The following is a 115,343-nucleotide window of genomic DNA, read 5'->3' as shown; positions in this document are numbered from 1 at the left end:
CGGCCCGTCGACGGTTCGCTCTTCGACGCTGTGCACGGGACGTATCGGCTGCCGAGCCGCGTCGACCGTATCGAAGATCGACCGCACGCCTTCCACCCCGTACCGGGCGTACGGAGGTGGGGGCGCCTGACTGAGCAGCGCTTGTGCGAACGCGCGCGCGTCCTCGTCGAGCAGGTCGAGCATCGCGGTGACGGACAGGCCCATTCGAGCTTCCTTCCAGGCCACCTACCACCTCGCTTCGGCGCACGAAGCGGGTCGCGGGTATTGACAGGACACCCGATTAGATCACATGATTAAGTCACATGACCACAGCTGCAGAGAGGCAGACATGTCCGAATCAACGAGTCACGCGGTGACAGGCAATGTGGCGGTGATAGACCGCCCCACCCCGATGGTTCTGTCGGTGGCGCGGCGTCTTCGCGACGCGTTTGCCCGTGGTGCGACATTCACCGCGACCGACGACGTCAGGACGGTCCGCCTGTCTTCGACCACCGACGCCCAGAAGGCCTTCGTCACCTTCGCCGGCTCGGAGGTCACCGTTGCCGCCGACAGCGGCGCGGAGCCGGTCCTCACCTGGGATGTGCGGTGGCCCGATCCGGCGCCGGCCGAGGTGGAGGGCGAGGCGCTGGGCAGCTTCGCGAAAGAGGTCCAGGTGTTGCTGTCCGGACCCGACGTCGACTGGCGTTCGGCCGCGGAGACGTTCTGGGAGCGCGTGAGCGCGGTCCGGGGCATGCCGCCCGGCCTCAACCTCTACTGCTTCGATGCGAACGAATTCGCGTCCTTCGGCGACGCCGCGACCGGCTACACGTTCGTCGGTTCGTCGGCCGCCCTGTCACGCATGTTCGGTGGCCGTTCGCTGGTCATAGAAGAACTCGAGGGTGGTGAACTCGCGCTGCAGGGTTCTATGTCCGATCTCTCGGCGCTGATCGGCGCCAACCTGAAGGTGGTGTGCGGTGAGCTCTGACCGTTTCGAAGAATTGACCTCGGTGTCGCGCGTGCGCGTCGAGGCGACCAACCAGGACGGCGTCCTGATCGGCAAGACGCTCTCACCGGCGAAGTACCGCTCGTGCCGGGAGAAGGGCATCGCGCTGCCCGACTTGGCCCTTGGTCTGGACCTGAACAACAACTCCGCGCTCGGTTTCGGCTTCCCGGAGTGGCGGCGCAACGGCACGATGACCGACATCGAGCTCCGGCCCGACGAGAGCACGCTGGTCGAATGGAAGCCGGGCGTGGCTTCGGTGATCGGCGACCTCTGGACCCTGCAGGGTGAACCCATCGGGGCAGACCCCCGCCAGGCGCTCAAGCGCATCACGGCCGCGTACGCGGAGCGCGGTCTGAGCATCCTGGCCTGCGTCGAGATCGAAGCGACCGTCTTCCAGGAGTCCATCGATCAGGCGCGCGCCCAGCAGTACCAGAACCTCACGCCGCTCGGCGGCAACGCCGGAGCCGCGCTCGTGCACGCGAAGTCTCCCGATTACGTGGAGTACGTGGAGGCCGTCGTCGCCCGGTTCGACGAGATCGGAATTCCCTGGGAGGCATATTCCGACGAGGCCGCCAGCGGTCAGATCGAATTCAACATCGCCCCCGCCGATCCGGTGACCGCCGCGGACCGGTGGGCGCGCGCCCGCCAGGTCATGCGCGAGGTCGCCTACTCGCTGGGCCGGTCGATCACCTTCATGTCGAAGTGGTCCGCGGCGTACGGCCAAGGCGCCCACCTCAACGTCTCGGTCAGCGACGAGAACGGCAACATCTTCTTCGACGCGAACAAGCCCGGCGAGCCCAGCGAGCGCATGCGGCACTTCATCGGTGGCGTGATGGCGACGCTCGAGGCGGCGACCAGCTTCGCCCTGCCGACCATCACCTCCTACCGGCGGCTGATGGAGCTCGAAGGGCCGCCGACCACTCAGACGTGGGGCGTCGCGAACAAGTCCTGTGCCGTTCGCGCCGTGCCGGCCGACAACTCCGCCACCCGCCTGGAGTACCGCCTGCCGTCCGCCGACTCCAACATGTACTGCACGCTGGCCGCGTTCCTGGCCGGCGGCTTGCTGGGACTCGACGAGAAGACACCGCCGCCCGCGCCGTTCGAGCAGATGGCCTGGGCGCTGGTGCCCGGTAGCGTGCCCGCGGTTCCGAAGAACCTCTACGACGCGGTCGCCGCGCTCGATGCCGACGATCAGCTGCGCCGGTATCTCGGTGACGAATTCGTCGACTACTGGGTCGGTCATCGCCGCTGGGAATGGCTGTCGTTCCACACCGAAGCCGAGCGTGACGACGCCCAGCTGTCGGTCTGGGAGTTCCTGCGCTACTTCGAACTCGCATGACCGGCGACGAACACCTGCGTGCCCTGGCCGCCGCCGTCCCCACTTCCTTCGGGATGTGGGAGGGCGGGGCGTGGACCGATGCGGCCGATGCCGAGACCCTCCCGCTGCGCGATCCGTGGACGGGCGAACAGTTCACCGCCGTGCCGTCGGCCGCCCCCGCAGATGTGGATCGCATCGTCAAGAACGCCCGTGCCGCGTTCGACAGCGGTGTGTGGTCGCGGATGGCGCCGACGGAACGTGGCCGCATCCTGATCGCCTGGGCCGACCTGATCGAACGTGATGCCGATCGACTCGCCGTGCTGATCTCCCGGGAGATGGGCAAGCCGGTCCACCAGGCCCGCGACTTCGAGGTCGCCTCCGCCGTGCGGAACCTCCGCTGGTACGGCGAGCTGGCGGACAAGCTGATGGACGACTCACCGCGGGGCCTCCAGGACGCCGTGGCGCTGGTGACGCGCGAGCCGCTGGGCGTCGTGGCAGCCATCACGCCGTGGAACTTCCCGATCAGCCTCGCCATGCTCAAGCTGGCGCCGGCGCTGACGGCCGGAAACAGCGTCGTCCTCAAGCCGGCGTTGCAGACCTCGGCCTCGTCACTGCGGCTGGCCGAGTTGAGCAGTCTCGCCGGGCTTCCCGACGGGGTGCTTCAGGTCGTCACCGGACGCGGCGCGACGGTCGGCACGGCACTGAGCCGGCACCACTCCGTGGCGTGTGTGACGTTCACCGGCTCGACCGAGGTCGGCCTGCGGCTGCTCGGCGACTCCGCGGTATCCAACGGCAAGCCGGTGTCTCTCGAGCTGGGCGGAAAGTCGCCGAACATCATCTTCGCCGACGCACCCGATCTCGAGCAGGCCGTTCGCACCGCGACATGGGCGTTCACCTTCAATACCGGGCAGATGTGCACCGCCGGGTCGCGGCTGTTCGTGGAGCAGTCGGTGTACGACGAGGTGGTCGCGGGCGTGTGTGATCAGGTTTCGACGCTCACGATCGGCGATCCGCTCGACCCGGGTACCGTGCTCGGCCCACTCAGCAGCCGCAACCAATGCGACACCGTGCTCGAATTCGTCAAATCCGGTGTGCGCGAAGGAGCCACGCTGTTGACGGGCAGTGAGCAGGCCCTCGACGAGGAGCGCTCCCTGGTCACGCCGACGGTGTTCGTCGACACCAACCCGTCGATGCAGATCACCCGCGCGGAGATCTTCGGGCCGGTCGTGTGCATCCAGCCCTTCCGGGACGAGGACGAAGCGCTCCGCCTCGCCAATGACACCGATTTCGGGCTGGGCGCGTCGGTGTGGACCCGTGACGTCTCGCGAATCCACCGGATGGCCCGCGGACTCGACGCCGGGAACGTCTGGGTGAACTCGTACGAAGAAGGCGTGCCGTCGACTCCGTTCGCAGGCCGGAATTTGTCCGGCAACGGTGCCGACAAGGGCACCTACGGGCTGGAGAAGTACACCCAGCTGAAGACGACCTGGATCGCCCTGTAGGGCGCTCCCCCGTCGGCCGTCGGCGGTGCGGGTCGAAGCCACGAGCCTCGGCCCGCGCCCGCGGCCAGATCCGAGAGACCTGATGCCAACGAATATCACTGCCGCGGTGCTCAACTCGGCGCCGGGCATGCTGGAACTGGAAACGCTCGTGCTGGACGAACCCGGCCCGGACGAGGTGCTCATCGACGTGCATTACGCGGGACTGTGCCGTTCGGACCTGCACGAGATCGAAGGCGTCTGGCCGGCCACCTGCCCGACCCTGCTCGGGCACGAGGCGTCCGGAGTGGTTCGGCGCGTGGGTGATCGGGTCAGCAACCTGCGCCCCGGCGACCATGTCGTGACGTGCCTGAGTATTTATTGCGGGGAATGCAGGTTCTGCCTGTCCGGCCGGATGACCCTGTGCCCCCGCCGCGGCTCGCTGGGGAGCCGGTCACGGCCGGTTCTGATCAACGCCCGTGGCCGGTCGGTCCACCCGACCGCGCGGCTCGGCGCGTTCGCCGAAGCGATGGTGGTACACGAACATTCGGCAGTGCGCATCCCGGACACCATGCCCCTCGCCGCCGCCTCCGTGCTCGGCTGCGCGGTGGTGACCGGGTTGAGTTCGGTGTTCCGCAGCGCCCGGGTGGAGCCCGGGTCGACGGTCGCGGTCCTCGGCTGCGGAGGAGTGGGTATCGCGGCGATCCAAGGCGCTCGTCTCGCCGGTGCTCGCGAGATCATCGCCGTCGACGCCGTCGAGGCGCGATTGACCGATGCCCTGAAGTTCGGCGCGACCGCGACCGTGCAGGCGGGGCAGGTCGACACGGTGGCGGCGGTGCGTGAACTGACCGACGGCGGTGTCGACTACTCGTTCGAGGCGGTCGGTTTCGCCGCCACGGTGGAGCAGGCCTTCGCCATGTTGGGGCCGGGTGGCACCGCCACGGTCGTCGGCCTGGTGCCCGACAACCAGCCGGTATCGATTCGCGCCTCGGAGCTGTTCATGCTCGAGAAGCGGCTCCAGGGAGCGTTGATGGGCTCCAACCGATTCCCCGCCGACATTCCCGGCTATGTCCGGTACTACGAGCAAGGCCGGCTGAACCTCGACGACATGATCTCGGCGATCGTGAGCCTTGAGCAGATCAACGAGGGATTCGAACTCATGAAGAACGCCGGGGGCACCCGGGTGGTCGTACGCATCGGAGACAACTCGTGAAACCCCTCATCGCCATCACCGGCCGGCGGATCTCCGCCACGACACTCGTGGGCGTCGACAGCCGTTGGGCAGCATGCCGGGCCGACATGTTCTGGGCCGAGTTCGGCATGAAGATCGCCGAGGCCGGTGGCGTTCCCGTCCTCCTCCCCTACGAGTCCGCGGGGCCCGAGGTCGTGTCGCGCGTCGACGCACTGGTGCTGACCGGTGGCCAGGACGTCGACCCCGAACTCTGGGGTGGGCCGCCGCCCACGCCCAACTCGACCGGCGGAGAAGTGCTGACGATCGACCGGCGCCGCGACGACTACGAGATCACCCTGGTGCGTCACGCCATCGCACGAGGCAAACCGGTACTGGGGATTTGCCGCGGCCAGCAGGTTCTCAACGTCGCCCTCGGCGGCACACTGATTCCGGATCTGCCCGACCAGGGGATCGAGCACTATTCCCTCGCCGCCGTCCCCGACCGGCGCCCCGACCGCGAACACACGGTCGATTTCGACGAAGGAACCCTCGCCGCGAAGCTCTACGGACCGCGCAGTGCGGTCAACTCGTGGCATCACCAAGCGGTCGATCGCCCGGGCGAGGGCCTGGTGGTCTCCGGGCGGGCCCCCGACGGCGTGGTCGAGGCCATCGAGCTGCCCGGCCGGCCGGTTCTCGGCCTGCAGTGGCATCCCGAAGCCATCGTCGAACTCGACCCCTGCTTCCCCTGGCTTGTCGAGCAGGCATTGCCTCAATCATTAGGAGATGGAAAGTGAACGGCCCGGCCGATCTCGACGTCGTCATCGTCGGCGCTGGAATTTCCGGAATCGCAGCAGCTGCCGAACTGCAGCGGAAATGTCCCGGCAAAAGTTTCGCGGTACTGGAGATGCGCGAATCCCTGGGTGGCACCTGGGATCTGTTCACCTACCCGGGCATCCGCTCCGACAGCGACATGTTCACGTTGGGCTACGGCTTCAAGCCCTGGACCGAACGGGAGGCGATCGCTTCCGGCGGAGCGATCAAGAACTACCTGCAGGAGACCGCTGATCAGTTCGGCATCACCGAGAAGATCCGGTTCGGAACGCGTCTGGTCTCCGCGTCGTGGAGCAGCGCGGACGACACCTGGACCCTCGGGTTGCGCAACGCGGACGGCGACACACAGCTGCGCTGCCGGTTCCTCCACCTCGCCACCGGCTACTACAGCTACCGCGGCGGGTTCAATCCCGAACTCCCCGGCGAGGATTCGTTCGAAGGCAGGGTGGTCCACCCCCAGGAGTGGCCGGAGGATCTCGACTACCGGGACCGCAAGGTCGCGGTGATCGGGTCGGGGGCCACCGCCATCACGCTCGTTCCCAGCCTCGCGGGCGAGACCGCGAAGGTGACCATGGTCCAGCGGTCGCCCACCTACGTGGCCATCGCACCGGCCGTCGATCCCGAAGCCGAGCGGTTGCGGGAGGAGATGGGTCCCGAGGAGGCGTTCAGCCGGATCCGCCTGCGTAATCTGCACGCCCAGCAGGAGATCTACCACTACGCGCGGCAGCACCCGCAGGAATTCAAGAAGGCGATATTCGACGCCATCGACGAGGTCGTCGGCGTGGAGGTTCGCAAAGCCCATTTCACTCCCACGTACGAGCCATGGGATCAGCGCGTGTGCCTGGTGCCCGGCGCCGATCTGTTCCAGGCGATCCGCAACGGATCCGCGGACGTCGTGACCGGCCACATCGACCGGCTCACCCCGACCGGCGTGGCGATGCGGGACGGGACTCATGTGGACGCCGACATCATCGTGAAGGCGACTGGTCTGGACCTCGTCATGGGCGGGGAGGCGACATTCGACGTCGACGGTGAGGTCGTCGATTTCGGGCGCTGCTGGACCTACAAGGGCCTGGCGTTGTCCGGAGTGCCGAACCTGACCTACGCCTTCGGATTCGTGAATTCGTCGTGGACGCTCCGTATCGAAGCGGTCGACGACTTCTTGTGCCGCGTTCTCGCGCATATGGACGAAGTCGGCGCACACCGAGTCACGCCGACGCTCGCACCGGGCGACGACGCCATGCCGCGACTCCCCTATACCGCGGGCGTGACCTCCGGTTATATGCAGCGAGCTGCCCAGCGCATGCCGGCACAAGGCGACCACGAGCCCTGGCTCAATCCGCAGAACTACGCCGAGACCATGCGACTGCTGGAGTCGGTCGACGACGACGTTCTCCGCTATGTCTGATCCGAGAACGACCGCGGCGACGCACGCCTGGGCGGCGCTGACGCCCACGGCGTTCCTCGACCGCGCCGCGGCCGCACACCGATCCCGCATCGCGGTCGTCGACGGCGACCAGCGCTGGACCTACACCGAATTCCGGGATCGGTGCCGGCGGCTGGCGGGCGGGCTACGAGAGATCGCCGCGGGGCGGCCGGTGGCGGTGCTGGCGCCCAACACCCACGAACTTCTGGAAGCCCACTACGGCGTGCCCTGGGCGGGAGTTCCCCTGGTAGCACTCCACACTCGACTCGGCATCCGGGAATTGACCTACATCCTGGAGCATTCGGGTAGCGGTGTGATCGTGTGCGATGCCGGCTATGCGAACCTGGTCCGCGAGGTCTGCGCGGGCCTGGAGAAGCCCCCCGTGGTCATCGGTTCGGGAGGTGCCGACTCCGACTACGAGAATCTGATCGCGAACGCCACGCCCTTCCAGGAACAGATCACCGACGAAAGTTCGCTGCTGGCAATCAATTACACCTCCGGCACCACCGGAGCACCGAAGGGGGTCATGTACCACCATCGCGGTGCGTACCTGCAGTCGCTGGCCATGGCGAGTCACTTCGCGCTCGGCCCGCACTCCGTCCACCTGTGGACGTTGCCGATGTTCCATTGCAACGGCTGGTGTTTCACCTGGGCCGTCACGGCGGCCGGCGGCACGCATGTGTGCTTGCCCAAGGTCGAGCCCGCCGAAATGTGGCGGCTGATCCGGCAGGAGGGCGTCACCGGTCTGAACGGCGCTCCGGCCGTGCTCGACATGATCGCGCACTCCGACGATGCCTCGACGCTGTCGCGCGCGGTGTCGGTGGACACCGGAGGTGCGCCGCCCGCACCGGCCGTGCTGCGCCGGATGACGCGCCTCGGATTCGACGTCACGCATCTCTACGGGCTGACCGAGAGTTTCGGCCCCGCGCTCATCTGTGAGCCGGTGCCGGAGTGGGAGGGTCTCGACGACGAGGCCGTGATCCGGCTGAAGGCGCGACAAGGGGTCGGCAATATCGTCTCCCTGCCGCCACGGGTGGTCGACGATGCCGGCCGCGACGTACCCGCCGATGGCAGCACAGTCGGTGAGATCGCGCTACGCGGCAACAACGTCATGCTCGGTTACCTCGACGACGAGGCCGCCACCCGGGAGGCGATTCCGGACGGCTGGTTCCGAACCGGCGATCTCGCGGTGCGCCATCCCGACGGGTATGTCGAGCTTCGCGATCGGAGCAAGGACATCATCATCAGCGGGGGCGAGAACATCGCGAGCGTGGAGGTCGAGCACGTGCTGGCGGAGCACCCCGCGGTGCTCGAGGCGGCAGTCGTCGGAACCGCCGATCCCCGCTGGGGAGAGATCCCTGTCGCGTTCGTGCACCTCGCCCCGGGAGCCCATGCCACCGCCGAGGAACTCGTGGAGCATGTCAAAGGGAGCCTGGCGCGCTACAAGGCTCCTCGCGAGGTTCTCTTCGGTCCCCTTCCCAAGACGTCGACGGGCAAGACGCAGAAGTACCTGCTGAGAGCCCGAGCGGCCGAAGCGCATTCCCCGGCAACGGAGGGTACGGGCGGCAACCGCGAGACCTGAACCCGTTCGGCCGGAACGTATTCGGCGACCGACTACGAAGCCCACCGCTGTCGAAACCAGGCCCCGGAGCTCGCACCCACGAGCGCCGGGGCTGGAAGACGTTGTCACCCAGACGATTCGACGAACTCACGTCCGACCGAGGGCCTTGGGGGTTGCGGAGCCCCATGGATCTACCCGACGACGGCAATGACCAGCCGACCGGATCCGAGCGTGTTCACACCGCCGAACGCCGCGCGATCCATCCGGCGCGACCCCTACCCCCGAATCCCGCTGCACATAGCCGGGATTCCCGCGCAGATCACATCCGCGTAGGCATCGGCGCGCGCCCGATCCCGATCCGAGGCCCACTGCAACACAAGCCCGTCGGTGGCACCGATCAGCACCGAGGCGAGATTCGCGATGGCCTCCGCGCGCGCGGACGGCCCGGCCGCGCGCTGCAGCACGTCGGTGACCGCCCGCAGGAAGACGTCGTAGGACTCCTTCGCGAGCGCCGGCCGATGACGGGTCATCCACATGTACAGATCGACCTCGGCCAACGCGTAGTCCGGATGGTCCATGAGCCAGCGCACCGAACGCCGGACGACCTCTGCCGCGGTCACTTCGAGCTCGGCCGGCTCGATGGAGGTGAACTGCTTGGTGACTTCGGCGGCGAGGTGCTCGAAGACGGCAAGGAAGAGGCCGTCCTTGTCCCGGAAGCAGTAGTGCAGTGAGGCCAGTGGCGCGTCGGCCGCTTCGGCGATCCGGCGTGTCGTCGCGCTCGCGACCCCGCGCTCGGCGATGACCCGGACTGCCGCATCGATGAACTGGATCGAACGATCCTCTGTCGACACGTGGGGCAACTGGTTCACCTCATTCGTTCGTCGGCGCACGTAGGCGCCCTGATTAATTGATCAAGTCAAGCGTACAGATCGCGGCGTCGGGCGAGCACGCGTGACCCTCGCGAAAGTGACGGCAAACACCCCTACTCCCCGATTATTCCGCTCACCTCTTGACATCGGGTGTGGTGCGCCCCACAATCGGATCAATCGATCAGATCAAATGACTAAGGCGTTTGATCTAACGTGGAAATGGAGAGTTATGACTACCGAAGCCAAGGCCGCTCTACGATCCGTCGCGGCGACGACCCCGCTCGCCGAGATCCTCGACATCGTCGCCAAGGACGGCGGCGTGATCATCGAGAACTTCCTGTCGGCGGACCAGATCGCGCGGTTCAACGCCGAGGTCGAGCAGCCCATGGCAGCGCTGGCTCCCGGCTCGACCCATGAGAACGCGATCGTCGCGGAGTTCCATGGGGCCAACACCAAGCGACTGACGAATCTGGTGACGCACAGCAAGACCTTCCGCGAGGAGATCCTCGAGCAAGACTTGATCCACGACCTCTGCGACGCGCTGTTCCTCGAGGAGTCCGGTACCTACTGGCTGACCACGGCGCAGCTCATCGAGATCGGCCCCGGAAACCGCGCGCAGTTCCTGCATCGGGACCTCGAGAACTGGTACCCGTTCGTCGGCATGGGCCCGCAGGGTCCCGAGGTGTGCGTGAACTTCATGATCGCGTTCACCGACTTCACCGAGGAGAACGGCGCCACGCGGGTCATCCCGGGCAGCCACCTCTGGGAGGACTTCGAGAATCGCGGCACCCCCGAGGACACCATCCCCGCAGTCATGAAGGCGGGTGACGCGTTCTTCTACAGCGGCAAGACCGTGCACGGCGGCGGAGCGAACGTCACGACCGACGAGTACCGCCGGGGACTGGCCTTCCCGCTGAACCTGGGCTTCCTCACCGGTGAGGAGGCGTACCCGTTCCTCGTCGACATGGAGATCGCCAAGCAGCTCTCGCCGCGGGTGCAGCGGATTCTCGGTTTCCGTTCCCAGTACCCCAAGGGCTCGCCCGGCCTCTGGCAGGTGGACTACAGCGAGCTCGGGGACTACCTGAAGCTCTGAGGTGCCGGTCGGCACATCTCTCGCCTCGCGACCCGCCGGAGAGGCGACGAGTCCTCTCCGGCGGGCCCGCCCGCAGCCCTCAAGGAAAAGTATGGGAATCGACTCCTCCAGAACCGCATTCGAGCGGACCCGTCGCAGCGTCGGCGGCGGCGTCAGCTCGGGCCTTCGTGCCACGATGCGACCGGTTCCGCTCTTCGTCGAGAGTGCTCGCGGAGCCCATGTCTGGGACCTCGACGGCGATCGCTACGTCGACTACGTGATGGCGTGGGGACCGTTGGTCCACGGACACAGTCATCCCCACGTCCTCGACTCGGTGGCGCGAGTCATGACATCGATGCAGGTCGTGGGAATGGGCCATCGCCTCGAGTACGAAGCCGCGGAGGCGGTACTCGAATCGGTGCCCGGTGCTCAGCGTTTGGTGTGGACGAACTCGGGGACGGAGGCCGTGCAGGTCGCCTTGCGGCTGGCACGCGCAGCAACCGGCCGACACCGAATCGTCAAGTTCAGGAAGGCCTACCACGGCTGGCAGGACAGCGTGTACGCCGGCATGAGCGCGGACGACACCGGTGAGACCGCCGTCCCGGCCAGCCGCGGGCAAAGTCCCCACGCCTATGCCGACCTGATCATCAGCCAGTTCAACGACACCGCCGCCATCGCCGAACTGCTCGCTCGCGCCGAGGAGCGCCAGATCGCCGCTGTACTCATCGATCCGATCATGAGCAACGCCGGAGTCCAGGCGCCGGCACCCGGCTTCCTCGAAACTCTGCGCAGCCTGTGCGACCGGCATGGCGTCGTGTTGATCTTCGACGAGGTCATCGCCGGATTCCGGATCGCACGCGGTGGCACCGCCGAAAGGTTCGGCGTACGCCCGGATCTCTCGGTGTTCGGCAAAGCGATCGCCGGTGGATTCACGCAGAGTGCGGTCGTGGGACGCGCGGACATCATCGATCTGGTCGAGCAGGGAGTCACCCATGCCGGAACGTTCAACGGCAACCCCGTAGCCCTCGCGGCGGTGAAGGCCGCGATGGAGTTGTCCGCTACGCCAGGCGTATTCGACAAGCTGGAAGATCTGGGAGACGCCTTCGAGCAGGCGATCGCCGACGTGCTGTTCTCGACCGGCGCGCCCGCCAGTCTCCGGCGCGTCGGGTCGCTCGTGCAGTTCGTGCCGCGCGATCAGGCGACGAGCCTGCACGGCACGGACGGACTGTGGGCCGAGATCGCCGCCGGCATGCTCGAAGCGGGTGTCGTCTTCATGCCGTCCGGAAAGATCTTCCTCAGCACCGCGCACACGCTCGCCGACATCCAGGAAACGGCCTCGCGCCTCGAGCGAGTCCTGCAGCAGGTCAGCGCCCGTTCCGCATAGCGAACACCACCGATCCGATCCCCCAGCCGCGACGCGGACGGGTCTATCGACCGAACGGGTGGTCGCTGTGCCGCCCGTTCACCACGCCCCGTCACCCGTTCCGCGTCACGACTCTGCTCGATGCGGTTGGGCGAGTGCGGCGTACCTACACCGAATTCTGTTGAATCGAAGGAATTCTCGATGAATACGCTCGCAATGGCGTTGCTTCTGGCCACCGATTTGTGGATGGCGGCAGCCGGCCTCTATTACGGGGTGCAAATCATTCGCCGCTACCGCAACTATCTGCTCGGTCTCGAGTGGCTGGTGATCGGGGTATCGGGGGCGAACGTTCTGTTCCTGGGCGCCACCGGGGTCGATCATTCGGGCGTGAGCTACCACCTGATGGTGTTCTTCGACGCGTTCTCGCGTTCGTTCGGCATGACGCTGGTGTTCGTTCTCGGCATGATGGCGGTGACCCGCGGGTACCGCGCCTCGCTCGCGGTCGAGGCCGCCGCCTTCGGGGCAGCGACCGTGGTCGGGCTGTGGCGAACGATCGACGTGCGGCCCGTCAGCCCGCCATGGTCGCTGTTCTACCTCGCGCTGAATCTCGCTGTGGCGGTGTTCATGGTGACGGTCGCCGGCCGGCTGTGGCGGATCGGTGAACGACGTTGCGCGGCTGGCGTTTTCATCGCGACCATCCTCGGGGCGATCGTCGCGTCGACCTATGACTTCGTCCATATTCCCGGCGACGACGCCGACCACACGTTGTTCTACATTCCGGCACTGGCGATCTGGGCGCTCATGGTCACGACCTACTACCACGGCTACCGGGCACTCGATGATCACAATCGGGCACTCGCCCGGAAGGCTGCGGTCACTGTTACCGCATCGCCGGAATAACGCACGCCGACATCCATCTACGGCTGCATGAGCATGCATCACCGCGCAAGGACGCGCACATTCTCGATTCGCACAGTTCGGAAAACACTATGACAGCTCAAGATTCGCCCACGCCCGCGACCGACACAGAAACCGGTTCCACAGTCTCCACCGACGCTTCGCCCGCGGCCATCACCCTCAATCACGCCGGAAATGCATTCATCTGGACGTATGTCCTGGCGATCTTCGGTGTATGGACGGCCGTTCTGACCCCGACCATGATCACTTTAGCACTCCGGGTCGCGCAGGCCGTCCCGGCCCATACCTCCGTGGCCTATTCGGCGATCGCGGCCACGGGCGCTCTGATCTCGCTGCCCGCGGGCCCGTTCTTCGGGCGTCTGGCCGATATCACCATGTCGCGCTTCGGCCGACGACGGCCATGGCTGGTGGTCGCGGCCACCACCATTCTGGCGGGCAACGCCATCGTCGCCGTTTCCGGCTCCATCGCCGGACTTATCGTCGGATGGATCATCGTCTCGGTATCCGGCACCATCGGATTGACGGTGTTGTGGTCCATGCTCGCGGATTCCATTCCGCCGGAGCGTGCGGGTTTCGTCGCCGGTCTCGCCGGTGCGGCGCAGGGCGTGGGGCTCATCGCAGGGACCTTCATCGTCCGCATCACCCCGGGAATGACCGCACGCCTTCTCATTCCGGCAGCTCTCGGCGCCGGTCTCGTCCTGCTATTCGTCGCCATTCTCCGGGAAACCGACTTCGCGGGACATGTCCGGCCGGTCTTCAACGTCCGCGACTTTGCCCGGACTTTGTATTTCGATCCGAGAAAGGCACCCGATTTCGCCTGGTGCCTGGCCTCCATCTTCGGGATCACGGTCGGCGCCGCCGTCGTAGCGACCTTCCTGGTCTACTTTCTGCAGAACGCGTTGAAGCTCGACGAGGCTGCCCTGGTTCCCACCGTCTTCGAGGCGACGCTGATCATCAACGGTACGGCGTCGATCATCAGTCCCCTGGGCGGCCGCCTCGCCGACCGGATCGGCAGGCGCAAACCCTTGTTCGCCGCCGCGGGCCTGCTCGTCGCCGTCGGGTGCACCGTGATGGACGTCGTCGGCACCGTCCCCGAATTCCTCACCGGCTGTGTGTTCTTCGGCATCGGATACGGCCTGCTGCTCGGGCAGATGCTGGCCTTGGCGGCATCCACGATGACCTCGTGGGAGAACGCGGCCCGCGACCTCGGCCTGGTCGTGCTGACCCAGTCGGCGGCATTGATGGTCGCACCGCTCGTGGCCCCGGCACTCCTCGCCATCGACGGCCCGAACAACTACCGCCTGCTGTACGCGTTCGGTGCGGCCGCCGCCCTGCTCGCGGTGCCGGCGCTACTCGGCATCCGGCGCCGGTGCTGAGCCGACCGATCCTCGAAAGAACGATCCACACAACAGAAATCGGATGACATGAAGATCACCAACCTGGTCGCGACCACCTGCCTCACCGCGCTCACTGTCAGCCTGACCACCGCGGTCGCCTGCGCCGACCCCGCACCCGCGAACCCGGCGACTCCCCCGAATTCGAGTATCCGCACCACCGTCCTTCCCGGTATCCACTACACCTCGAGCATCGTCGACGGATCGGTGCGGATCAGCACCGACGGCGGGTCACTCACCGTGCGCGGCAACCAGTTCCAGGTCCTGGACGCACAGGGCAACCTCGCCGCCGGGTTCCCGCTCACCTACCGCAAGGACGACAAGGACTGGCCCATCGCGGCACGGATCGACGGCAACACCGCGACGCTGTCACCCAGTACCGACCCCGCGTCGGCCCGGCCCGCCACTCCGGTGGAGCTTCCGCGTCCGGTCGCGTCCGAAGCACAGTTCCAGAACGCGATGGCCACGGCCGCAACCGAATTCGGTTTGGCGATCAGCGTCGGCACCTTGATCGGCACACTCATCGGCCTCCCGCTGGGCTGCATCGCGGGTGCACTGACCGTGGGAACCATCACCTTCCCCGTCTTCTTCGCCGGTGCGCTCGGCGGATGCCTGGCCGGCGCCGCGGTCGGTGTCGCCTTGGGGTCCGCCGCCGGAATCATCCTGGTCGGCGTGCCCGTCGGCATCGCCGCCCTGATCGACTTCACCAACCAGGTCACCGCCCCCGACCCGGCGACCACACCCGCCTCATAACAGCAACCGACACAACCCGATTGCCGTTGCGGCCGCGCTCGCAGCGGCAATCGGATCATTCCTGCCCGCCCCGGCGGCGGGCCGATCGAGAGGTGACGGTCCGGTGGGCCACTACAAGAGCAACGTTCGTGATCTGGAGTTCAACCTGTTCGAGGTGTACGGCCTGGAGACCGTCCTCGATTCGGGGGCGTTCGCCGAACTGGACGGCGAGACCGCACGCACGATGCTGGCCGAGGCCGGCCGCCTGGCCGAAGGGCCGGTGGCCGAGTCGTATGCCGAAACCGACCGCCACCCACCAATTTTCGACAGCGACTCGCACTCGGTACGGATTCCGGAGCCGTTCAAGCGGTCCGTTCGCGCATGGCAGGACGCGCAGTGGTGGCGGGTTGCCAAGAGCGAGGCGATCGGCGGCGTGCCCGCGCCGTCGATGCTCGGCTGGGCGATCAACGAACTGGTCCTCGGCGCCCAGCCCGCGGCCTACATGTACCTGAGCGGCCCGATGATGGCGGACGTCCTCGCCGGCATCGGCACCGAACAGCAGCGGCGATGGGCCGCGCAAGCGGTCGAGCGCAACTGGGGCGCGACGATGGTGCTGACCGAACCGGACGCCGGCTCCGACGTCGGAGCCGGCCGCACCACAGCGACCGAACAGCAGGACGGTTCCTGGCACATCGAGGGCGTCAAGCGGTTCATCACCTCCGGTGACTCCGACGACCTGTTCGAGAACATCTTCCACCTGGTGCTGGCCCGCCCCGAGGGCGCCGGCCCGGGCACCAAGGGCCTGTCGCTGTTCTTCGTGCCGAAATTCCACTTCGACCTCGACACCTGGACCCGGGCGAACGCAACGGTGTCTTCGTCACCAACGTCGAGCACAAAATGGGCCTGAAAGCCTCGGCCACGTGCGAGCTGACCTTCGGCGGGCACGGTATCCCCGCGGTCGGCTACCTGGTGGGCGGCGTCCACAACGGAATCGCCCAGATGTTCGAGGTCATCGAAGAAGCTCGGATGATGGTCGGCACCAAGGCCATCGCGACACTGTCCACCGGATACCTCAACGCACTCGACTACGCGAAAACCCGCGTGCAGGGCAGCGATCCGGCTCGGGCCGCCGACAAGGCGGCACCGAAGGTGACCATCATCCATCACCCCGATGTGCGCCGTTCGCTGATGATGCAGAAGGCCTACGCCGAGGGATTGCGATCGATCTACCTCTACACCGCCGGTCACCAGGATCCGGTGGTCGCCCGGCACATTTCCGGTGCCGACGACGATCTCGCCGCGCGGGTCAACGATCTGCTTCTGCCGATCGTCAAAGGTGTCGGCTCCGAACGCGCCTACCAGTACCTCACCGAATCCCTGCAAACCTTCGGCGGTTCCGGGTACCTCCAGGACTATCCCATCGAGCAGTACATCCGTGATGCCAAGATCGACTCCGTCTACGAAGGCACCACGGCGATCCAAGCTCAGGACTTCTTCTTCCGGAAAATCGCCCGCGACAACGGTATTGCGCTCGCGCACGTACTGGGGCAGGTCCGCGCCACCGCCGAGTCCGATGCCGACCGTGGCCGGTTGAAGAACGAGAAGGTTCTGCTCTCGCACGCCCTCGAGGACGTACAGGAGATCATCGGCAGGCTCACCACCCATCTGCTGGAAGCTGCCGTGGAGCCTCGCGAGGTGTACAAAATCGGCCTGAACGCCGTCCGGCTCCTTCTCGCCGTCGGCGATCTACTGGTGGCCTGGCGCCTCATCGTCGGCGCCGAAACAGCTCTCACCGCAATCGAAGCCGGGCAGAACACCGCGTTCTACGCCGGCAAGGTCGCAGTGGCCTCGTTTTTCGCCAACTCCGCGCTCCCCCATCTCACCGCCGAACTCGCGGTGGTCTCCGCGACGGACGCGACCGTGATGGACCTCGAGGAGGCCGGCTTCTGACCGGCGGCGGGCGGACGCCGGCAGGGGTGTCAGGGATATTCTGACTGGTACCTGCCGGCAGAAGCTGACGAGTAGTCGATGGTCGAGAGCGATCGGTTCAAGACACAGCGTGATGGTGGTGTCGACGTCGTCACGGAGTTGGGCTCTGCGGGTTTCACGGACGCCGAAGAGATCGGACGCGGCGCTTTCGGGCAGGTGTTCCGCTGCACCCAACCGGCGGTGGATCGCACGGTGGCGGTGAAAGTGCTGAGCGGCGAACTCGACGAGAATCGGGCGCGCTTCTTTCGCGAGCAGCGAGCGATGGGGCGGCTGACCGGGCATCCGAACATCGTCGACATGCTCGAAGTCGGCGTGACGGCGACCGGCCGCCCGTACCTGGTGATGCCCTATCACGCTCGCGGATCTCTCGACTCCCGCATCCGCCACGATGGTCCGCTGCCGCTGTCCGATGCGCTGCGGCTCGGGGTGAAGATCGCGGGCGCACTGGAAACCGCGCATCGCGCCGACATCGTGCACCGCGATGTCGAGCCGGGAAACATTCTGATCACCGACTACGGCGAGCCGGCGTTGACCGGCTTCGGTATCGCCCATATCGCCGGTGGCTTCGAGACCTCCACCGGCACGATCAGCGGATCCCCCGCCTTCACCGCACCGGAAGTACTGAGTGGGGCCGCGCCCAGCCGGGCATCGGATGTGTACGGGCTGGCAGCCACGCTCTTCTGTGCCTTGACCGGGCACGCCGCGTTCGAACGCCGCAGCGGTGAACAAGTCGTCGCGCAGCTCCAGCGCATCACCCGGCAGCCGGTTCCGGACCTGCGCGAGCACGGAATTCCCGACGATGTCAGCTCGATCATCGAAGCGGCGATGTCGCACGAACCGTCCGATCGCCCCACCGCGGAGCTACTGGGCGAACAACTGCGCCGGGTGGAACGAAGCCATGGATTCGCAGTCGCCGACATGCCGCCGCGGAGCGAACCGGGTACCGAGAAGCCGTCCGGGACCCGACCGCCGGATGTCGCGGGAAACGGTACCGGCAGCCTCCCGCTCGAATTGACCAGCTTCATCGATCGGCGCTCCGAGGTGACCACGCTCGAGAACCTGCTGACCGGGTCACGGTTGGTCACCCTGACCGGAACCGGCGGAGTGGGCAAATCCCGGCTCGCACTGCGGATCGCACACCAGCTCAGGCCGGATTTCAGCGACGGGGTGTGGCTGGCCGAGCTGGCCGACCTGCGCGACGCCACCGCGGTTGTCGATGTCGTCGCCGCCACCCTCGGTCTGCGGAACTGGGGCCCGGAGCCCACGCTGGATGTCCTCGTCCGGTACCTGTCCTCCCGCGATCTGCTGTTGCTGCTCGACAATTGCGAACACGTGATCGACGCCGTGACGACACTGACGGAATCGCTGTTGCGCGCCTGCCCGCATATCCGCATCCTGGCCACCAGCCGCGAGGCACTGAGTGCCGCGGGCGAATCGGTGTTCGCGGTGCCACCGCTGCAGGTTTCGGCTCCGGCGGGCAGGACGGCTCGCCGCACAGCGCGCGAGGACGCCGTCACGCTGTTCGCCGCACGAGGGGCAACGGCCGTCCCCGGATTCGATGTCACCGACCGCAACACCGACACCGTTGCCCGGATATGCGCCCGGTTGGACGGATTGCCACTGGCGATCGAACTCGCCGCGGCTCGGCTCCGGACCATGTCCCCCGAACAGATCCTCTCCCGACTCGACGATCGCTACGCGCTGCTCACCCGCGGGAGTCGAAGCGCCCCGAAACGCCAGCAGACCCTGCAGTACTGCATCGGCTGGAGCTACGACCTGTGCACCGGGTCCGAGCAACGCCTGTGGAACCAGCTGTCGATATTCGCGGGCGGGTTCGAACTCGATGCCGCCGAACAGGTCTGCGGCCCCGGCCTCGGCGACGCCGAACTACTCGACGCCGTGGCCGCGCTGGTGGACAAGTCGATTCTGATCCGCGAAGACACCGACGGAACCGTTCGCTTCCGCATGCTCGAAACCATCCAGGAGTACGGCAGAAGCAGGGCGCGAGACGACGGTGAAGACGCCGAACTCGACCGCCGCCAACGGGATTGGTGCGAGCAACTGGTACTGGCAGCGGAAGGAGATTGGGTGGGCCCACGGCAGCTGCAGTGGGTCGGGCGACTGGAACGGGAACTGCCGAATCTGCGGAAGGCATTGACGTTCAGCGTGTCCGAGGGGGCCGAGAGCGCATTGCGGATGACCGCTGCTCTCTACCCCTTCTGGACGATAAGAGGGCGACTCACCGAGGGGCGCCGGTGGCTCGAGCACGCGTTGATCCATACCCCCCACATACAGACCGTCGACCGAGCCAGAGTGCTCTACCAAGCCGTCGAGACAGCCGCGATCCAAACCGACTTGCCGGCCGTCCACGACACAATCGCGCAACTCGAAAGTCTGGCCGGACACATCACCGACCCTCTCGTCACCGCCCTGCTCGCCCACGCCCGAGGATACGAGTGCCTGGCGAGCGGGGACCTGCCTCGTGCGAGCGCCCTACTGACCGATGCCGTCGAAATCTACGCCGACACCGGCGAATCGGGGCTACAACTCGACGCCCAGATCTCGCTCGGATGGTCGTACACACTGCAGAACGACACCGATCGCGCCCTCCCCTATTTCCGCAAAGCTCTCACCGCCGCCGAGTCGGCCGACGAGACCATGCGTCGAGCATGGGCACTGTGGGCCGCGGGATTCACATTGTGGCGACGGAACGAAACCGACGGCGCCACAAGCTATTTGCACGAGGGCATTCGCGCCGCGAGACTACTGGAGGACCCCCTCACCGCCGCGGCTTGCTCGGAAATCCTGGCCTGGCTGGCCGCCGACGTCCGCCATTACCGGCGCGCGGCGGTATTGATGGGTGCCGCCGACGCATTGAGCAGCGTCGCGGGCAGCTCCGCCTTCATGTTTCACGATCTGCTCGCCTACCGTGAAAACTCCGAACGGAGCAGCCGCACGGCGCTGGGATCACGAACCTTCGACACCGCCCGTCGAGAAGGCGCAGCGATGGACTTCGACACGGCGGTGTCCTTCGCCCTCGGCGAGGGATCCGAAACCGCCGGGGCGACAGCACATTCGGGCCGGCAACTGACCAAGCGAGAACGCCAAGTCGCCGACCTCGTCGCCCAGGGATGGACCAACAAGGCGATCGCCGCCGAGCTGGTGATTTCGCAACGCACCGCGGAAGGCCATGTCGAACATATCCTGACCAAACTGGGATTCACCTCGCGCGCCCAGATCGCCGCATGGGTCGCCGGGCAACCGCGGGTGTGAACAGACCACGTCAGCCGCTGCCCGTCGGCGGCTCACGGGTGATTCGTGTCCTCGTGGGGGTCGGGAGTCAGGCGAGCGCCCAGTTCGGGGAAGGTGCGTATCGCCTGCAACGCGGCCGCCAGCTCGGCGACGGTCGCCGGGTCGTCGAGTTCGCCGTCCAGACGCTCCTCGAGCCGGCGCATCCGATAGCGGACGGTGTTCTCGTGGCAGTACAGCGCGCGCCCGGCCTCGGCGGCGGAGGAGCGAGCGTTCAGCCACGCCTCCGCCGTCGTGAGCAAGGTACTGCGATCGTCGTCGGCCATCGTGAGCACGCGACCCAGGACCCGCCTGACGAAACGGCGAGTCGTGTCGAGGTTGCCCATCACGAGTTCGGCCATGGGGGTGTCGGGTAGCTGCCGTACGCCGGTGGCATCGGGTTCGAACGTTTCCACCGCGATTTTCGCGAATCGCAGTGCGCGCGGTGTCCGGTCGAGCCGGCTGTACGGCGGACTCATCCCGACGCGAGCGGACGCGAATTTGGCTATCAGCGAACGAATTTCGTCGGTGCGGCGCCGGCCGCAGGACAGGATGACGATCTCGTGTTCCGGCCCCGCCCGCCACGCGGAGGCCACATCGAGTGCGCGCAGTCGCTCCTCGAGTCCGGGCAGCGCGGGCCGGCCGAGCTCGGGTGTCTCGGCGACGACGACGAGAAACGAACCGTCATAAGGCATATCGAGCAACTTCGCGATTTCCCAGGCGGTGTGGTTCTCGTCGGAAGGACCGTTCAGCAGCGCCGCCACCAGCGCCGAACGCCGCCGATCCGCGAGAATCATGGCCTCACCGACCGCGGCGCGGTAGGACTCGGTGAGCGCGGTCGAATAGTCGTCGGCCATGGCCCAGATGTCGGTGGCGACGTTGAGCAAGGCATCGAGCGAACACTGCCCCGAGGCACGGGCGGAATCGAGCAGTCGCTGCCAGAGAAACGCGGATCCGAGCCGGAAAGCGCGCAATACCTCGGGCAGTGGCGCCCCTTGTCCGGCACGCTCGCGGCCGGTCGAACGCGGTGCCCGAAGCTCCAGCGTCCGGCCGTGCGCCAGCCGATGCAGCATGTACTCGAGGTTCGATCGGGTCGACCGGCGCAGTTCCGCGCGCGGCACCACGCCCGGCTCACGGTAGATCTCGATCTCCTCGACGATGCGGTCGACCAGGTCGTCGGTCAGCTCGTCGAGCCGCCCGGTCAGGCCGTTCGCTATCGGCACGATCAAGGAATCGGGAACGCTGCGGGGCACGATGCGAGGCTACGGCCATGCGGGGCCGGCGAGAATATCGCGGGGCACAGATTTCCCGGCCGTCCACTGTCGCCCGCCATATGGGCCCGGGGCTGTCTGGTGCAGACGATTGTCGACGTGACCAATCTCGCCATCAACCTGAAGGACGCCGCCGGTCAGTTTCCGGACCGTGCCGCGGTCCGCCTCGACGATCAGCTCCTGACCTACGCCGCGTTCGACGATCTGAGCGCTCGCGTGGCCGGGCGGCTGCGTGACCTGGGCGCGCAGCCCGGTGACCGAGTCGCGATGATGCTGCCCAATGTCACTGCCTTCCCGGTCGTCTACTACGGCATTCTGCGGGCCGGCCTGATCGCGGTGCCGATGAATCCCCTCCTGAAGGAACGCGAAGTCCGGCATCACCTCGCCGACTCGGGCGCCCGGATCCTCTTCGCGTGGCATACCGCCGTCCCGGAGGCCACCGCCGGAGCGGCGCAGACGGAGGTGCGCGTTCTCACCGTCGCCGACGACGCTGCGACCGAGTTCGCATCGTGGCCGGACTCGCCGGAAGTAACGGTCCGCGACGACGAGGACACCGCGGTGCTGCTCTACACCTCGGGCACGACCGGCACCCCCAAAGGCGCGCAACTGACCCACGCCAACCTCCGGGCCAATGCCGCCGTCGCCGCACGCACATTGCTCACCGCCACCCCGGACGACGTGATCATGGGCTGCCTGCCCCTGTTCCACGCATTCGGGCAGACGTGCTGCCTCAACGTCGCCGTGCTCAGCGGAGCCACCATCACCCTGGTCCCACGCTTCGACCCGGAGCTGGTGCTGAAGGCGATCGAACGCGACGGCGTCACGATCTTCGAAGGCGTGCCGACGATGTACGTCGCCATGCTCGGCGCGGGCCCCGGCATCGCCGACACCGCGACGTTGCGGCTGTGCCTGTCCGGTGGCGCCGCGCTCCCGGTCGAGGTGCTGCGGGGATTCGAAGAGCGATTCGGCGTTCCCGTCCTCGAAGGGTACGGACTGTCGGAGACCTCGCCGGTCGCCTCGTTCAATCGTGTCGGCGCCGCGCGGCCCGGGTCGATCGGCACCCCGATCGAGGGCGTGCAGATGCGGGTCGTCGATGCCGACGGCAACGACGTCGCGCCCGGTGAGGCCGGCGAAATCGCCATCCGCGGCCACAATGTCATGAGCGGCTACTGGGATCGGCCCACGGCTACCGCCGAGGCGATCAGGGACGGCTGGTTCCACACCGGCGATATGGCGAAACAGGACGCGGACGGCTACTTCTACATCCTCGACCGCAAGAAGGACCTGATCATCCGGGGCGGTTTCAACGTCTACCCGCGCGAGATCGAAGAGGTCCTCTACGAACATCCGGCCGTCCTCGAGGCCGCGGTGCTCGGCGTGCCCCACGAGACCCACGGCGAGGAAGTAGCCGCCGTGGTCGCGCTCGTGCCGGGTGCCGAAGCGACCGCCGACGACGTGCGCGAGTACGTCAAGGCCCGCGTGGCGGCCTACAAGTATCCACGCCAGGTGTGGCTGGTCGATGCCCTGCCCAAGGGGCCGACAGGCAAGATCCTCAAACGCGAAATCGTTGTCCCGCAAGGATTGTGAGGACGAGCTCGCCGGCCCCGAGGCGAGGGAGACTCCCGGCTCGGTGTCGTCCTAGCTCAGGGTCTTCAGCGCGGCCGCATCGTAGGCCTTCAGTTCGTCGATCCGGCCGCCCAGCACCTTGGCAGCCCATTCCGGGTCCTGCAGCAGGGCCCGGCCGACGGCGACCAGGTCGAACTCGTCGCGTTCCAGGCGGTCGAGGAGGTTGTCGAGGCTGCCGAGTTCGGCGCCGCGGCCCGTGAAGGCGTGGAGGAAGTCGCCGTCGAGACCGACCGAGCCGACGGTGATGGTGGGTTTGCCGGTGAGCTTCTTGGTCCACCCGGCCAGGTTCAGGTCCGAACCCTCGAACTCCGGGAGCCAGTACCGGCGGGTGGAGGCATGGAAGGCATCGACACCGGCGGCGGCCAGCGGCGCCAGGATCGCGTCGAGTTCCTGCGGGGTCTCGGCGAGCCGCGCGTCGTAGGCCTCCTGCTTCCACTGCGAGAAGCGGAAGATCACCGGGAAGCCGGGCGACACGGCCGCGCGGACCGCGGCGATGATCTCGGTCGCGAACCTGGTGCGCGCCAAGGGATCCCCACCGTAGGCATCGGTACGGCGGTTCGTGCGCGCCCACAGGAACTGGTCGATCAGGTAGCCGTGGGCGCCGTGCAGTTCGACCCCGTCGAAACCGATGCGCTCGGCGGCCGCGGCAGCCTCGGCGAAGGCGGCGACGACGTCGTCGAGGTCGCGCTGGGTCATCGCCGCACCGGTCCCCTCGGTACCGTCGACGCGGATGCCGGAGGGACCCATGGCCGGGGCCTCGGGGTAGGGCTGTTCGCCGTGGTTGCGGACCATGCCGATGTGCCACAGTTGCGGCACGATCGTGCCGCCCGCCGCGTGCACGTCCGCGGCGACCTTCGCCCAGCCCGCCAACTGCTCGGCACCGTGGAACCGCGGTACCCGATCGCTCTGACCGGCCGACGCGTGGCCGACGTAGGTCCCCTCGGTAACGATCAGACCGACACCGGCGGCAGCCCGGCGCGCGTAGTAGGACCGCACGTCGTCGCCGGGAATGCCGCCCGGGGAGAACATGCGCGTCATCGGCGCCATCACGATGCGGTTGGGGATGGTCAGGCCGTTCAGGGACACGGGCCGGGACAGGATCTCCGCTGCGCGGGAGACGTCGGACGCGGTGACGGGCACAGGTTGCTCCTCGTAGAAACTTGACAACTTTGATGGTTGATAACCTCAAGCAATTTCCACGGTAGGGGTGAATAGTTGAGATGGTCAAGTTTCGGGACGTAGGATGAATTGCATGGCAGAGGTTCAGCACATCGACACAGCCCAGCTCATGGAGCTGCTCTCGGTGTCGCTGGGCGTCTACTACAGCGACTTCACGGCCGCCGCGGCGAGTGAGAACCTCACGGCGAGCCAGGGCAAGACCTTGACGGTGCTGCGCAGGGGTCCCGCCGCGATGCGCACCCTGGCCGAGATACTGGCGTGTGACGCGTCCAACGTCACCGGGATCATCGACCGGCTGGAGAAGCGGGGTCTCGTGCGGCGGGAGGCCAGCGCATCCGACCGTCGCGTGACGAATCTGGTCATCACCTCCGAGGGCGAGCGTGCCGTCGACGCGATCCGCGCGACGATGCACCGGACCCGGGAAGGCCTGAGCAGGCTCAGCGACGAGGACCGAGCCCACCTGTACACGCTCCTGGAACGGGCTTTCGTCCAGCCCTGACGCCCGACAAGGCCGGGGCTCGACGTTCCAACCCGTTGCGCTGCAGTTACTTTGCCGAGGGCGCGGGCTGGTCGACAGCCGTGAAAGCCGGACGTGGGCGTCATCGAACACTGTTCGACCAGTCCCGTTTCCGCGAGAAACGCGCCACCGCAGCGTTTTTCACCCCTGAGCGGGGTGTCGCGCCCGGTCCGTGGACGAAACGCGACACCCGCAGAGCGTTACTTCTGAGGGGCGGTGAGGGTGTTGTACATCTGGACCAGAGAGACCACCGCGGCGGGGCCGCCGATGGCGACCGTGCCGATCGCGGCACCGAGCGCCGCACCGGAGATGGCTCCAGCGATACAGCCTCCCGGTGCGCCGGCGAAGAACAGCGGCGGCATCAGCGCGGTGCCGACCACCGCACCGGCCACACAGCCGCCGGCGAGACCGATCGCGGTACCCAGGAGGACACCGAGGCCGGAGGCCAGGCCGACCTGGTTGGCGGCCACACCGAGCGCAGCGTTGAAGTCGTCCTGGGAGAAGATCGGTTTCGCCTCGGGCTGCGTCGAGGCGACGGCGTCGGCAGGGTTACGACTGGGGGTGAGCGTCGCGGTGCGGCCATCGGCATCGATCTGCGCGGCGATGGGCCAGTCCTTGTGATCGAGCCGATAGGTCAGCGGCATGCCGAAGGCGAGATTGCCGTTGCCGTCGAGCAATTCGAACTGGTTTCCGCGAGTGGTCAGGCGGCCCGCATCGGTGCGCAGCACTACCGACTGGTCGACCACGTTGGCGGTGTAGTGAATTCCGGGGGCGACGTCGGTGCTGATCGTCGCGTCGGGTTTACCGGCCGCCGGGTCGGACGGCGACGGCGTGTCGGCGTATGCGGTACCGGCGGAGACCGTCAGCGCGGCGATCGCGATCGCGGAGGTGGCGGCGAACTTCTTCATGGTCTTCATCAGTTGTCCTTCTTCGTGAGCACGAATGCCCACGAGTCGAAAAGTGGCGAGGGAAACGACAGTGGCGGACTATCTTTTCTGCCCGCGAGCAAAGGCCTGGCGGCGAGCAGGAAACAGCTACATGGCAATGACAGATCCCGGCCGATGATCCCGGAGGAAAACAGCCGTGCACATTCCCATCCGATAGCGCCGCATCACAATCGCAGCGATACAGATGATCAGATCGACCGCACCGAAGTAAAGTATTGAATAACCACTTGTGGGAATATTCGCCGCAGGCCACCGTCCATTGCCCGCGATACGAATCTGTCGGTACGAGAAAGGTCGGTTGCCCAGCGGTCGCGCCGAACCGATAACCGGTCAGGCCGCTACCACAACCGGCAATGGGAAAGGAGGGCCGCGACGAGAAATCGCGCCCCGCAGCAGAATCGCGCCCCGCTGATCAGCGGCGTACGGCACACCGGAGAGGGGGTCGTCGAGGGCAGGGCGGGGCGAAAACGTCGACAGCAGAGTCCACACGAGCCCGGCCACCGCGCGATACAACCGCTCGGCCGCCGCAATGAGCAGGGCACACAGCATCGTGGCGGCCGCGTGCGCGGCGAGCATGATCCATCCCCCGTCGCAGCCGCTGATCTCGGATGGATGCGAAGGTCGCGGCGGCTCCGTCGATGCCGATGCCGTGTGGCCGAGCAACTGCCCCAGGGCCAGCATCCCGAACAACCGCAACCGGCCGCGGCCGGCCGAGGAACCCACTGCCGCACCGACTACGCCACTGACCAGCAACACGAGCATAAGCGCAGCAGAATTCGGAGAGTCCCCTTCGATACCGTGCGCCGCGAAAGCCACTATTCCGCATGCGACGCCGGCCACGCCACCATAAATTCGATTACCCGGCCGCATCATTGCATAGACCTCGCGACCGCCCTGTCCGATGACAACGACGATGTGTCGGCAACACAGACGAGCGATATTTCATCGGCGACCTTCACCACAATCGGAACCAACCAGGCGGAACGCAAGCACTATAACCGCGAAGACGGAAAGATGAGAAATCCGAGCAGTCTCGACGGAATGCGTTTCCAGCTCAATCGGCGAAACGTTGATCCGGACGTGAAAGTGGCGTTGGTGCGATACGTCTGTTTTTTCCGATCTGTCCTGTAAATCCCTTTATCGGCAACCGCGGACCCCGACGGAAATGATCCTGCGGCTCTCGAGTCGCGCCGCGGGCACACCAGTCGGCAGCGAGTCTTGCCAGAATGCGCCGTGAACTTGCCAGAAATCGGAAGTGTTGGCGTCTAACGTTTTTCGTGCGCCCAGGGGTGGTCGCGGCGGGCACACTGATCGCGGATCCGCAAGCAGGAGGGGAGATCCGCGCTCAGGCCGGAGCTGTAGCTTGAAGCCGTTCTTCGGCCGGCCGCGCGAAAGGGAACTTCTCTTGGATTCGGAGTATCAGTGGGAGGAGGAATCGTCGGCATCCGCCGAGACACTCGCCGAGCGGATGGAGTACTGGCACCACTACCTGCGGAGTCGGCAAGGGTCGGTGGGATTGGCGTTCGGCGACGACGCCGACGACTTCACCTGGTCGACCACCGCGCAGCGAGTCGGCCGGATGCAGATCGTGCGCTTCGATTCCGATCCCGTGCACTACCGCCGCACCGGACGAGATGTGCGCAGCGACGGCGACGACAGCTACCGGTTGCTGCTACCGCTGCGCGGGGAATTCAAGTTCGCGCAGGGTTATTCCGCGGAAGTCGTCACTCCCGGAACATTGGCATTCTTCCAGTGGGGTGCGCCGCTGGTGATGCGTCAGGACGAGCCACTGCGAGCGCTGATCATGACCGTCCCGGAGACGTCGGTGGATCTCTCCCGCGCCAGGAACGCTCCCCTCGCACTCGACGGACGTCGGCCCTTGGTGCGATCGCTGGTGCGCCAGATCGGTGAGCTTCACGCCGGTCACGGAGACTGGACCGCAGTGGATTTCGCGGTCGCGTACTCCAGCGCCCTCGTGTTGCTCGACGGTGTGCTCAACCACGATCACACGCACGTCGCTGGGGGCGGAAAATACGCGAATCTGGCTGCCCGTGCACGCGAGATCATGGAAATACACTGCGGTGACAGCAGACTGACCCCGGACGCCGTCGCCGGCCTGTGCGGTTGCTCGCGCCGGACGCTGCACAGCGCCCTCACCGAGGCGACCGGTCTGGCCCCGGCGGCACTGCTGCGCACGATTCGTCTCGACCGCGCGCGGCAGCGCTTGTCGTCTCCCCTGCCGGTGGACATGGACACGGTCGCGCACCACACCGGGTTCACCACCACACGCCGGTTCCGCGAAGCCTTCCAGCGCCGGTACGGCCGGAGCCCGGAGCAGATGCGCGCCGAGCTGTACGGGTCGTAGCGGAGTCCCGCCGACGCAAGCCGTGTCGTCACCCGAAACCCTTGACCTGCAGCGGGGTTGAGGTATCACACTGGGGCGGTGACCGACTATCTGCTGCGCCCGATCGGATCCGTCGAATCCGAACTCACGGACCTCGCTACCGCACCGCGCCAGCCCGACGAAGGCGCCCCGCCGGCCTGGATCGTGCTCGACGACCGCTACGCCGAGGCGCTGGAGGGCCTCGAGCCCGGGATGGACCTCGTTCTGCTGACCTGGCTCGACCGCGCCGACCGGGACACCCTGACCCTCCATCCCCGGGGCGACACGAGTCGTCCGCTCAGCGGGGTGTTCAGCACGCGCGCACCACACCGCCCGAACCCGATCGGGCTGCACGAGGTCCGGATCCTCTCCATCTCCGGCGCCCGGATCCGCGTCGCTCACCTGGAAGCCTTCGACGGCACCCCGGTCCTCGACATCAAGCCCGTGCTCGCGGCGTCCGCGGCGAACCGGTGAGAGGAGATACGCCCTGCGGTCAGTCGTTGTCGCAGAGCGCTTTCAAGGTCCGCGGGACTTCCTCGGCCGGTAGATAGCATCCGGTCTGCTCGAAACCGCCGATCGTGTGGGTGCTGTAGTCGCCGTAGCCGATACGGAGGAAGTCGTCGCCGCTGAGGCCGTGCACGGTCCAGTCGAAGGCCACCCGGGCCCGGGCGACGAGGGTGCGCAGCGCCATCAGGTGATAGCCGCGCGTGACGAATTGTGCTGGGATGCCGCGCAATCCGATCTTCAGCGGGCGCGCCACCGCATCGGCGCCGCCGAGGTCGACCACCAACCCGAGGTCCTGGTGCCGGTACGGCGTCGGCCGCTCGCCACGAAGCGCGGCCACCAGATTCTTGCCGAGGTGACGTCCCTGCCGCATGGCGTGCTGCGCGGTGGGAGCGCACACCGCGCCCGCACCGGCGGTCAGATCGGGTACCGCGGCCGCATCGCCGCAGGCCCATACACCGGTGAGCCCCGGCACGGTGAAATCGGCTGCCGCGACGATGCGGCCCTTCTCCGTCGCCGCACCGAGGTGTCCGGCGAGAGGGCTGGGGACCACACCGGCGGTCCACAGCACCGTCCGCGTCGGGATGAACCGGCCGTTGGTGAGCTGAACCCCGTGGGCGGTAACCTCTTTCGCCGACGTACCGGTGATCAGTTCGATGCCGCGTTCGGCCAGATTCCGTTTGGCCTGTTCCCCCAGTCGCTGCCCGAGTTCGGGCATGATCCGATCGCCGTGGGTGACCAGATGCCAGCGCACCATGCCGGATTCCAGCTTCGGGAAATACCGGCGCGCGGCGGCCCGGGTGACCTTGTTCAGCACCGCCGCGGTCTCGGTACCGGCGTAACCGGCGCCGATGGTGACGAAGTTCAGCCGCTCCCGGTCTTCCTCCTCGCCGCCGCGCACGGCGGCGACATCCAACTGCTGCAGGACGTGGTCACGCAGGAACATGGCCTCGGCGAGCGTCTTCATCCCGAATCCGTACTCGTCCAGTCCGGGCACATCGAGGACGCGAGTGATACTGCCCGGCACCAGCACCAGATGGTCGTAGTCGAGAGCGCTGTCGGCGCCGGCGGATCCGCGCACGACGACCTGCCGGGTATCCGGATGCACCCCGATCGCCATCCCCGGCACCACCTCGGTGCGGCGCAACACCCGCCGCAGCGACACCGTGATCGATCGCGGATTCAGCACACCCGAGGCGACCTGCGGCAGCAGCGGCAGATAGAGCAGCCCCGCATCCGGTGTCACGAGCTGGATGAACGCCTCGTCGGAGCTGAGATGACGTTCCAGGTAACGGGCACATTCGACGCCGGAGAAACCACCGCCGATGATCACGATCTTCGCGGGACTCACGAATTCACTCTACTGATCGCGACCGAAGACGCAGGCCGCGTTCGGCGGCCGGGCCGATGCGGTGGCAGCGGCGAAAGTCGAATCGGCCCAAGGCATCAGCGGCACCGGGTAGTTGCCAGTGGTTCGCCCGCTATGCCGTGGCGTCCGGAACCGGGAACTGGCCGGCGTTGCGGGCCGAATGCTTCGGCGCCAATTGCACGCCGGCGAGTCCGGTCCAGCACAGACTGGCGGTCGTGGCGATGGCCTCGTGTTTGGGCAGGGGTTTGCCGGTGGCCACCCAGTCCCGCGCGCACGACTGAGCGATGGCGACCAGCTCGGCCGTGATCAGCCAGCCGTGCTCGGCGCGCGGTAGCGGATGCGGTGCCAGCGCCTGCGCGAGCGTGTCGATACAGATGGTGGCGGCCTGATGGGCGATGCGTTGCGCCGACGGTTCGTCGGCCACGGCGGCGCCGGCCAGCAGAGCCGCACTGCGTGGCCGGGTGTCGGCGAAGTCGAACACCGCTGCTACCGACGCCTCCACGATCGATCGCATGCCCTCGGCGGGTTCGAGTGCGGCGGTGAGCGTCTCCTCCAGTTCCTGCATCGCCTCGTGCAGAACGGCCAGATACAGTTCCAGCTTGCTCGAGAACGACTTGTACAGGACCGGCTTGCTGATCCCGGCCCGGCAGGCGATCTCCTCCATGCCCGCGGCCCGATACCCACACGCGGCGAACAAACCCCCCGCCGCGGCCAGGATCACCCGCCGACGCCGCTGCCTGGCCTGCGTCATCTGTCTGTCCACCTGGCACCTCCTCCGCTCACGGTACCGACGCCCGGGTCCGCCACAACCGCCGCCCGCACGATCGGCGGATTACCGCGTGCCGCATTCGGGTCGCTCACCGGCCGATTGCCGGGTGGGCGGCGGACGCATGTAACCTTTCCTCCCAGGAACTCGCACCTGAGGCGGGTTCACCCCAGCCTGGTGTGGTCAGAAGGGAGATACCGATGGGTAAGCGTGGGCGTAAGAAGCGCAGCCGCCGTAAGAATGCGGCCAACCACGGCAAGCGGCCCAACTCCTGAGCCGTTGCGCCGTGCGCCCCGGGACCGCCCAGCGGACTCGGTGCACTGCTGAAGACGACAATGCGGCACGCCATCACGGATGGCGTGCCGCATTCGCGTTTCCGGTCAGGACTCGCGTTCGACCCGGGTTTCGGTGACGGTGATCGACCGCCGGATGTCGAGAGTGAGCCGCTCGCGCAGCGATTCGGGGGCACGGTCCCCACCGCATTTGCGGCTCAGCAGGCGCTTGAGCTTCTCCTCCAGACCGTATGCCTCGATACACGGCGAGCAATGGTCCATGTGGTGCTGCAATCGCGCCCGCGTGGCATCGTCGCATTCACCGTCGAGAATCAGCCAGACGTCGGTGAGAACCGCCGAACAGTCCAGTTCCATCTCGTCCCCGGCGCCCCGATCCTCGTGCTCGTGCCCACTGGTGCTCACTGGGTTACCTCCTGACGCGCCCCGTTGCCCGTTCGGTTCCGGTCGAACCCCCGCTCGTGCGCGACATCGGCCAACAGCCCCTTGAGCTGTTTGCGCCCGCGGTGCAGCCGGGACATGACGGTGCCGATCGGAGTCCCCATGATGTCGGCAATCTCCTTGTAGGGGAAGCCCTCCACGTCGGCGTAGTACACCGCCATCCGGAATTCCTCCGGCAGCGACTGCAGTGCCGCCTTGATGTCGTCGTCGGGCAGCGCCTCCAGCGCCTCCATCTCCGCCGAGCGCAGACCGGTGGAGGTGTGCTCGGCCGTCGCGGCGAGCTGCCAGTCGGTGATCTCGTCGGTGGGGTACTGCGCGGGCTGGCGCTGCTTCTTGCGATACGAGTTGATGTAGGTGTTGGTCAGGATCCGATACAGCCAGGCCCGCAGGTTGGTGCCCTCCCGGAAGGACCGGAAACCCTGATAGGCCTTGGCGAAGGTCTCCTGCACCAGATCCTCGGCGTCGGCCGGGTTGCGGGTCATCCGCAGGGCCGCACCGTAGAGCTGATCCAGCAGCGGCAGCGCGTCCCGCTCGAAGCGCCGCGCGAGTTCGGCCTCGTCGGCCGTGGAACGCACGGTCGAATCGTCGTCGCTGTCCGCGTCCTCGGCGTCGCGAGCGTCGGAATCCTCGGACGTGAGGTCGTCGTCCACCGGGTCGTCGGGGATCTCGATATCCTCCGGTCGGGAACCGCCCGCGGTGTCACCGCGGGGGCGATCGGCCGCCAGTTCGTCGTCGCTCGTCACGGAAGTCCCTTCGGTCGCCGTAGCATCTGAATCTACCGCGCGCGAGGGTCGCCGATCGAACCCGGTGTCCGGGATCATGATGTCGATCAGCGGGTACGACAGCGAGTCGCCGGTCGTTACCGGGCGTTCGTCGACGAGGACGGTCACCGGCATCTCCTTCGAACTTTTCCGATCTCGAGCGGCTGCGAAGGCAGCTGCGCTGTGCTGGCGGAACAGTGCAACATGCGGGGCCTCCACTGTGTTCCCACGGCCGCGTCACACCCGGCGAAACGCGATTGCCGGGGATGAACCGGCGCCGCTAGGGTGGCCGGCATGGCCGCATCGACACCCGCGATCCGGGCGCTGACCCAGGCGAAGGTGCCCCATGCGGTGCATTCCTATCCCCACGATCCGCGCAACGATTCCTACGGCGACGAGGCCGTCACCGCCCTGTCGGAGCGGGTGGGTGTGACGGCCGCGCAGATCTTCAAGACGCTGATCATCGAACTGTCGACCGGCACCCCCGCGGTCGCGGTGCTTCCGGTTCCGCACTCGCTGGCGTTGAAGGCGGCGGCCGCGGCTCTGGGCGCGCCCAAGGCGGCCATGGCCGACAAGGCGAAGGCCCAGCGCGTCACCGGTTACGTGCTGGGCGGCGTGTCGCCGCTGGGGCAGAAGCGCGCACTCCCCACCGTGGTGGACGAATCCGCCCTGATCTGGGATCGCATCCTCGTGAGCGCCGGGAAGCGCGGCCTCGAGATCGAACTCGCGCCCGCGGAGTTGATCCGGTTGACCGGCGCGGTCACAGCGCCCGTCATCGCCTGATTTCTCGCATTCGCCGAGATCCGACCACCCTCATCGGAAATATTTGTGTGTAACAACTAGTTGGTGTATACAAATAGTTGATTGATGCAAGTAGTTTTCGGCCCGGTATGCGGCCGATCGGGTGGAAACGGAGGTCCGACATGGACAGCGAGCAGGTGATCGATCAGATCGCCCAGCAGCTGATTCGCCTGGGGCGGATCCGGGAGCGGACCAACGCCCAGGTGGCAGCGGCATCGCACGGCGACATCGATCTCTCGGCCTACCGCATCATCTTCCGCCTGCTCTGCGACGGCCCGATGCGCTCCGGCGCGCTGGCCGAGGCGATGTACTCCGACGCGTCCACGATCAGCCGCCAGGTGGCGGCCTTGGTCAAGCGCGGCCTGTTGCGCCGCGAGGCCGATCCCAGCGACGGCCGCGCCAGCGTCCTGATCGTCACCGACGCCGGCAAGGAAATGGCCGCCCACCTGCGCGTGCGGCGCAACGAGATGATCGGGCGCATCCTGACCGACTGGAACGACCCCGACCGCGAGCTGTTCGCGGTCCTGCTGCACCGCTTCGTCGACGACTACGAAGCCGCGCGACCGGCGATACTCACCCTCCCCTCCCCCACGGAAGGCCCTGCGACGGAGAAGAATTCGTGACGACAACCACCACCCCGGCCGCGGCCGGCACCGCACCGAACGCCGCGGGTTTCACCCACCGGCAGGTGCTGGTGATCATGAGCGGCCTGATCCTCGGCATGCTGCTGGCCTCCCTGGACCAGACCATCGTGTCCACGGCCATCCGCACCATTTCCGATGATCTCAGCGGCTATTCGCTGCAGGCGTGGGTCACCACCGCCTATCTCATCACCGCGACCCTCAGCACGCCGCTGTACGGGAAGCTGTCGGATATGTTCGGGCGCAAGCCCTTCTATCTGGCGGCGATCGCCATCTTCGTCGCCGGGTCGCTGCTGTGCACCATGGCCCAGTCGATGTACGAGCTGGCCGCCTTCCGCGCATTTCAGGGACTCGGCGCGGGCGGGCTGATGTCGCTGGCGCTGACCATCATGGGAGATATCGTCTCGCCGCGGGAGCGCGCCCGCTATCAGGGCTACTTCCTGGCCGTCTTCGGCACCTCGAGTGTCGTGGGGCCCGTGCTGGGCGGCCTGTTCGCAGGTCAGCCGGCCATTCTCGGCATCGACGGCTGGCGCTGGGTGTTCCTGGTGAACGTGCCGATCGGACTGCTCGCCTTCGCCGTGGTCACCAAGGTCCTGCAGTTGCCGCGCCGCCCGCATCCCGGGGTGCGGATCGACTGGTGGGGTGTGCTGATGCTCGCGGTGGGCATCGTTCCGCTGCTGGTGGTGGCCGAGCAGGGCCGGGAATGGGGCTGGGGCAGTCCGAATGCCATCGCCTGCTATCTGATCGGCGCGGCCGGCGTACTGGGCTTCATCGCGGTCGAGGCGAAACTCGGCGATCTGGCGCTGATTCCGCTGCGGATGTTCAAGAATTCGACGTTCGCCCTGGGCGTGGTCATCTCGTTCGTGGTGGGCGCCGGCATGTTCGGCGGGATCTCTTTGCTGCCGCAGTATCTGCAGGTGGTGCGCGGATCGAGTCCGACCGTCGCCGGCCTGCAGATGCTGCCCATGGTGCTCGGCATGATGACGGCCTCGGTGATCGCGGGCCAGACCATCTCCCGCACCGGCCGCTATCGCGTCTTCCCGCTGATCGGCGCCGGCCTGCTGACGCTCGGGCTGTTCCTGCTGCATCTGATCGGCGCCGACAGCCCGCTGTGGCTGGTGATGATCTTCATGGCGATCGCCGGACTCGGCCTCGGCAACCTCATGCAGCCACTCACGCTGGCCTTGCAGAATGCCCTGCCGCCGAAGGATATGGGCGTGTCCACGGCCGCGGCCACCTTCTTCCGGCAGATCGGCGGCACCCTGGGCGTGGCGGTCTTCCTGTCCATTCTGTTCGCGCAGCTGACACCGCATATCAGCGACGAATTGCACAGCGCGGCAACACAACCCGCTTATCAGCAGGCGGTGATCGCCGGTGCGCACAGCGGCAATCCCGCCGATGCGGCGCTGTCGAAAGGTTTGCTGTCCCATGATGTCTCGGCGGCCGGACAGGTGATGAGCGACAGTTCGGTGATCCAGCAGTTGAATCCGACGCTGGCCCGCCCGTTCCAGGTCGGCTTCGCCGATTCGATGGACACCGTATTCCTCGCTGTCACCGCCATCGCCGGGATCGCGCTGTTGCTGGTGGTGTTCTGGAAGGAGGTGCCGCTGCGCACCGCGGGCGGATTACAGGCCAGTGCGGAGTCGACCGGGGGAGCCGAGGCCGCCGGAACCGTTGCGGCCCAGGCCCCAGCCGAGTCCGACGCCCAACCGCCGGCGACCCGCGCCGCGGAGGCACCGGCCCGGACCTGAGCCTCGGACACGCGGGCAGGACACGCAGTACTACGGGTGCGATTCACAGGAATCACCGGAATCGCACCCGCATCTGTGCGTTACTTGTCGGGCAGTTCGTTCTCCCCCCGATTCGTTCCGAACCGAGGATGTGATGCGAAATGACCCACCGTCCGCGCGTACGTAGCCTGCTCACCGCCACGGCAGCCGCCGCATTGCTCGCCCTGGGATCCGGTCTGCTCACCGCCGCACCCGCCGGCGCCGCGCCGAGTGTGCCGACCCCCGTCCACAATCCGGACTATCCCCTCGGCGGCGACGCCGAACATCCGGGCGCGCCGGAGAAGGATCCCCGGGCGGAGAAGGCCGAGAAACTGGGCGGCGACACCACGACCGAGCTCATCGAGTTGGGCGCGACCATCCTGAAATGCGGACTGAACATCGTGGCGCCGACCGTGAAATGTGAATAGCGGCAAGAAAACAGGCGCCGGGCCGGGTTCAGATCAGGCTGATCTGCCCGGCCTGTTCGCTGCCCGCACCCGGTACCGGCTCCAGCAGCTGCGGACCGTTGTTGCGCACCGAATTCACCAGCGGCGAGACCGGACGCGCGACGATGGACGAAATCACCTGCGCCTCAGGGGTTTCCAGTAATTCGTGTGGCGCCGGATGGTCGGGGTCGAGCCAGGCGTCCCAGTGTTCGCGCGGCATCATCAGCGGCATCCGATCGTGGATGCGGGTCAGATCGCCCACCGCGTCGGTGGTGAGGATCGTGCAGGACAGCAGCGGGGCCATATCCCGCTGCGCCGGATCCCGCCACACCGACCACAGGCCAGCCATGTACAGCCGGCGCCCCTCGGCATCCGACATGTAATACGGCTGCTTCACGGCCTTGCCGGAGCCGGTGGGGTGCGGTTCGGTGAGCCATTCGTACCAGCCGTCCATCGGAACCAGACAGCGACGCTTCTTCACCGAATCCCGGAACGAGGGCGCCGTGGCGGCGCGGTCGGCCCGGGCATTGAACAGCGGCTTGCCCTTGGCCGGAACTCCCGGTTCGGCGGCCTTCGTCCAGACCGGGATCAGCCCCCAGCGCATGCGGCGAATCCGCAGCGCCGGGTCGTCGTCGGGGTGGTTGTGGTCGTGACGGCGAACGACGGTGAGGATCTGATTCGTCGGGGCGACGTTGTAGTTGGCGCCGTTTCCGGATTTGCCGCCGGCACTCTTGTCACCAGCACCGGGCACCGATTTTCCTGCGGCGGCGTCACTCGGCGCACCGTCCGCGGTCTCGTCGAGGGCGTCGAGTTCGACCGCCAGCCTGGCGGGATTCGCCGTGGTCGCATATCTGCCGCACATATCTCCATGCTGCCATCCGGGACCGACAGAATCCGTAGGCTCGGCCATACCCGCACAACGAGACGAATCCAACTGAAGGCGATTGACATCACATCGCGAATGTGAGAACTTTTTGCCACCACTCTCTCATTAGGGGTCGCCGAACCATGTCCACCACCGAGTCCACCGCCGCCACCGCGTCGGCACAGGCAGCCGAATCCGCTCGGCCCACCGAGCTCTCCTCTCTCAATCCGGCCACGGGCGACGTTATCGCCACCCACCCCATCGCCGACGACGATGCGGTGCGGGCGGCCGTCGCCAAGGCCCGCGCGGCCGCCGCGACCTGGGGCGGCCTCAGCTTCGCCGATCGCAAGCGGGCGCTACTGCGCTGGTCCAGCCGCCTCGTCGCCCGTGCCGACGAATTCTGCGATCTGATCCACGCTGAGAACGGCAAGCCGCGCGACGACGCATACCTGGAATTGATGCTGGCCCTCGAACACATCGCCTGGGCCGCCAAGAACGCCGAGAAGGTTCTCAAACCGAAGAAGGTGTCGCCCGGCGCCCTGATGTCGAATTTCGCGGCGTCGATCGAGCAGCGGCCGCTGGGTGTGGTCGGCGTGATCGGCCCGTGGAATTACCCCGTCTACACCCCCAACGGTTCGCTGGCCTACGCGCTGGCCGCCGGTAACACCGTGGTGTTCAAACCGAGTGAATACTCCACCGCCATCGGCAATTTCGTCGGCCAGGCCTTCGTGGACGCCAACCCCGACCTGCCCGAGGGCGTGTTCGTCACGATCAACGGATTCGGCGCGACCGGCGCCGCGCTGGTGCGCGCGGGAGTCGACAAGATCGCCTTCACCGGCTCCACCGCGACCGGTAAGAAGATCATGGCCGCCGCGGCCGAAACGCTGACTCCGGTGCTGCTGGAATGCGGCGGTAAGGATGCGGTGATCGTCGCCGCGGACGCCGATATCGCCGCCGCGGCCGACGCCGTCGCCTACGGCGCGACCATGAACAGCGGCCAGACCTGCGCCGGCGTGGAACGCGTCTACGTCGACAAGTCGATTCGCGAGCCGTTCGTGGCCGAGGTGAAGAAGATCCTGTCGGACGTGCACGCCGGCTCCGACGCCAAGGCTTCCTACGGCCCGATGACCATGCCGTCGCAGGTCGACATCGTGCGCCGGCACATCGAATCGGCGCTGGCCAACGGCGGCACCGCGGTGCTGGGCGGCCCGGATTCGGTGCACGCGCCGTATATCGAGCCCGTGGTTCTGGTCGACGTGGACGAGAACTCGGATGCCGTGTGCGAAGAGACCTTCGGCCCGACCGTCACCATCCGCACCGTCGACACCATCGACGAGGCGGTCGACCTCGCGAACAACTCGAAGTACGGCCTGGGATCGGCGGTGTACTCGCGCAAGCACGGCCTCGAGATCGCCCGCCGGCTGCGCGCCGGAGCCACCTCGGTCAACTCGGTGCTCGGCTTCGCCGCCATCGCGTCGCTGCCCTTCGGCGGCGTCGGCGATTCCGGTATCGGCCGCATCCACGGTGCGCCCGGCCTGCTGGAGTTCACCAGCCCGCATTCGATCGCGGTGCAGCGCTTCGCGATTCCGGGTATGGCGCTGATGAGCTACAAGCGCACCGAGAGCACCATGAAGCTGCTGCGCAAGGTGGTTCCGCTGCTGCACGGACGCCACAAGTAGTCCGAATACGCACTGCCTCTCCCTCGGGCCCGCACCCAACGGTGCGGGCCCGATCGCATGGTCAGATCAGGCGCGGCAACCGGCGCGTTCCCGGATGAGGCGGCAATTGTCCGAATCCAGCAAATAAACGAGCATACGTCGGAGATCACAAAACCGCGCTCCCTGCACACGGGTTCAGCTCTCATGCGCGAAGATGGTCCGGTGAGTTTCTGGCCCGCGCCCCACATCGACCATGCCGTGCACGCGACCGTCACCCTGCCCGGGTCCAAATCGATCACCAACCGGGCATTGATTCTCGCCGCGCTCGCGGACCGCCCCTCGACGATCACCGGCGCCCTGCGCAGCCGGGACACCGAGCTGATGATCGCGGGCTTACGCGCGATGGGCACCGAAATCACCGGTGACGGCGACACCCTCGCCGTCACCCCGCCGACGCACCTGCACAACGCCACCGTCGATTGCGGACTGGCGGGCACCGTGATGCGGTTCCTGCCGCCGGTGGCCGCGCTGGCGCACGGCGATGTCGCGTTCTTCGGCGACGAGCAGGCGCAGCTGCGTCCGCTGCACACGATCCTCGACGCGCTGCGCAGTCTCGGCGTCGACATCGACGGCAACACCCTGCCGTTCGTCGTGCACGGCGCCGGGACGCTGCGCGGCGGGCGGGTCACCATCGACGCCTCCGGTTCCTCGCAGTTCGTCTCCGGGCTGCTGTTGTCGGCGGCGCGTTTCGACACCGGGATCACCGTGCACCACGAGGGCGCGCCACTGCCGTCCATGCCGCATATCGAGATGACGGTGCAGATGCTGCGGCAGGCCGGGGTCCGGGTGGAGGCACCCGCCGATCCGCGCAAGGAACAGGTCTGGACCATCGAACCCGGGCCGATCCACGCCGTCGACTGGGATGTCGAGCCGGATCTGTCCAACGCCACGCCGTTCCTGGCCGCGGCGGCGGTCACCGGCGGCGAGGTGACCATTCCGCACTGGCCGCAGCTGACCACACAGGCCGGTGACGTGATCCGCGAGATCCTGGTCCGGATGGGCGCCGAGGCGCGCCGTTACGACGGCAAACTCACCGTGCGCGGTCCGCAGTCCCTAGCCGGCATCGATATCGACCTGCACGACGTGGGCGAGCTGACGCCGACCGTCGCCGCGCTCGCCGCGCTGGCCGACTCCCCGTCGCGGCTGCGCGGCATCGCCCATCTGCGCGGACACGAAACCGATCGGCTGGCCGCGCTGACCACCGAGATCAACCGCCTCGGCGGCAACGTCACCGAAACCGAGGACGGGCTGAGCATCGAGCCGACCCCGCTGCAGGGCGGCCAGTGGCATTCCTACGCCGATCACCGAATGGCCACGGCGGGCGCGATTCTGGGCCTGCGCGTGCCCGGTGTGAGCATCGAGGACATCGGCACCACCGCCAAGACGCTGCCCGAATTCGTCACCCTGTGGGAATCGATGCTGGCGGGCGCCGGCGCCTTATCTGGTGAGGGAGCGGCCCACTGAGGCGGCGGGAGTACGACGAATCCGATGTCCGGGTCCGCCCGGGCAGGGGTTCGCGTCCCCGCACCAAGACCCGGCCGGAACATCGAGATGCGGTGTCGGCCATGGTGGTTTCGGTCGATCGGGGACGCTGGGGGTGCGTGCTCGGCGACGATCCGGATCGCCGCGTGGTCGCGATGCGGGCGCGGGAACTGGGCCGCACCCCGATCGTGGTCGGCGATCAGGTGGATGTGGTCGGCGACCTGTCCGGCCGGCCCGATACGCTGGCGCGGATCGTGCGCGTCGCCGATCGCCGAACGGTGTTGCGCCGCACCGCCGATGACACCGACCCTTTCGAACGCATCGTGGTGTCGAACGCCGAACAGCTGTTCATCGTCGTGGCGCTGGCCGATCCGCCGCCTCGCACCGGCTTCGTCGAACGCGCCATGGTGGCCGCGTATGCCGGTGGGCTGCAACCGATTCTGTGCCTGACCAAACACGATCTGGCCGCCGATTCCGAATTCGCCGCCGAATTCGCCGATCTGGATCTGACCATCGTCTACGGCGGGCGTGACGATCCCCTGGAACCCGTTCGCGACCTCCTGCGGGATTCGCTGACCTGTCTGCTCGGCCACTCCGGCGTCGGCAAGTCGACGCTGGTGAATCGCCTTGTCCCCGAAGCGGAACGAGCCGTGGGCACGGTCTCCGGCGTCGGCAAGGGCCGCCACACCTCCACTCAGTCGGTGGCCCTGCCGCTGGAAGGCGGCGGCTGGGTCATCGACACCCCCGGCATCCGCTCCTTCGGCCTCGCCCACATCTCCCCCGACGACGTGATCGCCGCCTTCCCCGACCTGTCCGAGGCCATCGAGGACTGCCCCCGCGGCTGCACCCACCTCGGCCCACCCGCCGACCCGGAATGCGCGCTGGACGAACTGCCGGGCAAGGAGCGGCGGGTGGCGGCGATCCGGCTGTTGCTGACAGCGCTGAATTCCAACGATCCCTGGGTGGTCGGCGGCAGCTGAGCCCTCTGGGTCTGCAGGCGCGGGCAGGTGGCGCAGGAATGCGATACTTGGCATTGCACGAGACGTCCCGACGAGGAGGGAGGGCTGATGAGCGCGGAGCCGCTGCCTGCCTGGGTCGTCCCGCCGACCGGCGGTTATACCGCCGATGACCTGGACAAGCTGCCCGACCTCCCCCCGCACACCGAGCTGATCGACGGGAGTCTCGTCTTCGTGAGCCCGCAGATGAGATTCCATGCGCTGGTGATCGATCTGCTCGTGTCCGCGCTGCGATCGTCAGCGCCATCGGCCCTTCGGGTTCGAAGGGAAATGACGGTGACATTGGGCCCTCGGCAACGCCCGGAGCCAGACCTTATCGTCGTCCACGAATCGGCGGATCGTGGGGCTGACCAGACCACCTATCAGCCCGAGGATGTCGTCCTGGCGGTCGAAGTCGTTTCGCCGGATTCGATTGTGCGCGACCGCGAACGCAAACCGCAGTTGTATGCGCGCGCCGGGATTCCCCATTTTTGGCGTGTGGAAAACGACAACGGTCGCGCGGTGGTCTACATCTACGAACTGGACCCGGCCACCGGCCAATACACTCCCACCGGCATCCACCACGACCGGCTCGCACTGTCGGTGCCGTTCGAGCTGGACATCGACCTTACCGAGTATCAGCGGATGTGATCAGTCGGCGTGTTCCGGGCGCGGAGTCGCTGCCAGGCTCGCCTGCCCGATCCACTGCGGTACCTGCCGCCGAATCGACGCCGGGCCCACGATCTCGGTGGTTTCCTCCCGCAGCGCCGCTGCCCAGCTCCGGTCGCCGCGCCAGATCTCGGTGAGCTGCCGCAGCGTGCTGCGCACGGTTGCCGCGACCTCGAAACCGGGGTCGTAGTCGCAGACCGCCGCCGTCCCGCGCTCGACCACGAGCCACCAGTGCGCCTCCTTGCCGGGCACATCGGTGAACTCGACCTCCAGGACCGTGCGCTCCTCGGGCCACGCCCGGACCGGAATCGTGCGACGGATGTCCCACAGCAACAGGTGCGGATCCAGATCTCTGTCGCCGAGATCGCCGATCCAGCGCACCCCCCACGTCCCGAGCGCCTGGACGACGGTCGACAGTTCACGTCCGGCCTCGGTCAGGAGGTAGGCGGCCCGTCCGTCCGTACCGATCTCGCGACGCAGCACCCCCGACCGCTCCAGCGAGCGCAGACGCCGCGACAGCAGGGCGGGCGACATTTTCGGGTTGCCCCGCCGCAACTCGTTGAAATGCGTACTACCCAACAGTAATTCGCGGACGACCAGCAATGTCCATCGTTCGTCGAGGACATCCATTGCCTTGGCGATCGGGCAGAACTCCCCATAGCCGGACACACAACCAGTAGACCACTCGGCGCGCGCCGGGTACAGATGTTGAACTGGCCGGGGCCGCCCCGGCCGCCGAATGCTTGCGGTATGACAGCTATCCCTCACACCCAGCAACCATCCCCCGACATCACCGAACGCACCCACGCCCTCTGGGCTCTCGGCGACTACCCTCGCGTCGCGGACACCGTGATACCCGGCCTGGGCCGGCGCCTGGTCCGAGCCTGCGATATTCGTCCCGGCCTGCGCGTGCTCGACATCGCCGCCGGAGCGGGAAATGCGGCCATTCCGGCGGCCGAAGCCGGCGCGGACGTCGTCGCCAGTGACCTGACGCCGGAAATGTTCGAGGCCGGCAGGGCCGCGGCGGCCGCTCGCGGTGTCCATCTCACCTGGGAGGCCGCCGACGCCCAGGCGCTGCCGTACGCCGACGGCCGATTCGATGTCGCCATGTCCTGTGTGGGCATCATGTTCGCCCCGTCGCATCGGGCGGCCGCCGGCGAACTGCTCCGAGTGACCGCGCCGAATGCGACGATCGGGCTGATCAACTGGACGCCGGAAGGATTCATCGGCGAAATGTTCTCCACCGCCAAGCAGTTCGCACCGCCACCGCCGCCCGGAGCGCAATCGCCGCTGCTCTGGGGCACCGCCGACCATCTCCGGGACCTGTTCGGCGACCACGTCACCGATCTGCGGATACAGCGCGAATTCGCGACGGTGGAGTGTTTCGCCGACGGTGACCGGTTCCGCGACTTCTTCAAGGCCAACTACGGTCCCACGGTCGCTGTCTACCGGTCCCTGGCGGGCGACCCGGACCGCATCGCCGAGCTGGACCGCGCCCTCGCCGACCTGGCCGCTCGCCACGATCTCGGCGGCGGGCGGATGCGCTGGGAGTACCTCCTGGTCACCGGCCGGCGGGCGTGATCACCGGTCCGTGTCGCCGCGCGGCCGGATATTCGACGAAGCCGCCCGGTTGTGTGCGATCCGGCCGGCGTCTACGCCGACGTCGGCAGCCGGCGCTCGCCGTGCGTGATCGCCGCGATCAGATCGTCGTAGCCGTTGACCAGTTCGGCCACCCGGAACCACGCAGCGTGCACGGCCAGATCGTCGGTGGTGGTCTCCAGCAGGTGCGCGGCACGGGCGTACGCCGCCATGAGCCGATCGATCACCGAACCGACGGTTTCGGTATGGATCGCGGTGCCGTGCCGATGCTGCGGGACGTGGGCTTGGATCCATCGATCGATCGCGCGCACGGTCTCGCGGCGCGACGCCTCGGCCGCGCGGCGATAGTCGGCATCGTGCGATCGGGCGGCACCGGTGTGCAGTTCCGCGAGGTGCCGCGCGAGCGGGTCCAGGTGATGTGCGGCGGGCCGCGAATCACGCACCGTTCGCAGCAGCATCTCGGCGGTGGGAAGATCCCCGACAACGTCGGCGCCGCCGCGCTCGAGCACCAGCAACGGCGACACCGTCGCCACCCGGGTGCCCTCGGGCCCCGGAACCTCACCGGTCATCGCGAGCACCGCCCCCGCGCTCGGAGGGGGATACCGCACCGGAGGCAGCCATCGCGGCCGTCTCGGTGACGCGGTGCGGCGAGAATTGCGACTTCGAGCACATCGGCAGCTCCTGGTCGGTCGTGTCGGCCCTCGACGAAGCCGACCGTATGCCCCGGATTAGCCGTTCGCCCCCCTGCTCGTTCCCGCTGTTGAGAAGTCACAGCCCTGATCGCCGCAGCGTGCTGACGGAGCACATAACCAGTGGTTGACTACGGCGTCAGCACCAGCCGCCCGCGCAGTCCACCGGCGGACAACCGCTCATGCGCTTCGGCCGCGCGTTCGAGCGGAAGGACATCGGCGACCCGCAAGCCCAGGCCGAGCGCCGCGAGTTCGCCGAGCGCGGTTCCGTCCGCCCGGATCCACTCCTGGTGCATTCTCATGCCGCGCAAGGGAAGAGGGGGCTGTCCGCCGGCCACCCCGGCGTAGGCGCCACCGTTGCGGACGGCGGCCGTCGCGCGAACCCCCAGACCCGCGCCGTCCAGTGCGCCGTCGACACCGCCCGGAACCAGCGCCCGTATCTCCCCGGCGAGGTCGGCGCTCGCGCGAGACACGGTCCATTCGGCGCCGAGTCCGCGAACGAACGCCGCATCCTCATCGGCGACCTGCGCGACCACCCGCAGTCCGGCACGAACGCCCAGTTCGACCGCGAAGCCGCCCACCGCTCCGGCCGCGCCCGTCACCAGCAGGGTGTCACCGGCGCGAAGGTCGAGCAGCGCGAGCGCCTGGTGTGCGGTCAGCGCATTCAGCGGCAGGGTGGCCGCTTCCGTCGCATCCACACCCGGCGGTGCCGGTGCGACCGCATCGGTATCGAGCACCAGATACTCGGCATACGCACCCAGCGACCGGTCGAGCAGATCACGTAATCCGACAACGCGTTGTCCCGCCGCGAATGTCGTCACCTCCGGCCCGACGCGGTCGACGATTCCCGCGGCGTCCCAGCCGATTCCGATGATTTCGCGCGGCGCCATCAGTCCCGCCTCGATCAGGGCGCCGCTGCGGGTCGCGATATCCACCGGATTGACCGCCGCCGCCTCCACCCGGATCCGCACCTGGCGCGGCCCGGGTTCGGGAATCGCCACCCGCACCACCTCGAGTGCCTCCGGGCCGCCCACGCGGCGAACGACCACTGCCCGCATGCTGTTTCCAGAAGTCATGCTGCTCAACTTATGGAGAGCTACTCTCCATAAGGAAGTACGCACTCGAAGGTGCGTATCCCACTCCGAGGAGAGCCGTGGCCACCCGAACCGCCGCCCAACGCCGCGCCCAGGCCGGCGTCGAATACGACGCGTACCTGGCGCAATGTCCCGCACGCCAACTACTCGACCGCATCGCCGACAAATGGGTGAGCCTGGCTGTCAATGCCCTCGCCGACGGCCCCCAGCGCTACAGCGACCTGCAACGCCGCCTCGCCAGCATCAGCCAGAAGATGCTCACCCAAACCCTGCGCAACCTCGAACGCGACGGCCTGGTCTGCCGCACCGTCACTCCCGCGGTCCCGGTTCGCGTCGACTACGAACTCACCCCACTCGGCCGCTCACTGCTACCGGTGATGCGCGCGGTCAAAGACTGGGCCGAGGAGAACATGGACCACGTCCACGCCGCCCGCGAACACTACGACCAGCAGACCGAAACCGCGTAGCGGCTTCTCGCCGGGTATCGTTCGCCGAAATTACCGGCGGCGCTTGGACTTCGGGGGCTTGGACTGCTTGGACCGGTCACGTTCCGCTTCGCGACGCTCGCGGCGGGTCATGCCGGTCGAGGGGGTGTCGCCGTATTCCTGAGCGGCACTGCGGACTTCGGCGTGGCCGCCCTCGTCCGGACCGGAGAAGCTGAGGCCGCGCGGGCCGGATTCGTCGATTCCCTTGGCGCGCAGAGCCGCCGGGGCGTTCTCGGCGGCGCCGTTGCCCTGGGGTACTGCCGGGGCGGGATGGGTGGCGCCCACCGGGGAACGCAGGCCGGCACCGACCGCGGGCTGCGGTTCGGGAGCCTGCTGAACCTCCACCTGGAGGTTGAACAGGAAGCCGACCGACTCCTCCTTCAGGCCCTCGAGCATGGCGGCGAACATGTCGAAACCCTCGCGCTGGTATTCGACGAGCGGATCGCGCTGCGCCATCGCGCGCAGGCCGATGCCCTCCTTGAGGTAGTCCATCTCGTAGAGGTGTTCACGCCACTTGCGGTCCAGGACCGACAGCAGCACCTGACGCTCCAGGTTGCGCATACTGCCCGCGCCGGCCAGATCGTCGATTTCCTTCTCACGCCGCGCGTAGGCGTCGTGCGCGTCGTCGAGAATGGCGTCGAGCAGTTCCTCGCGGCTCAGTTCGCCGATCTCACCGTCTTCGGTCTCACCGGTCAGATCCTGGTATTCGATGCCCACCGGGTACAGCGTCTTGAGTGCAGTCCACAGCTTGGCCAGATCCCAGTCCTCGACGTAGCCCTCGGCGGTGGCGCCGTTGACGTAGGCGGTGATCACGTCGGTGATCATCGACTGAACCTGGCCCTCCATATCCTCGCCGGCCAGGATGCGCTGGCGCTCGGCGTAGATGACGGTGCGCTGCTGGTTCATCACCTCGTCGTACTTCAGAACGTTCTTGCGGATTTCGAAGTTCTGCTGTTCGACCTGGGTCTGGGCGCTCTTGATCGCCCGCGAGACCATCTTGGCTTCGATCGGCACGTCGTCGGGCAGGTTGAGCCGGGTCATGATCGACTCCAGGGCCGCACCGTTGAAACGCCGCATCAGCTCGTCGCCGAGCGAGAGGTAGAAGCGCGACTCGCCCGGGTCGCCCTGGCGACCGGCACGACCGCGCAGCTGGTTGTCGATACGTCGCGACTCGTGCCGCTCGGTGCCCAGCACGTAGAGGCCGCCGGCGTCGCGCACCAGATCGGCGTCGTCTTCGACCTGCCGCTTGACCTGCTCCAGCGCGGGCAGCCAGCTGGCCTCGTAGTCGTCCGGCGTCTCGACCGGATCCAGGCCCTGCCGGCGCAGCAGCGTATCGGTGATGATGTCGGGGTTACCGCCGAGCACGATGTCGGTACCACGGCCGGCCATATTCGTCGCCACGGTGACCGCGCCCGGGCGGCCGGCCTCGGCGATGATCTGCGCTTCCTGTTCGTGGAACTTCGCGTTCAGCACGTTGTGCGGGATGCCGCGCTTGGTGAGCAGCTTCGACAGGTACTCCGACCGCTCCACCGAGGTGGTACCGATCAGCACCGGCTGGTTCTGCTCGTGCCGCTCGGCGATGTCGTCGGCGACCGCGGCGAATTTCGATTCCTCGGTCTTGTAGATCAGGTCCGCCTGATCCATGCGGATCATGGGCTTGTTGGTGGGGATCGGCACGACACCGAGGCCGTAGGTCTGGTGGAGCTCGGCCGCCTCGGTTTCGGCGGTACCGGTCATACCGGACAATTTGTCGTACAGACGGAAATAGTTCTGCAGCGTGATGGTGGCCAGCGTCTGATTTTCCGGCTGGATCTCCACGCCCTCTTTGGCCTCGATGGCCTGGTGCATGCCCTCGTTGTAGCGACGGCCGACCAGAATGCGGCCGGTGAATTCGTCGACGATGATGACCTCGCCGTTGCGAACGATGTAATCCTTGTCGCGAACGTAGAGTTCCTTCGCCTTGATCGCGTTGTTCAGATAGCTGACCAGCGGCGAGTTGGCGGCCTCGTACAGATTGTCGATACCGAGCTGATCCTCGACGAATTCGACACCGGCCTCGTGCACGCCGATGGTGCGCTTCTTGATGTCGACCTCGTAGTGCACATCCTTCTTCAAAAGCGGTGCAATACGGGCGAATTCGGCATACCACTTACTCGACGCGTCGGCCGGGCCGGAAATGATCAGCGGCGTCCGGGCCTCGTCGATCAGAATCGAGTCGACCTCATCGACCACGGCGAAGTTGTGCCCGCGCTGGACCAGATCGTCCAGCGAATGGGTCATGTTGTCGCGCAGATAATCGAAGCCGAATTCGTTGTTCGTGCCGTAGGTGATATCGGCGCCGTAGGCCGCACGCCGCTCGGCGGGGCTCATCCCGGACAGGATCGCGCCGACCTGCAGGCCGAGGAAACGGTGCACGCGGCCCATCCACTCGGAGTCACGGCGGGCCAGGTAGTCGTTGGTGGTGACGATGTGGACGCCGTCGCCGCTGATCGCGTTGAGATAGGCGGGCAGCACCGAGGTGAGTGTCTTACCTTCACCGGTTTTCATCTCGGCGACATTGCCGATGTGCAGGGCCGCGCCACCCATCACCTGCACCTTGTAATGCTTCTGATTCAGCACACGCCAGGAGGCCTCGCGCGCGGTGGCGAAAGCCTCGAGCAGCAACTCGTCCAGGGATTCGCCGTCGATGTAGCGCTGTTTGAATTCGTCGGTCTTGGCCCGCAGTTCCGCGTCGGTGAGATCGGCGTACTCGTCTTCCAGACTGAGAACTTCGTCGGCCAGATGCGCGAGCCGCTTGACGGTGCGACCCTCACCAAAACGTAGCAACCTCGTCAGTGTCAGCGCAGGCACGGGTCTCGTCAGTCCTCTGGTCGATGTTGTCGTCTTGCAGTGCTACATCTTCGGCACACCGCACTACTCGCGGCATACCGAAGCCCCCGCCACATCGTATGGGCGAAATCCCCGGCGCGCGGATAAGCGGCATCGTCCATGGTAATGCGGCCTCCATCGTAGGCGCCGCCGCGTCGGAACATCCACGGACAGCCGCGGCCCATCGGGGCCCGGCAGTGATCGATCACACTTCGGCACGACACACGCCCGCGATCACCGCATGCGCAAGGCACTCATCCGCCAACGCCCGCGGCGCAGCACCAGCCGCGCGGCGACGGCGAAACGGCGCTGCCCCCGCTCGTATCCGCCGCACACCTCCGCAGCACTCGCGGTGACCTCGGCGAGCTTCACGGTGACGAGCACCGCCGTACCGAGGCGGCGCTCCGCGGCGGCGGTGCGGGCGAGCGTTTCGACGGCGGCCAGCACGGTCGGCTCCACCACCGGACGCAACTGCCCGAGCGGACGCCGCCCGTCGATGACCTCGAGCACCAGGCGCAGCGACCGCTCCGCGAACTGCGCTGCGGCCGTACCGATTTCGTCCCCGCCGCATATGTCGGACGACACCGGCACACCCGCGCCGGACCCCGGCGAGCGGCCGTCGTGCGCGGACCGGCGCGGGGTCCGCAGTCGCGGCACGACGTGCGCGGCCGCCCCCCGATCGAGCGACTTTCCCGCAGTCGCACCACCGGAACTCCTCGGATCCAACGGCGGTTCGAATACCGGCGCGCGGCGGGCGCGACGGGTGTATACCGGGCTTGCAGAAGACTCGAGCATTCGACACTCCCCCTGGTCGGCATGCTTGGGCACGGATCGAACCAGCATGCCATGCGCGGCGTCGACGACGGCGGAATTCCGACGCCGACGCGACAAGTCCCACACAGTCACGCGCGCAAGGTTTGTGTCACTCCACAATGGAGAGCGGCAACGGAGAGGAGCTCGGACAGCGTGATCACGAGACTGACGCCGCAGGACGCGTCGTTCTTCCGGCTCGAGTCGAGCAGCAATCCCATGCACATCGGCTCTCTCGCGATCGTGCGCGTCGCCCCCGAGGACCCCGGCGACGGATCTCCGTGCGTGGACTACCAGACGCTGCTGGACCTGGTCGACAGCCGGTTGTCGATGGTGCCCCGCTACCGCCGCAAGGTCCGTGAGGTCCCGTTCAAGGTGGGGCGCCCGGTCTGGGTCGAGGACAGCCGCTTCGACCTCACCTATCACGTGCGGCGATCGGCGCTGCCGGCTCCGGGCTCCGACGAGCAGCTCTACGAACTGGTCGGGCGGCTGTCGTCGCGACCGCTCGACCCGAGCCGGCCGCTGTGGGAGATGTATCTGATCGAAGGCCTGTCCGAGGACCGCTGCGCGATCTTCACCAAAACCCATTCGGCGCTGGTGGATGGTGAGACCGCGCTCGAGATCGGCCACGTCATCCTGGACTCGGGGCCCTCGCCGCGGGTGGTCGCACCCGATACCTGGGTGGCCCACCGTGAACCCGGCGACATGGAACTGCTGGGCATGTCACTGGCCGAAATAGCGACCCAGCCCGCGACGGCATGGGAAGTCGTCCGCGATGCCGGAGCCAACGCGTCGGCGGTGGTGGCGGCCGCGGGCAAGGCGGTCGACGCCGCGGTCGACCGGGTGCGCGCGGCCGGGCGGACGGCGCCCGACAGCCCCTTCAACACTTCGATCTCGCGGTGCCGCCGGTTCGACATCGCACGGACCGACCTCGAGGACTATCGCCGCATTCGAAGACACTTCGGCTGCTCCATCAACGACGCCATCCTGGCCGTGGTGACCGGCGCGCTGCGGATATTCCTGCAATCGCGCGGTGAGGTGCTGGTCGGATCGGCGGTGCTGCGCGCGGTGGTACCGATGTCGGTCTACGTCGACGGGTCACCCGACGACGTGAGCCCGGCCAGCGAGGTCTCCTCGTTCCTGATCGATCTGCCGGTGGGAGAGCAGAATCCGGTGATGCGGCTGTCGCACATCTCGCATGCCACGGCCGAGAATGCCCGGCATCGGCGCGCCGTGCGGGCGCGCACCCTGGTTCACATGGCCGGCTTCGCCCCGGCCAGCCTGCACGCGATGAGCGTGCGGGCGGCGAGTACGTTCGCAGAACACACATTCAACTTGGTGATCACCAACGCCCCGGGTCCGCAGCGGCCGATGTATATCGGCGGCGCACGGATGCTGGAGATGTATCCGGTATCGCCGTTGCTGCGCAATCAGGCGTCGAGCATCGGAATCACGTCCTACGACGGACGTGTGTTCTACGGTCTCAATGCCGACCGCGAGGCGATGGCCGATATCGCCGTACTGGCGGCGGCGGTGCGCGAATCCATGGAGGAGATGCTCGGTGCCTGCGTCTGATCAGGGCAAGCTACGCGTCTATGTCCCGGCCACCATCGCCATGCTCCGAGAGCTGGTGGCGCAGCGCGAAATTCGCGCGGTGAACGACACCGCCTTCGCGGTCACCCCCGCGTTGCGCGAGGCCTACGCCTCCGGCGACGACGAGGAACTGGCCGAGGTGGCGATGGGTGAGGCGGCGCGCGCATCGCTGCGGCTGCTCGCCGAGGAACGCGAATCCGCACTGATGCACGCCGACGACGGCGATGCCGAACCGGAGGACGGAACAGATCCGGACGCCGCCGAAGACACCGGATCGTCGTATTCGGCCCCCGTCTACCGCCGTGCCGTGATCGCCGCCGATGTGACGGGCACGACCCTGCGCCCGGATCTCGACGATGCGGTGGTCCGGCTGTCCGGGCCGATCACCTACAAGCGCATCGCCTCGGTGCACGTCGATCTGGCCGAGGCCGAACCTCAGGTCGCGAAGGCCGTCGACGTCGTCGACGCGGCCGACCTGGGCGATCCGGACGCGGAATTCGTGCTGGGCGACGCGGAGGATCACCAGCTGGCTTGGTACGCGGCACAGGAGTTGCCGTTCCTGCTCGACCTCCTCTGATCCGCCCGCTAACCTACGATGCCGTAACCTTGGCTCGAAGGGTGCGCCGCAGGCGCGTGATCACAGGAAATGAGCATTCGCACGATGGTGTCGAAATCGGTACAAGGCCTGCGGGCATGGCTCGAGGCCCCGGTCGCCGACGCGAAGATGGCCGGGCGGACGCGCCTGGACGCGCTGCGCGGCGCGGCGGCCCGCATCACCACCCCGCTGCTGCCCGATGACTATCTGCATCTGGTGAATCCGCTGTGGTCGGCGCGGGAACTGCGCGGACGGATCATCGAGGTCCGCAAGGAGACCGCCGATTCGGTGACCCTGGTGATCAAGCCGGGCTGGGGTTTCGATTTCACCTTCACCCCCGGTCAGTACATCGGCATCGGTGTCCTGGTCGAGGGGCGCTGGCACTGGCGGTCGTATTCGCTGACCTGCCCGCCGGACTGGACCCATCGCGACAACCGCGCCGAACGAGTGATCTCGATCGCGGTGAAGGCGATGCCGGAGGGCTTCCTGTCCAGCCACCTGGTCAACGGCGTGCCGCAGGGCACGGTGGTTCGCCTGGCCGCGCCGCAGGGCGGGTTCGTCCTGCCGGAGCCCCCGCCGGCGAAGGTGTTGTTCATCACCGCCGGCAGCGGCATCACCCCGGTGATGGCGATGCTGCGGACCATGGACCGCCGCGCCGCCGACCGCACCGACGGCGACGCGATGGACGACATCGTGCACATCCACTCCGCCCGGACCGCCGAGGACGTCATGTTCGGCGCGGAACTGCGGGCGCTGCACGACAAGCATCCCGGCTTCACCGCGCATATCCACCTCACCGGCGAGCAGGGCAAATTCGATCTGGCCGATCTCGACAGCCGGTTCCCGGACTGGCGCGAGCGCGAGACCTGGGCCTGCGGTCCGGCCGGTCTGCTCAACGATGTCGAGAAGCATTGGGCCGCAGCGGGTATCAGCGACAAGCTGCATGTCGAGCGGTTCGAGGTGGAACGTTCGGCGGTCGGCGAGGGCGGCACGGTCACCTTCGCCCGCACCGATCGCAGCGCCGAGGCCGACGGCGCCACCAGCCTGCTCGAGGCCGGTGAGGCCGCGGGCGTGCAGATGCCGTTCGGCTGCCGGATGGGTATCTGCCAGACCTGCGTGGTCACCCTGACCGACGGACATGTGCGCGATCTGCGCAACGGCGCCGAACACCAGGCCGGGGAGAAAATCCAGACCTGCATCTCGGCCGCGGCCGGCGACTGCACCCTGGACGTGTGAGTCGCGTTCCGGTGGTGTTCACCCGTGCGCCCCGCGGCGGCGCGAGCGATCACCACGGGTTACCGATACTCTGAAGAGGACAAGACCGAGACCTCCCACCGAAGCGCAGCGGAGCCCATGCCGCCGAAGCGCGGGGGAGGCAGTCCATCGAAGCGCAGCGGAGGCAATCCGATACCGGCCCGCCGACGCGATGCAGAGGCATTCATTCGACACCGCCGGAGCGAAGCGGAGGCATTGCAGGACCGTGGCCATCACCGACATCAAGGCGTATTCGCATCTGACGGCTGCCGATATCGACACATTGGGGCAGGAACTCGACACCATCCGCCGCACGGTCGAGCAATCGCTGGGTGAGCGCGACGCCGCCTACATCCGGCGCACCATCCGCGCCCAGCGCACGCTCGAGGCCGCCGGCCGCGCGGTCCTGTTCGCCGGACGCAACAAATGGGCCTGGGTCGCGGGCACCGCGATGTTGTCGGTGGCCAAGATCATCGAGAATATGGAGCTCGGGCACAACGTCAGCCACGGGCAATGGGACTGGATGAACGACCCGGAGATCCACTCCACCAGCTGGGAGTGGGATATGACCGGCACCTCCGGGCAGTGGAAACGGGCGCACAACTTCTCGCACCACACCTACACCAACATCGTCGGCATGGACGACGACGTGGGCTTCGGCATCCTGCGCATGACCCGCGACGAAGAGTGGAAGCCGATCAATCTCGCTCAGCCGGTGGCGAATCTGATCCTGGCCGCGCTCTTCGAGTGGGGTATCGCCCTGCACGATCTGAAGATCGAGAAACAGCAGACCGGAGTTCCGCGCAGCGACCTGCTGTCCGAACCCAACCGGCAGTTCCTGCGCAAGGCCGGCCGCCAGGTCGCCAAGGACTTCGTGGTCTTTCCGCTGCTGAGCGGTCCGGGCTGGAAGGCGACGCTGAAGGCCAACGCGACGGCCAACCTGATCCGCAATCTGTGGGCGTACGCCGTGATCTTCTGCGGGCATTTCCCGGACGGCGCCGAGAAATTCACCCAGGAGCAGTTCGCGGACGAAACCCGGGCGGAATGGTATCTGCGGCAGATGCTGGGCAGTGCCAACTTCCAGGCCGGCCCGGCGATGGCCTTCATGAGCGGCAATCTGTGCTACCAGATCGAGCATCACCTCTTTCCGGACATTCCGAGCAATCGGTATCCGGAGATCGCCCAACAGGTCCGCCAACTCTGCGACAAATACGACCTGCCGTACACCACGGGATCGCTGGGCAAACAATATGCCCTGGCGTTCCGCACGATTCACAAACTGGCGCTGCCCGACCGATTCCTGCGCCGGACCGCGGACGACGCCCCAGAGACGTCGTCGGAACGCAAATTCTCGCTGCTGACCCGCCCGTTGACGGCCGGTACCGAAGAGCCGCTGTCCGGCGTCGACCCGCTCACCGGAAGGCGGCAGGGATTGCGGTCGGCAATGGTGGAAGCCAAGGCCGCACTGCGCGAGAAGGCACGGCAGGAAAAGGAGGCGCTGCGCGAAGCCAAGCTCGCTCTGCAGGAGAAGGCTCGGGCCGAGAAGCAGATACTCCGGCGCCGCGGACTGCGGGGACGAGCGACCGTTCGCGTCCGGTTGCGGCAACAGCGAAGGCGACTAACCTAAGCCATATCGGTCACGATCACAATGCGGTATACGCCACAGTTGTAATCCGATCCGGAGACAACCTACGGGACCGTAACCTACGGTAGTGTAACCAGCATGGCGATCTCGGATGTCAAGGAATACGCCCACCTCACTCCAGAGGATGTAGAAGCGATCGGCGCGGAGCTGGATGCGATCCGTCGCGAAATCGAGGCCTCCCGAGGCGAGAACGACGCCCGCTACATCCGTAACGTGATCCGTTTGCAGCGCGCCCTGGAAATCGGGGGTCGCGCCACGCTGTTCGCCAGTTTCCTGCCGCCGGCCTGGCTGGCCGGCACGGCGATGTTGTCGGCCGCCAAGATCATCGAGAACATGGAGATCGGCCACAACGTCATGCACGGCCAGTGGGACTGGATGAACGATCCGGAAATCCACTCCTCCAACTGGGAGTGGGACAACGCCGGACCGTCGGAACACTGGAAGATCACGCACAACTACCTGCACCACAAGTACACCAACGTGCTGGGTATGGATGACGACATCGGCTACGGCCTGCTGCGCGTGACGCGCGATCAGCGGTGGACGCCGTTCTACCTCGGACAGCCGGTCTACAACCTGCTGCTGCAGATGTTCTTCGAATACGGCGTGGCCATCCAGCATTTGGAGCTGGGCAAGGTCGCGAAGAAGAAGTGGCCGGCCGATTCTCCGGAACGCCGGCAATTCGAGCAGGACCGCAAGGTCGTGCTGAAGAAGGTCGGCAAGCAGGCGGCCAAGGATTATGTGATCTTCCCGCTGCTGACCGGACCGGCCTTCCTGTCCACGCTGACGGCCAATATCACCGCCAATATCGTCCGCAATGTGTGGACCAACGCGGTGATCTTCTGCGGCCACTTCCCCGACGGTGCGGAGAAGTTCACCAAGGGCGATGTGGACAACGAAACGCAGGGCGAGTGGTACCTGCGCCAGATGCTGGGCAGCGCCAATATCACCGGCGGCGCGGTCATGCATTTCATGACCGGCAACCTCTCCCATCAGATCGAGCACCACCTGTTCCCGGACCTGCCGAGCAACCGGCTGCGGGCCATCTCGGTGCGCGTGCGGGATTTGTGCGACAAATACGACCTGCCTTACACCAGCGGCTCGCTGCCGGTGCAGTACGCGAAATCGTGGCGCACCATCATCAAGCTGTCGCTGCCCAACAAATATCTGCGCCGTGGCACCGACGACGCTCCCGAGACCAAGTCCGAGCGCGCATTCGGTGGCATCGGCACGGTCGACCCGGTGACCGGGCGCCGGCGCGGATTGCGCACCGCGCTGAAGGAAGGCAAGCGCCGGGTGGCGGAACGCCGGCAGACGGTCGGCTCGGCCGCCTAGCGATCACCGAACAGAAGGGGCTCTCCGGATTCGATATCCGGGGAGCCCCTTTCGTCTGCCCACGTCCGGGCCTGATTGACTGAACCGGTGTCAACGCAAGAATCCAGCATCTACGACGTGATCCGGCGGCGCCGCGATGTGCGTGCCGAATTCACCGGCGATCTCGTCGACGATGCGACCCTGCTCCGAATCCTCGACGCGGCCCATCGCGCACCCAGCGTCGGCAATTCGCAGCCGTGGGATTTCGTCGTCGTGCGTGACCCGGCGACATTGGCGCGCTTCGCCGCACACGTCGCCGAGAAGCGCGTCGAATTCCGCGATTCGCTGCCACCGGAGCGAGCCCGCACCTTCGAGCCGATCAAGATCGAAGGCATCACCGAGAGCGGCACCGGGATAGTCGTCACCCACGACGACAGTCGCGGCGGCCCGCAGATCCTCGGTCGCGCGACGGTCCCCGAAACCGGTTTGTACTCCACGGTTCTCGCGATCCAGAACCTGTGGCTGGCCGCGACCGCCGAAGGGGTGGGCGTCGGCTGGGTGAGTTTTTACGACGCACCCTTCCTCACCGACTTGATCGAGCTGCCCGCCGGCATTCGTCCCGTCGCGTGGCTGTGCATCGGCCCGGTGCACGAATTCCAGCACACGCCGGATCTGGAACGGTTCGGCTGGCGCGACCGGCGTCCACTCGACGACGCGATCCACTGGGAGCGGTACTAGCGCCCTGCCTACACCCGTTCGAGGACCGCGGACGCGCCATGCCCTCCCGCAGCGCAAATGCCCAGCAGCGCAGTGCTCTTCCCGGTGAGTGCCAGCTCGTTGGCCATGGTCGTCACCATGCGCGCACCGGTGGCGCCGAAGGGGTGGCCGATCGCGATCGAACCGCCGTGCACATTGAGGATGTCCGGGTCGATCTCGCCGACGGCACTGTCGCGGTCCAGCCGGGATTTGGCCCACGCGTCGCTGCCCAGGGCCGACACCACCGAGAGGGTCTGGGCGGCGAAGGCCTCGTGGATATCGACGACATCGATGTCCGACAGGGCCAGCCCTGCCTTGTCGAGCGCCCGCGGCATGGAGATGGCCGGACCGATCAGCACCTGATCGGACGGGTCGACGCTGACGAAACTCCAGGACCGGAAGGCCGCCAGCGGTTCGAAGCCCAGGGCGCGCGCCTTCTCCTCGCTCATCAGCAGCACCGCGGCCGCGCCGTCGGTGAGCGGGCTGGCGTTGCCCGCCGTCACCGTCCCGTCCCGCTCGAAGACCGGGGCGAGGGTCGCCAGCTTCTCGACACCGGTGTTCGCGCGCACGAGTCCGTCGCGAGTGACCGCCTTCCCGTCCGGCGTGGCGACCGCGAGTACCTCCCGGTCGAACCGGCCGGATTCGATCGCCGCCGCCGCGCGATGATGCGAGCGGGCGGCGAAGGCGTCCTGCTGCTCCCGGGTGATGCCGTTGATGCGGGCCATCTTCTCCGCCGACTCCCCCATCACCTCGCCGGTGGTGCGCTCGGCGATCTTCGGCCGGCGCGGCAGCAGATCCGTGAACGGCGCCAGCTGCGCCACCGCGGACAGATAGTCCTTCGGCTTCGGCTTACCCAGGGCCAGCGGCGCGGCCGCGTGCACCATCTTCTGCGGCAGCTTCACCTCGGCATTGCTGGTGGAATCGCTGCCGCCGGCGACCATGATGTCGTATTCCCCGCGTTCGATGGCGGCCGCCGCCGCGGTCACCGCCTGCAGTCCGGAGGCACACGCACGGGTGACCGTGTAGCCCTCGCAGCCGTGGTCGAGTCCCAGATCCAGGGCGATCTCCCGCGCGACGTTGGGCGCCGCACTCGGCAGGATCACCCCGCCCCACACCATCGCCTGCACCTGATTCTTGGGCAGTCCGGTCCGCTCGAGCAGCCCGCCCACCGCCAGGACACCCAGATCGATGGTGTCCATCCGCGTGTAGTCGGTGAAGGCGCGCAGGAACGGGGTACGAGCACCCGCGACGATGACGGCGCGGCGAGAACGCTTGGTGGCCATGCCTTTACAGTAGGACGAGCAAGATGCCGATACAAGATGTCACGGTAATCTCGCCGGCCCGGTGAACGACGAACGGCCGGGGCTCTCGGCCCCGGCCGTCCAGCTCCCGAAAACTCGTTACGTCAGCCTGATCAACCCATAGTCGAAGGCGTGGCGGCGGTAGACCACCGACGGTCGGTCGGTTTCGCGGTCGTGGAAGAGGAAGAAATCGTGGCCGACGAGTTCCATCTGATACAGCGCGTCGTCCACCGACATCGGAGTCGCGGAATGGACCTTGGTGCGCACGATATGCCCCGGCCCGGCGTACTCGCTCGATTCGGTGTCGGCGCGGTCGGCCGGCTCGGATCCGTCGGCGCCAGCGGGCAGGGTGTCCTCGACCAGCGCGGCCGTCGCCTCCGCGACGGAGACGGGTGTCTTCTCGCCGTAGTGCACCCGGCGGCGATCCTTGCTGCGCCGCAATCGGGCCTCGAGTTTGACCACCGCGGATTCCAGTGCGCCGTAGAAACTGTCGGCACAGGCTTCGGCCCGGACCACCGGGCCCTTGCCGCGCGCGGTGATTTCGACACGCTGACAATTCTTGCGCTGGCGGCGGTTTCGTTCATGGAACAGCTCGACATCGAAGAGGTATATCGACGGATCGAAACGTTCCAGACGGGAGAGTCGGTCCGCGACGTGAATGCGGAAATGATCGGGTACCTCGACGTTACGTCCCTTGACCACGACGTCCGCTTCGGGCGTCCGGGGCACATCCGAAATAGTCTGTTCGGCTCCGTTCAGTTCACCGGAACCCAGCTGGGTGCCCGTACCGGTCGAGGGATCTGCTTCTTTCACTGAAGGTCGTGAAGTCGTCACGCGTACCTCCCGGATCTGGCCGCACAACTCCATGTGCGGCGGGTTAGCAACCGCACCGAGCCGACCGGGGAGAGGTTGCGCGGGATTCGGAAAGGGCTTGCAGACTGCCACCCGTGGCCCGCCACTCATGCCGGAATGCTCGGTACGAAGTCGTCCGAGTCGCCACCTCCAAACTCTGGGTTCGGGTGTCAGATCGCTCTGTCAGCAACGCTATTACGCCAACGATCCGTCCGCCACTGTTCACGCAAATTTCTCCCACTCACGCGGCGCATGTCACCATTACGGCCCGCACGTTCAGCCCGGCCAGCGCCAGAACCCGCACCGATTCGGCCGCGGTCGCGCCCGTGGTGAGAACATCGTCTACCAGTACGATGTCGGCGGCCGCGAGGGTCCGCAGGGCCGACGTCGCACCGATGCGGCAGACGAGCCGGCCCGCCAGATTGTCCCGGCGCGCTCGCGCGCTCAGTCCGACGGAGTCGCGCACCTCACCGCGCGCCCACAGCACGGGTGCGAGATGGCAATCGGACAGCCAACCGGTCGCGACGCGCGCCGTCCGCAGGACCGGATCGCCCCCACGACGCCGGGCCGCGACCCGGCGGCTCGGCGCCGGAACCAGAATCAGCGGGCGGCCGGGAGCCCGCAGCAGGCCGATACCGCGGGCCAGGGCCCGGCCCAGCGGTGCGATCAGATCCCGGCGGCCCGATTCCTTGGCCGCCACCACGGCGCGCCGGGCCGGACCCGCGTATCCGCTCAACGCCCAGCACGGCACCCCCGGATCGGTGCGCGGCCATACCCGCATGGGCTCCGCGCTCAGTGTCGCGGCACATTCCCCGCACCATCCGATTCCGGCCGATCCACATCCCCCGCAGTACTGCGGCAGGACCAAATCCAGCAGCGTCCGCATCGGCCCAGTCTGGCCGAGGCCACCGACAGGTAGCGCTCGGGAAAGGTTCACTTGGCCCCGAACCGACGAACGGCCTGGGCATCCGGTTCCGGATTGTCCGGAACCGGATGCCCAGGCCGCGCGCTAGTTGCTGGACGGACCAGAGTTCCCGCCGTCAGTGTGTGCCGATGTGCAGCACCCACCCGCCTGACCCGTCGGGGTCACAAGTACCCTGCGCCGCCCCATTGAGCGCATTGAGGTCCTGCTCCAACGCCCTGGCGCAGTCATATTGCGCATATTCGCCCGTGAACACTGTCCCCTCCGGAGTGGGCAGGTCAGCGGCGTGCGCGACCCCGATACCGACAACAGCAACGGCAAGTGCAGATGTTGCGGCGACAGACAATATGCGGAACATTCGAATCCCTCCCTGAACAAACCCCCGAGCTCGACGAACTCGTCGGGCCGCAGCCGACATTACATCGAGATCCTTTGGAGCACAACGGATTTATGACGCGGATGGATTGTTCAGTCCGGCAGAACCGGCACCGTGTTCGCACCGAGCCCCGGCGTCTCACGCCAAAACCGGTCCGCCGACGGTCCTGTCGACTGCAGTTGCATTACCGCACGTGAATCGGCGGCGTAGAGAATACCGGGGGCAGCACTCACCACGCGGACAGGTGGAGTCAGGTTCTGACTGGACAGTGGCGTCAGCTCCGAACCATCGATGAAGACCGACTCCACCGGGTTCACGTCTCCTTCTCGTGCCAGAACGAGAGAATCAGGAGTGGACCAGTCGATGGATACGGCCGTTGTGCTCAGATCGACCGCCACCGGCCTGGGCGACACCAGTGCGAACTTGCCATCCGGATGCTGAATCACGACAGCGAGGTAAACCTTGCCTCCGGCGATGATCGCTGCACGCGTTCCGTCGCGAGAGATACTGAGATCGGTGATCGGGAGACGGGGCACCGGGTCGGTGCTGTTCGCCTCACCCGAAGTCAGCATCGACGTATCGATGTCCTGCATCGATACGTTGCCGGTGCCGCGATCGTGCGCAACTCGGATCACCCGAGTTCCGTCGACCACCGCCCACGCGGCCTCGCCATTGGAGGTCCATGACGGCCGCGTGATGGTCTCGCCCTGGACGACCGAGAATGTGGAAGCGCCGTCATAGCTGCCGATGATGAGGGTGTGTTTCGGCGCGGGCGCAGGCTCGCCGCTCTCGGCGACCGCGGCGATCAACTTTCCGTCTTCCGACAATCCGACCGACTGCAGATTTCGGGCGGCACCGAAGTATCCGGGCATACGGACGATCTGCCCCTTGGAGACATCCACGGCAACCAGCGAGCCATCCCGCAACGCATGGAGGTTGGACCGATCTCCTGTGGGAGTTGTCGGATTCATTGCACTGACGTCGTCCAACGACCAGCCCACGCCTGCGTACCGGTCGTCCAGCGGCTTGCCGTCGGCGAGTAACACGTAGGGGCCGGGGATATCCGCCCCTGCCAGTGTCAGTACCACCTGGGCTGCCAGCATTTCCTTACCGCGCGCATCAAGAGCCGAGGCACCGGCGAAATCTATGCGTACCCCGCCCAGCCCGACGCCGACGTTATCCGGTTCGCCGTTGGCTTTGGTGATACCTTCGCGCACGCTGACAGGCGGGGCGAGCATATTGCGCACGGCCGGCGCCAGGGTCGGCTGTGGGCCCGCGGCGAGCAGTCCTACCAGCCGCTGCGTCAGTTGGTCCTTCGGGCTCGAGATCCAACGCAACTCGGGAACCATGGTGGTCCCGGGGCTGTTGGCGAAATACAGCGGATACCGACGATACGACTTGTAGAACGCGGAGCTGTCCACTACCACGCCCGGTTCCACCTGGCTGATGCGCCACTCGTCGCCGACCTTGCTCATCTCGATTCTGGTCTCGTACGTATTGTCCTGGGCGCGGAAGGACCCGTCTGCGGCAAGCTCACCCAGTTTTCGCGCTCGGATGCGGTAGGTCGCGGAGTCGTCCGACCTCGACTCCCGAAGGGTGTCGGGTTTGTCGACGATGACGGTGCGCGCACTGTCGTCCCAACCCTCCGCGGCCCCCGGCGTCAAGTACTGCCGCGCCGTTCGATGGTGGTCGGCCGGATCGGCGGTGGCGTCGAGGAAGTCGTGCAGCAACAGATCCGGGTCCCGCCCGGAGGTGGGCGGATGTGGGCCGGTCGACGTCGGCTGACGGTTGAGCGTTCCCAACGCCTGCGGCGCCGAGGAATCCGGCAGATTGGCGCAGCCGGCGAGGACCAGCACGCAGCTGAACAGCGCGGCGAGCAGCGTTGCCAGACGGGTGCGGTTCATGGGTTGATGTCCTCTTTGTCGGCGAGTGCGGAGTCGTCCGAGCCGCCCGCGCTCTCACCCGCCGGCTTCGGCGAGGTCCGCTCGGCCCCCGGTTCACCGTCCGGCGATTCCGAGGCGTCCGCGTCCGGCGGCGTCGTCCGCGCCGACGGCTCGGCATCGGCATCCGCTTCGACGGTACCGGCAACGACCGCGTGACCGTCGAGCCCGTCCGCCGGCGCCCGGCTCGCGGCCGGGTCCGCCGGGTCGGCGAGCGCATCGTCCGCCGGTTCCGCGAGCTCGTCCGCCGCCTCCACCGACCCGGCCGGCAGCTCGGCCAGCCGCCGCTTGGGCGGTTCCAGCGAGAGCGGGCTCGGTCCGAGTTTTCGTCCGCGCACCAGTGGCAGGGTGAGACGGAAGCTCGCGCCCACCCCGGGCTCGCCCCAGGCCTCGAGCCGGCCGTCGTGCAGATTGGCGTCCTCGACGCTGATCGACAGACCCAGGCCGGTACCGCCGGAACGGCGCATCCGCGAGGGATCCGACCGCCAGAAGCGATTGAAGACCAGCTTCTCCTCACCGGGCCGAAGTCCGACACCCTGATCGCGCACCACCATCGCGACGGCGTTGGCGTCGACGTCACCACGCATGCGGATCAGGACCGGTTTGCCCTCGCTGTGGTCGATGGCGTTGGCCAGCAGATTGCGCAGCACGCGTTCGACGCGGCGCGGGTCGACCTCCGCGACCAGCGGTTCCTCGGGCAGGTCCACCACCAGTTCGCAGCCGGCGTCCTTGGCCAGATGCCGGACCGTGGAGACCGCCGCCCGCGCGCACATCCGCACATCCAGCGATTCGATCTGCAATTCGGCCACACCCGCGTCGTGGCGGCTGATCTCGAGCAAGTCGTTGAGCAGACCCTCGAACCGGTCCAGCTCGGTCACCAGCAGTTCGGCACTGCGGGCCAGCGCCGGATCGAGTTCGTCGCTGGATCCGTGGATGAGGTCGGCGGCCATGCGCACCGTGGTGAGCGGAGTTCGCAGTTCGTGGCTGACATCGGAGGTGAAGCGGCGTTGCAGATTGCCGAATTCCTCGAGCTGAGTGATCTGATTGGACAGACTTTCGGCCATCTCGTTGAACGACATGGCGAGTCTGGCCATATCGTCCTCACCCCGGACCAGCATCCGCTCCTTGAGGCGGCCGTCGGCGAAACGTCCGGCGATCCGGGCGGCCGAGCGGATCGGCAACACCACCTGCCGGGCCACCAGCGCGGTGATCGCGGCCAGTAACAGCAGCAGCACGATGCCACCGATCAGCATGGTGCCGCGCATCAGGCTCAGGCTGCGCTGCTCGTTGTTGAGCGGGAAGATCAGATAGACCTCGAGGGTCGGCACCTCCGAGCTCGGGCTGCCGATGATCAGCGCCGGCCCGCGGTAACCGTCCGGATCCGAGATCGTCGCGAACTGATAGCTCACCTGGTTCTGCTGGACGAACCGGCGCAACTCGGCCGGCACCTCCGTGATGGGCCCGGCGGTCACCTCCTGCTGGCCGTCGCCCACCATCGCCAGCGCGACGTTGTAGGTTCCGGCGCCGCCCGCGGACGAACTGCTGCCGGTCGACAGTGCGCGCACGGCGTCCTGCAGCCGGACCGCCTGGGTGCTCGAATCGGAAACGCCCGTCAACTGCGCCTCGACGGTATTGCGAGCGCGGCTCATCTCCTCAACGGCCGCATTGACTTTCGCGTCCAGGAGGCGGTCGGTGATCTGACTGGTCAGCACCACACCGAGGATCGTGATGACGATCAGCGACAGAGTGAGCGTGGAGACCACCACGCGCAACTGCAACGATCGCCGCCACGTGTGGCCCAGCGATTCTCCGACGGATTTGAACCAGGCCACCACGGCTGCCAGCAGCCGCTCGACGCGGCTTCTGGAGCCTGCGATCACGGCGGTCCGGCCTTGTAGCCCACGCCACGAACGGTCAGCACGATCTCAGGGTTCTCGGGATCCTTCTCGACCTTGGCCCGCAGTCGCTGCACGTGCACGTTCACCAGGCGGGTGTCGGCCGCGTGCCGGTAACCCCACACCTGCTCGAGCAGCACCTCACGGGTGAACACCTGCCGCGGTTTGCGCGCCAGTGCCACCAGCAGATCGAATTCGAGCGGAGTCAGCGATATCTGCTGACCGCTGCGGGTCACCTTGTGGGCCGGTACGTCGATGACGATGTCGGCGATCGACAGGAGTTCGGCCGGCTCGTCGTCGGTACGGCGCAACCGCGCCCGCACCCGCGCGACCAGCTCCTTCGGCTTGAAGGGTTTGACGATGTAGTCGTCGGCACCCGATTCCAAGCCCAGGACGACGTCGACCGTGTCGGTCTTGGCCGTCAACATCACGATCGGCACACCGGAATCGGCGCGCAGCACCCGGCACACGTCGATACCGTTCATGCCCGGAAGCATGAGGTCGAGCAGCACCAGATCCGGGCGTAGCTCCCGGACCGCGGTGAGCGCCTGCGTGCCGTCGCCGACCACATGGGGGTCGAAACCCTCGCCGCGCAAGACGATCGTGAGCATCTCGGCGAGCGCCATATCGTCGTCGACGACCAGAATCTTCGGCTTCATAATTACTATGTTGTCATCTCTCCGGCTCGGAACGGGCAACCACGCCAACACTGGTTACATTACCGACGCACATGCCACCCTATCGGCCAATCATTTCCGCCAGTCGTTCGGTGAGTCGGACCGGATCGTCCTGCGGCGCATGGACCCACCACGGCCCGTGCCACCGCGATTCGGCCAACACACGATAGACCGCCGCCGTACGTTCCTGCAGCGATATATCCCGTTCGTAGGCGTCGAGCGCGCGTGCCGTGTCGAGTTCACCTCGGCGCCGGGCGCGTTCGACCGCCAGCTCGGTCGGCACGTCGAGCAGTATCTGGATATCGGGGACCGGCAGTTCGAACCGGCCGAACTCCAATTCCGCTACCCACGAACTCGTTTCGCCGTCCGCCTGCTCGCCGGCCCGCGCGGCGCTGTAGGCGGCATTGGAGGCGACATACCGATCGAGCAGCACAATATCGTTGTCCACCAACAGTTTCGACAACTCGTCGCGGGCCTCGGCGCGATCCAGGGCGAAAAGCAGCGCCATCGCGCTCACGGATGCGGCCACATCGCCGTGCCGGCCGCGCAGGGCCTCGGCCGCGAGATCCGCGTGGATCGACCGGCCGTAGCGCGGGAAGGCCAGCGTCTCCACGCGCAGACCGCGGTCGCGCAGGCCCGCGACGACGGCGTCGATCAACGTCCGCTTACCCGCGCCGTCGAGGCCCTCTACCGCGATGAGTGCACCCATAACGTGCAGGTTACAGCTTTTGCGTCCGCCCTGTTCCACGCACCCGCCGCGCGTTATCGGAAACGTCGACGTTTCAGAAGACGCTACTTTTGGGGGCATCGCACCGGATAACGGCCGCGACGCCGCGCGGGATCAAGGAAGCGTCCCGAAAACAGGAAGGCGCCCATGCTCATCACTCGTGTATTACGTACCGCCGCAGCGACTCTCGCGATCACCGCGGGCCTCGCCGCCGGTGTCGCGACGGCCGCACCGCTCCCGCTCGAGCCCGCCGCCCCGGTCGCGGGCACCTCCGGAAGTGCGGATTCGGCCACCGACGGCGGCGCCGGCAGCAGCCTCATCGACCTGTTGAAACTGCTCGGCGACATCAGCCACGGGTGCACCCCGGGCACCGTCTGCGCCGCCGCGACGGCAGCCCGGACCCCGGAGGCGAACACCGCGATCGCCGACACGCCGCTCGGATCCGGCTCGGCGAGCGGTTCGAACGAGCCGGGCTCGGTGCTGTGCTGGTTGCTGCACCCCAGCCCCACCTGCCAGATCTGAGCGTCGCGGCTCACGAGACGGTTGTCCCGTCGAAGCGAAAGCTTCTGCGGGACAACCGTTTCCGCACTCAGTACCGGTAGTGCTCCGGCTTGAACGGGCCCTCGACGTCCACGCCGATGTACTCGGCCTGGTCCTTGGTCAGCTTGGTGAGGGTGCCGCCCAGCGCCTCGACGTGGATGCGGGCGACCTTCTCGTCGAGCACCTTCGGCAGGCGGTAGACCTCGTTGTCGTACTGCTCCGGCTTGGTCCACAGCTCGATCTGCGCGATGACCTGGTTGGAGAAGCTGTTGCTCATCACGAACGAGGGGTGGCCGGTGGCGTTGCCCAGGTTCAGCAGCCGGCCCTCGGACAGCACGATGATCGACTTGCCGGAATCGAAGGTCCACAGGTCGACCTGCGGCTTGATGTTCAGCTTGGTGGCCCCGGAGTTCTCCAGCGCGGCCATATCGATCTCATTATCGAAGTGGCCGATATTGCCCAGGATCGCCTGATCCTTCATCGCCTTCATGTGGTCCAGGCCGATGATGTCCTTGTTACCGGTCGAGGTGATCACGATGTCGGCATCGGCGATCGCCTGCTCGACGGTGACGACGTCGAAACCGTCCATCAGCGCCTGCAGCGCGTTGATCGGGTCGATCTCGGTGACCTGCACGCGCGCGCCCTGGCCGGCCATCGACTCCGCGCAGCCCTTGCCCACATCGCCGTAACCGCAGATCAGCACCTTCTTACCGCCGATCAGCACATCGGTGCCGCGGTTGATGCCGTCGATCAGCGAATGCCGGGTGCCGTACTTGTTGTCGAACTTGGACTTGGTGACCGAGTCGTTGACGTTGATCGCGGGGAAGGTCAGCTCACCGGCGGCGGCGAACTGGTACAACCGCAACACGCCGGTGGTGGTCTCCTCGGTGACACCCTGCACCGATTCGGCGATCGCGCTCCACTTGCCGGCGTCGGCGGCCAGGCTCGCGCGCAGCAGGTTGAGGAATACCTTGTATTCGGTCGAATGCGACTCGTCCTCGGGCGGGACGACCCCCGCCTTCTCGAACTGGGCGCCGCGCAGCACCAGCATGGTGGCGTCACCGCCGTCGTCGAGGATCATGTTGGCGGGCTCGCCCGGCCAGGTCAGCATCTGCTCGGCCGCCCACCAGTACTCCTCCAGGGTCTCGCCCTTCCAGGCGAAGACCGGGGTGCCCTTGGGCTCGTCGACGGTGCCGTGCGGGCCCACCACGACCGCGGCGGCCGCGTGATCCTGGGTCGAGAAGATGTTGCACGAGGCCCAGCGCACCTGCGCACCCAGTTCGACCAGGGTCTCGATCAGCACCGCGGTCTGGACCGTCATGTGCAGCGAACCGGAGATGCGCGCACCCTTCAGCGGCTGCACCTCCGCGTACTCGCGGCGCAGCGCCATCAGACCGGGCATCTCGTGTTCGGCCAGTCGAATCTCCTTGCGGCCGAACTCGGCCAGCGACAGATCCGCCACCTTGTAGTCGATGCCGTTGCGGACATCGGGAGTCAGGTTCGTCTGAGCGGAAAGTTCTGAGGTCGTCATGCGCCTGGATCAGCCTCTCGGTGGATGTCGGTTCGACAACTCAGGCTAGTCGCTCGCACGCGTTCGGTGTACGCCGACGGGGTGCGGCCGCCGAGCCGGATCGTATTCCGGTCCCGGCCGTGCCGGTGCTCGCCCGGCCGACCGTGCGCACAGCCGACCGCACATCACCGGCGCCAGACGTATCGGACCTGGGGACGCCCGGCGCGGCCGTAGTCCGATCGGCGCTCCACTACGCCGTCGGCCGCCAGCTGCTCCAGATAACGCCATGCCGTCACCCGCGAAACCCCCACGGCGCGGCCGGTTTCGGTCGCCGAGAGCCCGGCCGGCGTCTCGCGCACCGCTCGGGAGATCTCCTGAAGTGTCTGCGGGGCGATACCTTTCGGCGCGGACGCCTTCGGATCGGTGGTACGCAGCGCGCTCAATGCCCGATCGATGTCGTGCTGGGTCAGTGTCGAATCATCGGCCGGCAGCGCGGCCCGGAATTCCAGATAGCGCTCGAGTTTGTCCCGGAAAGCCGCGAATGTGAACGGTTTCAGCAGATACAGCGCTATCCCGTGCGCGACCGCGGCACGCACCATCTCGAGGTCGCGCGCCGAGGTGATGGCGATGACATCGGGTCGCGGGCGCAGCCGGGCCAGGGCGGCGGTCACCTCGAGCCCGCCGATATCGGGCAGTCCCAGATCCATCAGCACCAGATCGATCGGAGTTCCCGCGGCGGCAGCGTGCGTCGCCGTGCGGATGGCGTCGCGGCCGGTGGCGGCGACCCCCACCGGCTCGAATCCCGTCACCCGCGCGACATACGAGTGATGCGCCTCGGCGATGCGCGGTTCGTCCTCCACGATCAGCACCCGAATCGGCTGGCCCGTCATCGCACCGGAATCCTCACCACGACAGCGGATTCGGGACTTCGCTCGGCCCGCAGCGAGCCACCGTATCGGGTCACCAGCCGCCACACCAGCGCCAGGCCGAGGCCGTGATGTTCGGCCTTGGTCGAATATCCCCGCTCCATCGCCCGGGCGAAGGTCTCCTCCGACATTCCCGGGCCGCTGTCGGCGACCCTGACCACCAGCGCCGATGCCTCCGAGCGGACCGTCACCTCGACCCACGCGTCGGGATTCTGCGCCACCGCGTCCACCGCGTTGTCGACGAGGTTCCCGACCAGGGTTACCATTTCCTGCGGGGTCAGCGGGGCGGCGGATTCCAGCGCAGTGTCGTCGGCGACGGTCAGCTCCACTCCGCGCTCGATGGCCCGGTCGACCTTGCCGAGCAGCAGTGCCACCAGTACCGGCTCGTGGACCGCATCGGTCAGGCGGTCGATCAGCGCCTGGGACAGCTGTAGCTCGGCCGTCGCGAAATCGACGGCTCCGGCGACATTGCCCAGTTCGACCATGGTGATCACCGCATGCAACCGGTTGGCCGCCTCGTGCGCCTGTGCGCGCAGCGATTCCGCCAGACCGCGCGCGGAGTCCAACTCACCCATGATGTCGCGCAATTCGGTGTGGTCACGGATGGTGAGAACGGTGCCGAGACGCCGCCCCGCCCAGGAGACGACGTCCTGATTGACCACCAGCACCCGCGCCGCTGTCACGTGCATCTCGTCGCGGATCACGGTCGCGTCGAGGCGCCGCAGCGAGACCGGCAGATCGGCGCGTCGCACCGGGCCGTCCGGGAGTTCGAGCAAGCGTCTGGCCTCGTCGTTGACCACCGCCGCCGCCTCGTCGTCGCGGTCGAACACGATCAGGCCCTCGTGCACGGAGTGCAGCACCGCGTCGTGATGTTCGTAGAGCGTCCGCAGTTCGGCCGGACCCAGTCCCTGGGTCTGGCGCAGCAGCCGGCGGCGCAGCAGCAGTGCGCCCAGGACGGCCAGCAGCAGACCGGCGCCGGCCGCCCCGAGGATCAGCGGCAGCTGCGCACTCACCTGATCGCCGATGCGGGCGCGGGTCACGCCCGCCGAGACCAGCGCGACGACCCGGCCGGTGTCGTCGACGACGGGTGTGACCGCCCGGATCGACGGGCCCAGCGTCCCGGTGTAGGTCTCGGTGAACGTCTCACCGGCCAGCGCCCGATCGATGTTGCCACTGAACGGCTGTCCGATCCGGCTGACATCGGTATGGGTGTACCGGGTGCGGTCGGGGGCCATCACCACGATGAAGTCCACTCCGGTCCGCTGCCGGATCCGTTCGGTCACCGGCTGCAGCACGGCCGTGGGATCCGGCGTCCGCACGGCGGCCGCCGTGGAAGGCGCCTGCGCGAGGGCCACCGCGATGCCGGTGACCCGCCGGGCCGTCGCATCGTCCTGTTCCCGGCGCACCTCCCACACCGCCAGCGCCGATCCGACCGCTATCACCACCACCAGGACCGCCAGCTGCACCACGAAGACCTGGCCGGCCAGGGTCATGCCCCGTCCACGTCCGGCGGTCCGGCCTCTCGCCCGCAACGGTCCTCCCGTGAACGAAACGTACGTAATGGTGACCGAGGTCACGGTCACCCCCATCATCACAGTACGAACCCGAGGGACAGATCGGGCAGCACCGGAGGCACATCTCATGAGCGACTCGACACGGACGCACCGTCGCGACCGTACCCATTGGCTCTATCTCGCCGTCATCGTGGCGGTCGTGGCCGGCGTACTCGTCGGCTGGCTGGCGCCCGCATTCGGAAAATCCGTGGGCGAGCTGGGCACCATGTTCGTCAACCTGATCAAGATGATGATCTCCCCGGTCATCTTCTGCACGATCGTGCTGGGTATCGGGTCGGTGCGGGCGGCCGCACGGGTCGGCAAGATCGGCGGCCTGTCGATCGGCTACTTCCTGATCATGTCGACGGTGGCGCTGACGATCGGTCTCGTCGTCGGCAACCTGCTGCAGCCGGGCAGCGGCCTGAACGTGCACGAACACATCGGCGCTGCCGCCGGCTACGTGAAACAGGCCGAGGGCAGCGGTGGCACCTGGCACTTCCTGGAGAGCATCATTCCGACCTCGCTGCTCTCGTCGCTGACCGCCGGCAGCGTGCTGCAGACCCTGTTCGTGGCGCTGCTGGTCGGCTTCGCCGTGCAGGCGATGGGCAAGCAGGGCGAACCGATCCTGCGCGCGGTGGGGCTGGCACAGAAGCTGGTGTTCAAGATCCTGACCATGATCCTGTGGCTGGCACCGCTCGGTGCCTTCGGCGCGATCGCGAACGTGGTGGCGGCGACCGGACTGGATGCGGTGAAACAGCTTGCGGCACTGATGCTCGCGTTCTATCTGACCTGCCTGGTCTTCGTCTTCGGCGTACTGGGCGTGCTGCTGCGGGTGAGTTCGGGCGTATCGATCTTCAAGCTGGTTCGCTACCTGGCCCGCGAATATCTCCTGATCTTCTCCACCTCGTCCTCGGAGTCCGCGTTGCCGCGGTTGATCGCGAAGATGGAACATCTGGGGGTCGAACGCTCGACGGTGGGCATCGTGGTGCCGACCGGATATTCGTTCAACCTGGACGGCACCGCGATCTACCTGACGATGTCCTCGCTGTTCATCGCCGACGCGATGGGTAAGCCACTGACGCTGGGGCAGCAGATCGGCCTGCTGGTGTTCATGATCGTCGCCTCCAAGGGCGCGGCCGGGGTTACCGGCGCGGGCCTGGCCACCCTGGCCGGCGGATTGCAGAGCCATCGCCCGGATCTGATCGACGGTGTGGGCCTGATCGTCGGCATCGACCGGTTCATGTCCGAGGCCCGCGCCGTCACCAACTTCTCCGGCAACGCCGTCGCCACCGTCCTGGTGGGAACCTGGACCAAGACCATCGACGATGTGCGCGTGCGCGCCGTGCTCGACCGCGAACTCCCCTTCGACGAGACGACCATGGTCGACGACGAACCCGCCGAAGCACCCGCGACTCCCCCGGAACGGACCGAGCTCGTCCCCGCCTGAAACCCGGTCCTGCCCGAACCCGCTATCCGGCGAGCCGGTAGACGGCCAGGGTGCGCTCCCGCTTGCGCGGCGCGATATTGGCTCTGCCGAGATCGCCCGCGTAGTGGGCGGCGACCCTCGGATCCATCACCCGCCGCCACAGCGGCGGAACGGTGGCCAGCAGGATCATCGTCGCGTAACCCGCCGGAAGTTGCGGAGCCTCCTGGGTGCTGCGCAGGGTCTGATAGCGACGGCCCGGATTCGCGTGGTGGTCGCTGTGGCGCTGCAGATGGAACAGGAAGATGTTGGTGACCAGCCGATCGGAGTTCCAGCTGTCGGCCGGCGAGCAGCGCGCCCAGCGCCCACCGGGCAGGCGACGGCGCAACAACCCGTAGTGCTCGACGTAGTTCACGGTTTCCAGCAGCCCGAATCCGATCACGGCCTGCAGCAGCAGATACGGGAGCATGGCGAAACCGAACACCGCCAGCAGCGCACCGTAGAGCACCACCGTCATCGACCACGCCTGCAGGATGTTGTTGCGCACGTTCCACCAGCCGAGGCCCTTGCGATGCAGCCTTTCGCGTTCCAGCCGGATCGCCGAGCGCAGTCCGCCGAAGATGCTGCGCGGCAGGAACATCCACAGCGATTCGCCCATCCGGGCACTGGCCGGATCGTCCGGGGTGGCCACCCGCGCGTGGTGCCCCTTGTTGTGTTCGACGAAGAAATGCCCGTATCCGGACTGCGCCAGTGCGAGCTTGGCCAGCCACCGCTCCAGCCGTTCCACCCGATGCCCCAGCTCGTGCGCGGCGTTGATGCCGATACCGCTGACGAAACCGAGCGTCGCCGCCAGCCCCAGCTTGTCCACCACGTCGAGTTCGTCACCCGACCACATGTAGGCCGCGATCACCAGTCCGGCCAGCTGGATGGGCAGGAACAGATAGGTGCACCATCGGTAGTAGCGGTCGTGGGAGAGCCGCTCGTAATCCTCGTCGCGCGGGTTCGTGCCGTCCTCGCCGACGAACCAGTCCAGCAGCGGTATCACGATCAGCACGATGATCGGCCCGATCCACCAGAACGCTTCGATGCCGGTCCGGGCGACCAGCTGGGAAGGGAGCAATGCGCAGCCCGGAGCGATCAATCCCAACATCCACAGATGCTTCTTGGGATCAGCCGAACCCGAGCGTTTGCCGACCGTTTGCACTTATTGCCCCACTTGAATGAACCTGGACTCCTGCCAGGTAAATATGTAGCTGCTCCGGGGCCGTTACGCCCGGTTCAAACCCGCAAAGTGGTAACCGTTACACAGGCGGACCCGAAGTCACAGACAGCGGGGGCCGGAACCAGCTGCGCCGCATCGCATCAGCAACCATCGTTTCCGCAGCGAGCGCCCAGGTCAGCACCCATCCAGTCCACTCGATCCGGCCGGCGAGCGCACGCCCGGTTGTCGGCCGGCACCCCAACCGGCCCGGAGACGAATCGTTATCCGTCACAGGGCGATTTCGGGCTACCGGCCGCCGGTCCGGTCCCGCGCGGCGAGAATCGCCTCCACATACGGCGACAGCAACCTGCTCAGCTCCTCCGGCGCGTCGCGGTGCAGTGCGGCGGGGGTCGGGATGTAGCTGATGGCGATGCGCACCAGGGCGTGCGCGAGCACATCCGCCTCCGCCGGCGACGCCCCCACCCAGCTGTTTTCGAATGCCGCGCCCAAACGGCGGGCGGCATGTTCGATGAGCGGCCCGGCGTCGAGGGTGATCAACCGCAGCAGATCCAGCTTGGCCTCACCGACCACCAGTGACTGCACCAGCGGATCGGCCGCACTGTCGAGGATGAAATTTGCCAGGCCTTCGCGGAACGCCGCCCGCGCATCCCCCACGTTGTCCTCGATGGCCGTTCCGACATGGTCGACCAGCTGGTCGGCCAGCCGCAGCGCATACGCCTGCGCCAGCCCCGTCCGGGAGCCGAATTCGTTGTACAGGGTCTGGCGGCTCACCCCCGCCCGCGTCGCGACGTCGCCGAGCGTGATCTTGGCCCAGTCCCGCTCGATCAGCAGTTCCCGCATCGCATCGAGGACCGACGTGCGCAGCAGGGTGCGCGCCGCCTCCTGATACGGGACCCGGGATCCGTTACGCGGCATACCCGCGACGGTGTCACGGGTCGATTCCGCAGTCAAAACGACTCACGAACGTTCGATCTCGACCATGAAGAAGTCGGCCTTGGCCGCGCCGCAGTCCGGACATGTCCAGTCGTCCGGAATGTCCTCCCAGCGCGTTCCCGGCGCAATGCCCTCGTCCGGCCAGCCCTGCTCCTCGTCGTATTCGAAGCCGCACTGGATGCACTGAAAAATCCGATAGGGCCGACTCACCCTGCCTCCTGTAATTTGCGGGACACCCGCACCCGGTCGGCAGGGCGAGCCGCTCCGCGATCGTCACTCACCCTGCCTCCTGTAATTTGCGGGACACCCGCACCCGGTCGGCACGGCGAGCCGCTCCGCGATTGTCACTCACCCTGCCTCCTCGAAATCGATCTTCTCCCGCACCCCGCAGTCCGGGCAGCACCAGTCGTCCGGCACCGACTCCCACGGCGTGCCCGCCGGAAACCCTTCCCGCGGAGCGCCTTTCGCCTCGTCGTACACGTAATCGCAGACAGGGCAACGAAAAGCCCCCATCATCCCTCCTGTGTCGTGCGGGACACCCGCACCCGGTCGGCACGACGAGCCGCTGCGCGATTGTCGCTCATCGTGCCTCCTGGTAACGCGCGAGGACCTTGTCCCGCTTGCTCGGCTGAACATTCGCCAGCGTGAGATCGCCGTCGTAGTGAGCCAGAACGCGCTTGTCCATCACGCGCCGCCACAGCGGCGGGAAGTAGGCGAGCAGGATCATGCTGGCGTAACCGCTCGGCAGATTCGGCGCGCCGTCCCAACTGCGCAGGGTCTGGTAACGGCGGGTCGGGTAGGCGTGGTGATCGCTGTGCCGCTGCAGGTGGTACAGGAAGATGTTGGTGACGAGGTGGTCGCTGTTCCAGCTGTGCCGCGGTGTCGGCCGCTCGTACCGGCCGCGGGCCGTGCGCTGCCGCAGCAGACCGTAGTGCTCCAGATAATTGACCGCCTCCAGCAGGCTGAAGCCGACCACCGCCTGCAGCACCAGATACGGCAGGACCTCGATGCCGAAGCCGGCCACCAGCGCCGCGTAGAGCACCAGCGACATCGCCCACGCGCTGAGCACATCGTTGTGCAAACTCCACGGCCGCTTCCCGAGCCGTTCCAGCCGGGTCCGCTCGAGGCCCCACGCGGAGCGCAGACTGCCCCAGACCGTGCGCGGCCAGAACGCCCAGAACGTCTCGCCCACACGGGAACTCGCGGGGTCCTCCGGCGTGGCCACCCGCACATGATGCCCGCGATTGTGCTCGATGTAGAAGTGGCCGTAGAACGTCTGGGCCAGCGCGATGCGCGACAGCCAGCGTTCCAGATGCACCTTCTTGTGCCCGAGTTCGTGAGCGGTGTTGATCCCGATGCCGCCGACCATTCCGACCGTCAGGGCCAGGCCGATCTTGTCCACGACGGTGAGCCCGCCGTCGATGCCGAGCCAGCTCAGGTTGTCCGCGGTGATCAGGTAGCACGCCATGACCAGCGACGCGTACTGGAACGGCAGGTAGATATAGGTGAGGTAGCGGTAGTACCGGTCGTTCTCCAGATACTCCATGACCTCGTCCGGCGGATTCTCACCGTCGGCCCCGAAGAACAGGTCGGCGGCGGGAATGACCAGATAGATCAGGATCGGACCGAGCCAGAACGGCACCTTCGCGAGGGTATGCCAGCCCAGTTCGTTGAGCCCCCAGATCAGCGGTAGTCCGATGATGAACAGTCCGGTCGGGGCGAACAACCCCCACAACCACATATAGCGTTTGCGGTCACGCCATCCCGAGTCGAGCAGGCCGTCGGTGGTTCCGGCTTCGGTCGACATCGTCGTCTCCATTCGATACAGCTGCCACATCTACTGTGATGTGGGTAACCATTACCGTGGACAATATGCCGATGCCTGTCGGGTGTCTATACATTCTTGCCGATTTGTAAACGCGTTGTGACCGCGCGACGGCGGGCGGGACGGATTCCGCTCGGCGACCCGTCCCGCCGGTGAAAGCCGGATCAGCGCAACAGCACATCCGAATCGGCGGGCAGCGCGTCGACCGGCCACCACCGCAGATCCGTCGACTCCGCACTGCGCACGGGCACCGCGCCGCGCGGAGCGCGGATCTTGAACAGCAGATCCAGATGGCGGGTCGGCACCCCCAGCGAGCAGGTGATCGGATGGGCCTGCGCGCCGTACAGGCCGGGTTCGACCTCCAGCCCGGCGATCCCGGACTCCTCGGTCGCCTCCCGCAACGCGGCGTCGACGACGGTCTCGTCCCCCGGCTCGCAGTGACCGCCCAGCTGGATCCACCGGCCGACCCGCGGGTGCAGCGTCAACAGCACCTCGCGCTCGTCGTGGGAGAACACCACCGCCGACGCGGTGATGTGGCCGGGTGCGTGTTCGCGCAGACACCCGCGCGGCGCCGACCCCAGGAACGCCAGCATCGCCTCGCGTACCGACTGTTCCGGATGCGTTGCGGGCTTCCAGTTTTCGAGCAGCTCGGTGGCCGAGGCGTGCAGCGACTCGGTACTCACAACTCGACCAGACCCGTTCCCGCCTCGCGCGGCGGGCGCGGCGAAAGCTCCTCCTCGGGATAGCCGATGGCTATGGCGCCCAACGGATTCCAGTCCGGCGCCAGCCCCAGCACCTCACGCGTCACCTCGGGCGCGAAGATGGTCGAGCCGATCCAGCAGCTGCCGACGCCCCGCGTGGCCAGCCCGACCAGCAGTCCCTGCACAGCCGCGCCCACCGCGACGGTGAACATGGTCGATTCGGCGGCACGGCGACGCTCGTCCGGATAGTCGTGCGCGCCGTCGGGGACACAGAACGGGATGATCACCTCGGGGGCGTCGAACAGGATCCGGCCGCGCGCGACCCGGCGTTCCACCCGCTCGGGATCGAGACCGTCGCCACCGAGATCTGTGCGCCATTGCGCCGCCATCGAATTCAGCAGTCGCGCGCGCAGCTCCGGCTGCCGCACCCAGACGAAGCGAACCGGCCGGGTGTGATGCGGCGCCGGCGCGGTGAGCGCGTCGCCGACCGCGGCCCGGATCACCTCGGGATCGACCGGGGTATCGGCGAAGGTCCGCACCGAGCGGCGCAGCAGCAGCGCTTCCCGGTGGCCACGCTCGATCGCCTCGGCGGTGCCGAGCCAGAACAGATCCTCCTCGCCGCCGCGCAGCAGATCCTTGGCGGTGGATCCGTCGTCGTGCGGAGTCAGCCCGCGCACGACCGCGACCGGCACCCCGCCCAGCTTGCCCTTCGCGAGATCCGCTGCGGCAGCGAGTTCGTCGGCCACCGCCACCTGGGTGACCTGCAACTCGTTACCCTGCCCGTCGACCGCGCCGGCGTAGTCGTGCACGACGCGCAGGCCGGCGGCGCCGATCGCGGCATCGGTCTGCCCGATGCGCCAGGCGCGACCCATGGTGTCGGTGATCACCACCGCGACGTCGACGCCGAGGCGCTGGGCCAATTCCGCCCGCAACGCCTTCGCGCTGGCGTCGGGATCGGTTGGCAGCAGGACCAATTCGCCCTGTTCCACATTCGAGCCGTCCACGCCGGAAGCGGCCTGCACGATGCCGATGTGATTCTCGGTGATGAGGGTGCGGCCCTTGCGCGCCAGCACCCGCACCGCCTCGGCATCGACCAGTTTCCGTCGCACCGCGTCGCGCTCGTCCGGATCCCGCGGCGCCTCGACGATGCGCCCCTCGGCCTTGGCGACGATCTTGCTGGTCACCACCAGCACATCACCGTCGGCGAGCCAAGGAGCTTGGGCCGCAATATGTTCCGCGACATCGTCGCCCGGCCGGAATTCCGGCAGCCCCGGCACCGGGATGATCCGGATCTCCCCGCCGGGCGCGTGATCGGTGTTTCGCCCCTGATCGCTCATGCCGGCACTCCCGCGAGATCGAGCGCTGCCCGCACCATGGCGGCGGTGGCGGCCGGGTCGGTCATCAGCAGCGGCACGCTGCGCACCTCCACACCCGGCACGTCGGCCTCGTCGCTCGAGTGGATCAGCCAGCCGTCGAGGATGCCGGTGTCGGACCGGGCGCCGAAGTGCCGTCCGATGGCCTCGGCCGAGGTTTCCACGCCGATCACCTCGAGGCATTCATCGGCCATGCCGCGCAAGGGTTTTCCCCCGATCACGGGCGATAAACCGACGACTTTGGCGGAGGTGGTCCGGAGGGCGCCCCGGATACCCGGCACGGCGAGGATCGCACCGATGCTCACCACGGGGTTCGAGGGTGCCAGCAGCACCACATCAGCAGCCTCTATGATTTCCGTCACACCGGGGGCCGGTTTGGCTTGATCCGCCCCGATTGTGACGAATCCATGGGTCTCGACGTTTGCTCGGTACCGCACCCACCACTCCTGGAAATGAATCGCGCGGCGTTCGCCAGGGTTGTCGGGGTCACTGATCACAACATGGGTTTCGCAGCGATCGTCGGTCGCCGGGAGAAGTTTCACACCGGGCTGCCAGCGATTGCACAGCGCTTCGGTAACCGCCGAGAGCGGGTATCCCGCGCGCAGCATTTCACTGCGCACCAGATGCGTCGCGATATCGCGATCTCCGAGTCCGAACCAATCCGGTTGCGCGTGGTATTTCGCCAGTTCCTCCTTGGCATGCCAGGTTTCCCCGACGCGACCCCAGCCGCGCTCGGTATCGATACCCCCACCCAGCGTGTACATGCAGGTGTCCAGGTCGGGACAGATGCGTAAACCGTGCATCCAGACGTCGTCGCCGACGTTCACCAGCGCCGTTACATCCGCGTCCGGCAGCAGTTCCCGCACACCTTGTAAGAAGCGCGCGCCGCCGACTCCACCGACCAACACCGCAATGCGCGGTTTACGATCAATCCGCTCGATCTCGGCCGCGATGTCCGCTTGTTCTCCAGTCACATCCGCACAGCCTATGCGGTGCCCGGAAGCGGGTGTTCGAGTGCGTATTTGCTGGTCATTTGCTACTTCGGGGTTACCGAACCGCGCCGAAGGCGGCCTCGGATAGTAACGGAATTGTGTCGGCAGCTTGACCATCGGCGCGTCCGGCGTGTCTAATCACAGACATGTCATTCCGGGTCCGCGCGAGAGCCTTTGGCGCAGACCGCGTTTCGAACGCATGTTCGCATCGGAACGACAAGCTCGGGGATGTCCGCGGGACTACGTCGCGGTGTGGGACCGTCGGTGGGCACGTCCGGTCCGACGGAAAAATCATTCTGCGCTAACACACAGTGAGGAGGCGGAGCGATGGCCGAGGAGCTGGCCCCGTCGGGCATTCCGGGCGGTGTATCGCAAACCGATTCCACAGCATGCGCAGCACCAAGCGACTGCGCTGACAGCCGGAACGACGAACGAGAGGGGGGCAGCACGGTGAACAACGAATCGGGATCGCTCAACAGAACTCCGCAGGGAGGGCAGTGGGCGCGCGCCCAGCGCAAACCCGAACCACCGCAGCTGAGTCTCATCGTCACCGACTTCGATGCGATGTTCGACACCATCGAAGAACAGTGGCAGGAACGGGCGCTGTGCGCCCAAACCGATCCGGAAGCCTTCTTCCCCGAAAAAGGCGGCTCCACAAGGGAAGCCAAACGGATCTGCATGGGCTGCGAGGTCCGCGACGAGTGCCTGGAGTACGCACTCGCGCACGATGAGCGGTTCGGAATCTGGGGCGGCCTGTCCGAACGCGAACGCCGCCGCCTCAAGCGCGGCATCTCGTAGCCGCCTCTCCGGATATTTGGCGTGCCGTGAGAGCCGGGTGAGGTTCGCTTCGGGCCGGCGGTCGTGGGCCTGGTCGAGTTCTGGGCGTGCCCGGTGAGTTACCCATGTGCTCGCGAAATCTGTTGTCCGGTTTCCCTGTTCGCCTCGCTTCGCTTCGGCGGAGCGGGGCGGGCGACGGGAAGTGAGTCGCCCGGCACTCGTTCATCTTCATGGCCGCGTGGCACTGGTTCTCGGTTGCCCACCGTTCGTCCATGGTCGCCCGGCGTTCGTTCTCATCGGCGAGCGCGGTGACCGACAGCTCTTGCGCGCCTACTCCCCTGTCGGGTCGATGATCTCCGGATCGACGCCCAGATAGGTGGCTATCTGCTGGACCAGGACTTCGCGGAGTAGGTCCAGGAGGTCTTCCGGGTCGTGGGCACGGAGTTCGAGGGGTTTGCGGAACAGGACCACTCGGGCTCGGGTGGCTACGTTGTGGCGGTCCACTCCGGCCGGAACCAGGCGGGAAAGCGGGACCGGGCCGTCGGCGACCACCTCGTCGGGCCAGGTGACCGAATCCGGGTGCAGCGGGCGGATCTTGGGGACGTCGTCGACCGCGATGTCGAGTTTGGTCAGGCGATCGTGCCAGCGGGCGTCCAGAGGGGCGAACGCCTCCAATACCAGCCGGTCGAACTGCTGGCCACGGGTGCGGCGCGCGGGCGCCGACGGCGGCAGCATCGGTCCGCGCACACCGCGCCCGCGGCGAACCACCGAACGGGTCGTCACCGGCCGCCTCTTCGATCGGGTCATACCTTGCGACAGTAGTCACCGCGCCGAGGGCGCGGCCACGTGCTCTCCCCGGAGCCGGAGCCCCCGCGCGCCCCGAACCGGCCGGGCACCGGCCCGCGTGTCTGTCTGCGACACACGGCGTGGGGGGTTAGTCTGCTGGATGTGATTCCCATGCGTCGTTGCTGCCGCCCAGGCTGCAAGAATCCGGCCGTCGCGACGCTCACGTATGTCTACTCGGACTCCACCGCAGTCGTCGGCCCCCTCGCCACCGTCGCCGAACCGCACTCCTGGGATCTGTGCGAAACCCACGGCTCCCGCATCACCGCCCCCAAGGGCTGGGAACTGGTCCGGCACGAAGGTGGATTCTCCTCCAGCACACCGGACGACGACGACCTGACCGCACTGGCCGAGGCCGTCCGCGAAGCCGGTATGCGCCGGCGCGCGCCGGAACCCGAACAGCGCGGTTACAGCGATTACTCCCCGCCGCCGGCGCGACCCCAGCGGCCCGGCCGCACCGGCCGCCGCGGCCATCTCCGGGTGCTGCCCGATCCCCCGAACTGAGCCCGCACCGCACGCGCCACACGCGCGACCGGCCTGAAGCCCGGCCGGGCCCGCGGCCCTATTAGGGTGTTGGTCATGACAGTCGCCCGGTCTGCCGAGTCCGTTCACGCAGTTGTCAAGGCATACGACGTTCGCGGGGTTGTCGGAGAGCAGATCGACGCGGAATTCGTCCGCGACGTGGGCGCGGCCTTCGCCCGGCTGATGCGCACCGACGCCACCCCCGCCACGCGCATCGTCATCGGTCACGATATGCGCGACTCCTCCCCGGAACTGGCCGCCGCCTTCGCCGACGGCGTCCTCGATCAGGGGCTCGACGTGGTCCACATCGGGCTCGCCTCCACCGACGAGCTCTACTTCGCCTCCGGCCATCTGCAGTCCCCCGGGGCGATGTTCACTGCCAGTCACAACCCCGCCCGCTACAACGGCATCAAGTTGTGCCGGGCCAACGCGCTGCCGGTCGGCCAGGAGACCGGGCTCGCGACCATCGCCGAGGAACTCGTCGACGGCGTACCCGCCGGGCCGGGCACCCGCGGCACCGCCACCGAGCAGAATTTGCTCGAGGCCTACGCCGAATTCCTGCGCGGCCTGGTCGATCTCGGCGCGATCCGGCCGCTGAAGATCGCCGTGGACGCGGGCAACGGCATGGGCGGCTACACGGTCCCGGCCGTGCTGGGCGCGGTGCCGCAACTGACCATCGCCCCGCTCTACTTCGAACTCGACGGATCGTTCCCCAATCACGAGGCGAACCCGCTGGATCCGAAGAACCTGGTCGACCTGCAGAAGTACGTCCGCGAGACCGGCGCCGACATCGGCCTGGCGTTCGACGGTGACGCCGACCGCTGCTTCGTCGTCGACGAGCGCGGCGAACCGGTCTCCCCCTCCGCGATCACCGCGCTGGTCGCGGAGCGCGAACTGGCGAAAGAGCCGGGCGCCACGATCATTCACAATCTGATCACCTCACAGGCCGTACCCGAACTGGTCACCGAACTCGGCGGCACGCCGGTCCGCACCCGCGTCGGCCATTCCTTCATCAAGCAGCAGATGGCCTCGACCGGCGCGATCTTCGGCGGCGAGCACTCCGCGCACTACTACTTCCGCGACTTCTGGGGTGCCGACTCCGGTATGCTGGCCGCTCTGCACGTGCTGGCTGCCCTGGGTGAGAAGGACCGGCCGATGTCGGAGCTCGCGTCCTCGTATGCGACGTACGCGGCCTCCGGGGAGATCAACTCCACAGTGGCGGATGCGCAGGACCGAACCCTGGCGGTGGTCACCGCATTCGAAGGGCGCGCGCAATCGGTGGACCGGCTCGACGGCGTGACCGTGCGGCTGCCCGGACAAGCGTGGTTCAATCTGCGCGCATCCAACACCGAGCCGCTGTTGCGACTCAACGTCGAGGCCCGTTCGCGGGAGGAAGTAGACGCACTCGTAACCGAGATTCTGAGCATCGTGCGCGGCTGACTGGAATAGTGGAATCACAGGGCTTGGATTCGCCCGGGGACAACGACATCCCCCGGCGTGGTGACCCGATTGAGGGGAGGTGGCAACGCCCGATGATCGCAGGGACACCCGTACTCGACCTCGATGACGTCGCCTCGTTGGAGGCCGCTGATTCCGGGGGAATTTTGCGTTCGGCCGCCTCGGGGGGCGCCCAGGTGCGTGCCACAGCGGCCGCCGTCGCCGAAAACGCGCTCATCCGGCTCGACGGGCTGCGGCCGCGAAGTCTGGTGCTGGTCTCCGGCACCGGACGCGCGGCCCGGGCGGCCACTCTGCTGCAGGCCGCGTTCGGCGACCGCGCGGGCCTGCCCATCATCAGCGCCACCACGATTCCGCAGTGGGTCGGTTCGCTGGATGTGGTGGTCGTGGCCGGCGACGACTCGGCCGATCCGCGACTGACCGGCGCCGTCGACCGCGCGCTGCGGCGCGGCGCCGAAGTCGTGGTCGCCGCGCCCGACGAAGGCCCGATGCGGGCCGCGGCCGCCGGACGCGCGGCCATGCTGCCGCCGCGGGTCCGGGTGCTGGACCACAACCGGATTCTGCGCTTCGTCGCCGTCGGGATCGCGGTGCTGCAGGCGATCGATCCGACGCATATCGGACCGCTGGTGCCGAACCTCGACGAACTCGCCGACGCGCTCGACGCCGAGGCCCTGCGCGACGGACCGCATCACGAGGTCTTCCACAATCCCGCCAAAACCCTCGCCGCGCGGATGCGGGAACGGCGGCTGGTGCTGACCGGTGATTCCCCCGCCGCAGCGGTCGTGGCCGAGCACGGCGCCGAGGTGCTGTTGCAGACCGCGGGACAGATCGCGGCCGCCGTCGACCTCACCGAGGCCGTGGCCGCGAACGCCCGGCTGATCGAATCCGCCGAGGCGACCGCACCCGGTTACGACCCGCTGTTCCACGACGAGCAGCTGGACGGGCCGGCGCCGGTCGATCGGGCCCGGGTGTTCGTGGTGAGCGCCGACGGCGACCAGGTCGCGGCCCGGCGCCGGCTGGCCGTCTTCGGCGCGGGCGCGGGCATCGTCGACGCCGATCTGGTCAACGTCGACATCGAACTGATGCGAACCGAGGCGAGTGTGCCGCGCGAAGCCGGGGCGAGCGAACCCCAGGCGCCGGCGGCCGGGCGCGGCAGCGAGCTCGAACAACTGGCGGTGCTGGTACTGCGGCTGGAAATGGCCGCCGCGTATCTGCGTCTGCTCGGCGGCCCCCCAGCCACGAGCCGTCCCGCCCACTACGACGGGGGCCACTACTAGTGCACGAACTCGTTGGTGCGTTGCGTTCCTATGCCTGGGGATCTCGCACCGCCCTCGCTCAGCTGTGCGGTCGGGAGGTTCCCTCCCCTCATCCCGAAGCCGAATTGTGGTTCGGCGCCCACCCCGCCGACCCGGCGAAGGTCCTCGCCGACGGCGCCGGCCGCTCGCTGCTGGAACTGCTCGAGGCCGAGCCGAACCGGGAGTTGGGTACGGTCGCGGCGGCATTCGGCGGGCGCCTGCCGTTCCTGCTGAAGATCCTGGCCGCCGAGGAACCGCTCTCACTGCAGGCACATCCCAGCGCAGATCAGGCCCGCTACGGATTCGAACGGGAGAATCACACGCGGGTGCCGCTGGATTCCCCGATGCGCAACTACCGCGACGACTCCCACAAACCCGAACTGGTGGTGGCACTCGACCGTTTCGAGGCGCTGGCCGGCTTCCGCGATCCGCTGCGCACCGTCGACCTGCTGAACTCGCTGGCCGTGCCGGAACTGGTGCAGTACACCGAACTGCTTGCCGCCCAGCCGGACTCGGGCGGCCTGCGCACGCTGTTCACCACCTGGATCACCCTGCCGCAGGCCATGCTGGCCACACTGCTGCCCAAGGTCCTCGACGGATGTGTGCGCTATCTCAAACAGGTCGACCCACTCGAACCCCCCGGACTGGCCAAGGAATTCGCGGCCGAGGCGCGCACCACGCTGGAACTGGCCGAGGCGTATCCGGGTGATGCCGGGGTCCTGGCCGCCCTGCTGCTGAACCGATTGACCCTCGAACCCGGACAGGGCCTGTTCCTGGCCGCCGGCAGTCTGCACGCCTACCTGCGCGGCATCGGCGTCGAAATCATGGCCAATTCGGACAATGTGCTGCGCGGGGGGCTCACTCCCAAGCATGTCGATGTGCCCGAACTGCTGCGCGTGCTGGATTTCGAACCGCTGCGGGCGCCGATCATCGAACCCGAACCGGTCGATGCGCACTCGTTCCGGTATCCCACGCCCGCACCGGAATTCGCGCTGCGCCGCTTCGAACTGGCCGAGGATGCCGCGGCGGTCGACATCCCGCGCGTCGGACCGGGCATCATGCTGGTGACGGCCGGGACCGTCCTGCTGTCGCAGGCCGGGAGCGAATTGCCGATCGCGGCCGGAAGCGCGGCGTGGATCTCGGCGACCGATACCGATATCCAGGCACGGGCGCTGGGCGGCCCGGCGCAACTGTTCTGCGCGTGTGTGGGCGAGTGAGCGCGCGGCCGCTTTAGTAGATTGATCGAACAAATCGGACATCTACCGGCGAGCGCCGGGGACGGAAGGACCGGGGCTGCACCATGTCTGCTGGTGGCGGAAAGAAGGCGATCTTCGCGGCGTTGAGCGCGAATGCCGGTATCGCGGTGGCGAAATTCGTCGGCGCCGCGATCACCGGTTCCGGCTCGATGCTGGCCGAGGCCGTGCACTCGGTGGCCGACACCGGTAATCAGGGACTGCTGCTGCTCGGGCAGAAACGTGCCGAGCAGGAGGCCGACGATTTGCATCCGTTCGGCTACGGGCGCAACCGCTACTTCTACTCGTTCGTCGTGGCGCTGGTGCTGTTCTCGCTCGGCTCGATGTACGCCATCTACGAGGGTGTGCACAAGATCCAGCATCCGGAGGAACTGACCTCTCCCGCGGTGGCGATCGTGATCCTGGGTATCGCGGCCGCGCTGGAGGGCTACAGCTTCATGACCGCGATGCGGGAGTCCTCGCCGTTGCGCGAGGGGGCGAGCTGGTGGCGGTTCATCCGCAATTCGCGCAGCCCGGAACTCCCGGTGGTGCTGCTCGAGGACACCGGTGCGCTGATCGGCCTGCTGATCGCGCTGGTCGCCGTGGTGCTGACCGTGGTGACCGACAATGCGATCTGGGACGGTATCGGCACCCTCGGCATCGGCGTGCTGCTCGGTGTCATCGCGGTCGTGCTGATCGTGGAGATGAAGAGCCTGCTGATCGGTGAGGGCGCGACGCCCGCGCAGGACGCGGCGATCCGCGCGAATCTGGTCGACGGCGAGCGCATCGACCGGGTCATCCACCTGCGCACCGAATACCTCGGCCCGGAGGAGATGCTCGTCGCGGCGAAGGTGTCGATCGTGCCCGGACTCGAGATCGCCGATATCGCGACCGCGATCGACGACGCCGAAGCCCGGGTGCGGGCCGCCGTCCCCGCCGCCCGGGTCATGTACATCGAACCCGATCTGTACCGCACCCAGCCGGTGTAGGTCCTTCCGGTTCAGGTCGTCGCGCCGAGCAGGACGGCCGGGTCGAGGCGGATGCCGAACCGTTCGCGCAGCGCACGAGTCGCGGCGTGCATGCCGCACATGCCGTGCACTCCGGGCCCCGGCGGGGTCGCCGCGGAGCACAGGTACACACCGGGAAGCGGTGTGGCATAAGGGTTCCAGCGCGGCGTCGGGCGGAAGATCGTCTGCGCCGGCGTCATCGCGCCGGCCGCGATATCGCCGCCGACGTAGTTGGCGTTGTACGCGGGCATGAGTGCGGCCGGGCGCACACAGGTGGCCTGAATCAGGTCACGGAAGCCGGGGGCGAAGCGTTCGAGTTGCGCGACGACTTCGGGACTCACGTCGCGGCCGGATCCGTGGGGTACATGGGCATAGGCGTAGAGCGTGTGGTTGTCGCCGGGCGCCCGCGACGAATCGACCACGCCCGGTTGAATCACCAGGACGTAGGGCCGCTCGGCATGGCGTCCCGACGCGACGAGACGTTCGACGGCCGTCGCCTCGGCTCGCGTGCCGACGACGTGCACGGTGCCCGCGGCCGCCGGCTCCGGCGCCTGCCACGGCACCGGACCCGAGAGCGCGAAATCCACCTTGCAGGCCGCGCCGCCGAATCGATAGCGCTGCAGCCGGTTTCGATATGCCGTGGGAACCCGCGCGATCCGCAGCAGTTCCGTCGGCGCGGTATCGAGCAGAACCGTTCGCACACCGGCGAATTCGTCCAGGGAATCGACGCGGTGCCCGGTGTGGACGCGTCCGCCGTGCCGCTCCAGATCCGCGATCAGCGCATCGACGATGGCCTGTGAGCCGCCGCGTGGAATGGGCCAGCCACCCACATGGCCGAGGGTGCCCAGCAGCAGCGCCACCCCGGCCGCCGCGAACTGCCGCGGCGGCATGATGGCGTGCGCACTCACCCCGGTGAACAGTGCCGCTGCGCGCTCCTCGCGAAAACGCAGGTCCCACATCGGCGATGCCTGCTCGAGCAGCCGGCGCCCGAAGCGCACGGCGGACAGCGGATCACGAGGGATATGACGCAGGTCCGACATCCCCAGCTCCACCACCGCCTCCCACTGTCGCACCAGCGGGGCGAACAGGCGCCGCCATGTCGCCCCGTCGCGGCCCAGACCCTCGACCGTCCGATCCAGATCCCGCCAGGCCGCCGCGGCCACCCCGCCGTCGAGCGGATGTCCGTAGGAGATCTCGGGAATCGCCAGTTCGACGCCGTGCGCGCCGAGATCGAAGGCGCGGAAGAACGGGGATGCCAGCGCCATCGGATGCGCGCCCGCGCACGCGTCGTGGTGATAGCCGGGCAGGGTGAGCTCGGCGGTACGGCAGCCGCCACCGGCATGATCCGCGGCTTCGAATACCTCCACCTCGAGCCCCGCGCGGGCCAGCAGCACCGCCGCGGCCAGACCGTTGGGTCCGGAGCCGACCACCACCGCATCCGCCATGATCACCACCTTAGGGCGAAAACCAAGGGCTCCACGGCATCCCGGCGCACCGACCGGCTACGGCAGATGGCACGTCAACTGCGAGTGCCCCAGCGCATGAGGACATGCATGCGTTGTTCCCACAGGTCGGGGCGCAGGCGACCGCTTCGGTCCAATGCCGCCATCCCGTGCAGTGCGCTCCAGAACACTTCGGTGTAGGCCCCGGATTCGTCGTCGGGGACGCGCGGGCGGAAGAGTCGCTCGAGTTCCTCGAAGCAGTCGCGCAATGTCTGCGGGGCGTCGGGACCGAAGGGCAGTTCGGTGTCCTGAACGAACATGGCGTCGTAGAGGGCGGGGTTGTCGGCGGCGAAGTGCAGATAGGCCCGGGCGACCGCCTCCATCGCGGCGTCGGGGCCGTCGGCCTGTTCGCGCGCGGCCCGCAGGACATCTCTGAGCAGGGCGATCCCCTCCTCGGCGACAGCCGAGACGATCGCTCGCTTTCCCGAGAAATGGCTGTAGAGCACGGGCTGGCTGTATTCGATACGTTCGGCGAGCCGGCGCACGGTCACCGCATCCCAGCCGTCGGATTCGGCCAGTTCACGTGCACTGTCGATGATCGCCTGCCGGCGCTGGGCACGTTCGCGTTCCTTGCGTTCCTGAACCGTCATACCGAAATTCTAGCAACGCTAGACAAGTTAGCGATCACCACTTACGATCGACACATCGGTTAGCAACGCTAGATTTTGGAGCAAGACAATGACGCGTACTCGCATCGCCACCGCCCTCGTCCTGATCGGCGTCGCCTTCATCCTGTACATCGGCCTCGGCTACGTCCTCGCACCGAATTCCATGGCACCCGGTTTCGGGCTTCCGGCCTGGCCGCAGGGTGAGTCGTCGGCCTTCATGACACTGAAGGGAGTCCGCGATATCAGCTCCGGCGTGGTGCTGCTGGCGCTGCTGCTGACGCGGCAGCGTTTCGCCCTCGGTATCGCGATGCTCGCCGTCGCGGTGACCCCGGTCGGCGACATGCTGACCGTGCTGAACAACCACGGTTCGGTGACCACCGCGCTGAGCGTGCACGGTCTGACCGCAGCTTTGGTCGCGGCCACCGGCCTGCTCCTCGTGCGCGAGCGTTCGGCGGAGTCGTCCCGCGACACCGTCGCAGCGGTGCCGGTCACCGCTGTCTCGCAATAGTTGAGGAGTTCTCGGCCGCTACAACGACACAGGCCGCCCGTGCCAGTGCACGGGCGGCCTCGTCGATTCACAGCACGGGCCGATACACAGCACGGCCGATGCACAGCCCTGGAGCGGCGACCGGAACTAGACGTCGGTGGAGAAGCGGATCCCGCCGTCGGGCAGATCCACGCCCGGCCAGATGCGGGCGCCGCGCAGCAGCTCACAGCGGGCCCCGACGCTGGCGCCGTCACCGATCACGGCGTCGCGGACCAGCGCTCGCGGACCGATGCGCGCGCCGAATCCGATGATCGAGCGCTCCACGGTGGCGCCGGCCTCGACCCGGGCACCGTCGAACAGCACCGCACCGTCCAGCCGCGCACCGGCGCCGACCTCGGCGCCGCGGCCCACGACCGTGCCGCCGATCAGCAGCGCACCCGGGGCGACGCCGGCACCGGGATGAACCAGTGATTCGCCGCGCTGCCCCGGCAGCGCCGGAGAAGGCGCGATGCCGCGCACCAGATCGGCGGACCCGCGCACGAAATCCTCGGGCGTACCCATGTCGCGCCAATACGAGGCATCGACGTGGCCCTGAATGTGGGCACCCTCGGCCAGCAGCGACGGGAACACCTCGCGCTCGACCGATACCGGACGGCCACTCGGGATCTTCTCGATGTACTCGCGGCGGAAGACGTAGCAACCGGCGTTGATCTGGTCGGTCGGCGGATCCTGGGTCTTCTCCAGGAACGCGGTGACCCGGCCGGTCTCGTCGGTGGGTACGCAACCGAACGCGCGCGGATCACCGACCCGGACCAGATGCAGGGTCACATCGGCACGGGTCGAGGCGTGCGTATCGAGCACGGCCCCCAGATCGGCGCCGCCGAGGACGTCACCGTTGAAGACCATCACGTTGTCGGCGCGCAGCTTCGGCAGCACGTTGCGGATGCCGCCGCCGGTTCCGAGCGGCTCGGTCTCGGTGACGTATTCGAGGTCGAGGCCGAGCTCGGCTCCGTCGCCGAAATGCTCCTCGAAGACCTCGGCCTTGAACGATGTGCCCAGCACCACATGAGTGATGCCGGCATCGGCGATCCGGGCCAGCAGGTGATGCAGGAACGGTAGACCGGCGACCGGCAGCATCGGTTTCGGCGCCGACAGCGTCAGCGGGCGCAGCCGGGTGCCCTGGCCACCGACCAGGATCACGGCGTCAGTTGCGGTATCCACGCCCGCTCCCTCCCGAATTGTCCGGCATCAGTCTTCCCCTGTTCAGGTTCGGTCCACGCGTTATCGCTGCGCTTCGCGGTCGCGCTCGCGCAGCGCAGATCGAACCGCAAGTTTGCAGCGAATCGCAAGTCCGGCCCGCAACGCCCAGCGCAGCGGGGCCTGCCACCAGTGCGGATGGCGGTCGGCCTGGAAACGATAGGCGGAGGCGTGGTGGGCGGGCAACATGGTCTCCGGATGCCGCCCGGCCGCGTGTCCTTTGGCGTGGGTGACCTCGGCGGTCGGCACGAAGACGTTGTGCCAGCCGGCCCTGCCCATCCGGTCGCCGAAGTCGACATCCTCCATGTACATGAAGTAGCGGGAGTCGAAGCCCTCGATGCTGTCGAACGCGTCACGCCGGACCAGCAGGCACGAACCCGACAGCCAGCCGACCGTGCGCTCGGCGATCTCCTCGTTCTCCTGCCGGTACCGGCGCGTCCACGGGTTACCCGGCCAGACCGTGCCGAGGATCGCATGGCCGGCGCCGTCGAGCAGGCCGGGCACCCGCCGCGCGGAGGGATAGATGCTGCCGTCCGGCTCGTGGATCAGCGGCCCGAGCGCCCCGGCTCGCGGCCAGCGCCGCGCGGCGGCCAGCAGCTGATCGATGGAATCGGTCCCCCAGCGCACGTCGGGGTTCGCGATGATCACGTATTCGATATCCGGATCGAGCTCGGCGACCGCTCGGTTCACCGCGCCGCCGTAACCGATGTTGCCGCCGGTGCGCAGCAGCGTGACGTGTTCGTTGGACTCCGCGGCCAGCTCGGGAGCGCCGTCGGTCGAGCCGTTGTCGGCGAGGATCACCTGCGGCTTCTCCGCGGTGGCGGTCGCGAGGGTGCTGATGAAGTGGTCGAGATGCTCGCCCGGCGAATAGGTTACGGTGACCACCGCCAGCTGAGGGGTACGGTCCGCGGAAGGGGCTGAATCCGAAGCGCTCACGGAAGGCCAGCCTAATGGGTGAGAGGCCGGAGTAGGCACCCGAGCGCAGCCACCCACAGGGCCTTATCAGACTGACGGCCGGCACCGGTGCTCACGCTCGCCGCCTCGCGCGGCGGCGAGCAGGAAGAATCACGGTTTCGCCCGATCCGACAGGCGTGCCAGCGCGTCGGCGAGCGCCGCGCGCCACTCACGCAGCGGGGTGAGCCCGGCCTCGGCCCACGCTCGATTCGACAGCACCGAGTACGCCGGGCGCCGGGCGGGACTCGGGAAATCGGCGGTGCCGCAGGGCCGCACCCGCTCGGGATCGGCCCCGAGTTCGGCGAACACCGCACGCGCCAGCCCGAAGCGGCTGACCGCACCCGCGTTGCTCGCGTGCAGTACCCCCGGAACCGGCTGTCGCGCAACGAGTTCCAGCAGACCCTGCGCCAGATCGGGCGCGTAGGTGGGCGATCCGATCTGATCGTCGACCACCGATATCGTCTCGCGTTCGGCCTCGAGCCGGCGCATCGTCGCCACGAAGTCGCCGCGGTCACCGGTGTAGACCCAGGCCGTGCGCACGATCGTGGCCTGCGGATACTCTCCGAGCACGGCCTGCTCACCGGCCAGTTTGGTACGGCCGTACACACTTGCCGGTCCGGTCGGGTCGTCCGGCTCGTACGGGTCCGAGGCGGTGCCGTCGAAGACGTAATCGGTCGAGATGTGGATCAGGCGCGCATCGGCCACGCGGCAGGCGGCGGCGAGTACCGCCGGCCCGGTGACGTTGCCCGCATACGCCGCCTCGTGGTCGGACTCGGCGGCGTCGACGGCGGTGTACGCGGCACAGTTGAGCACCACGTCGCCCGGACGCACGACAGCGCGCACCGCCTCGGCGTCGGTGATGTCGAGATCGGCACGCCCCAGGGCGAGTGCCGTGGGCGCCGCCGCGCGCAACGCCCGGCCGAGCTGTCCGCCGGCACCGGTGATCACGAGCCGGGAGTGGGAATCGGGACTCACCCGGCAAGTCTGGCACGCCACGCCAACAGCGGTTCAGCGGTGCGGGCCCACTGGTTGGATAGCCTCGAATCCGGGAACTCCCCGGTACGCCACCGGTATCGGAGGCGGTGGGCTACGCGGGCAGATTCTCGAACGGGGGTCGATCGAGCGTGGAAAAGGAATACGGAGTGCCGCAGAACAGACGTGCGTCGTCGCCGCCCCGCGGCGCCGGAGCACCACTGCCCGGCGGCCGCATCCCGCGAGCTCGCGGCGTTCGCCCGAGGCCGGATCCCGGGGTGAATCGTCCCGGCCGGCTGCTCGCCGTAGCCGCCGCGGCCGTGGTGTTCATCGTCACCGGCTTCGGCTGGCACAGTGTGGATTCCTTGATCTCCGGTATCGAGCGGATCGGCAATCTCGGCCTGGGCGGCGGCCACGACGGTGCGGTCGACATCCTGATGGTCGGCATCGACAGCCGCACCGACGCACACGGCAATCCGCTCAGCGACCAGGAACGGGCGATGCTGCACGCCGGCGACGAGGTCGGCACCAACACCGACACCATCGTGCTGGTCCGGGTGCCCAACGACGGCCGTTCGGCGACCGCGATCTCGATTCCGCGCGACTCCTACGTCGACATCCCCGGCATCGGCAAGGGCAAGATCAACTCCGCCTACGGCGCGACCAAGGAGAACGCCCGGCAGAAATACGCGTCGCAGGGCCTGTCCGACTCCCAGATCGAGCAGAAGTCCACCCAGGCCGGCCGGCAGGCGCTGATCAAGTCGGTCGCCAACCTCACCGGGATCACCGTCGACCACTACGCCGAGGTCGGGCTGCTCGGATTCGTGCTGCTCACCAATGCCGTCGGCGGGGTCGACGTATGCCTGAACAATGCGGTGGACGAACCACTCTCGGGCGCGGATTTCCCAGCCGGACAGCAACGCCTGAACGGGGCGCAGGCACTGAGTTTCGTACGTCAGCGCCACGATCTGCCCCGCGGCGACCTGGATCGGATCGTGCGTCAGCAGGTGTTCATGGCCTCGCTGGTGAACAAGGCGCTCAACGCGCGCATCCTCGCCAATCCCGCGAAGTTGCGCGAACTCAGCGATGCCGTCGGCCGCACGATCGTGCTCGACGAGGACTGGGACGTGGTGGCCTTCATGCATCAGCTGCAGGATCTGTCCGGCGGGAAGGTGAATTTCGAGACCATTCCGGTGCAGGACCTCGACGGGACGACCGCCGACGGCGAATCCGTGGTGAAGGTCGATCCGAAATCGGTGAAATCCTTCGTCGCGGCGGCGGTCGGCGCCACCACCGACGAGCACGACGACGACCGGACGGTGGCGCCGAGTTCGGTCACCACCGACGTCTACAACGCCGGCAGTACCGGTGGTTTGGCCGGCCAGGTGGCGCAGGCCTTGACCGGCAAGGGTTTCCACACCGGAACCGTCGAGAACTGGCCGGGTTCGCCGGTGCGCAGCAGCCGGGTGCTCGCCGCCTCCGGCTCCGATCCGAAGGCGAAGGCGGTCGCCGAGGCGCTCGGCGGCCTGACCGTGGTCGCCGCACCGGATGTGCCGGAGGGCGCGGTGCGCGTGGTGCTCGCCGATGACTACTCTGGTCCGGGCTCGGCGGCCGGCAGTCTGTTCGATATGTCCGGAACCTCGCCGGCCTCGGGCACCGCGACACCGGTGCCGCCCGCGCCTCCCATCGACGCCGGCCAGAACGGACCGAAATGCGTGAACTGAACGACACTCTCACCGATGCCCTGCTCGGCCCGATCCTCGCCCGCGAGCCCGCGGCGCCCCGGATCACCCACTACGACGACAGCACCGGTGCCCGCATCGAACTGTCCGGGCTGACGCTGGCGAACTGGGCGGCCAAGACCGCCAATATGATTCGCGACGAATTCGGCCTCGCTCCGGGCGCACGGGTGTCGGTGCTGCTGCCCGCGCACTGGCAGACCGCCGCGGTCCTGCTCGGCTGCTGGTGGGCGGGCACGGAGGTGGTGCTGCGGCCGGACGCCGACGCCGAGCTCGCGCTGGTCTCGGCCGCGCGCATCGACGAGGCCGGTGATATCGCCGAGGTGGCCGCGCTGTCGCTGGATCCGATGGGCATGCCCGTCGCCGATCTGCCGGTCGGCATCACCGATTACGCCACGTCGGTGCGGGCGCACGGCGATCAATTCCACCCGTCGGGCGCGGGCGCCGCCCTCGACGGCGCCACCGTCGCCGAGACCGTGGCCGCGGCCCGGGCCTCGGCCGAGCAGCAGGGGTTCACCGCGAGCGACCGGGTGCTGTCCACCACCGACTGGGACACCACCGCCCACCTGATCGACGGACTGCTCGCGGTGTACGCGGCCGGGGCCTCGCTGGTGCAGGTGACCGCCCCGGATCCGGCTCGGCTCGAGCACCGGATCGAGACCGAGCGCGTCACCACTCGCCGGTCCTGATCTCCTACCCGGGTAGGGCACGGCGATCCACCCGCAGGCCGTTTTCGGCTCGCCCGCTACTCCGTAGTGTGGGGGTCAGCGAACCGGACGACGAACGGGGATGGCGATGAAGCCGCAGTACTGGTTTCGGTGGTTGGTGGTGCAGGGCACGCCGCGGCTGGTCTTGAAGACCTACGCCCGGCGCGGCGAAACCGTGGCACAACTGATGTCCAGCCCCGAGGCGGTCGATGATCCGATACCACTGCTGGAATCCTTGCGCGCACAGGGACGGCTGGTGCACTCCCCCCTCGGCTGGGCGACCACCGACTACGAGGTGGTGCGGACCGTGCTGCGCGACACCACCTTCAAGGTCGCGGCGGCCGAGGGTTTCGTGCCCGGACCGCTGCGGCCGCTGATGGATCTGGCGCCGCTGCCGCCCAATCCGGTGCAGCCGCCGTCGATGCTGGTGATCGATCCGCCGGACCACACCCGGATGCGTAAACCGGTGGCCTCGGCATTCACTCCGCGCGCGATCGCCCGGCTGCGCGACCGCGTCGAATCGGTGACAACGGAACTGCTCGATGCCCTGCCCTCCGGCGGTTCGGCGGATCTGGTCGCCGATTTCGCCTCCCAGGTGCCGATCGCGATCATCTCCGAAATGCTGGGCTTCCCCGACGCCGACCGCGACCGCTTCCTGGCGTGGGGCGACGCCGTCTCGCCGATGCTCGATATCGGCATCAGCTGGCCAACCACCCGCGACGCCTCGGCGGCCATTCTGGAGATGGACCACTATCTCGACGAGCACATCGCGCGGCTGCGGCGCGAACCGGGCGAGGACATCCTGTCCGGCCTGGTGAGTTCCGGCACGCTGGACAACACCGAGTTGAAGGCCTCCGCCACGCTGCTGATGGGCGCCGGATTCGAGACCACGGTCAATTTGATCAGCAACGGCGTCGTGCAGCTGGTGAGCCATCGCGATCAGCTGGAACTGCTGCGCGAGGATCCGCAGCTGTGGCCCAACGCGATCGAGGAGATTCTGCGTTTCGACGCCCCGGTGCAGAACACCGGCCGCATTGCCGGGCGCGATGCGGAACTGGGCGGGGTCACCGTGCACCGGGGCAGCACGGTGGTGCTGTCGCTGTCGGGCGCCAACCGCGACCCGAAGGTGTTCGACGAACCGCACCGCTTCGACGTCACCCGCGCCAACGCCAAGGATCACCTGACGTTCTCCAGCGGCATCCACGCCTGCCTGGGCGCGAGCCTGGCCCGGATGGAGGGCACGTACGCGCTGCGGTCGCTGTTCGAGCGTTTCCCGAATCTCGTGCTGGCCGGTCGCCCGCAGCGCCGGCCGCTGTTCACCCTGCACGGCTACAGCCGGTTGCCGGTGCTGCTCGGTCAGCGCGCCGAACAGCCCAGCAGCGTCTGAGCCGGCTCAGCTGAAGCCGACCGCCTGGTCGCCCCAGGCGGTGTGCAGATCGTGATCGGGATCGTCGAGGACTCGATCCGCGGCGTCGACGACCAGTGTCGTGCGGGTGGATTCGCGGTAGGGCGGCCAATGCTTCGAGCCGTCCAGCGCGGCCGGCACTCCGTGCTCGGCGAAGGCCAGCCAGCGCCGCATCATCCGGCCCGAGACCTCGCTCGCGACCTTGCGACCACCCAGCCAGAAGGTCGGGTCGTGGTCGAAGGAGCCGAAATTGCCGAAGATGTACGGCAATTCGGTGGCGTGTCCGGCGCCTACACGCGCCGCCTTCAGCATCGGCGTGGCCTGATCGAAGCGATACATCCAGGTGCGGCTGTGCCGGGAATGCGCATCGGCGACCCAGTGCGCCGGCATCCGGAACGCCGCATCGGTCGACATCGCCAGCGCGCCGCGAGTCTTGGTCAGATCCGGGTAGGCGGAGGTGATTTCGGCGATGCGCTCGTGCGACATCCCGGGGTGTTCCCCCGCGACGGCATTGAGCATCGCGTTCACCGCATCCGGTGTCACCGGCATGATCGGCGAGCGGAACAGCCGGAACAGCGACGCCTCGTCCTTGTTGGTGCCGATGATCAGCGGTACGCGATGCGAGCGGCCCTGCTGGAAGCGGTCGGTCGGATAGGTGGGCAGCAGATCACCGTCCACCACCGGCGCCGCCGCCAGGCGCCCCGGCGACTGCAGCGGCACCTCGTCCAGCAGGATGCCGGCCGCGTCCACGATCCGTTCGACGGGGCATTCCAGCAGTTCCCCGGCACGTTCGGGCGGCAGATCCATCAGCTCCAGGAAGCGGCTCGCCACCCCGGCGGCCCGGTCGGGGCCGAAGACCGTCGTGGCCGGGGGGCTCTGCGCGATGGCGCGGTGGAACAGGCCCGCGGCCCGCGGCGAGGTCAGTAGCGCGGTGACGCATCCGGCGCCGGAGGATTCGCCGAAGACGGTGACGTTGCCCGGATCGCCGCCGAAGGCGGCGGCATTGTCGCGCACCCATTCCAGCGCCGCTATCTGGTCGTGCAGGCCGAGGTTGGCGACGAACCCGTCGCCCAGCGAGGACAGATCGAGGAAGCCGAGTGCGCCGAGCCGATAGTTCACCGCGACGATCACCACGTCGCCCATCTCGACCATCCGGCGGCCGTCGTAGATCGCCTGGGCCGCCGTGCCCAGACAGTAGGCGCCGCCGTGCAGCCACACCATCACCGGACGCGGCTGCACCGGCTCGGCGGCCGGCGCCCACACGGTGACCCACAGGCAGTCCTCGCCCATGCGCAGCCCCGAGTCGACGGGCACCATATCGCCCATGGTCTGCGGCGCGATCTCGCCGAATTCGGTGCAGTCACGCACTCCCGACCAGTGTTCGGGCGGTTCCGGCCGGGCGAACCGCTTCGGTCCCGCCGGTGCCGCGGCATAGGGAATGCTGCGCCACACGTGAACCGATCCCGTACGGAATCCGCGTACCGCACCGCTGGTCGTGTGGGCGACAGGTCCGGCAGTGTCCTCGACCGGGGTCGCCTCGAAGAATTGAGTGCTCATCTCGCACCTCCTCGTACTCCCTGTAACCGAGAGTACGTCCGAGATCATTCGTACCGCGTCAGCCTCGATCGATGTGGCCGAGGTCGCGGGCGGGATCGATGCGGTCGCGCACGCGCTGTTTCAGCCCGGCGACATCCGGGAAGCCGCCGTCGGCTTTGCGCTCCCAGATCTGCTCACCGTCCACGGTGATCCGGAACACTCCACCGGTTCCGGGAATCAGTGCCACCTCGTCGAGGTCGGTGCCGAAGGTGTTCAGCAACTCCTGGGCCATCCATCCGGCCCGCAGTAACCACCGGCATTGCGTGCAGTATTCGATCGCGATTCGTGCCATGCGGTGACCCTAATGAGGGTCCGGATTCCCGGTAGCCACCGCGCGGCTGTCCACGTTTACGGCAACTCCTTCGCTATCTGCATTAATCGGAAATGTATTGCCGAAATAATAATGGGAGAGCACGGGAAACTCTTTACGAGCCGGTTACGATTCGATATCTCCATCGACGTAGACCCAGCGGCCGTCTATACGAGCAAACCTGCTGCACTCGGAGAGCACACCCCGCCGGCCGTCGTATCGGTATGTGGCGCGGAATTCGACCACTCCGGTGTCGTCGAAGAGGCCGCCCGCCTCCGTAGCGAAGACCTGCAGCGACACCCAGCGCTGCGCCGGATCCAGGGCCAGCCGTCGCGGCCTGGTTCGCGGATGCCAGGTCCGCAGCAGGTAGTCGCGGTCGCCGACGGCGAAGGCGGTGTAGCGCGAACGCATCAGCGCCTCGGCGGTCGGCGCCGGGCGGGTGTCGTCCAGGCGCGGGCCGCAGCACTGCCCGAACTGTTCGCCGCTGCCGCACGGACAGCGGTCGGTGTCGTCCGGACGCTCGGGAAAGGTATCGGCCATCGGACGATTATCGCCGCCCGATATCACCTGTTCCGGCGGCGGCCGAAGACGGCGGGTACATCCGCGCGGCCGATGCGGTCGAGTTCCTCGGCCAGCCGGGCGGTCTCGTCGTACCAGTCACGCAGTTCGTGCACTGTCGGCGCGGGTTCGGAGTCGAGGTGATGTCCGGCCCGCGACAGCGTCGCCCACAATCCGGCGACCTGGCCCGACAGTTCGGAGCCGGCGCAGCTGTCCAGCGCCAGCAGCTGGGCGCGCATACTGCACCGGGCCAGCGGTGGCGACACTCGCGCCCACAGCCGGTCCACCGACTGTTCCAGCGCGATCCGCAGGATCCACACCGTAGCCCGCGACCACAGGCCGCCCGCATCGGTGACCGTGCCGTCGAGTAGTTCCGCGGCCGCCGCCAAGCGCTGGGCCACGGTCGGGCTCACGGATTCAGCCATGTCACGAATCTCTTCGTCCCCGAGATCAAATCGCCCGAGCGACGCTGGATACGGATATGGGCTCCGGCCGTGGCATCGCGCACCACCGCGCGCGCCCACGGCGCCTCCCGGTCGAGATAGTCGTTGAGATCGTCGACCCGGTCGGGCACACCGAAGACGGCCAGGGCGACCGTCTCCCAGGTAGTCCGGGCCCGATCGACGCGGCGCTGGACCTCGCGGTGGTCGACGCCGGCGGCCAGCAGTTCTCGCCGCGCGCGGGCCAACGCGGCCGCCTCGATCGCGGATCGGCAGCAGGTGATGACCAGTTCGTTCGCGATGGGCTTGGGCAACTGCCTGGTGCGCAGCAGGGCCCGCGCGTCGCCGAGATAGCGCTGCACCGGATCCTCGACCGCGCGCACCTCCACTCGCGAGTGTTCGCGCCGCTGCACGTCGAGAACCGTTGCGTCCAAACGTAACCGGCGCACCGCCTCGGCCAGCCGCTCGTCGTGGGTGAACACGATGACCTGGCGTCCGCTGCGCGCCACCGCGGCCAGCACGCGGGCGAGTCCGTCGACCTTCGCCGGATCCATCGCCTGCACCGGGTCGTCGATCATGACGAATCCGAACGGACTTTCGGCCACCGTGGCCCGCGGCAGGAACAGGGCCAGGCCCAGCGCATGCAATTCGCCCTGGCTCATCACTCCGAGAGCGGCGGCTCCGGAGTCGTCCACGGTGACGTCGAGCAGCACCTTGCGACTGGCTCCGGCGTTGCCCTGCAGGCGAATCGCGCCGAGATCCACATTGCTGCGCTGGCGCAACCCGCCCCAGATCCGGCGGGCGTGTTCGGCCAGCGGGGCGAGCCGTTCGTCGCGCAGGCCGGCGGCGGCCGACTTCAGCCAGTCCTCGGCGCGGCGGACGGTACGCAGTTCGGCATCGGCCGAGGCCACCAGCCGCGCCTCGTGCAGCCAGGTGGCGATGCGCGGGACCAGCGGCGTCCAGACCGCATCGATGCGATCGAGTTCCTTGTGCACGGCCCGCTGCAGCACCTCCAGCCGCACCGCGAGGTCGGCGTGCGCGCCGCGCATCCGGGCCGCCAGCGTGGCGCCCGCTTCGACCTCCAGCAGAGCGGACCAGGATGACCAGGCGCGACGAGCGTCCACAGGATCGATATTCGGCGCGGCGATGGTCGATTCCAGTTCCGGCGGCACCGGTTCGATCAGCGCACGGGCCGCGGCGATCGCCTCGCCCAGCGCGCCCCGGGCGGCGGTCAGGACGGCGGCGCGCCGCTCGACGGCCTCGATCCGGGCTGTCGCCTCGCGCCGCCACCGCGCGTCGAGCCGGCCGTGGCCGCAGACCGGGCAGGGGCATTCGCCGTCCTCGGCGTGTTCGCGGGCGCCACGCAGCAGGTCGACCACCCGGAGTTCGGCCTCCAGATCGCCGGTCGCCAGGTCCAGCAGCTCCGCGGTGGCCCCCTCGACCGCCTCGGCGGCCGCCTCGACCTGGGCCGGAGCCGGAATGCGCAGCCGTGCCACGGCCTGCAGTGCCGCGACACCGCCGGGGTCGTGGCGGGCGCCGGCGAGTTCGTGGGCAATCGCGGACAGATCCGGCGCGGGCGCGCGCAACATCTCGGCGACGCGCTCGGCGCGCTCGTCGGCGACGGTGATCAGTTCGTCCAGCAAAGCCTGCCGGCCGTCCCGGGACTGTTTCGCGGCGCGTTCCAATTCGATTCGGCGCGTGCGGGTCCGGTCCAAGGCGGCACTGATGTCGTCGAGCCCGAGCAGCCGATGCAGCGCGTCGAACAGATCGCTCGGACGGCCGTCGACCACCGCGCCGAGTTCGCTGTAGGACAAAAACGGCCGATACAGCTCGAGGGCGCGGGCCCAGTCCTGTGGGCGGAATCGGTCGCTGTCGCTGCCGTTTTCGCGCTGCGTCCAGCTGCCTTCGGACAGTTCGTCGCCGCCGGCCCACGTGCGCTCGATCGTGAACGGGCCGCGTTCCTGCGCGACCAGATCGATCGCGATCCGGGGATCCTGCTCGCAGTGCATATTCCGCCAGCCGTCGCGCCAGACCGCGGATCTGCCCTCCCAGCGCCGGTTGACGCCGGTGAGTGCGAGTTCCGCGGCCTCGGCGAAACTCGACTTACCCGACCCGTTGCGGCCGACCACCAGCGTCAGACCGGGGCCGGGCGCGATGCGCAGTACCGCCTCGCGACCGATTCCGCGGAAGCCGCGGACGCGGATGGCACGCAGGAATACTCCGGATCGCGGCCCGGCGCCGCCCGCCTCGGCGGACTCCCCCAGCGCCTCCAGCACCGTCTGCGCTACCTCGGGGCTCACCGACGAATCCGTCTGCAGCCGAGCCGAAACCAGGTCGCGCAGCCGCGGCGCGACCTCCCCCTGCTCTTGCCCCACTGCCCCTCCCGGCCCTCGCACACGACTCGTCGTGGCGAACGCTACCGGAGAACCGGCCCGGGCGGGACGCATGGCCATCGAACGGTCGAACCGCCCGATGTCCACCCCTCGGCCGTCCCGGCCGGGCAGTTCCACGGGTTACACCCCTGACGGGTGGCTCGGTTCAACCGAACAGATCAGAATGCCAGAGATCACGATCATTCACAACAGCGCTTGATCCTGCAATCACATTCCGCGCCACGGCAATTCGTCTCGCAATCGATGAGCGAACCCGGTGACGGCCGGCCGCACGGCGGCGTCGACGGCCGGGCGCGCGATGTTGTCGGTGGGCTCGGGTACAAATCCGTGGGTACCGAACGAACGGGGGAACACGTGACGACCTCTCCGGCCGCGACCTACGCCGTCACCGCCGACAATGTGCTGGCCCTGGCGCCCGACGCCGCATCGGTGAGCGCCGCCCGCAAGCTCACCGCCGCATGGCTGGGCACCGGCGTCCACGGCAGCTCGCTGTGGGGGCAGTGCAAGGGCAGTGGCGCCACGCCGTATCAGACGATCGTCGACCTGTCGGGGCCCGCCTATCGCTGCTCGTGCCCCAGCCGGAAATTTCCCTGCAAACATGCGCTGTCGCTGTTACTGCTCTGGTCGCAGGGCACGGTCGCGGCGTCCGACGCACCCGCCGACTTCGCGGCGGAGTGGTTGGCGGGCCGGGCCGCACGGGCCGCGAAACCGGCCGAGCCGGCCACGCGCGGCACCAAACAGTCGACGCTCGACCAGCGGCGGGCGCGAGTGACCACCGGACTCGACGATCTCGACGTCTGGCTCGGCGACCAGATCCGCACCGGCTTGGCCCAGGCCGACCATTCCGCGGCGGCCCTGGAGGCGGTGGCCGCCCGGATGGTGGATTCGCAGGCGCCGGGGGTGGCGGCAGCATTGCGGCAACTGCCGCGCCGCACCCTGGGCGTCGAACAGTGGCCGGCGATTCTGCTCAGCGAATACGCCCGGTTGCATCTGCTGATCGGCGCACACCGGCGGCTCGATGACCTGCCGCCGGCGCTGGCTGCCGGGGTACGCGCCCATATCGGCTATCCGGCCAAGGCCGAGGAGGTCCGCGGCGGCGAGCCCGCGATCCGCGACCGGTGGATGGTGCTCGGGGTGCGGATCACCGAGGAGGAACGGGTCTTCACCCGCCGCACTCTGCTGCTCGGCCGGGACACCCAACGCTGGGCACATATCCTCGACCACAGCTTCGGCAGTGCGAGTTTCGCGGGCGAGCTGCCGATTCCCGGCACCATGGTCGAGGCGGACCTGCACTACTACTCGGGGGCGATGCCGCTGCGCGCGGTGTGGGGCGTGCGCCACGGCGAGCCGGAACCGTTCACCACCATCGTCTCGGAGTCCGCGTCCATCGCCGGACAGCTCGACGCTCACGCGCGGGCACTGGGCGCCGATCCGTGGTTGCGTGGGTGGCCGATGCTGCTGGCGGACGTGGTGCCGAGCCCGGGAACCGCCGGCTGGTATCTCGCCGAGCCCGACGGCACGGCGGTGCCCATCGCCGCGACCGCCGAGGTGCCGTGGCAGTTGATCGGACTGTCGGGCGGTCATCCGCTGACGGTGATCGGTGAATGGACCGCGGCCGGATTGGTCCCGGTCTCCGCTCTGGTGGCCGGCGAACTCGTCGGGGTCGAGACCGAATCACTTCTGGGGGTACCGACCCCCGGCACCGCCGTCCCGGCCTCGTCGGAGCCGATCGTGCCGGTTGCGCTGCTGGGTACCGCCCGCCGCACCCTCGATCCCGGCGGACTGGCCGAAGCGGTGACTTCGGCCGCGCGCGCCGACACTCCGGAACATGCCGTGCTGGGGGCTGTGGCGCTCCAGGAGCTGTATCACCGCGGCGGGGTGCCACCGGCCCGAGCCGAGTTGCCGGTCCCTGCCGCCGACGACGATCGCGCCCCATTGCCGCGGGCAGCGGCACAGCGGCTGCACCACCTGCTGGCCGACGGCTCACCGATGCTCGCCGAATGGTTCGAGGCCGCGCTGCCCGGCGACCGGCGGGCACCCGACGCACTCTGCGCCACACTCCTCGAGGCAGCAAGAAGCCAAGCCGCCCTGCGGGTTCCGCTGATGCGCCTGGCGGGCGCTCGGGGGCGGTGGCTGGCGGCGCTGCATCCACGCTGGCGACCGCTGCTGCGGACCGGTGACGACGATCCCCAGGTGTGGACGCACGGCCGGCCTGCCGAACGCCGAAGTTGGCTGGAAGCCCTGCGCGCCCGCGACGCCGCGGCCGCCCGGCAGGCCCTCGCCGAAACCTGGAGCCGGGAGCCGGCGCGCGGCCGGGCCGAACTGCTGGCGGTACTGGCCGCAGGAGTCGGGCCCGAGGACGAGCCACTGCTCGAATCGGCGCTCGACGACGCGCGGCCCGACGTTCGCCGCACGGCCGCCGATCTCCTTGCCCACCTGCCTGATTCGGCCTTCGCGGAACGGATGCGCGAGCGCGCCGGCCGGTGGCTGACCGTCCGGTCCGGCCGGCTCGAGGCGCATCTGCCGCACGACCTCGACGACGCGGCTCGCCGCGACGGACTCGCCGACCGGCTCGACCCGGTGGCCTACCGCCGCGACGGCGGGGCGGACGTGGATGCCGAACGGCTGCGCCGCCTGATCGCCGCCACCCCGCTGCGACATTGGGAGCAGCTGTGCGGATCCGCGGAGGCCGCCACGGCGCTGGGGCTGCCCGACGACATCCTCGGGCCGGTCGCCGCGGGATGGGCGGAAGCGGCTCTGGCACAGGGCGATTCCCGCTGGGCGATTCCGCTGTTCGAGGTGCTGACGACCACGCCCACCCTGGGTGCGGATCCGCGGCTGCGACAGCGGTTGTTCGCGCTGCTGCCGATCGAGCGGCGGGTGCGGTACCTGTGCGGCCTGGACAGCAGTTGGCTGGCCGAACTCGAACTGCTCGTCTCGGCGCTTCCGCGGCCGTGGCCGCAGCCGCTGGCCGAACACCTGGTCCGGCTGCTGCTCGATCGCGCCCATCTGGCCGCCGCCCGTCCCGGCGCGGCCGGGCTGTCCCCCGCCTCCTATCGCACGCTGCTGCGCAGTGCCGCGATCAACTTCCCGGTCCGCGCGGTCGCGGCGGTGACCGTCGCCGCCCGCCGCTGTACGGACCCCTACTGGCAGAGCGCCTTCGACCGCCTCGGCGACGATCTGACCCAACGCACCCTGATGCTCGAGGAGCTGGCATGACCACCACCCAGAACCCACCCGCCGACCTGCTGCGTCCCCATGCCGAACAGGCCTACGCCGACGAACTCCGAGTCCTCGCCGAGGTCGACGACCGTCCGCGGCCGCCGTCGTGGCGGCTGTCGCCCTGGGCGGTGGTCACCTACCTGTTGGGCGACACCCTGCCCGACGGCACCGTGATCACCCCGAAATACGTCGGACCGCGCCGGCTGATGGAGGTGGCGGTCGCGACGCTGGCGACCGATCGGGCACTGCTGCTGCTCGGCGTACCGGGCACCGCGAAAACCTGGGTGTCCGAACATCTTTCGGCCGCCATCAGCGGCGCCTCCACCCTGCTGGTGCAGGGAACGTCCGGAACCGCCGAGGAGGCGATCCGGTACGGCTGGAACTATGCGCGCCTGCTCGCGGAAGGGCCGAGCGCCGGCGCACTGGTGCCCTCACCGGTCATGACCGCGATGCGCACCGGTGCGATCGCCCGCGTCGAGGAGCTCACCCGCATTCCCTCCGACGTGCAGGACGCCCTGATCACGGTGCTGTCGGAGAAGACGCTGCCGGTGCCCGAACTCGGTATCGAGGTGCAGGCGGCCAAGGGCTTCAACGTCATCGCCACCGCCAACGACCGCGACCGCGGCGTCAACGAACTCTCCTCCGCGCTGCGCCGCCGGTTCAACACCGTGGTGCTGCCGCTGCCCGCGGGCGAGGACGACGAGGTCGCGATCGTGACCCGCCGAGTCGAACAGCTCGGCGCCGCACTGCAATTGCCGCCGATTCCGGCTGCGGCCGAGGAAGTGCGGCGGGTGGTGCGGGTGTTCCGCGAACTGCGTTCCGGCATCACCGAGGACGGCCGGACCAAGTTGAAGTCGCCCTCGGGCACGTTGTCGACGGCAGAGGCGATTTCGGTGCTCACCAACGGCATCGCGCTCGCGGCGCACTTCGGTGACGGGGTGTTGCGCGCGAGCGATGTCGCCGGTGCGGTCCTCGGTGCGGTGATCAAGGATCCGGTCGCCGATGCCGTGGTGTGGACCGAGTACCTCGAGGCCGTCGTCCGCGAACGCCCCGACTGGTCCGATTTCTACCGCGCCTGCCGCGAGGTGCACGGGTGAGCGGCGACGCCGTCGCGCTCGACGAGCCGCAGACCCGGATCTTCGGCATCCGCCACCACGGTCCCGGGTCGGCGCGCTCGCTGTCCTGGGCGCTGGAACGTTTCCGCCCGGATGCGATCCTCATCGAAGGCCCGGCCGATGCCGACCCGCTGGTCGCCTACGTCGCCGCCGACGGTATGGAACCGCCGGTGGCATTGCTGGCCTACGCTCCGAACGAACCTTCGCGAGCCGCCTTCTGGCCGTTCGCGGTGTTCTCCCCGGAATGGCAGGCGCTGCGGTACGCGTCCGAACACGCTGTCCCCGTGAGCTTCTGCGATCTTCCGGCCACCCACACCCTCGCCCTCGACACCGAGCCGGGTGACAGCGGTGATCCGCTGGCCGCGCTGGCCGCCGCGGGCGGATACGACGATCCGGAGCGGTGGTGGGACGCCGTCATCGAATCGTCGTCGAATCCCACCGGGGACGGCACCGACATCTTCGAGGCCATCACCGAGGCCATGGGCGCACTGCGCGCCGCGGCCGGAGACGGTCCTGCCCGGGCGGCGTCGGAGACGGATCCCGGAGCCGACCCGCCGCCACCGTCCGACCTCGATCGGCACGCCACACATGCCTTCGACACGGAAGATACTGCGCCACAGCAGGATTCATCCGCGCCCACGGAGCTCCTGCCCGGTGGCATCGACCTGCGCACCTTGCAGCGCGAAGCGTATATGCGGCAGGTCATCCGCCGGACGCTCAAAAGCGGTGCGCGCCGGATCGCGGTGGTCTGCGGGGCGTGGCACGCCCCGGCGCTGGCGGGCAAACTCGGTCCGGCGGCGGCCGATTCCCGCCTGCTCAAGGGTCTGCCGAAGGTGAAGGCCACGCTCACCTGGGTGCCGTGGACCCACTCGCGGCTGGCCGGCTCGTCCGGATACGGCGCGGGCATCACCTCGCCCGGCTGGTACCACCACCTGTTCACACGGATCGACGACCCGATCGCCCGCTGGTTCACCCGGGTGGCCGGCGCGCTGCGCGCCCGTGACCTGCCGGTTTCCAGTGCGCACATCATCGAGTCGGTGCGACTGGCCGACACTCTGGCCGCGCTGCGTGGTCGTCCCGCGCCGGGGTTGTCCGAGGTCACCGATGCCACGCGGTCGGTGCTCTGCGACGGCGACGAGTCGATGCTGCGGTTCGTCAGCGACGAACTGGTGGTCGGCGAGGCGCTCGGTTCGGTGCCCGAGAGCACGCCGACCGTCCCGCTGGATGCCGACCTGCGCGCGCAGGCGCGCACCCTGCGGCTCAAACAGCAGGCTCTGGCCCAGCAGTTGGACCTCGATCTGCGCAAGGACCGCGATGTGGCCAGGTCACATCTGCTACATCGGCTGCGACTGCTCGGAATCGACTGGGGCACACCCGTCACCGGCGAGGTCCGCAATACCGGCACCTTCCGCGAATCGTGGGCGCTGCGGTGGGAACCGGGCCTGTCGGTCGCGGTCATCGAGGCATCGCGCTGGGGCACAACCATCCGCACCGCGGCCGAGGCGAAGATCCTCGACCGCGCCGGCGCCTCCGACGCCACGGTCGCCGATATCAGCGCGGCCCTGGAGACCGCGCTCCTGGCCGACCTCGGCGGCGCGGTGGACCGTCTGGTCGCTCGCCTGGAGGCGGTGGCCGCGCTGGATCACGACGTCACGCACCTGCTGGCCGCACTGCCCGGACTGATCCGCACCCTGCGCTACGGCGACGTCCGCAGCACCGACCTCGGCGCGCTGGCGCGAGTCGCCGACGGCCTGCTCCTGCGCATCTGCGCCGGGTTGCCCGGCGCCGCCACCGGTCTCGACACCGATGCCGCCACCGAACTGCGCGGCCTGATCGACGCCACCCACGTCGCCATCGCGACCCGTGACGATGCGGACGCCACCCGGTCCTGGCTGGCGGCACTGGGCCTGGTGGCCGACCGCGACGATGTGCACGGGGCGCTGGTGGGCCGCGCGGTTCGATTGCTCTGCGATGCGGAAATCATCGCCGACGCCGAGGCCGCGCGTCGGCTGTCGGCGGCCCTGTCGATCGGCCACAGCCCGGCCGAGAAGGCGGCGTGGATCGACGGCTTCCTGGGCGGGCGTGGCCTGCTGCTCGTCCACGACCGAGACCTGTTGCGGCGCATCGACTCCTGGCTGCGCGAGCTGGACGAGGAGCAATTCGTCGCGACCCTGCCGCTGCTGCGGCGCACCTTCGGCGCTTTCGAGGCGGGAGAACGACAGGCCATCGCCCGAGCCGTCCGGGACGGCACGCCCGCGGCCGCGCCGCAGCGCGACCACTCCGGGCCGGACGCCGCCCGCGGCGTGCTGGCCCTGCACGCGGCGACCGAAATTCTGGCGGGCGCACGATGATTCGAGCCGAGAGGAGCCGACGATGACCCATATCGAATCGGATGAGGTGCAGGCCCGGCGCTGGCGACTGGTCCTCGGCGCTCCCGCCGAGGCGGGGCTGGGCGGGCTCGGTACCGCCGAGGACGCGGCAATGGACCGGGCGCTGTCGGCGCTCTACAACGGCGACGAGCACGCGCCGTCGGACAAGCGCGCCGCCGGCCTGGGTGGTTCGGCGCCGAAGGTCGCCCGCTGGCTGGGCGATATCCGCACCTACTTTCCGTCGACGGTGGTCGAGGTCATGCAACGCGACGCCATCGACCGGCTGCAACTCACGCAACTGCTGCTCGAGCCCGAACTGCTCGAGGCGGTCGAACCCGACGTCCAGCTCGTCGGCACCCTGCTCAGCCTGAACCGCATGATGCCCGAAACCACCCGCGCCACAGCACGAGTCGTGGTCGAGAAGGTGGTGCGCGACATCGAACGCCGGCTCGCCGCGCGCACCGTGGCCGCGGTGTCCAGTGCGCTGAACCGCGCGGCGCGGGTGTCGCGGCCACGGCTGCGCGATATCGACTGGGATCGGACGATTCGCCGCAACCTCGCCCACTATCTGCCCGAACACCGCACGGTGGTGCCGCAGCAACTGGTCGGATACGGGCGCAAGGCGCAGGCTGTTCGGCGGGAGGTGGTGCTCGCAATCGACCAATCGGGGTCCATGGCGGCCAGCGTCGTCTATGCCTCCGTCTTCGGTGCGGTACTCGCCTCCATGCGCTCGCTGAAGACCTCACTGGTGGTCTTCGACACGGCCGTGGTGGATCTCACCGAGCAACTGTCGGATCCGGTGGATGTGCTGTTCGGCACACAGCTCGGCGGCGGAACCGATATCAACCGGGCCATCGCCTACTGCGGGCAACTCGTCACCCGTCCGGCCGACACGCTGTTCGTCCTGATCTCCGACCTGTACGAGGGTGGAATTCGCGACGAGATGTTGCGGCGGATCTCGGCGATGAAGGAGGCGGGCGTCCAGGTCCTGGTACTGCTCGCGCTCTCCGACGAGGGCGCCCCGGCCTACGACCACGACAACGCCGCCGCGCTCGCCGCGCTCGGAGTGCCCGCCTTCGCGTGCACTCCCGACCGCTTTCCCGACCTGCTGTCGGTGGCCCTCGACCGCGGCGACGTGGCGACCTGGGCCCGATCCAACGCGAGCCGCCGATGATCACCCGACCGGCGCCCGTGTCCGGCGCCACCGAAAGGTCTTGCCGGACCGCAACTCTCACCGGCAGCACAGTCGCGCGGCGACTACCTGCTGTTCTCGGCGGGGTACGGCCGATTTCCTCCGTACGGGCCGCGCAGTTCGGCGGGCCGCGCGCCGGCGCGGAAATCGACGCGATAACTTGGACCGGTGTTGAAGAATTCCGTGGCCACGACGGCAGGAGCATGGCGGGTAGGTGACGGCACTGCGGTGTCATTTCGCGAGGCGGCGGTGGCCTGGGCATTGGCCGCACATGCCGAACTGGCCGAAACCGCGACCGGATACGGGCATTTCATCACTGTGAACGAGTTGGCCGAACGGATTCAGGACGTGTCCGGGGTGCATACCGAGGCGCCGACACGCACCTGGATGGCCGCGATTCTGCGGAAGGTCGCGCGGCGCTGCCACGGCGCCGGTGAGCCGCCGCTGACCGCGCTGTGCGTACGCCAGAACCACACCGTCGGCGACGATTACAAGTACGTGCTCGAACTCGCCGGTCTGCCGATTCCCGACGATCTCGAACTGCATGCGGCCTACGCCCGCTGGCAGTGCTATCAGCACTACGGCGCGGAGATGCCCGCCGAGGTCGGCGTTCCGCCGCTGACGCCGAAGGTGGACGCGCGCCGTCGCGGTCGCAGCGCGACCAAAACCGTGATGGCACAGGAGGAGAAGACTTCCGAGCCGCGGCCGGCGGTCTGCTCGCAGTGCTTCATCCAGCTGCCTGCCGGCGGCGTCTGCCAGTACTGCGTCTGAGCGTGATCCGGGTACGGCCGCTGAGCGCAGGCGCTCAGCGGCCGTACCCTCACCGTCACAGATCGGCGATCGCCGCCAGCGGTGGTGTGCGCGCGGCGCGCACGGCCGGCCACAGCGCCGCCAGCACACCGACCACGGCCGAGCCGATCAACATGCCCACGATCTGGCCCCACGGCACGGTGATCGTGCTCAACCCCAGATCCGACAGCGTGCGCAGGAATCCGACGCCGAGTCCCAGCCCGAGGACCACCCCGACCACGGCACCGAAGACCGCGATCAGCATGGATTCGAGATAGATCGTGCGCCGGACCTGTGGGCGCTGCATGCCGACCGCACGGAGCATGCCGATCTCGCGCCGCCGCTCGACGACCGAGAGGGCGAGCGTATTCACGATGCCGAGAATCGCGATCACCACCGCCAATGCCAGCAGCCCGTAGAGGATGGCGAGCATGGTGTTGATCTGTTTGCCCTGTGCGCCTTTGAATTCCTCGCGGTCCTGCACCTGCACCACCACGTAGGACGCGGTCGCCTTCTCCAGGTTGCCCCGCATCGCGGCGACGTCGTCGCCCGGCGCGGCCTTGACCAGCACGATCAGGTCGGTGCGGAACGCCACCGGCATCACCTGGTTGTAGAGGTCCGGCGCCACCACCAGGGGGCCGAGCAGCTGGCTGTCGGCATAGATGCCGGCGACGGTCACCGAGAACTTCTTGTTGTCCACACTGGTGACCTCGACGCGGTCACCCGCATGCCAATTGCGTTTGCCCGCTTCGGTTTCCGACACCAGCAGGGAGTCGCCGGTGAGGTTGTCGGTGCCGTGGCGGATGTCGTAGCGCAGGACCTGCCCCATCGGCGCGTCCGGCGAGGTGCCGGTGACCTGGTCGTCGCCCACCCGCAGCGCGACCCCGCGGAAGGCCACCACGTCGGAAACCCCGGGGACCGAGCGCGCCGCCTCCGCGGCGCCCAGCGGCACACCGATCATCTGCGGCCCGGCCAGGACGTAGTCGGCGTTCACACCCTTGTCGACGAGTTCGCCGACACTGGCCTTCGCCGAGGCGCCGAGCATGCCGATCGCCGAGACCAGCATCAGCCCCAAGGTGAGCGCGAACGCCGTGGCGGCGGTGCGGCGTGGGTTGCGCATCGCGTTGTTGCGCGCCATCGCGCCGATCGAGCCGAACGGACGTACCAGCAGGCTCAGCGCTCCGACCACCGGTCGCGACAATGCCGGTGAGGCGAACAGGACCGCGAAAATCAAAGCGGCCGCGCCGACTCCGACCGTGGCCGCGGCATTGCCGCCGGTGTTGCGGGCCCCGAGCACCACCAGCACCACACCGATCACCGCCAGGACCGCACCGATCAGCGTGCGCACGCGCAGCGATTCACCGACCGAGGCGAACTCCTCGCGCATCGCCTCCACCGGCGGAATCTTGGCCGCCCGCCGAGCGGGTGCGTAGGCGCTGGCCACCGTCACCACCAGGCCGATGCCGATCGCCGTCAGCACGGTCCGCGGCAAGACCTGCATGGTTCCGGTGGGCAGTCCGAGGTCGAAGGCGTTGAGCAGCGCGGACAGCCCGAACGCCAGCCCGATGCCGCCGGCCAGTCCGAGCAGACTGCCGATCAGGCCGATGACGAAGGCCTCCGCCACCACCGACAAGCCGACCTGACGCCGCCCGGCCCCGACCGCTCGCAACAGCGCCAGCTCCCGCAATCGCTGTGCCACGATCATCGAGAAGGTGTTGTAGATGATGAAGGTGCCGACCAGCAGCGCGATCGCGCCGAAGGCGAGCAGGAAGTAGTTGACGAATTTCAGCGCGTTGCCGACCTGGGCCTTCAGATCGGCGCGCACCTGATCGCCGTTCATGACCTTGTAATCGGGCGCCACCTTCGCAATCCGGTCGCGCAATGTATCCGGGGACACCCCGGGCACCGCGGCCACATCCACGTAGGCGACATGCGCTCCGTCGGTGAACAGTTCCCGGGCCTGCGCGTCGTCGAACAGCAGCCCGATGAATCCGCCGGTGTCCGAGGACACGGTGTAGATGCCGCTGACGGTCATATCGATGGTGCCGCGGGAAGGAATCAGCACCTTGGCCTTGTCACCCACGTGCAATCCGGCCCGGTCCGCCCCACCGGAATTGATCGCGATCTGCCCCGGTGTCACCGGCGCCACTCCGTCGACGAAATGCTCCGGGTCGGCGATCGCCTTGTCCGGCGGCAGATAGGACCGGCCCCAGCTCGGCGCGCCGCCCGTCTGCACCGCATGCCCGTCCTTCAGCAGAACGATCGGTCCCTGCACCGCCGGCGCCACCGCGCGCACGCCGTCGGTCGCGGCGACCTTGGCGACCAGGTCGTTCGGAACACCCAGCGACTGGCTGTGTTTCGGCTCCACCCGTACGTCGACGCCCTTGGCCTGGTCGGCGAAGATGCCGTCGAAGGTGCGCTGCAGGGTGTCGGTGAAGACGAAAGAGCCTGCGACGAAGGCGGTTCCGAGCACGACCGAGAGCAATGTCAGCGCCAGCCGCACCTTGTGCGCGGCCAGATTACGCAAGGCCACCTTGCGCATCGGCGATCCAGCCATGGCGCTATGCCTCCAGGGATTTCATGCGGTCCAGCACCGACTCCGCTGTCGGATCCCGCAATTCGTCGACGATGCGCCCGTCGGCGAGGAAGATCACGCGGTCGGCGTAGGAGGCGGCATGGGGTTCGTGCGTGACGATCACGACCGTCTGGCCGAATTCGTCGACCGCCGCCCGCAGAATCGACAGCACCTCCCCGGAGGACCGCGAATCGAGGTTGCCGGTCGGCTCGTCGCCGAAGATGATGTCGGGCCGGCCGACCAGCGCCCGCGCACACGCGACACGCTGCTGCTGCCCGCCCGACAACTCACTCGGCCGGTGGTCGAGGCGGTCCCCCAGACCGAGACGTTCGATCACGGTGTCCAGCCACTCCTGATCGGGTTTGCGGCCCGCGATATCCAGCGGCAGGGTGATGTTCTCCAGCGCGGTCAGCGTCGGCACCAGGTTGAACGCCTGGAAGACGAAGCCAATGCGGTCGCGGCGCAGGCGCGTCATCTGCTTGTCCGACAGACCGGTCAGCGCGGTGTCGCCGATGCACACCGTGCCGGAGGTGGCGCTGTCCAGTCCGGCCAGGCAATGCATCAACGTCGATTTTCCGGAGCCGGACGGGCCCATGATCGCGGTGAACTCCCGCTGGGCGAAATCGGCCGAAACCCCGTCGAGGGCGCGGACCTGGGTGTCTCCGGATCCGTACAGTTTCGTCAGGTCGGTGGCGCGGGCCGCGAGCGTGGTCGCCGCGGCGGGTTCGGTGCCCAGGGCATCGGCAGTCATGGTCTCCAGTCTGGCCAAACCGGCGTGCGGGCGCCATCAGGATTTCCCCCCAATACCTGGGGCGCATTTCCCGGGCCCCGCCGGGGATCCCGCAGCGCCGAGCTTCCGCGCACCTATCCTCGTGCGCATGGCTGCGCTCACCCCGGTCCTGCTGATGCTCGTCGGTGGGATCGCGCTGGCGCAGTACGGCCTTCTGCGCTGGATTTCGGCCGCCCGATTGCTTCTGCCGGCGGTGGTCCTCGGCCTCGCCGCACAACTCACCCACGACGCGATCGACGGTGGCGGCATCACCCGCATCGACGAACCCGTCACCGACTGGGTGATCGACCATCGCATCGGTTGGCTGAACCCGGTGATGCGGACACTCACCGATTTCGGCGGCGTCGCCGCGATGACGGCCCTGACCATCGTGGCCTGCGCCTGGTTCGGCGTGCGGCGGCAGTGGGCGCGGCTGCTGACCACGGCCGCGGTGGGCGTCGGGACAGCGGTGATCGGTGCCGTGCTGAAGTCGGCTATCGGGCGGCACCGGCCGCCCGCGATCGATCAGCTGGTCACCGAGACCAGTCCGTCGTTCCCGTCCGGTCACACCTTGGGGAGTACCGCGGTGGTCGGGGTGCTGGCCGCCATGGTCGTGCTCTCGCCGTGCGGCCGGATGGCCCGCGTCGCCGCGGTCGCGGTCGCGGCACTGTTCGCGGTGATGATCGGCCTGACCAGGATTTATCTCGGCGTGCACTGGACCACCGACGTGCTGGCCGGTTGGTCGATCGGGCTGATCTGGCTCGCGCTGTGCCTCGGCCCCTACCTGTGGTGGCGGGCGCGGGTCAACTCGAGAGCGCAGCCAGCAGAACCAGAACCACCAGCAGCAGCACCACCGCGCCGACGATGATGCCGATGATGAGCCCGGTATTCGATGTGTTCTGCGCCGGGACCGGTCGCATCGGCTGCATCGGCGCCGGCGGCGGCTGTCCGTAAGGCTGGTTGTACTGGTTGTACTGCCCGGAGGCTCCGTACGGCTGCGGCTGATTCGCCGGACGCGCGGCGGTGGCGGGATACGGCTGCGGCACGGGCCCGTGGTGCGGCATCGGTTGGGGCCGGGCCGCGTGCGGCATCGACGGACCGGTCGCCGGCCGATGCACGACCGGCTGTCCCGGCCCGGTGCCCGGCCGGCCCGTCGTCGGCATCGGCGGACCGGTGTAGGGGCGCCCGACCGTCGGCATCCGCGGCGCACTGGCCGGGGACAACGCCTGGCGGGCGGCGGCGGCGAACTCCGCACAGCTGCCGAATCGGTCGCCCGCACGCTTCTGCATCGCCTTCAGCAGGACCGCGTCCAGGCTCGCGGGCAGGCCGGGTCGCACACTGCTCAGCGCGGGCGGCGGCCCCTGCAGATGGCCGCGGATCACCGCCGCCGGATTCGGCGCGTTGAACGGTCCCCGGCCGGTGAACAGCCAGAACAGGCTGCACGCCAGTGAGTACTGGTCCGAACTGCCGTCCAGCGGCGCGCCGGTGAGCTGTTCGGGTGAGGCATAGGCCAGGGTCGCGGTGAAGGTTCCGGTCTGGGTGAGGTGACCGCCGTCGTCGCGCAGGCGGGCGATGCCGAAGTCGGTGAGATACACCCGCTCGCCCTTGCCTCCGGTGGAACGGGCCAGCAACATGTTGCCGGGCTTCACATCCCGGTGCATGACCCCGTTGCCGTGCGCGTAGTCCAGCGCCTCGGCCACCTCGGCGATGATCTGCACGGCCCGCTCGGGTGGCAGCTTCTTCGGGTCCACACTGGCGGCGTCGATACCGTCGATGTACTGCATCGAGATCCAGAGCTGACCGTCCTCGAGGCCGCGATCGTAGACCGTGACGACCTTGGGATGATCGAGTTGGGCGACCAGATCGGCCTCGCGCTCGAAGCGGGCCCGGATCTCCGGATCGGCGACCATCTCGCGGTTGAGCAACTTCAGCGCGGTCATCCGCGGCAACCGCGGGTGTTTGGCCAGATAGACCTGCCCCATACCGCCGCGGCCCAACAGTCGTTCGATGACGTAGCCCGCGAACACATCACCGTTGGCCAGCATGCCCCGCTCCCACTTCCCGTGCCGGAATCCCCGAAACCATAGCAGTCCACCGGAACCGGCATTCTCGATCGACGGGGCCGCCGGCCCGCGTGAACAACGGGTCACCGCTTGTCGCTGCGGGCTGTCGGTGCCTACCGATACGCTCTCTGCCATGCGTATTGGAGCACACGTCCGTCAAGACAGTGATCCGATCGGCTTCGGCGAGCGATTGGGTGCCGACGTCATCCAGATGTTCGTCGTGGATCCGCAGGGCTGGGACAAACCGCAGCCGCATCCGCGCACGGAGGAGATCAAATCCAGCCCCATCGACGTGGTGGTGCATTCCTCCTATCAGATCAACGTGGCCAGTACGAACAACAGGTTGCGCATGCCCTCGCGCAACGCGGTCGCGCAGCAGGCGCAGGCCGCCGCCGATCTGGGCGCGTTCGGCCTGGTCGTGCACGGCGGGCACGTGCGTTCGGATGCCGAGATCGAGGCCGGAATCGTCAACTGGCGCAAGCTGTTCGAGCGCCAGCAGGACAAAGGCGGGTTCGCGGTGCCGATCCTCATCGAGAACACCGCCGGCGGTAATCACGCCATGGCACGTCATTTCGATTCGATCGCCCGGCTGTGGGATGCGGTCGGCGACTTCGGCGCGGGCTTCTGCCTCGACACCTGCCACGCCTGGGCGGGTGGTGAGGAGTTGGTCGGCGTGGTCGATCGGATCCGCGCGATCACCGGCCGCATCGATCTGGTGCATCTGAACTCCTCGCGCGACGACTTCAACTCCGGCGCCGACCGGCACGCCAACTTCGCCGACGGCACCATCGATCCGCAATTGCTCGCCGAGGTGTGCCGGACCGCCGACGCACCCGTGGTGCTGGAAACACCGGCCGAGGGCGTCGCCGAGGACCTCGCCTACCTGCGCGAACACCTCGGCTGAGCAAGGTCGGCCGGGCGCAGCGCCGGCGCCGCCTTTGTGATCGCGCTGACCGTAAACCTGGTCG

Annotated in this window: 102 protein-coding genes and 1 pseudogene (1 of these 103 running past the window's edge); 55 read left to right on the top strand and 48 right to left on the bottom strand. The window is 67.9% G+C overall.

The window, feature by feature from the left end; translation table 11 throughout:
• On the bottom strand, positions 1-204 hold the 5' end (the start) of the coding sequence (locus A5780_RS36670; protein ID WP_064911307.1) for an alpha/beta hydrolase. The gene continues 753 nt to the left of window position 1, outside the view; only the first 204 of its 957 coding nucleotides appear in the window; it begins with the start codon at positions 202-204; the stop codon falls past the left edge of the window.
• A 148-nt stretch (positions 205-352) separates the two neighbouring features.
• On the opposite strand from A5780_RS36670, the gene A5780_RS36665 reads away from it, so the two are divergent.
• From A5780_RS36665 to A5780_RS36635, 7 genes are all read left to right on the top strand, one after another.
• A complete protein-coding gene (locus A5780_RS36665; protein ID WP_063010691.1) occupies positions 353-964 on the top strand; it encodes a hypothetical protein in 612 nt (203 codons plus the stop codon).
• On the top strand, positions 954-2,321 hold the full coding sequence (locus A5780_RS36660) for a glutamine synthetase family protein (RefSeq protein WP_064911305.1): 1,368 nt from the start codon (positions 954-956) through the stop codon (positions 2,319-2,321). The genes A5780_RS36665 and A5780_RS36660 overlap by 11 nt, the downstream gene beginning before the upstream one ends.
• Entirely contained in the window at positions 2,318-3,802 is a 1,485-nt protein-coding gene (locus A5780_RS36655) for an aldehyde dehydrogenase family protein (protein WP_064911304.1), read from the top strand. The genes A5780_RS36660 and A5780_RS36655 overlap by 4 nt, the downstream gene beginning before the upstream one ends.
• A gap of 82 nt (positions 3,803-3,884) precedes the next feature.
• The gene (locus A5780_RS36650) at positions 3,885-4,991 is read left to right on the top strand and encodes a Zn-dependent alcohol dehydrogenase (protein WP_082976928.1); all 1,107 of its coding nucleotides are present in this window, start codon (positions 3,885-3,887) and stop codon (positions 4,989-4,991) included.
• Entirely contained in the window at positions 4,988-5,743 is a 756-nt protein-coding gene (locus A5780_RS36645; protein WP_064911303.1) for a gamma-glutamyl-gamma-aminobutyrate hydrolase family protein, read from the top strand. The genes A5780_RS36650 and A5780_RS36645 overlap by 4 nt, the downstream gene beginning before the upstream one ends.
• Positions 5,740-7,188: an NAD(P)/FAD-dependent oxidoreductase gene (locus A5780_RS36640; RefSeq protein WP_064911302.1), complete on the top strand. Its 1,449-nt coding sequence runs from the start codon at positions 5,740-5,742 to the stop codon at positions 7,186-7,188. The genes A5780_RS36645 and A5780_RS36640 overlap by 4 nt, the downstream gene beginning before the upstream one ends.
• On the top strand, positions 7,181-8,788 hold the full coding sequence (locus A5780_RS36635; RefSeq protein WP_064911301.1) for an AMP-binding protein: 1,608 nt from the start codon (positions 7,181-7,183) through the stop codon (positions 8,786-8,788). Before A5780_RS36640 ends, A5780_RS36635 begins: the two co-directional genes overlap by 8 nt.
• Before the next feature lie 254 nt (positions 8,789-9,042).
• On the opposite strand, the gene A5780_RS36630 is transcribed toward A5780_RS36635, so the two are convergent.
• Positions 9,043-9,618, bottom strand: a complete 576-nt coding sequence (locus A5780_RS36630) for a TetR/AcrR family transcriptional regulator (protein ID WP_181064028.1) — start codon at positions 9,616-9,618, stop codon at positions 9,043-9,045.
• A gap of 247 nt (positions 9,619-9,865) precedes the next feature.
• Here A5780_RS36630 and A5780_RS36625 point away from each other — a divergent pair, with 247 nt between their 5' ends.
• The 7 genes and pseudogenes from A5780_RS36625 (at position 9,866) to A5780_RS36595 (ending at position 20,377) form a co-directional block, all read left to right on the top strand.
• Complete coding sequence (locus A5780_RS36625; RefSeq protein ID WP_064911300.1) at positions 9,866-10,729, top strand: phytanoyl-CoA dioxygenase family protein; 864 nt, start codon at positions 9,866-9,868, stop codon at positions 10,727-10,729.
• A gap of 91 nt (positions 10,730-10,820) precedes the next feature.
• Positions 10,821-12,092 carry an aspartate aminotransferase family protein gene (locus A5780_RS36620; protein ID WP_064911299.1) on the top strand — a complete coding sequence of 424 codons (1,272 nt, stop codon included), beginning with the start codon at positions 10,821-10,823 and terminating at the stop codon, positions 12,090-12,092.
• 126 nt (positions 12,093-12,218) lie between these two features.
• Complete coding sequence (locus A5780_RS36615) at positions 12,219-12,971, top strand: hypothetical protein (protein WP_231983210.1); 753 nt, start codon at positions 12,219-12,221, stop codon at positions 12,969-12,971.
• Positions 12,972-13,060: 89 nt separating this feature from the next.
• Positions 13,061-14,365 carry an MFS transporter gene (locus tag A5780_RS36610; RefSeq protein WP_063010713.1) on the top strand — a complete coding sequence of 435 codons (1,305 nt, stop codon included), beginning with the start codon at positions 13,061-13,063 and terminating at the stop codon, positions 14,363-14,365.
• A 48-nt stretch (positions 14,366-14,413) separates the two neighbouring features.
• Positions 14,414-15,136: a hypothetical protein gene (locus A5780_RS36605; protein ID WP_064903440.1), complete on the top strand. Its 723-nt coding sequence runs from the start codon at positions 14,414-14,416 to the stop codon at positions 15,134-15,136.
• A gap of 103 nt (positions 15,137-15,239) precedes the next feature.
• Positions 15,240-17,065 (top strand): annotated as a pseudogene (locus A5780_RS36600) (acyl-CoA dehydrogenase).
• Positions 17,066-17,143: 78 nt separating this feature from the next.
• Positions 17,144-20,377: a protein kinase gene (locus tag A5780_RS36595; RefSeq protein ID WP_064911297.1), complete on the top strand. Its 3,234-nt coding sequence runs from the start codon at positions 17,144-17,146 to the stop codon at positions 20,375-20,377.
• A 32-nt stretch (positions 20,378-20,409) separates the two neighbouring features.
• Here the strand turns inward: A5780_RS36595 and A5780_RS36590 are convergent, their stop codons facing one another.
• Positions 20,410-21,645 (bottom strand): CdaR family transcriptional regulator, encoded by a 1,236-nt coding sequence (locus tag A5780_RS36590; RefSeq protein ID WP_064911296.1) that lies wholly within the window; start codon positions 21,643-21,645, stop codon positions 20,410-20,412.
• Between the two features lie 117 nt (positions 21,646-21,762).
• On the opposite strand from A5780_RS36590, the gene A5780_RS36585 reads away from it, so the two are divergent.
• Entirely contained in the window at positions 21,763-23,250 is a 1,488-nt protein-coding gene (locus A5780_RS36585; RefSeq protein ID WP_064911315.1) for a long-chain fatty acid--CoA ligase, read from the top strand.
• Positions 23,251-23,301: 51 nt separating this feature from the next.
• Here the strand turns inward: A5780_RS36585 and A5780_RS36580 are convergent, their stop codons facing one another.
• Positions 23,302-24,429: an NADH:flavin oxidoreductase gene (locus tag A5780_RS36580; RefSeq protein ID WP_063010721.1), complete on the bottom strand. Its 1,128-nt coding sequence runs from the start codon at positions 24,427-24,429 to the stop codon at positions 23,302-23,304.
• Between the two features lie 112 nt (positions 24,430-24,541).
• Between A5780_RS36580 and A5780_RS36575 the strand changes: the two genes are divergently transcribed.
• Positions 24,542-24,967 carry a MarR family winged helix-turn-helix transcriptional regulator gene (locus A5780_RS36575; RefSeq protein ID WP_063010723.1) on the top strand — a complete coding sequence of 142 codons (426 nt, stop codon included), beginning with the start codon at positions 24,542-24,544 and terminating at the stop codon, positions 24,965-24,967.
• Between the two features lie 218 nt (positions 24,968-25,185).
• Here the strand turns inward: A5780_RS36575 and A5780_RS36570 are convergent, their stop codons facing one another.
• Together A5780_RS36570 and A5780_RS40495 are read right to left on the bottom strand one after the other, a co-directional pair.
• Entirely contained in the window at positions 25,186-25,902 is a 717-nt protein-coding gene (locus A5780_RS36570) for a hypothetical protein (RefSeq protein ID WP_146098629.1), read from the bottom strand.
• A gap of 360 nt (positions 25,903-26,262) precedes the next feature.
• Complete coding sequence (locus tag A5780_RS40495; protein WP_146098630.1) at positions 26,263-26,508, bottom strand: hypothetical protein; 246 nt, start codon at positions 26,506-26,508, stop codon at positions 26,263-26,265.
• A gap of 75 nt (positions 26,509-26,583) precedes the next feature.
• Between A5780_RS40495 and A5780_RS36560 the strand changes: the two genes are divergently transcribed.
• The 3 genes from A5780_RS36560 to tsaA all read left to right on the top strand — a co-directional run bounded on the left by A5780_RS36560 (position 26,584) and on the right by tsaA (position 28,789).
• Positions 26,584-27,063, top strand: coding sequence for a hypothetical protein (locus A5780_RS36560; protein WP_146098631.1), 480 nt, complete (start codon positions 26,584-26,586; stop codon positions 27,061-27,063).
• Positions 27,064-27,337: 274 nt separating this feature from the next.
• Positions 27,338-28,297: an AraC family transcriptional regulator gene (locus A5780_RS36555; RefSeq protein ID WP_063010731.1), complete on the top strand. Its 960-nt coding sequence runs from the start codon at positions 27,338-27,340 to the stop codon at positions 28,295-28,297.
• Positions 28,298-28,375: 78 nt separating this feature from the next.
• A complete protein-coding gene (gene tsaA, locus A5780_RS36550) occupies positions 28,376-28,789 on the top strand; it encodes a tRNA (N6-threonylcarbamoyladenosine(37)-N6)-methyltransferase TrmO (RefSeq protein ID WP_063010733.1) in 414 nt (137 codons plus the stop codon).
• Positions 28,790-28,808: 19 nt separating this feature from the next.
• Here the strand turns inward: tsaA and A5780_RS36545 are convergent, their stop codons facing one another.
• Positions 28,809-30,170, bottom strand: coding sequence for an NAD(P)/FAD-dependent oxidoreductase (locus A5780_RS36545; protein WP_064903427.1), 1,362 nt, complete (start codon positions 30,168-30,170; stop codon positions 28,809-28,811).
• Positions 30,171-30,300: 130 nt separating this feature from the next.
• Positions 30,301-30,951, bottom strand: a complete 651-nt coding sequence (locus A5780_RS36540) for a TetR/AcrR family transcriptional regulator (protein WP_082976926.1) — start codon at positions 30,949-30,951, stop codon at positions 30,301-30,303.
• A 203-nt stretch (positions 30,952-31,154) separates the two neighbouring features.
• Between A5780_RS36540 and A5780_RS43330 the strand changes: the two genes are divergently transcribed.
• Positions 31,155-31,229: a 50S ribosomal protein bL37 gene (locus A5780_RS43330; RefSeq protein WP_369801531.1), complete on the top strand. Its 75-nt coding sequence runs from the start codon at positions 31,155-31,157 to the stop codon at positions 31,227-31,229.
• A 105-nt stretch (positions 31,230-31,334) separates the two neighbouring features.
• Here the strand turns inward: A5780_RS43330 and rsrA are convergent, their stop codons facing one another.
• Together rsrA and A5780_RS36530 are read right to left on the bottom strand one after the other, a co-directional pair.
• A complete protein-coding gene (gene rsrA / locus A5780_RS36535) occupies positions 31,335-31,601 on the bottom strand; it encodes a mycothiol system anti-sigma-R factor (protein ID WP_030515050.1) in 267 nt (88 codons plus the stop codon).
• 44 nt (positions 31,602-31,645) lie between these two features.
• Positions 31,646-32,260, bottom strand: coding sequence for a sigma-70 family RNA polymerase sigma factor (locus A5780_RS36530; protein WP_036504644.1), 615 nt, complete (start codon positions 32,258-32,260; stop codon positions 31,646-31,648).
• Between the two features lie 471 nt (positions 32,261-32,731).
• Here A5780_RS36530 and ybaK point away from each other — a divergent pair, with 471 nt between their 5' ends.
• The 4 genes from ybaK (at position 32,732) to A5780_RS36510 (ending at position 36,085) form a co-directional block, all read left to right on the top strand.
• Positions 32,732-33,229 carry a Cys-tRNA(Pro) deacylase gene (gene ybaK / locus A5780_RS36525; RefSeq protein ID WP_064911294.1) on the top strand — a complete coding sequence of 166 codons (498 nt, stop codon included), beginning with the start codon at positions 32,732-32,734 and terminating at the stop codon, positions 33,227-33,229.
• Positions 33,230-33,369: 140 nt separating this feature from the next.
• The gene (locus A5780_RS36520; RefSeq protein ID WP_063010740.1) at positions 33,370-33,870 is read left to right on the top strand and encodes a MarR family winged helix-turn-helix transcriptional regulator; all 501 of its coding nucleotides are present in this window, start codon (positions 33,370-33,372) and stop codon (positions 33,868-33,870) included.
• Between the two features lie 77 nt (positions 33,871-33,947).
• The gene (locus A5780_RS36515; protein WP_082976930.1) at positions 33,948-35,639 is read left to right on the top strand and encodes an MDR family MFS transporter; all 1,692 of its coding nucleotides are present in this window, start codon (positions 33,948-33,950) and stop codon (positions 35,637-35,639) included.
• A 140-nt stretch (positions 35,640-35,779) separates the two neighbouring features.
• Positions 35,780-36,085, top strand: coding sequence for a hypothetical protein (locus A5780_RS36510; RefSeq protein WP_064903420.1), 306 nt, complete (start codon positions 35,780-35,782; stop codon positions 36,083-36,085).
• Positions 36,086-36,113: 28 nt separating this feature from the next.
• On the opposite strand, the gene A5780_RS36505 is transcribed toward A5780_RS36510, so the two are convergent.
• The gene (locus A5780_RS36505) at positions 36,114-36,965 is read right to left on the bottom strand and encodes an SOS response-associated peptidase (protein ID WP_063010744.1); all 852 of its coding nucleotides are present in this window, start codon (positions 36,963-36,965) and stop codon (positions 36,114-36,116) included.
• A 146-nt stretch (positions 36,966-37,111) separates the two neighbouring features.
• Between A5780_RS36505 and A5780_RS36500 the strand changes: the two genes are divergently transcribed.
• The 4 genes from A5780_RS36500 (at position 37,112) to A5780_RS36485 (ending at position 41,814) form a co-directional block, all read left to right on the top strand.
• Positions 37,112-38,647 carry an aldehyde dehydrogenase family protein gene (locus A5780_RS36500; RefSeq protein WP_064903418.1) on the top strand — a complete coding sequence of 512 codons (1,536 nt, stop codon included), beginning with the start codon at positions 37,112-37,114 and terminating at the stop codon, positions 38,645-38,647.
• A gap of 183 nt (positions 38,648-38,830) precedes the next feature.
• Positions 38,831-40,150, top strand: coding sequence for a 3-phosphoshikimate 1-carboxyvinyltransferase (aroA, locus tag A5780_RS36495; RefSeq protein WP_063010748.1), 1,320 nt, complete (start codon positions 38,831-38,833; stop codon positions 40,148-40,150).
• On the top strand, positions 40,147-41,148 hold the full coding sequence (rsgA, locus tag A5780_RS36490) for a ribosome small subunit-dependent GTPase A (protein WP_063010750.1): 1,002 nt from the start codon (positions 40,147-40,149) through the stop codon (positions 41,146-41,148). The genes aroA and rsgA overlap by 4 nt, the downstream gene beginning before the upstream one ends.
• A gap of 87 nt (positions 41,149-41,235) precedes the next feature.
• Entirely contained in the window at positions 41,236-41,814 is a 579-nt protein-coding gene (locus A5780_RS36485; RefSeq protein WP_063010752.1) for a Uma2 family endonuclease, read from the top strand.
• On the opposite strand, the gene A5780_RS36480 is transcribed toward A5780_RS36485, so the two are convergent.
• Positions 41,815-42,501 (bottom strand): helix-turn-helix domain-containing protein, encoded by a 687-nt coding sequence (locus A5780_RS36480; RefSeq protein ID WP_063010754.1) that lies wholly within the window; start codon positions 42,499-42,501, stop codon positions 41,815-41,817.
• Between the two features lie 81 nt (positions 42,502-42,582).
• On the opposite strand from A5780_RS36480, the gene A5780_RS36475 reads away from it, so the two are divergent.
• On the top strand, positions 42,583-43,413 hold the full coding sequence (locus tag A5780_RS36475; RefSeq protein ID WP_064911292.1) for a class I SAM-dependent methyltransferase: 831 nt from the start codon (positions 42,583-42,585) through the stop codon (positions 43,411-43,413).
• 71 nt (positions 43,414-43,484) lie between these two features.
• Here A5780_RS36475 and A5780_RS36470 read toward each other — a convergent pair whose 3' ends face one another.
• Positions 43,485-44,000, bottom strand: coding sequence for a DUF4254 domain-containing protein (locus A5780_RS36470; RefSeq protein WP_156769753.1), 516 nt, complete (start codon positions 43,998-44,000; stop codon positions 43,485-43,487).
• A gap of 251 nt (positions 44,001-44,251) precedes the next feature.
• Positions 44,252-45,196 carry an NADP-dependent oxidoreductase gene (locus tag A5780_RS36465; protein ID WP_231983209.1) on the bottom strand — a complete coding sequence of 315 codons (945 nt, stop codon included), beginning with the start codon at positions 45,194-45,196 and terminating at the stop codon, positions 44,252-44,254.
• A 77-nt stretch (positions 45,197-45,273) separates the two neighbouring features.
• Between A5780_RS36465 and A5780_RS36460 the strand changes: the two genes are divergently transcribed.
• Positions 45,274-45,681 carry a helix-turn-helix domain-containing protein gene (locus tag A5780_RS36460; RefSeq protein ID WP_063010762.1) on the top strand — a complete coding sequence of 136 codons (408 nt, stop codon included), beginning with the start codon at positions 45,274-45,276 and terminating at the stop codon, positions 45,679-45,681.
• Positions 45,682-45,711: 30 nt separating this feature from the next.
• On the opposite strand, the gene secA is transcribed toward A5780_RS36460, so the two are convergent.
• The gene (gene secA, locus A5780_RS36455; RefSeq protein WP_064911290.1) at positions 45,712-48,549 is read right to left on the bottom strand and encodes a preprotein translocase subunit SecA; all 2,838 of its coding nucleotides are present in this window, start codon (positions 48,547-48,549) and stop codon (positions 45,712-45,714) included.
• 252 nt (positions 48,550-48,801) lie between these two features.
• Positions 48,802-49,152, bottom strand: coding sequence for an Rv3235 family protein (locus A5780_RS43325; RefSeq protein ID WP_146101005.1), 351 nt, complete (start codon positions 49,150-49,152; stop codon positions 48,802-48,804).
• Between the two features lie 381 nt (positions 49,153-49,533).
• On the opposite strand from A5780_RS43325, the gene A5780_RS36445 reads away from it, so the two are divergent.
• The 6 genes from A5780_RS36445 to bluB all read left to right on the top strand — a co-directional run bounded on the left by A5780_RS36445 (position 49,534) and on the right by bluB (position 56,516).
• The gene (locus tag A5780_RS36445; protein ID WP_063010768.1) at positions 49,534-50,952 is read left to right on the top strand and encodes a wax ester/triacylglycerol synthase family O-acyltransferase; all 1,419 of its coding nucleotides are present in this window, start codon (positions 49,534-49,536) and stop codon (positions 50,950-50,952) included.
• A gap of 40 nt (positions 50,953-50,992) precedes the next feature.
• Entirely contained in the window at positions 50,993-51,547 is a 555-nt protein-coding gene (locus A5780_RS36440) for a hypothetical protein (protein WP_064911289.1), read from the top strand.
• A gap of 84 nt (positions 51,548-51,631) precedes the next feature.
• Positions 51,632-52,801 carry a ferredoxin reductase gene (locus A5780_RS36435; protein WP_063010796.1) on the top strand — a complete coding sequence of 390 codons (1,170 nt, stop codon included), beginning with the start codon at positions 51,632-51,634 and terminating at the stop codon, positions 52,799-52,801.
• A gap of 244 nt (positions 52,802-53,045) precedes the next feature.
• A complete protein-coding gene (locus A5780_RS36430; RefSeq protein ID WP_064911288.1) occupies positions 53,046-54,446 on the top strand; it encodes a fatty acid desaturase in 1,401 nt (466 codons plus the stop codon).
• Between the two features lie 96 nt (positions 54,447-54,542).
• Positions 54,543-55,799: a fatty acid desaturase gene (locus A5780_RS36425; RefSeq protein WP_064911287.1), complete on the top strand. Its 1,257-nt coding sequence runs from the start codon at positions 54,543-54,545 to the stop codon at positions 55,797-55,799.
• An 87-nt stretch (positions 55,800-55,886) separates the two neighbouring features.
• The gene (gene bluB, locus A5780_RS36420; RefSeq protein WP_030515028.1) at positions 55,887-56,516 is read left to right on the top strand and encodes a 5,6-dimethylbenzimidazole synthase; all 630 of its coding nucleotides are present in this window, start codon (positions 55,887-55,889) and stop codon (positions 56,514-56,516) included.
• 8 nt (positions 56,517-56,524) lie between these two features.
• On the opposite strand, the gene A5780_RS36415 is transcribed toward bluB, so the two are convergent.
• The 7 genes from A5780_RS36415 to A5780_RS36380 all read right to left on the bottom strand — a co-directional run bounded on the left by A5780_RS36415 (position 56,525) and on the right by A5780_RS36380 (position 65,206).
• On the bottom strand, positions 56,525-57,817 hold the full coding sequence (locus tag A5780_RS36415) for an acetyl-CoA C-acyltransferase (RefSeq protein ID WP_063010774.1): 1,293 nt from the start codon (positions 57,815-57,817) through the stop codon (positions 56,525-56,527).
• A gap of 117 nt (positions 57,818-57,934) precedes the next feature.
• Complete coding sequence (gene hpf, locus A5780_RS36410; protein WP_369829573.1) at positions 57,935-58,594, bottom strand: ribosome hibernation-promoting factor, HPF/YfiA family; 660 nt, start codon at positions 58,592-58,594, stop codon at positions 57,935-57,937.
• A 334-nt stretch (positions 58,595-58,928) separates the two neighbouring features.
• Positions 58,929-59,573, bottom strand: coding sequence for a ComF family protein (locus A5780_RS36405; protein WP_104364032.1), 645 nt, complete (start codon positions 59,571-59,573; stop codon positions 58,929-58,931).
• 504 nt (positions 59,574-60,077) lie between these two features.
• Entirely contained in the window at positions 60,078-61,889 is a 1,812-nt protein-coding gene (gene lpqB, locus A5780_RS36395) for an MtrAB system accessory lipoprotein LpqB (RefSeq protein ID WP_063010778.1), read from the bottom strand.
• Positions 61,886-63,805, bottom strand: a complete 1,920-nt coding sequence (mtrB, locus tag A5780_RS36390; protein ID WP_082940371.1) for an MtrAB system histidine kinase MtrB — start codon at positions 63,803-63,805, stop codon at positions 61,886-61,888. The genes lpqB and mtrB overlap by 4 nt, the downstream gene beginning before the upstream one ends.
• The gene (mtrA, locus tag A5780_RS36385) at positions 63,802-64,479 is read right to left on the bottom strand and encodes an MtrAB system response regulator MtrA (protein ID WP_030515021.1); all 678 of its coding nucleotides are present in this window, start codon (positions 64,477-64,479) and stop codon (positions 63,802-63,804) included. Before mtrA ends, mtrB begins: the two co-directional genes overlap by 4 nt.
• Positions 64,480-64,558: 79 nt before the next feature.
• Positions 64,559-65,206, bottom strand: coding sequence for a dTMP kinase (locus A5780_RS36380; RefSeq protein WP_063018901.1), 648 nt, complete (start codon positions 65,204-65,206; stop codon positions 64,559-64,561).
• A 165-nt stretch (positions 65,207-65,371) separates the two neighbouring features.
• Between A5780_RS36380 and A5780_RS36375 the strand changes: the two genes are divergently transcribed.
• A complete protein-coding gene (locus tag A5780_RS36375) occupies positions 65,372-65,746 on the top strand; it encodes a hypothetical protein (RefSeq protein WP_064911286.1) in 375 nt (124 codons plus the stop codon).
• Positions 65,747-65,813: 67 nt separating this feature from the next.
• Here the strand turns inward: A5780_RS36375 and ahcY are convergent, their stop codons facing one another.
• From ahcY to A5780_RS36360, 3 genes are all read right to left on the bottom strand, one after another.
• Positions 65,814-67,295, bottom strand: a complete 1,482-nt coding sequence (ahcY, locus tag A5780_RS36370; protein ID WP_063018889.1) for an adenosylhomocysteinase — start codon at positions 67,293-67,295, stop codon at positions 65,814-65,816.
• A gap of 164 nt (positions 67,296-67,459) precedes the next feature.
• Positions 67,460-68,164: a response regulator gene (locus tag A5780_RS36365; protein WP_064901691.1), complete on the bottom strand. Its 705-nt coding sequence runs from the start codon at positions 68,162-68,164 to the stop codon at positions 67,460-67,462.
• Positions 68,161-69,693 (bottom strand): ATP-binding protein, encoded by a 1,533-nt coding sequence (locus A5780_RS36360; RefSeq protein WP_064911285.1) that lies wholly within the window; start codon positions 69,691-69,693, stop codon positions 68,161-68,163. Before A5780_RS36360 ends, A5780_RS36365 begins: the two co-directional genes overlap by 4 nt.
• 148 nt (positions 69,694-69,841) lie before the next feature.
• Between A5780_RS36360 and A5780_RS36355 the strand changes: the two genes are divergently transcribed.
• Positions 69,842-71,200: a cation:dicarboxylate symporter family transporter gene (locus A5780_RS36355; protein ID WP_064911284.1), complete on the top strand. Its 1,359-nt coding sequence runs from the start codon at positions 69,842-69,844 to the stop codon at positions 71,198-71,200.
• Between the two features lie 22 nt (positions 71,201-71,222).
• Here A5780_RS36355 and A5780_RS36350 read toward each other — a convergent pair whose 3' ends face one another.
• The 8 genes from A5780_RS36350 to cofD form a co-directional block, all read right to left on the bottom strand.
• On the bottom strand, positions 71,223-72,326 hold the full coding sequence (locus A5780_RS36350) for an alkane 1-monooxygenase (protein ID WP_051755795.1): 1,104 nt from the start codon (positions 72,324-72,326) through the stop codon (positions 71,223-71,225).
• Positions 72,327-72,683: 357 nt separating this feature from the next.
• Complete coding sequence (locus A5780_RS36345; RefSeq protein ID WP_051755834.1) at positions 72,684-73,313, bottom strand: TetR/AcrR family transcriptional regulator; 630 nt, start codon at positions 73,311-73,313, stop codon at positions 72,684-72,686.
• Positions 73,314-73,355: 42 nt separating this feature from the next.
• Positions 73,356-73,541, bottom strand: coding sequence for a rubredoxin (locus tag A5780_RS36340; protein WP_030515012.1), 186 nt, complete (start codon positions 73,539-73,541; stop codon positions 73,356-73,358).
• Between the two features lie 138 nt (positions 73,542-73,679).
• A complete protein-coding gene (locus tag A5780_RS36335; RefSeq protein ID WP_030515011.1) occupies positions 73,680-73,844 on the bottom strand; it encodes a rubredoxin in 165 nt (54 codons plus the stop codon).
• Positions 73,845-73,911: 67 nt separating this feature from the next.
• On the bottom strand, positions 73,912-75,138 hold the full coding sequence (locus tag A5780_RS36330) for an alkane 1-monooxygenase (protein ID WP_063018897.1): 1,227 nt from the start codon (positions 75,136-75,138) through the stop codon (positions 73,912-73,914).
• A gap of 182 nt (positions 75,139-75,320) precedes the next feature.
• A complete protein-coding gene (locus tag A5780_RS36325; protein ID WP_030515009.1) occupies positions 75,321-75,839 on the bottom strand; it encodes an NUDIX hydrolase in 519 nt (172 codons plus the stop codon).
• On the bottom strand, positions 75,836-77,194 hold the full coding sequence (locus A5780_RS36320; protein ID WP_063018899.1) for a coenzyme F420-0:L-glutamate ligase: 1,359 nt from the start codon (positions 77,192-77,194) through the stop codon (positions 75,836-75,838). The genes A5780_RS36325 and A5780_RS36320 overlap by 4 nt, the downstream gene beginning before the upstream one ends.
• On the bottom strand, positions 77,191-78,339 hold the full coding sequence (gene cofD, locus A5780_RS36315; protein WP_231983207.1) for a 2-phospho-L-lactate transferase: 1,149 nt from the start codon (positions 78,337-78,339) through the stop codon (positions 77,191-77,193). Before cofD ends, A5780_RS36320 begins: the two co-directional genes overlap by 4 nt.
• A gap of 447 nt (positions 78,340-78,786) precedes the next feature.
• On the opposite strand from cofD, the gene A5780_RS36310 reads away from it, so the two are divergent.
• Positions 78,787-79,020 (top strand): WhiB family transcriptional regulator, encoded by a 234-nt coding sequence (locus A5780_RS36310; protein ID WP_030515006.1) that lies wholly within the window; start codon positions 78,787-78,789, stop codon positions 79,018-79,020.
• A gap of 309 nt (positions 79,021-79,329) precedes the next feature.
• Here the strand turns inward: A5780_RS36310 and A5780_RS36305 are convergent, their stop codons facing one another.
• Positions 79,330-79,806, bottom strand: coding sequence for a metallopeptidase family protein (locus A5780_RS36305; protein WP_195022669.1), 477 nt, complete (start codon positions 79,804-79,806; stop codon positions 79,330-79,332).
• Between the two features lie 150 nt (positions 79,807-79,956).
• Between A5780_RS36305 and A5780_RS36300 the strand changes: the two genes are divergently transcribed.
• The 5 genes from A5780_RS36300 (at position 79,957) to A5780_RS36280 (ending at position 85,335) form a co-directional block, all read left to right on the top strand.
• Positions 79,957-80,346 (top strand): DUF3499 domain-containing protein, encoded by a 390-nt coding sequence (locus A5780_RS36300; protein ID WP_030515004.1) that lies wholly within the window; start codon positions 79,957-79,959, stop codon positions 80,344-80,346.
• A 75-nt stretch (positions 80,347-80,421) separates the two neighbouring features.
• Positions 80,422-81,804 carry a phosphomannomutase/phosphoglucomutase gene (locus A5780_RS36295; protein WP_064911313.1) on the top strand — a complete coding sequence of 461 codons (1,383 nt, stop codon included), beginning with the start codon at positions 80,422-80,424 and terminating at the stop codon, positions 81,802-81,804.
• Between the two features lie 92 nt (positions 81,805-81,896).
• Positions 81,897-83,096: a hypothetical protein gene (locus A5780_RS36290; protein WP_064901697.1), complete on the top strand. Its 1,200-nt coding sequence runs from the start codon at positions 81,897-81,899 to the stop codon at positions 83,094-83,096.
• Positions 83,096-84,331, top strand: a complete 1,236-nt coding sequence (manA, locus tag A5780_RS36285) for a mannose-6-phosphate isomerase, class I (RefSeq protein ID WP_063019576.1) — start codon at positions 83,096-83,098, stop codon at positions 84,329-84,331. The genes A5780_RS36290 and manA overlap by 1 nt, the downstream gene beginning before the upstream one ends.
• An 83-nt stretch (positions 84,332-84,414) precedes the next feature.
• Positions 84,415-85,335, top strand: a complete 921-nt coding sequence (locus tag A5780_RS36280) for a cation diffusion facilitator family transporter (protein WP_030515000.1) — start codon at positions 84,415-84,417, stop codon at positions 85,333-85,335.
• Positions 85,336-85,346: 11 nt separating this feature from the next.
• On the opposite strand, the gene A5780_RS36275 is transcribed toward A5780_RS36280, so the two are convergent.
• Positions 85,347-86,798 (bottom strand): NAD(P)/FAD-dependent oxidoreductase, encoded by a 1,452-nt coding sequence (locus A5780_RS36275; protein ID WP_064911312.1) that lies wholly within the window; start codon positions 86,796-86,798, stop codon positions 85,347-85,349.
• Positions 86,799-86,872: 74 nt separating this feature from the next.
• The gene (locus tag A5780_RS36270; RefSeq protein ID WP_063019578.1) at positions 86,873-87,445 is read right to left on the bottom strand and encodes a TetR/AcrR family transcriptional regulator; all 573 of its coding nucleotides are present in this window, start codon (positions 87,443-87,445) and stop codon (positions 86,873-86,875) included.
• An 88-nt stretch (positions 87,446-87,533) separates the two neighbouring features.
• Here A5780_RS36270 and A5780_RS36265 point away from each other — a divergent pair, with 88 nt between their 5' ends.
• Positions 87,534-87,971: a DUF4267 domain-containing protein gene (locus A5780_RS36265; protein ID WP_064911283.1), complete on the top strand. Its 438-nt coding sequence runs from the start codon at positions 87,534-87,536 to the stop codon at positions 87,969-87,971.
• A gap of 126 nt (positions 87,972-88,097) precedes the next feature.
• Here A5780_RS36265 and A5780_RS36260 read toward each other — a convergent pair whose 3' ends face one another.
• From A5780_RS36260 to rfbD, 3 genes are all read right to left on the bottom strand, one after another.
• Complete coding sequence (locus tag A5780_RS36260; protein WP_062995279.1) at positions 88,098-89,171, bottom strand: sugar phosphate nucleotidyltransferase; 1,074 nt, start codon at positions 89,169-89,171, stop codon at positions 88,098-88,100.
• 60 nt (positions 89,172-89,231) lie between these two features.
• Entirely contained in the window at positions 89,232-90,143 is a 912-nt protein-coding gene (locus A5780_RS36255) for a glycosyltransferase family 2 protein (RefSeq protein ID WP_064911282.1), read from the bottom strand.
• Between the two features lie 129 nt (positions 90,144-90,272).
• Positions 90,273-91,136, bottom strand: a complete 864-nt coding sequence (gene rfbD, locus A5780_RS36250; RefSeq protein ID WP_064901699.1) for a dTDP-4-dehydrorhamnose reductase — start codon at positions 91,134-91,136, stop codon at positions 90,273-90,275.
• Positions 91,137-91,411: 275 nt separating this feature from the next.
• Between rfbD and A5780_RS36245 the strand changes: the two genes are divergently transcribed.
• The 3 genes from A5780_RS36245 to A5780_RS36235 all read left to right on the top strand — a co-directional run bounded on the left by A5780_RS36245 (position 91,412) and on the right by A5780_RS36235 (position 94,966).
• Positions 91,412-92,857 carry an LCP family protein gene (locus tag A5780_RS36245; protein ID WP_064901700.1) on the top strand — a complete coding sequence of 482 codons (1,446 nt, stop codon included), beginning with the start codon at positions 91,412-91,414 and terminating at the stop codon, positions 92,855-92,857.
• Complete coding sequence (locus tag A5780_RS36240; protein ID WP_064901728.1) at positions 92,845-93,561, top strand: TIGR03089 family protein; 717 nt, start codon at positions 92,845-92,847, stop codon at positions 93,559-93,561. The genes A5780_RS36245 and A5780_RS36240 overlap by 13 nt, the downstream gene beginning before the upstream one ends.
• A 100-nt stretch (positions 93,562-93,661) precedes the next feature.
• Positions 93,662-94,966 (top strand): cytochrome P450, encoded by a 1,305-nt coding sequence (locus A5780_RS36235; RefSeq protein ID WP_369829572.1) that lies wholly within the window; start codon positions 93,662-93,664, stop codon positions 94,964-94,966.
• A gap of 6 nt (positions 94,967-94,972) precedes the next feature.
• Here A5780_RS36235 and A5780_RS36230 read toward each other — a convergent pair whose 3' ends face one another.
• The 5 genes from A5780_RS36230 to A5780_RS36210 form a co-directional block, all read right to left on the bottom strand.
• On the bottom strand, positions 94,973-96,541 hold the full coding sequence (locus tag A5780_RS36230) for a carboxylesterase/lipase family protein (RefSeq protein ID WP_064911281.1): 1,569 nt from the start codon (positions 96,539-96,541) through the stop codon (positions 94,973-94,975).
• A 58-nt stretch (positions 96,542-96,599) separates the two neighbouring features.
• Positions 96,600-96,872 (bottom strand): SelT/SelW/SelH family protein, encoded by a 273-nt coding sequence (locus A5780_RS36225; RefSeq protein WP_030514989.1) that lies wholly within the window; start codon positions 96,870-96,872, stop codon positions 96,600-96,602.
• Between the two features lie 144 nt (positions 96,873-97,016).
• Positions 97,017-97,430, bottom strand: a complete 414-nt coding sequence (locus A5780_RS36220; RefSeq protein WP_063016944.1) for a YchJ family protein — start codon at positions 97,428-97,430, stop codon at positions 97,017-97,019.
• Between the two features lie 23 nt (positions 97,431-97,453).
• Positions 97,454-97,873, bottom strand: a complete 420-nt coding sequence (locus A5780_RS36215; protein ID WP_064911280.1) for a hypothetical protein — start codon at positions 97,871-97,873, stop codon at positions 97,454-97,456.
• Entirely contained in the window at positions 97,858-100,263 is a 2,406-nt protein-coding gene (locus A5780_RS36210) for an AAA family ATPase (protein WP_227462689.1), read from the bottom strand. Before A5780_RS36210 ends, A5780_RS36215 begins: the two co-directional genes overlap by 16 nt.
• Positions 100,264-100,524: 261 nt before the next feature.
• On the opposite strand from A5780_RS36210, the gene A5780_RS36205 reads away from it, so the two are divergent.
• The 5 genes from A5780_RS36205 (at position 100,525) to A5780_RS36185 (ending at position 108,950) form a co-directional block, all read left to right on the top strand.
• Positions 100,525-103,500 carry an SWIM zinc finger family protein gene (locus tag A5780_RS36205; RefSeq protein ID WP_082976923.1) on the top strand — a complete coding sequence of 992 codons (2,976 nt, stop codon included), beginning with the start codon at positions 100,525-100,527 and terminating at the stop codon, positions 103,498-103,500.
• Positions 103,497-104,600: an AAA family ATPase gene (locus A5780_RS36200; RefSeq protein WP_064911278.1), complete on the top strand. Its 1,104-nt coding sequence runs from the start codon at positions 103,497-103,499 to the stop codon at positions 104,598-104,600. The genes A5780_RS36205 and A5780_RS36200 overlap by 4 nt, the downstream gene beginning before the upstream one ends.
• On the top strand, positions 104,579-106,969 hold the full coding sequence (locus tag A5780_RS36195) for a DUF5682 family protein (protein ID WP_082976929.1): 2,391 nt from the start codon (positions 104,579-104,581) through the stop codon (positions 106,967-106,969). The genes A5780_RS36200 and A5780_RS36195 overlap by 22 nt, the downstream gene beginning before the upstream one ends.
• Positions 106,970-106,991: 22 nt before the next feature.
• The gene (locus A5780_RS36190; RefSeq protein ID WP_064911276.1) at positions 106,992-108,161 is read left to right on the top strand and encodes a VWA domain-containing protein; all 1,170 of its coding nucleotides are present in this window, start codon (positions 106,992-106,994) and stop codon (positions 108,159-108,161) included.
• 246 nt (positions 108,162-108,407) lie between these two features.
• Positions 108,408-108,950: a hypothetical protein gene (locus A5780_RS36185; RefSeq protein WP_036524139.1), complete on the top strand. Its 543-nt coding sequence runs from the start codon at positions 108,408-108,410 to the stop codon at positions 108,948-108,950.
• Positions 108,951-109,005: 55 nt separating this feature from the next.
• Here A5780_RS36185 and A5780_RS36180 read toward each other — a convergent pair whose 3' ends face one another.
• Both A5780_RS36180 and A5780_RS36175 read right to left on the bottom strand, forming a co-directional pair.
• On the bottom strand, positions 109,006-111,525 hold the full coding sequence (locus A5780_RS36180; RefSeq protein ID WP_064911275.1) for an ABC transporter permease: 2,520 nt from the start codon (positions 111,523-111,525) through the stop codon (positions 109,006-109,008).
• A gap of 4 nt (positions 111,526-111,529) precedes the next feature.
• Entirely contained in the window at positions 111,530-112,294 is a 765-nt protein-coding gene (locus A5780_RS36175; RefSeq protein ID WP_063016899.1) for an ABC transporter ATP-binding protein, read from the bottom strand.
• A 127-nt stretch (positions 112,295-112,421) separates the two neighbouring features.
• Between A5780_RS36175 and A5780_RS36170 the strand changes: the two genes are divergently transcribed.
• Positions 112,422-113,180, top strand: coding sequence for a phosphatase PAP2 family protein (locus A5780_RS36170; RefSeq protein WP_063016901.1), 759 nt, complete (start codon positions 112,422-112,424; stop codon positions 113,178-113,180).
• Here A5780_RS36170 and A5780_RS36165 read toward each other — a convergent pair.
• Positions 113,116-114,357 carry a serine/threonine-protein kinase gene (locus A5780_RS36165; protein ID WP_082976921.1) on the bottom strand — a complete coding sequence of 414 codons (1,242 nt, stop codon included), beginning with the start codon at positions 114,355-114,357 and terminating at the stop codon, positions 113,116-113,118. The genes A5780_RS36170 and A5780_RS36165 overlap by 65 nt on opposite strands.
• A gap of 151 nt (positions 114,358-114,508) precedes the next feature.
• Between A5780_RS36165 and A5780_RS36160 the strand changes: the two genes are divergently transcribed.
• Entirely contained in the window at positions 114,509-115,279 is a 771-nt protein-coding gene (locus A5780_RS36160) for a deoxyribonuclease IV (protein ID WP_063016902.1), read from the top strand.
• The last annotated feature ends 64 nt before the right edge of the window (positions 115,280-115,343 follow it).

The sequence above is a fragment of the Nocardia sp. 852002-20019_SCH5090214 genome (assembly GCF_001665865.1).
Classification (GTDB): Bacteria; Actinomycetota; Actinomycetes; order Mycobacteriales; family Mycobacteriaceae; genus Nocardia; species Nocardia nova.
The sequence above is the reverse complement of the archived record's forward strand: the minus strand, read 5'-3'. Positions and strand labels throughout refer to the sequence as shown.

Excerpts from the sequence above, each read along its gene's own strand:
- A5780_RS36655 (WP_064911304.1), top strand. The coding sequence starts at position 2,318 with ATGACCGGCGACGAACACCTGCGTGCCCTGGCCGCCGCCGTCCCCACT.
- A5780_RS36650 (WP_082976928.1), top strand. The coding sequence starts at position 3,885 with ATGCCAACGAATATCACTGCCGCGGTGCTCAACTCGGCGCCGGGCATG.
- A5780_RS36635 (WP_064911301.1), top strand. The coding sequence starts at position 7,181 with ATGTCTGATCCGAGAACGACCGCGGCGACGCACGCCTGGGCGGCGCTG.
- A5780_RS36625 (WP_064911300.1), top strand. The coding sequence starts at position 9,866 with ATGACTACCGAAGCCAAGGCCGCTCTACGATCCGTCGCGGCGACGACC.
- A5780_RS36620 (WP_064911299.1), top strand. The coding sequence starts at position 10,821 with ATGGGAATCGACTCCTCCAGAACCGCATTCGAGCGGACCCGTCGCAGC.
- A5780_RS36610 (WP_063010713.1), top strand. The coding sequence starts at position 13,061 with ATGACAGCTCAAGATTCGCCCACGCCCGCGACCGACACAGAAACCGGT.
- A5780_RS36605 (WP_064903440.1), top strand. The coding sequence starts at position 14,414 with ATGAAGATCACCAACCTGGTCGCGACCACCTGCCTCACCGCGCTCACT.
- A5780_RS36595 (WP_064911297.1), top strand. The coding sequence starts at position 17,144 with ATGGTCGAGAGCGATCGGTTCAAGACACAGCGTGATGGTGGTGTCGAC.
- A5780_RS36575 (WP_063010723.1), top strand. The coding sequence starts at position 24,542 with ATGGCAGAGGTTCAGCACATCGACACAGCCCAGCTCATGGAGCTGCTC.
- A5780_RS36570 (WP_146098629.1), bottom strand. The coding sequence starts at position 25,902 with ATGAAGACCATGAAGAAGTTCGCCGCCACCTCCGCGATCGCGATCGCC.
- A5780_RS40495 (WP_146098630.1), bottom strand. The coding sequence starts at position 26,508 with ATGCTCGCCGCGCACGCGGCCGCCACGATGCTGTGTGCCCTGCTCATT.
- rsrA (WP_030515050.1), bottom strand. The coding sequence starts at position 31,601 with ATGGAACTGGACTGTTCGGCGGTTCTCACCGACGTCTGGCTGATTCTC.
- A5780_RS36520 (WP_063010740.1), top strand. The coding sequence starts at position 33,370 with ATGGACAGCGAGCAGGTGATCGATCAGATCGCCCAGCAGCTGATTCGC.
- A5780_RS36515 (WP_082976930.1), top strand. The coding sequence starts at position 33,948 with ATGAGCGGCCTGATCCTCGGCATGCTGCTGGCCTCCCTGGACCAGACC.
- A5780_RS36510 (WP_064903420.1), top strand. The coding sequence starts at position 35,780 with ATGACCCACCGTCCGCGCGTACGTAGCCTGCTCACCGCCACGGCAGCC.
- A5780_RS36505 (WP_063010744.1), bottom strand. The coding sequence starts at position 36,965 with ATGTGCGGCAGATATGCGACCACGGCGAATCCCGCCAGGCTGGCGGTC.
- A5780_RS36500 (WP_064903418.1), top strand. The coding sequence starts at position 37,112 with ATGTCCACCACCGAGTCCACCGCCGCCACCGCGTCGGCACAGGCAGCC.
- aroA (WP_063010748.1), top strand. The coding sequence starts at position 38,831 with ATGCGCGAAGATGGTCCGGTGAGTTTCTGGCCCGCGCCCCACATCGAC.
- A5780_RS36485 (WP_063010752.1), top strand. The coding sequence starts at position 41,236 with ATGAGCGCGGAGCCGCTGCCTGCCTGGGTCGTCCCGCCGACCGGCGGT.
- A5780_RS36475 (WP_064911292.1), top strand. The coding sequence starts at position 42,583 with ATGACAGCTATCCCTCACACCCAGCAACCATCCCCCGACATCACCGAA.
- A5780_RS36470 (WP_156769753.1), bottom strand. The coding sequence starts at position 44,000 with ATGACCGGTGAGGTTCCGGGGCCCGAGGGCACCCGGGTGGCGACGGTG.
- A5780_RS36465 (WP_231983209.1), bottom strand. The coding sequence starts at position 45,196 with ATGACTTCTGGAAACAGCATGCGGGCAGTGGTCGTTCGCCGCGTGGGC.
- A5780_RS36440 (WP_064911289.1), top strand. The coding sequence starts at position 50,993 with ATGCTCCGAGAGCTGGTGGCGCAGCGCGAAATTCGCGCGGTGAACGAC.
- A5780_RS36435 (WP_063010796.1), top strand. The coding sequence starts at position 51,632 with ATGGTGTCGAAATCGGTACAAGGCCTGCGGGCATGGCTCGAGGCCCCG.
- A5780_RS36425 (WP_064911287.1), top strand. The coding sequence starts at position 54,543 with ATGGCGATCTCGGATGTCAAGGAATACGCCCACCTCACTCCAGAGGAT.
- A5780_RS36415 (WP_063010774.1), bottom strand. The coding sequence starts at position 57,817 with ATGGCCACCAAGCGTTCTCGCCGCGCCGTCATCGTCGCGGGTGCTCGT.
- A5780_RS36405 (WP_104364032.1), bottom strand. The coding sequence starts at position 59,573 with ATGCGGACGCTGCTGGATTTGGTCCTGCCGCAGTACTGCGGGGGATGT.
- lpqB (WP_063010778.1), bottom strand. The coding sequence starts at position 61,889 with ATGAACCGCACCCGTCTGGCAACGCTGCTCGCCGCGCTGTTCAGCTGC.
- mtrA (WP_030515021.1), bottom strand. The coding sequence starts at position 64,479 with ATGAAGCCGAAGATTCTGGTCGTCGACGACGATATGGCGCTCGCCGAG.
- A5780_RS36380 (WP_063018901.1), bottom strand. The coding sequence starts at position 65,206 with ATGGGTGCACTCATCGCGGTAGAGGGCCTCGACGGCGCGGGTAAGCGG.
- A5780_RS36375 (WP_064911286.1), top strand. The coding sequence starts at position 65,372 with ATGCTCATCACTCGTGTATTACGTACCGCCGCAGCGACTCTCGCGATC.
- ahcY (WP_063018889.1), bottom strand. The coding sequence starts at position 67,295 with ATGACGACCTCAGAACTTTCCGCTCAGACGAACCTGACTCCCGATGTC.
- A5780_RS36365 (WP_064901691.1), bottom strand. The coding sequence starts at position 68,164 with ATGACGGGCCAGCCGATTCGGGTGCTGATCGTGGAGGACGAACCGCGC.
- A5780_RS36360 (WP_064911285.1), bottom strand. The coding sequence starts at position 69,693 with ATGACCCTGGCCGGCCAGGTCTTCGTGGTGCAGCTGGCGGTCCTGGTG.
- A5780_RS36355 (WP_064911284.1), top strand. The coding sequence starts at position 69,842 with ATGAGCGACTCGACACGGACGCACCGTCGCGACCGTACCCATTGGCTC.
- A5780_RS36350 (WP_051755795.1), bottom strand. The coding sequence starts at position 72,326 with ATGTTGGGATTGATCGCTCCGGGCTGCGCATTGCTCCCTTCCCAGCTG.
- A5780_RS36345 (WP_051755834.1), bottom strand. The coding sequence starts at position 73,313 with ATGCCGCGTAACGGATCCCGGGTCCCGTATCAGGAGGCGGCGCGCACC.
- A5780_RS36335 (WP_030515011.1), bottom strand. The coding sequence starts at position 73,844 with ATGGGGGCTTTTCGTTGCCCTGTCTGCGATTACGTGTACGACGAGGCG.
- A5780_RS36330 (WP_063018897.1), bottom strand. The coding sequence starts at position 75,138 with ATGTCGACCGAAGCCGGAACCACCGACGGCCTGCTCGACTCGGGATGG.
- A5780_RS36320 (WP_063018899.1), bottom strand. The coding sequence starts at position 77,194 with ATGAGCGATCAGGGGCGAAACACCGATCACGCGCCCGGCGGGGAGATC.
- cofD (WP_231983207.1), bottom strand. The coding sequence starts at position 78,339 with ATGGTCAAGCTGCCGACACAATTCCGTTACTATCCGAGGCCGCCTTCG.
- A5780_RS36310 (WP_030515006.1), top strand. The coding sequence starts at position 78,787 with ATGTTCGACACCATCGAAGAACAGTGGCAGGAACGGGCGCTGTGCGCC.
- A5780_RS36305 (WP_195022669.1), bottom strand. The coding sequence starts at position 79,806 with ATGACCCGATCGAAGAGGCGGCCGGTGACGACCCGTTCGGTGGTTCGC.
- A5780_RS36300 (WP_030515004.1), top strand. The coding sequence starts at position 79,957 with ATGCGTCGTTGCTGCCGCCCAGGCTGCAAGAATCCGGCCGTCGCGACG.
- A5780_RS36295 (WP_064911313.1), top strand. The coding sequence starts at position 80,422 with ATGACAGTCGCCCGGTCTGCCGAGTCCGTTCACGCAGTTGTCAAGGCA.
- A5780_RS36290 (WP_064901697.1), top strand. The coding sequence starts at position 81,897 with ATGATCGCAGGGACACCCGTACTCGACCTCGATGACGTCGCCTCGTTG.
- A5780_RS36280 (WP_030515000.1), top strand. The coding sequence starts at position 84,415 with ATGTCTGCTGGTGGCGGAAAGAAGGCGATCTTCGCGGCGTTGAGCGCG.
- A5780_RS36275 (WP_064911312.1), bottom strand. The coding sequence starts at position 86,798 with ATGGCGGATGCGGTGGTGGTCGGCTCCGGACCCAACGGTCTGGCCGCG.
- A5780_RS36270 (WP_063019578.1), bottom strand. The coding sequence starts at position 87,445 with ATGACGGTTCAGGAACGCAAGGAACGCGAACGTGCCCAGCGCCGGCAG.
- A5780_RS36265 (WP_064911283.1), top strand. The coding sequence starts at position 87,534 with ATGACGCGTACTCGCATCGCCACCGCCCTCGTCCTGATCGGCGTCGCC.
- A5780_RS36240 (WP_064901728.1), top strand. The coding sequence starts at position 92,845 with ATGCGTGAACTGAACGACACTCTCACCGATGCCCTGCTCGGCCCGATC.
- A5780_RS36235 (WP_369829572.1), top strand. The coding sequence starts at position 93,662 with ATGGCGATGAAGCCGCAGTACTGGTTTCGGTGGTTGGTGGTGCAGGGC.
- A5780_RS36230 (WP_064911281.1), bottom strand. The coding sequence starts at position 96,541 with ATGAGCACTCAATTCTTCGAGGCGACCCCGGTCGAGGACACTGCCGGA.
- A5780_RS36225 (WP_030514989.1), bottom strand. The coding sequence starts at position 96,872 with ATGGCACGAATCGCGATCGAATACTGCACGCAATGCCGGTGGTTACTG.
- A5780_RS36220 (WP_063016944.1), bottom strand. The coding sequence starts at position 97,430 with ATGGCCGATACCTTTCCCGAGCGTCCGGACGACACCGACCGCTGTCCG.
- A5780_RS36215 (WP_064911280.1), bottom strand. The coding sequence starts at position 97,873 with ATGGCTGAATCCGTGAGCCCGACCGTGGCCCAGCGCTTGGCGGCGGCC.
- A5780_RS36205 (WP_082976923.1), top strand. The coding sequence starts at position 100,525 with ATGAGCGAACCCGGTGACGGCCGGCCGCACGGCGGCGTCGACGGCCGG.
- A5780_RS36200 (WP_064911278.1), top strand. The coding sequence starts at position 103,497 with ATGACCACCACCCAGAACCCACCCGCCGACCTGCTGCGTCCCCATGCC.
- A5780_RS36190 (WP_064911276.1), top strand. The coding sequence starts at position 106,992 with ATGACCCATATCGAATCGGATGAGGTGCAGGCCCGGCGCTGGCGACTG.
- A5780_RS36180 (WP_064911275.1), bottom strand. The coding sequence starts at position 111,525 with ATGGCTGGATCGCCGATGCGCAAGGTGGCCTTGCGTAATCTGGCCGCG.
- A5780_RS36175 (WP_063016899.1), bottom strand. The coding sequence starts at position 112,294 with ATGACTGCCGATGCCCTGGGCACCGAACCCGCCGCGGCGACCACGCTC.
- A5780_RS36170 (WP_063016901.1), top strand. The coding sequence starts at position 112,422 with ATGGCTGCGCTCACCCCGGTCCTGCTGATGCTCGTCGGTGGGATCGCG.
- A5780_RS36165 (WP_082976921.1), bottom strand. The coding sequence starts at position 114,357 with ATGCTGGCCAACGGTGATGTGTTCGCGGGCTACGTCATCGAACGACTG.
- A5780_RS36160 (WP_063016902.1), top strand. The coding sequence starts at position 114,509 with ATGCGTATTGGAGCACACGTCCGTCAAGACAGTGATCCGATCGGCTTC.